This is a genomic window from Roseburia sp. AF02-12 (assembly GCF_003461765.1).
GTDB classification, from domain to species: domain Bacteria; phylum Bacillota; class Clostridia; order Lachnospirales; family Lachnospiraceae; genus Roseburia_C; species Roseburia_C amylophila.
Genome location: NZ_QTXS01000002.1, coordinates 698,323 through 787,294, shown reverse-complemented (window position 1 = coordinate 787,294; position 88,972 = coordinate 698,323). Strand labels below are relative to the sequence as shown.

Below are 88,972 nucleotides of genomic sequence, written 5' to 3'. Positions count from 1 at the left end.
GGTCTTCTCATCAATCGGAACATCTTTATAGCTGGATACAATCGCAAGCACAATACCTAAATCAATTGCGGGTTCATTCATACGGATACCCCCGGCAATATTTACATATGCATCGCAGGAACTTAAAGACAGTCCCAGTCTCTTTTCTAATACAGCCATCAGAAGATTGACCCTGTTATAATCCGTTCCTGCAGCTGTTCTTCTTGGCATTCCAAAATTGCTGTGGCACACCAGTGCCTGTATTTCCAAAAGAATCGGACGGGTTCCCTCCATAGAGCATGCCACTACAGAACCGGATGCTCCTTCCGGCTTTCCACTTAACATATATTCTGAAGGATTTTCCACTTCCCTTAACCCTTCATTACACATTTCAAATACACCTATCTCATTCGTGGAACCAAAACGGTTCTTCACGCCACGCAATATACGATATGCCGCATGACGGTCACCTTCAAAATACAATACCGTATCTACCATATGTTCTAACACACGGGGACCTGCCACAACACCCTCTTTGGTCACATGGCCGACAATAAAAATAGAAATACCAAGCCCCTTTGCAATCTGCATCAGAACTCCGGTTGCTTCCCGGACCTGGGAAACACTGCCGGGCGCCGATGTAATATTTTCATTATACATGGTCTGAATTGAGTCAATGACCACGATTTCCGATTTTGTTCTGCTAATCACTTCTTTGATAGTATCCAGATTGGTCTCACAAAGCAGTGATAAAGTATCGCCAAATTCTCCGATACGCTCTGCACGAATTTTTATCTGCTGCAGGGATTCCTCTCCGGAAATATATAATACATCGGTCTTCTGCAGGGAAAGATTCCGGCACACCTGTAAAAGCAGCGTGGATTTTCCAATTCCAGGATCTCCACCGACTAAAACAAGGGAACCTTTTACGATTCCACCTCCCAAAACCCGGTCTAACTCTTTTAGTCCTGTAGTCAGCCGCTCTTCCCGTCCTGTTTTAATATCTGCAATTTTTACAACTTCTGCTTTCGCTGCTTCCTTCCGCACTTTTGCAGGTGCTGATTTATCTATCACTTCTTCTACAAAAGTATTCCACCCGCCGCATCCCGGGCACTGTCCCATCCATTTGGATGATTCATAGCCACAGTCCTGGCAGAAAAATACGGTTGCTTTTCCCTTTGCCATCTGTTTTCCCCCTTATTCTTGCAATAACTGTCTTTCTTGCTACTCGCGTAAATTAGTAAAAAGAGAACCCAATCCGCTGGAATTGGATTCTCTTTCTTATCATCTTATTGATATATCCATTTATACTCTGGATACTTTTACTGCAACCGGAGTTTCCGGGTCTAATTCAACGCTAAGTGTTAATTTACCACCTAAATTGGTCTTCATCTGACCAATTGATTTTCCTGCTACAAATACATCATACTCTGTCTCTTCCATTAAGCCAAGTGTAATCTCTGCATCTTCCGGTCCTTCTACTTCAAATTCCACACCATTTTCGGATGCTGCCATATTTGTAACTGCAGTTCCTGGAACAGATTCATATACAAACATTCCATTTCTCTCTAATTTGGTAATCTCACGAAATGTCTTAACTTTGTACAAATCTCCCGCATGTTCAAAATTGTCCAGTTTGGATTTTGCTCCCAGTGTATAATCTCCAAAACTGATTGTTCCGTTTGCTTCTGAACGAATTAATTCTGCAACTACAGCCATTTTTTATCCTCCTATAAGCCACTATCCCACGATGGCTTTTTCGTAAATTTTATGAAAATATTATAGCTTATCTCGACACATTTTTCCAGTTATTTTGATGAATTCACAACGGTTTTTATTTCCTTTTTTACCATGCGGATTTCCACATCATCTCCCGGCTTGATTTTACCGGATAAAATCTCTTCTGCCAGCATATCTTCTATCTGTGTCTGTATCATACGCCGCAATGGTCTTGCTCCATATTTCGGATTGTATGCCTTCTCGGCAATGTATCCTTTTACGCTGCCGGTTATGGTCAGATGAATGTCCATCTGTTTTTCACACCGGTCAATTAAAGATTTGCTTAAAATGGTGACAATCTTCTTCATGTCCTCTTTATTGAGAGCCCGGAATACAATGGTCTCGTCAATTCGGTTTAAGAACTCCGGCTTAAAGATTCTCTGGACTTCTTCCATTACACCATTTTTCATGTATTCATAATTCTTCTTTTCATCTTCACCTGTAGCAAATCCAAGCTTCTTCGGTGCAATGATAGACTGCGCCCCTGCATTGGAAGTCATAATGATAATCGTATTCTTAAAATCTACCCGTCTGCCCTGGGCATCTGTAATCTGTCCATCATCCAGTACCTGAAGCAATACATTAAATACATCCGGGTGTGCCTTTTCAATTTCATCAAAAAGAATAACAGAATATGGTTTTCTTCTGACCTTTTCGCTGAGCTGGCCGCCTTCTTCATAACCTACATATCCTGGCGGTGAACCAATCATTTTGGAAACACTGTGTTTTTCCATGTACTCTGACATATCAACGCGAATCATTGCCTGCTCATCGCCAAAGACAGCCTCTGCCAATGCCTTTGTTATCTCTGTTTTACCAACTCCGGTCGGTCCTAAGAAAAGGAATGAGCCTATTGGACGATGTGGATCTTTTAATCCTACCCGTCCTCTTCTGACCGCTCTTGCCACTGCACTGACTGCTTCTTCCTGCCCTACCACACGCTTATGCAGTGTTTTTTCCAGACGATTGAGACGTGCAGCCTCACCCTCTGCCAGTCTCTTTACCGGTATCTTTGTCCAGTCAGATACGATTTCTGCGATTTCATTTTCCCCGACAACAAGTTTCTTCTTATCTGCATCACGATGATATTTTTCAACCTGCTTTTCATATTTCTTGCGGGCAGCTTCCTTCTCCCTGCGGATTGCCCCGGCATCTTCAAACCGCTGTTCCATCAACGCCGTCTCCATATCCTCCTCTAACCGGGCAATCTTACACTCCAGTTCACTGATTTTCTCCGGCATTTTAAATCCGCCAAGGCGAACCTTAGAGGAAGCTTCATCCATCAAATCAATTGCTTTATCCGGCAGATAACGGTCTGCAATATAACGGGCAGACAGCTTCACTGCCGCTTCTATTCCGGCATCTGTAATCTGTACATGATGATGCTTCTCGTAGCGTTCTCTTAATCCCTTTAATATTTCTATTGCCTGCTCTTCCGTCGGTTCTTCCACCGTTACCGGCTGGAAACGACGTTCCAGGGCTGCATCTTTTTCAATATATTTACGGTATTCTTCTAATGTGGTTGCTCCGATTAATTGTATTTCTCCACGGGCAAGGGATGGCTTTAAAATATTGGATGCATCAATAGCGCCTTCCGCTCCACCTGCTCCGATAATGGTATGAAGTTCATCTATGAAAAGAAGTACATTTCCTGCTTCTGTCACTTCACGAATGACTTTCTTAATCCGCTCTTCAAATTCTCCACGGTATTTAGAGCCTGCTACCATTCCGGATAAATCCAGTGTTACCACTCGTTTTCCCCGGACTGTATCCGGAACCAGTCCGGATGCAATACGCTGGGCAAGTCCTTCTGCAATAGCTGTCTTTCCAACTCCCGGCTCTCCAATCAGGCATGGATTATTTTTCGTCCTGCGGCTTAAAATCTGAATCACGCGGGCAATCTCTGCCTCTCTGCCAATCACCGGGTCTATCTCACCATAGGCTGCCATAGCAGTTAAATCCCTGGAATACTGATCTAAGGTTGGCGTTACTTCTACTGCTTTCTTTTTTCCGGATTTGCTTGCCGCAATCTCCTCTTTATAGTGGTTTACGTCTTCTCCCATGGCTACCAGAGTCTCGATATAAATCTTCTGGATATTCACACCCAGTGTATTCAACAGACGTACACCGGCACAGTCTGCCTCTTTCAATAATGCAATTAAAAGGTGTTCTGTTCCGATATTCTCATTGTCAAAACGCTCTGCCTCCTGGTCAGCGGTCTCAATGATATGCTGAATCCTTGGAGAATAACCTTTCCGGTCTAATACTGCCACATCCGAAGATGGAGCGATTAAATCTTCTATCAGTTCTACCAGACGGGCTTCTTCTACTCCCGCATCCATCAGAACGCAGGCAGCTACTCCACTGCCCTCTTTTAACAATCCCAGTAAAAGGTGCTCTGTTCCAATATAATTATGATGCATGCTTCTGGCTGCCTTTGTCGTCAGTTCTATTACTTTTTGCGCTTGTTTTGTATATGGTTTATGCATAAAATCCTCCTGTCACTACGCGCCAATTCTCTTATAAATCATTTAAATCCATTACTTCAATATCATCATCTGATGATTCTTTCTCAATAAAGTCATCATGGCTTGCAAAGATTCCATTATCTTCATCATCGTCATCAAAAATATCTTTACTCCGCCGTCTCTTCTCTTTTTTTTCTCTCTTTTCCTTTTCACGTTTCTTTCTGCCGGACATAAATTCCGGTTCTTCTTCAAATTCTTCCATAAAGTCAGTTTCACCTAACCGTTCTGTCACTTCTTCCGGTAACTGAGCAGCGGAATCCGCTTCTTCTTTTTCTTCTGACTCTGCTTTCTCCGGTAAATCCTTCACTGCACTGGTCTCTTTTTCTTTGACCGGCTCTTCTTCGACTTTACCGGTATCTTCTACGAATTTCTGTTTCTTCTTTGTCTTTCTGCGTTTTTCCTCTTCAAAGATATCTACTGCTTCTTCGATTTCATCATCTTCCTCTTCTTCATAACCTCTTCTTCCACGAAGCAAAAGATTGATAATGATAAAAATAAGAATTACATTTATTACAATTAATCCGGCAATTATTTTTAAATCCCGGTCTTTTCTAGCGGTATATTTGTCATTTAGGTCATTTAATGCATTCTGAAGATAGGTGGTATCGGTATCCTCCTCCGTGCTGTCACTGTACTGGTATTCGCTGAAGGTTCCATCACTGGTATTGTAATTATACCAGCCTTCCTGTCCATCATTTGTCATTCCATATACGGTATAAATATTTTCTGCATCTGTTGCGTATGCATCTTCAAATGTGCTGTCCCCAACCTGAATAGGCGTGGTTGCTTCGCCCGGTAAAAAGGAAGTCACTGCCGAAGGTGTCATTAAAATCAGATAATTATCCCCATTATCGATACGAATATATGGGCACACACTGCCATCGGTGCCATTTACCACATAAAAGCCTGCATTTCCTGCTGCATCTGTCATATATAAAAGAGATAAATTACCATTGTTAAAAGCAGCACCACGGTATTCAGCTCCCTGATAAGTTACCTGCGCTTCTGTAAAATCTGCCGGAATCTGTTCTGCTGCGAAATCTTCTGACACGGTATAGGCAGATACAGTATCGTCCGGTGTGGCTGTATCTGTGCCATTATCTGCTCCGGTATTATTGTCCGCCGGAGTATTGCCTGTGTCTGTGCTTGTTGTAGTATCTGTATTTGTTGTAGCACCTGTTGCAGACTTGGTTATGGTCAGATGATAAGTTGCAAGATTTCCATTCTCTGCCTGCACTACTACGTCAATCTTTGTATCTCCATCTGTTTTTAAGGTAGTGGTTCCCACCCCGGACTGAATCGTTGCTGCCGGATTTACCGTTTTTGCACTTACCGTCACGCTGCTTACATCCTGTCCTACCTGTACCGTATAGTACATACGGCTTCCTTCAAATGCAGGTGATAATGAACCCTCGGCTACTGTCAGTGTCTCCAGCGAATTATCCGCAGGACCTGCATATACCTGCATCAGCATTCCTGACATGGCAAAAATGCAAATCAATGTCATGAAAAGTATCTCTATCTTACGAATTGTTTTCTTCATTTTCCGTCTCCTTCAATTCCCTTTTTCTCCAAAACAACAGAAAATCTTCTTTTGATTTTCCTGTACAATATAATCAGTTTCATTATAGAAAACTATCGGGAATGCGTCAACCTCAATTCGAAAAACCATGTCGTACTTATCCCACGGATATGTCTAACGGTTTGCCCTGATTAACCATCCCCACACAACTCCGGCAAGAGAAAGACCTGCTGTAATTGCTGCTCTGTGGTTCCAGTCTGTAATATCCTGTCCCAGCAAAGCTGCCAGCAGTAATAATGTTCCGCCGCTTACCATAAGGGCTGCAAGAGCTGCAAGCACTATCATTTCCATTCTTGACGGATGTTTCTTTCCTCTTCTTACATGTACTGTATTATCACGCATAATTGTGACCTCCCTGTGTCTTTTTTCTTATCTTTTCCTTCGCTTTTCTGCCACTTTTCTGGTATTTTTCAGTGGCTTTGCTCTCTGATAAGATCATGTTACAACAGGATGTGTCCCATATTTCGTACCTATATTATGTAAACTTATTTCCCAATTTTTTCTAAATACTTTGTTCCGAATCCAACCTTTTACAATAAATATAACGCTTGATAAACACCATAACCTGTCCGTCAGCTTCTTTGGATGCATAACAATGCAAAAGAGTTCTGCCGGCACAACACCCACAAAACTCTTTTCTCATATCCGTTATATTACTTTATTATTCGCTCTTTGTCTAATTTGCCGTACTGCCTCATAGAGCAATACGCTTACAGCTACCAGCAGACATCCCCACTGGTTCGCACTGAAAATCTTTCTGTCTTCATAATACCTCAGATAATCCAGTACGAATTTTAATATCGCATACAGCAACAGACTCTTTGGAATTATACCATTCCTTCTTCGTTCTGCCATCCTGTGAAGCAACAAAAACGCCAGCAGAAATAAGATCGTCTCTGCCAGCTGGACCGGAAAAAGGTATTCCCCCGCTGCTCCATTATCAAGATAGCGGATACTGCCAGGTCCCTGATATCTCATGCCAACACAACAGCCTGCAAAAAAGCAGCCTAGCTTTGAAACCGCATACATCAGTCCCAATGCCAGCACATATGCAGTCCATAGCTCTATCTTATGTTCCTTACTGATTTTTGTAAAAATCCACACACCGAGCAGGATGCCCGCCATACCGCCAAGACTGGAAAAACCAAATGTTTCTACTTTACCCTGTTCTGCCAGCTGCACAATAAAGGTATAAAATGCTCCAAAATATAATGCCAGGACTGTATTCAAAAGCTCTGAATAAAAGATATGACTGCCCCTTACTCCTGCTTTTTTCAAATACCATGTGACATAAAGATATGCCAGTACAAAGCTTAAGAGAAAACAGATAAAATACGGCGAAATTCTCCAGTGCAAAATCGTAATATCTATCATTTATTTTCCTGCCTCATCAGCCCGGACAGTTTCGGACACAGCTTATGAATGCCAGCCCACAGGCAATAATTGTTACTGCTATAAATACTACTACAAGAATGGCAAGTGCAATATAAAGCCACATCAGCACTTTACCAAATACACTCTGCGGATATTTTACACGGACCAAAATCATAAGTACCAGTGCTGCAATTCCACAGCCAGCCATAAGAAAAGTCAGAATTGAACCTAATACATAGCTGCTTGCGATATTATAATAAATTTCTTCTTTTCCTGCATCAAACAACAGTCCCAGAATAATATTCTTAATAAAAATTACTGCCATCGGTGCAAACATCAAAATCATGGAAATAATACATAATTTGTCTGCCTGCTTCTTATCTTCCGGAGAGAGCTCCGGTCGTGGCATTTTTCCCTGTCGTGGCGGCATATTCGTTGGCATCGGCGGTCTCTGCTGCATCTGCATGTTTGGTGGCATCGGTCTGCCCTGTTGCATCTGCATATTCGGCGGCATTGGTCCACCTTGCTGCGGCGGCATATTCGGTGGCATCGGCGGTCTCTGCTGTGACGGCATGTTTGGTGGCATCTGGTTCCACTGATTATTCATAATTTATCCCTTTACCCTTTCTCAATACATATTACATTTCCTGCAACTTTTATTAGAGTGCTTTCTTCTCTTTAATCGGCTGTTTTTCATCACAACTATAGGTCAGTTTCTCTCCATAGGTCTGCTCGTAAACAGCTTTCCACGCTTCATAATTCTTATCCCGCATCTCACAGGAATTCTGTGCACGCTTTTTATTCGGATCCGGATAAATCGGTTCACAGAAATGCACCGTATATTCCTGCACATAGAATCCGTCATCATCTAAAACATCACTGTCTTCCATGGTAATAAATACCGGAAGTACCGGCTTATTATTTCTGGCAGCGAAGGTAAATGCGCCCTTCTGCAACGGTCTTGGTTTCCGGTAATTCCACCACATTCCCTGCTCCGGATAGACAAGTACAAACTGATTTTTCTCTAATACCCTGTCTACGGCAGCAATAAATTTCTCCATGGTCTTAAAATTAGAGCTTAACGGCAGTGTGTTGCAATGGCGCATTAACACTCCGTAAAATCCCGGAAATCCGGTATAATTGCCTTCCCGGATTACACGGTACATTTTTTTCTTTTTCAATTTACCCTGCTCGAAGGCAAGCTGGATGGCAAAGCTGTCAAATGCATTGAAATGGTTACAGGTAATGACTGCTCCGTCTGCTACTTTTTCAAGATTTTCAATGCCTTTGTATTCTTTGATTATCAACTGCTTTTTCTTTATCAGCATATTGACAAACCATCTTGCTACTTTAAATGCATATTTGGTCTGTGTCTTGCTCTTTAAACTTCTTGGAAGATAATTAATATCTTCCGGCATCAGAACCGGTGCCGGTGGATTTTCTTCTGCATCTTCTGAAAATCTTCCTTCCCGCTCCAGTTCCTCTATGTGAGCAAGCAGCGCAAGCTTACTTTCTGATTTTCCGGCTTTTTCCATCTTGCGAAGATAATTATCTTCTCTGTTAATCTCAGATACCGCAAGCTGGATTAATTTCTCACCAGACACGCTGTCATTGCGGCGCTGCTCATCGGTATAATTGGCAAGTCCTTCTTTTATGGCATCATAATCCGCTGTCATCTTCGCATATTTCCAGAAATACTCTGCCAGACGGCAGTCTTCATAATGCCATGGTTTGGCTGCCATATTAAAATGGAATAATCCCACCTCTTCTTCCGGGCAGGCAAGTTCTCCAAATACCTGTGCATTCCACTTCGGTTCCATATAAAGCACCTGATTCCTGCAAATCAGATTCAGGTAATCCTGATCCTGCGCTACCACAAAAAGATAGATGTGAAGCATCTCTAAGAATTCATCTAAAAGATGATTTTCACGGAACTGACTGCAGTTCATCAGCATTACTCCGGCGTTGAAATATCTGGCACGCTTTACGCCTAATACCTTTTCTACATAATCACCTAAGATATCTGTCTGCGCTACCACACGGTCCGGACAGACTCCGGCATATAATTTACCAAGCTTATGGTCATATAATTCTGCAATATTTCCCACTACGATGGTATCGCTGTCAATATAAAGTGCCTTGCGGTACTGTGGAAACATATCCGGAATAAAAAGCCGGAAATATGTTGTGTTGGAATAATAGTCACGAATCGGAAGCTTATCTGCAATGCTCCTCATCTTGTCTGTAACATCCACAAAATCAATTGCAAATTCTTCATCTGCCATGGCAAGCACTTTTGCCTGGATTGCTTTCGTAATTCCCATATGTAAAATGTAAATATGATATTTCCGGCTGCGGTCTGCATTTTCCATGATGGACTTCATGGAAACCATCGTATATTTTACAAATCCTTCATCGCAGGCAAAGAAAATCGGTATCTCCGCTTTCTTCCCATACTGTGATAAACTCTTCATTTCCATAAATTAACTCCTTACCTCTTAGTGTCCTGTTCAAATTTCTTTTTCAGATAAATATATTCGAACAGAATATCATCAAACGCTTCATACTTAAAAATTCTGTGAATTGCACTGACATTCCACTGCTTAATATTTGCCGTATGCGGATATGGCAGGTAAAAAAGCCGTTTGGAAAAATGTCTGATTATTGTACTCTTATGTAAGAACTTCTGGTCATTATATTTCTGCGGCAGCATTTTCTTTGCCGTGGTACTTCTGTATACTGCATCCTGATCCGCAAACAGTAATTTTTTTGTCTTAATGAGATGTCTTGCTTTTTCAAAAAGACCTGTTTTCTTAATCTCTGCCATATTAAAAAGCAATACTCCCGCATTGATATAGTTTGGATTGATTAAATATTTTCCATAGTGGTCTCTTGCTGCAGCATACTCATACCCTTTTACATCAATGTCATATAAAAGCTCCGGCTCCCGGTTAAATAAAATATCTGCATCCAGATAAAGAAGCTTATCCGGGATTTCCGGAATCTTATCTGCAAACAGACGAAGCAGGGTATATGGTGAACAATACGCACCTTCGTTCGGACAGCCTGCAAATTCTTCTTTATAAATATCTGTCACATCAATCTTGATTACAATATTTTCTTTGTTATAGGACTTTGCTACCTCATTTAAAAATGCAATCTGCTCATCACTCACCGGCAGAAAATCGTCTCTTAAATGTGATACATCCATTGTAAAAATGTAGATGCGGTATGGCTCTGTCGATTTCGTCCGCATAAAAATGGACAGCATCCCGGTCAGTATTCCATCAAATACTTTGACATTCCCCGAAAATAGAATATTTCTCATACATCACCTTTTTTGATATAAGTAGCAAGTACAAGGGTGTTCCTGCTGCTTCTTTCTTTCATCTGTTCATAAACCCTGTTTCTAAGGTCTGCTTTCTGCTCTTTTCCTCGCAATTTCGCATCCGGATAAAACGGACCATCCACATAGGTTACTATCTGCGGCTTTTTACTATGCTTCCGTTTCTGATATGTATTGGTAAAACAGATTACCGGGCATTGATACTGCACCGGATAACGGAAGGAAGAATCCTTAAAAGGACGTATCTTCGTATAATAAGGCCAGATATGTGCCTCCGGATATATCATCACGCATTTTTTCGCAGTGATTTTCTTTCCGATTTCTTCTAAGAAATGTTTCATGGCATCCTTATCATCCGGCAGCGGCAACGCCCCAAGATATGGCGTTACTTTTCCGAAAAAGGGCATAGAAACATTATTCGGATGCACAATCACATATACGTCCGTCGGATGTGCCAGCATTGTGGGAATCAATGCATCTGCTCCTGCATTGGTATGATTTCCGTAGAGGAAAAATCCCTGTCCCTTTAACGCTTTTATTTTTTCCCATCCCACTATCTTATGACGGTATTTTATCTTTAAAAAGCACCATGCCACCGGTTTTGCAATGAGATTATAACAGATAAAATGTAATAATTTCCTTCCCAAGCTGTCCTGGCTGTACTGATATGTTCCATCAATTTTCTTCGCAGTTATCTTTGCTTCCGAAAATTCATCCTCTAATTCATTTTCATAGTAGTATACTCGCATATCCCACAGTTTACTATTTCTTGCTATTTTTTGCAACTTTTCTGAACAAAGAATGTGCCTTGGCACATTCTCGCGCCTGCGGCGGTCGCTTACGACATCTACCTTATACGCCGCAGTGCGCATCCTCGCAGAGCGTTTTTACTTTACAGGAAAGCAATTTCCTGTAAAGTAAAAAGGCTCCTGACAAAATATGCCAGAAGCTGCTTTTTGCATTTTAATATTTTACATGGAAGCCCCGTTCCGTCTCATCCAGTGGAAGTTCTTTTCTGTCCATGCTGCGGATTTCGATGTAACGGTCCTGGCAGAGTCTTTGAATTATCATATCAATTTCTTCCGGCAGTCCCTGCAATTCTGCCTGTACCGAGCCGTCATATTCATTGCGCACCCAGCCAGTCACACCAAAATGCCCCGCCAGATGCGACATGCGATAGCGGAATCCCACACCCTGGACATATCCGTTAAACTGATAAAAAACACGAATTTTTCTATTTTCTGACATACGACCACCTCTCTTTATCTTTCCAATGGTATCAATCTCTTCCATCCAGACTAACGTGCCCGTTGCCTTTTTAAGTTTCTGATTAACTGCGGCGTATGTAATGCCAGTATCCGGTTGACCTGATTGACAACATGTGAATTATTTAACACATATACGATTCCGGCACTTAATCCCAGCAGGATAAAAAATGCTATCCAGCCCCAGTCTCCCAGATAATCATAGATTCCGGCAAACATCAGAATATCCCGTAAAATCCGGTGCAGCATATACACCGGCATGGTATTCTGTCCGATTACTGAAAGTCTTGTCTTTCCTCTTGGAATAAAAAACATGATTGCCCAGGAAATAAGAAATGCTGCAATCATCAGGGAGAGGCGGACCATCGGTCCTTTCCACACTTCTTCCAGTTCATAGTAGGATATATTTTCATATACCATTCCCAGGGAATCTTTCAACCTTGCTCCATATGCCAGAATAAAGATACAGATTGCCTCCGCGCATGGAACCACCAGTCTCTGAAACTTTGGCTGCAATGCTTTTTCCAGTGTCTTCTGCTCCAGAAAATAGCCCAGATAGAAAAACGGTCCAAATACCAGAATTCGTGACAGACATAAAAAGTCCCCCACATTTTTAAAATAACCAGCTGTTAATGCCAGCACTACCGTAAGCAAAAGAACCGGCACCGCTTTACATTTACGGACAAGTGGTATCGTCAGATACCATACAATCATTGCAAATAAATACCACGGTGCACCACTCTGGGAAAGGAAATCTATCTCCGTAAATTTTTCAAATCCCGCAATGGCATATACTATCTGAATTGCCACAACGAACACAACATATGCTTTCAGCAGATACAATATTTTCTTAAAATTATACTGTCCATTTTTATAAATTTTCTTGGCAAAATAGCCGGAGATAAATACAAAAAGCGGCATATGAAATACATAGATGAGCCGTTTCACCACCACCAATGGATTGTCTCCACGGATAGGGAGCAGGAAATGTCCCAGCACAACCAAGAATATCAATACCGCTTTTAAATTATCAAAAAAATAGTCTCTTTCTTTATTCATCCTTTTACATCCTCGCATTACCGAAAATGTATTATAGAACTTTTGCGGGAGATGTCAAGATTTTTTATCATTTAGGGCGAATCTGCCCGAGAATAAAGAATGTGCCTTGGCACATTCTCGCGCCTGCGGCGGTCGCTTGCGGCATCTACCTTATACGCCGCAGTGCGCATCCTCGCGGAGCGTTTTTTACTTTACAGGAAAGCAATTTCCTGTAAAGTAAAAAAGGGTACTTGAAAAGCCAAGTACCCTAGTGTATAATTTACTTAGAAAGGTAATCGGATATGCTCCGATTTGCCCTCAGTGAAAACTATTTTTGAAATAGCATCTACTTTTGGACGAGTGGGATGCTATTTCTTTTTATTATTATGATTATCTATGTAAGATAGCGCCGCGAATATTACTAGCAACAAAGTAAGAACTTCTATTGTGTTCATAGGGCATCACCCTCCTTTACCAACTAGAGGGCATCTAATAATCGGAAAACACATCCTGCTTTCTTTTTCAATTATACATTAATATTATACCATGTGAAGAACATATGTTCAATAAGTTTGTTTTTAATTATCTATCTTCATCTTTCCGTACAATCCCTTCTCCATCAAACTCCGGGATAAAACTCTCCTCTGCTACACCCCCTTCCTGGATGAAGCCATTTTCAATGCCAAGTTCAATCGCATAATCCACCACCGCATCATATTCCGCTTCCGTTACCCGGCGGCTTAATTCCGGATACTCCCTGCACTGTGGCAGCGGCGTATACTGATTCATAATGCTGATAAAAATCTGACCGCCATAGGTCTTAAGAAGATAAGATATCACACGCTTGGAATCTTCCACACAGTCCGGCATAACAAGATGGCGCACAATGACGCCTTTTCTCATCAGAAGAGACTCCCCGGCTTCGCTGCGCTCCTGATATTCTGCTGCGTCAAATATCATATTATTCTGCTGTTCCGAAATTTTCTTTTTCTCATCTGCCGGAAATTCTGCACTGCTGCCTTCTTTGCCTGCTGCCCGTTCGAAAACAAATTCCGGCTCGCCTACCTGCCGCACCATTTCTGCAATTGCTGCACTGGCATAGGCAAAATAGTCCGCTGCATGGGAATACCTGCTGCTGATTGTGCTGTCAACATATTTTAAATCAGGAAGATAAATATCCACATAGCCCTCTAACAGGCGAAGTGTTTCCACCTTTTCATAGGAGCTGGTATTATAAACAATCGGAAGATAAAGTCCCTGCTGCTTTGCCAGCTTCAGTGCTTCAACCACCTGTGGTACAAAATGTCCTGCCGTTACCAGATTGATATTATTTGCACCCTTTTCCTGCAATTCCAGGAAAATTTCTGCCAGCCGCTCTATACTTATTTCAATTCCAGCTTTTCCTGTGGCAATATTGTGATTCTGGCAGAAGATACAGCCTAAATTACAGCCGCTGAAAAAGACCGTTCCGGAGCCATTCTGCCCGGAAATACACGGTTCTTCCCACATATGAAGTGCCGCTCTTGCAGCCTTTATAGCTGCTGTCTGACCGCAGACTCCCATTTCACCTTTTTTACGATTTACGCCACATTCTCTTGGGCAGAGCATACAATTTTCCATCTCTTTTACCTTTCCTTTATTTTTTCTTGCGGTTCTTCCCACTCCCCCCGGATTAGTCTTGCCTTTTCCGATTCTATCATATATAGTTATTCTTGTAGGATATTTTCTTATCGTAACTATAACTTTCTTATATATCCTAACACAAATCTTTGAAATCACAAAGGAGTCTGACTATGAATACATCGATTCAAAACTGCATGGTTGCCCAGTCCGGCGGACCAACCGTTGCAATAAATGCAAGCCTTGCCGGTGTCATTAAAGGTGCTGCCGGCTGCTATGGCACTGTTTACGGTTCCGTAAATGGAATCTTAGGTATTTTAAATGAACATTATCTTAACCTTTCCGAAATTATGGAAGCGGACGAAAATGCATTAGAGCGTCTGATTCACACACCGGCAATGTACCTTGGTTCCTGCCGTTTTAAGCTGCCGGATTTTATGGATGATGATTCTTCTTATAACTATATTTTCAAGCAGTTTGAAAAGCTGAATATCGGTGCATTCTTCTATATCGGCGGAAATGATTCCATGGATACCGTATTAAAGCTTTCCGAATATGCCGAGCGAATCGGAAGCAATGTCCGCATTATTGGTATTCCAAAGACCATCGATAATGACCTGATGGTAACAGACCACACTCCGGGATTTGGTTCCGCCGCCAAATATATTGCATCTTCTTTACTTGAAATTGCACATGATACATTTATCTATGCCGTAAAGAGTGTAACAATCGTAGAAATTATGGGACGCGATGCCGGCTGGCTGACCGCCGCTTCCGCCCTTGCCAGAAATGAATACAGCGATGCACCGCATCTTATTTATCTTCCGGAATGCAATTTTGACAAGGAGGAGTTCTTAACAGATGTGCGTGCGCTCTTAGAGGAACACAACAATATTATCATTGCGGTATCTGAAGGAATTCATGATGCAGAAGGCAATTACATCTGTGCTGGAGAAAGCATGGAAGATACCTTCGGTCACAGCCAGTTAAGCGGTGCCGGTAAAGCATTGGAATATCTGATCAAAGACAATATCAACGTAAAAGTCCGTTCTGTAGAAGTAAATGTATTACAACGTTGCGCTGCCCACCTTTCTTCTGCCACCGATTTAAATGAAGCAGTTGCTTCCGGTGAACATGCTGTTGCGTTTGCAAAACAGGGCATTACCGCTTCCATGGTAACCATGAACCGTACTTCCAATGCACCATATACCATCGAATATGGTTATGCAGAAATCAAGAACATTGCGAATGAAGCAAAATCCGTTCCGAGAGCATGGATTAACGAGCGCGGAAATGATGTTACTGAAGAAATGGTTGAATATCTTCTCCCACTGATTCAGGGCGAGACTTCCATTTCCTACGAAAATGGACTGCCAAATTATATGAACGTGTCACACCTGACTAACAAACGTTAGTTACCCGCATATTCAAAATCCGCTGTCCCGGTTAAGACATTTTAATCAGTCTTTTCCGATACAGCGGATTTTTATTCCGAAATCATCTCAATGAATTTGCCGACTTCAGCCCATGCCCGCTTGGATTCCGGCATCATAAGCATTGCCATCTGGAACACATGAAACATTCCTTCGTAAATGCTTAAGCGGACTTTTACGCCCTGCTTCTTTGCCTTCTCTGCTACGGATGTGGAATCACTTAAAAGCATCTCATAAGAACCAACCTGAATCAGCATTGGTGGAAATCCTATGAAGTCACCAAACAACGGTGAAATATAAGGATTCGTTTCGTCTGCGTCTCCCACATAATCCTTATTATAAATGAGACTGTCCCTTGTATTTCCAAATAACGGGTCCCGCTCATAATTCGTATCATAGGATTCACCGCTGGCAGTCAGATCTGTCCAGGGAGACATGGCAATCAGTCCGCAGGGAAGTGCTTTCCCATGATCCTTTAAGTACATGCAAAGTGCCAATGCCAGTCCACCTCCGGCAGAATCACCTGCCACAATAATCTGTTCCGGCTTAAATCCACAGCTTAGCAGCCATTCATAGGCTTCCACCGTATCTTCCAATGCTGCCGGGAAAGGATGCTCTGGTGCCACGCGGTAATCGATGGTCAGCACACTGATTCCTTTTCCCACCTCACTGTAAAGTCCGGCAAAGGTACGGTAGGCATTTCGCATTTTTCCAATATACCCGCCACCATGCAGCTGCAGAACTACTTTATCTTCCCTTGGATTCTGCATGGAGGTTAAAAGCTCCATTTCAAACTGTGGCATCTTAATTTTCTGCATCAGAAAACAGTCCGGGCATTTCCACGCCGGTTCCACCATTTTCTTACGAAGCTCTCCGGTCTTTAATTTTCTTCCTATCAAGTTATCACTTGCAAAACGGGCAATTAGGTCACGGATGACTCTGCCCTGTACACTCGTCTTACTTTCTTCCATAATCACCTTACATGAAATCTTCTCTTTAACTCTAGTCTGGCTCTGCGGTCACCGATAATCAGCGTTCCGAGGAATAAAAATACCGATATTCCAAATGCCAGTTCACTTAAGCCCGGATGGGTCACGATGTGAAGTGCTATCAAAAGCAGCGGTATCAGGCTGCATACAATTCCAAATAACTGGAACATCAGATAACTCTGCCAGTTTCTGGAATTGATAATCATGAGCAGAACAATACCTGCATCTAACAGCATAATGCCTGCTGGAAGCACATAATTAACCGACCAGCCATGGAATCCCACTATCCAGTCAATCAGAATCACATATAAAATTCCGGATAATGTAGTTGCTATGATTTTCGTCCGGTATCCACTATTGCTTAAAATATCCAGCCGGAAAATCAGGAACAGATACCAAAGACCTGCGATTGCAATCAGGCTCCAGAGTTTTCCCTGATACCAGATATAATTAAGATAGCCTGCTGCCACACTGCCTAATAACACCAGAAAGAATATAATATTTGTCACACATTTTAATCTTCTGGTGGGAATCCATGCATCCGGATAGGAATTGCAGCCCTCTTTTCCCTCTTCTAATACACTGTGGCACAGCGGACAAATCTGGCTGTCGTCTAAGATTTCCACATTACAGTTCTTACATTTACTCATAATACACACCATTACTTTCTATTTCCACATTCAGACCATCCTCTGACAGTTTTCGGAAAAATCCACGCTGCAGGGATGTATCTTTTAAAACAGAACTAAAGGTAAATGCCAGCGTATCCTGATAGGAACAAATCGTTCCTTTGATATTCTGTCCCTTTGACATGGCAAGGAATGCATAAAACATCTTGATATATGGCTGGTAATCCTCTTCCACTTTCACATTTCCAATGTTGGTTACAGTGGATGTATTTGCCAGTGCTGCCGATGTATACACATAACGCATGGCAATATTTTTCAAAAACAGCGGTACTGCTCTTGCAATCAATAATTTCTCATTGGACACATTGTAAGAAAACAGTTCCTCTAAATGCTCTTTATTAATCTGTTGATGAAGACTCTCTGTAGTAAGCTTCAATACTTCTTCAAACGTATAGGAATTCTCCACCGGTTCAAACTCTGCAGATACTACTGTAAAAAAGTTCTTGGTGGTAATGGAATTAAAATACGGTCTTAAATTCACCGGAACCGCCACACGAATCGGGCGTGTGTCCGGCATGCCATGCAGATATTCCCGATATACGCTGTAAGCAAATGCCGCAACCAGATACTCATTGATGCTGACACCATATTTATGACATACCTCTTTCAATGCCGGAATCTTTACAAATCCATGAATTACTCCAAATTCATCGGTTCGTAATTTTTCCCCTTTGATAAGATATGCTTTCTTTGTCTTATATCCCTTGGCATGGCTGTGCTTGTAATTTTTAAGGAAGCTGTCCTCACGGTTCATGGATGTGTCGCTGCTTAACTTATCTCCCAGCTTCTCCTTCAGTTCCGGATGCACCAGTCTTAAATACTGATAGGTCAGCTCCTTTAAGAAATTGATTCCGCCCATGCCATCTGTCAGTACATGAAAGACCTCAAGGTTAATCCGGCATTTATAATAAGTTACCCGGAAAAGATAGCTGTGGTTCTTATTCTGTCTGATAAAACGGCATGGAAAATGTCTTTCTTCCTGTACTCTTGGAGCACTCTTGCCATTCTCTTCAAAATAATACCAGAAAATTCCCTGACGCAGTCTCAAGTTAAAGCCCGGAAATTTCGGAAGTACGATATCCAGTGCCTGCTGCAGATACTCCGGCTGTACCTCTTCCTTTAAGGTAACTGCAATCCGGTACACATTGCTCATTGCTTCTCCTGCAATTACCGGAAAAAGATGTGCCGTATTATCCAGCCGGTCCCATTTGATATCGGTATGACGGCGCTTATTATCTTCTGCTTTCCGCTGCTGCTTCTCCTGCTTTTCCAATTCCTTTGAAGCGGCTTTCTGCTGCCGGCTCTGCTCTTTGACAGCCTGCTTTTCCTGTTTACTTTCTGCTTTGGCGGCGGCTTTTTCCTGTTTGCTTTCTGCTTTAGCGAAAGCTTTCTCCTGCTTTATCTTCTCTTTATGTTGTTGTCTTAGCTTTTTTTCTTCTTTACTCATAACGAATATTATAAAATAATACGCATAAAAATACAACCGGCGTTTCTAAGCTGTCGGCATTTTTCGTCTCGGCAGGCAGACCTTAAATGTTGTCCGGCCATTTTCACTCATTACACGGATGGTTCCTCCATGCAGATCCACCAGTTCCTTTGCGATGGCAAGTCCCAGACCCGCTCCTCCGCTGTTGGTCTGTCTCGCTTCATCCCGCCGATAGAATTTATCAAAAATACGCTGCTGTTCTTCCGGTGATATGGTCTGCCCCTGATTACTGAACAGGATAACCGTTCCCGGTGGCTCCTCCCATGCGGAAATGACAATGGTACTGTCCGGGTTGCTGTAGGCAATGGCATTTTTCAATATGTTATTAAAAATACGTGCCAGCTTATCTGCATCCCCATATACTTTGCAGTTTTCATCAGCCTGTATTTCCACTTTCTTATGTTCCGGTGCAAGAAGCGGGTACACTTCATCCGACAGCTGCATCAGCATATAATAAAGATCTATCTCTGTCGTTGCCAGTTCAATATCCTGCCGGTTAAAACGGGTAATGTCAAAAAATTCATTCACCAGAACTTCCAGTCTCAGTGCTTTGTCCAGGGTGACATGGATAAATTTATCCTGCTGCTCTTTTGAAATATCCGGCATCTCCTCTAATAATTTCAGATACCCAATCACAGAGGTAAGCGGCGTCCGGATATCGTGGGCAAGATACAATACCAACTCATCCTTCTTCTTCTCTGCCATCTGAATATCATAAAGCTGCCGGTTTAAAGTTGCATTCACGCTGTTTAACTTTTCTTCCATGGCAGCCATTTCCTTCGACATGCGGATCTGTCTGCCATCATGATGCACCAATGCATTGATTCCATTATCAATTTCCTGAAAATATTTTGTAAATGAATTTAAAAAGAAATAAAACATCAGACAGAATACCAGTGCAATTGCCCCAAAGAAAATCAGTTCGAAGTGATTTCCGATATTATGCCAATAGAAATCTCTCGCATCTTCATAAGTCATGCTGGTAAAATCATAAAGAAACCTTACAATTCCATCCGCAAATCTGCCCTGCAGCACATACTGGTAGAGAAACCAGATGCCAAAGAAAGCTCCTGCCATCAGTAATACAATCCGGGAAAATATTTTTCGTCTTACCGGTGCAAAATCCAGTTTTTTCTTATTATTGTCATCTTTCAATCTTATATCCCACTCCCCATATTGTCTTAATGTATTTTGGACGTTCACCGGTATCCTTAAGTTTCTCCCGCAGATGCCGGATGTGAACGGTTATGGTATTGTTGCTTTTGCTATAATATTCGTCTTTCCAGATAATATGAAACAGCTCTTCCGCACTGAGTACCCTGCCTTTTGCTTCACACAACGCCTGCAAAATCGTAAATTCTGTCGGTGTAAGTGAAATCTCATCTCCATCCAGATAGCATTCATGTGCACATTTCTTTAACAAAATTCCACGGCATATAATAGTATCATCCGATTCCGTTCCTGCATGATTTGATGCATACGTTCCATCTGCCGCATCATATGAACCATTTGCAGATGTATTTTCTATTATATTACCGTCAAAAGACATATTCTCTGCCGGCTGGTCCGTCCTTGCTCCATAGCGCTCATAACGGCGTAACTGTGCCTTCACTCTTGCAACCAGTTCCAGCGGAAGAAACGGTTTTGTCACATAATCATCTGCTCCTATGGTAAGTCCGGTTACTTTATCCACTTCGGAATCTTTTGCAGTTAACATAATAACCGGATAATTCTCTTTTTTTCGAATCCGGCGGCACAGCTCCAGTCCACTAATCCCCGGCAGCATAATATCCAAAATTGCAAGGTCAATTTTCTCATGCTCTATTGCATCTATTGCTGTATCTCCATCGTAACACTTGATTACGTCAAACTTCTCACTTACCAGATATATCTCTACTAAGTCTGCAATCTCCTTCTCATCATCCACCACAAGAATACGGTTTTTCATAAAAATCCCTCCTGCCTGTCTGCTATTCCAAACACATTATAGCATACAGGCAAAGGAGGGATTCCTTATTATTTATTAAGATTTACTGAACTTTGCCAACATGGCGGTGAGGATGAATCCGCCATAAACCCGGTGCAAAAATCACTAACATCGGGTATAATTCCAATCGACCAACCAGCATGTCAAACATCAATACCAGCTTGGATAAAACACTGAACCCACCAAAGTTACCGGTCGGTCCTACCCTGTTAAGTCCCGGTCCGACATTATTAAAGGTTGCCATAACTGCTGTAAAGTTCGTTGTCATATCAAAATTATCAAGACTGATTAACAACACTGATACGATAAGAATAACAACATAGCCTGCCAGATAGCATAACACAGTCTTTACCACATTATCCGGTATTCGTCTTCCGTCCATATGTACCTTCTGCACACTTCTCGGATGGGTCACAGACATAATTTCATTACGGACAGATTTTACCATAATAATGAGACGGGAAACCTTAAATCCACCGCCGGTACTTTCTGCACAGGCTCCTACAAACATTAAAAGCACCAGAATCATTCTTGAAAATTCCGGCCAGAGATTAAAATCTGCCGTGGCAAATCCTGTAGTACTGATAACAGATGCCACCTGAAAGATTGCCTGCTGGAATGCTTTTCCAAAAGAAGCAAAGCTGGCTCTGATATTAAATGCAATAAGCAGTGCCGAACCGAATACTATCAAAAGATAGTAACGCATTTCCTCACACATCAGTGCTTCCTTCGGCCGCTTAATCAAAAACATATAATATACAGTAAAATTAATGGAACAGATAATCATAAATACCGTAATGATAATCTGCACCGCTGTACTATAAGATGCTATACTACTGTTCAATAGTCCAAATCCACCGGTTCCCACGGTACCAAAGGTCAATGTCATGGAATCAAAGAGTGGCATTCCTGCTATTAACAGCGCAATAATCTCAATCACCGTAAAGATTACATAGATTCCATAGAGAATCATTGCAGTAGTCTTTACCTTTGGAACCAGTTTTCCAACAGATGGTCCCGGGCTTTCTGCACGCATCAGATGCATGCTGGAGCTGTCGGAAAGGGGCATGACTGCCATAATAAATACCAGCACACCCATACCACCGATCCAGTGGGTAAAGCAACGCCAGAAAGCTGTTCCACGGGAAAGTGCCGCTACATCACTTAAGATACTTGAGCCTGTTGTCGTAAAGCCGGAAATTGTCTCAAATAACGCATCAATATAAGATGGAAATTCTCCGGTTAAATACATTGGCAATGCACCAATCAGACTGAGGATTATCCAGCTTAATGCAACTGCTGCAAATCCTTCTTTTGAATAAAATACACTGCTCTTCGGTTTTCTTCTTCTGCCCCAAAACCCAATCAGCATACAGGCAAGTCCGGTAATCAGATATAAAAAGCCTTCCTTTTCCTGATAAATACCTGCTGTTGCTGCCGGAAGCAGAAGAAAGATTCCCTCGAAGCATATAACACTGCTTAATATGTATCGAATCATGGAATAATTCATGACAAGCCTCCTACCTTAATGCATCCCGGATATCATGTAACCCTGTCGTCGTGGTAACAAGAATTACCGTATCTCCCACTTCAATTACACTCTGTCCTTTTGGAATGGTCACTTTTCCTTTATGGGTGATACATCCAATCAGCATCTTAGGTTTCAAGCGAAGATCCTGCAGTGGAATTCCAACCACCGGAGAACCCTCTTTAATTAAAAATTCCAGTGCTTCTACCCGGTTATCATTCAGCTTGTACAATGTCTCAATATTACTTCCCATGGAGTTTTTCATGGCACGTACATACTTGATAATACTCTCGGAAGTAATGAATTTCGGATAAATAATACTTCCTACATCTAACTGGTCAATAATATCATCATAAGAAATACGATGAACTTTAGTAATCAGTTTTGCAGAAGATAAACTCTTTGCAAACAATGCCAGCATGATATTCTCTTCATCAAAATTAGTGGTCGCTACAAAGGCTTCTGTCTCTAACAATCCCTCTTCGATTAAAAGGTCTTTATCTGTTGCATCGCCACAGATAATCATCGCCTTTGGAACCATTTCATTTAATTCTTCGCAGCGTTCTTCGTCACGTTCTACAATTTTGACACGGATACCCATTTCCAAAAGCTGCTTTGCAAGATAAACAGAAGTTCTTCCTCCACCGACAATCAGTGCATCTCTCGCAGAAGAAGTAGGTACTCCTAACTTTTTAAAGAATTCAATCGTCTTAGCCTGTGTTCCTACAATGGAAATCTCATCCCTGGCTTTCAACTCAAAATTACCATCCGGAATATATACTTCATCTCCACGCTCAACCACTGCTATCAGTACGTCACAATGCAGTCTGCTTCCCATATCCTTAAGCTGCATATTACAAAGAGGGTTGTCCTCCTCAATCCGGTAGTTGACTAATTCCACCCGGCTCTTGGCAAATGAATCCACTTTGAGCGCGGAAGGGAATTTCAGCAGTCTCGCCATTTCACGTGCTGCTGCAAGCTGTGGATTGATAATCATGGACAACCCTAATTCCTCTTTAATAAAACCTATTTCTCTACTGTATACAGGATTACTGACTCTTGCAATCGTATGGCAGCCTCCTGCTTTTTTTGCGATCAGACAGCATAAAAGATTCAGTTCATCTGAACCTGTCACTGCAATCATAAGGTCTGCATCTGCAATCCCTGCATCTGTCTGTGCATTAAAACTTGCACCATTTCCAATAATTCCCATTACATCACATACATTGGTCACTGCCTCTACAGCCTGCTGTCTGCAATCAATTACTGTAATATCATGTTTTTCTTTACTAAGCTGTTCTGCAAGTGTTGCACCTACATTACCACAGCCCACTATAATTATCTTCATAGCTTCTCCTATGCTTGTTCTCATACATATTTATTGGTCGTTGAAGCAAATACCTATGACGAATTATAGCAGACTTTATAAATAATGCAATCCCGGTTTTACCCAATCCTAATTCTGGGCAAATCTTGCCAGGAACTGCTTTGTTCTCTCTTCTTTCGGATGCTCGATTACTTCCTTCGGGTCACCCTGTTCAATAATATAACCGCCATCCATAAAAATGACACGGTCAGCCACATCTCTGGCAAATGCCATCTCATGGGTTACAATTACCATGGTCATATGCTCACTTGCCAGCTGACGGATTACTTTTAAGATTTCTCCGGTAAGCTCCGGATCTAATGCGGAGGTTGGCTCATCGAAGAATAAAATCTGTGGATGAAGTGCTAACGCTCTTGCAATGGCAACTCTCTGCTGCTGTCCACCAGAAAGCTGGCATGGATAGCAGTCTGCCTTATCGGATAACCCCATTTTTTCAAGAAGCTCCATTGCTTCTTTCTTTACTTCTTCTTTATTCCGCTTCTGCACATGTACCGGTGCATCCATCAGATTCTTTAACACGGAATAATGTGGAAACAGATTAAAGTTCTGAAATACCAGTCCGAAATATCCCTGAATCTTTTTTAATTCTGCGTTTCCCACATACTGGGATTTTCCATCCGCACCGGTTGACACCGCATGCTCACCGAGATAAACCAGTTCTCCTTCATCCATAGTCTCAAGAAGTGTGGCACAACGCAGCAGTGTTGATTTACCGGAACCGGACGGACCGATAATTGCTACAACCTCCCCCTGTTCCACGGAGAGTGAAATATCATGAAGTACATCTACAGCCCCAAAGCTTTTCTTTACATTCTTTATCTCTAACAGCTTCATTCTTTTCCTCTCCTTACTTATAATAACTCAGTTTCTTTTCAATTCGTTCCATGATAAATGCCACTACAAAGTTAAAGATGTAGTAGAAAAGTCCTGCTACAAACAATGGCATGATGCTGCTGACACGGGCTGCAATCTGTTTTGCAATGGTAAACATTTCTGCATAAGCCAGTACAAATGCCATGGAAGTATCTTTTACCAGTGTAATAACTTCATTGGTTACCGGCGGCACCACGCGTTTTACCATCTGCGGGAAAATGATTTTACAGAAGGTCTGTGCCTTAGAGTATCCTAATACTTTGGCTGCTTCATACTGTCCTACCGGGATTCCTTCGATTCCTGCACGATAAATCTCTGCGAAATATGCCGCATAATTAATGGAGAAACCAATGATTGTTGCATAAAAGCTATACTCTTTGGAGATTCGGATTCCAAATAGGTAATATGGTCCGAAATACACCACCAAAAGCTGAAGCATCAGCGGAGTTCCACGCATAATGGATATGTATAATTTTACAAGCCACTGCACCGGCTTAATCCGTGACTTTCTTCCAAATGCCACCAAAAGTCCTAACGGCAGTGAAAATACCAATGTTAATACAAATATAGAAAGTGATGCCAGCATACCGGAACCCAGCTGCTGTGCTACAGCAATAAATGACATATCTATTCTCCTAAGCAAACCATTTCTGGTAAATTATAATCTGTGTAGTTATTTACGATAGTAGTAAATGTTCCATCTTTTACCATCTCATCCAAGGTCTTCTGAACCTGGTCTTTTAACTCTGTATTACCTTTTTTAAATCCGATTGCATACTGCTCGCTGGATACCTGTTCATCCAACATACGGAAAGCATCTCCTCTGGATGACATCTGGTATTTTGCTACTCCGATATCCAATACTACTGCATCTACAGCACCGGACTCCAAGTTCATAAATGCAGTATTGTAATCAGCTACCTGCTGAAGTTCAGCAAAAGATGCAGTCAGCTCTTTATTTTCATCGGTTGCATCATCTCCCTGTAATGCTGCAAGTCCTGAAGAATCAGCCTGGACGTCTACTACTTTTCCTGCCAGATCTGATAATTTATTAATATCCGAATCTTTTGCAACAACTACAACGATACTGTTGTCTACATATGGATCAGAGAATGTATAATCATCTTCTCTTCCGTTCATGGTAAATCCGTTCCAGATACAGTCAATGGAACCTGACTCTAATTCCATATCTTTTGAATCCCAGTTAATTGGTTTCTTTACCAGTTCCCATCCGTTACGGTCGCATACTTCCTGTGCCAGTTCAAGGTCAAATCCGGTATAATCTCCATCCTCATCCATATAACCATATGGTGGAAATTCTGCATCAAATCCTACAACAAACTGGGTACGGTCTGAACCATTGTCGCTCTTTGCATTTTCAGTATTCTGGACAGATACATTGTCTTTCTTATCTGCATCCTTACTTCCACAGCCAGCCAGTGACACGGTCATTGCGGCTGCCAGTAAAACAGTCAACATTTTCTTCTTCATAATAGAGTTCCTCCTCTTTTTGTAACTTCTTTTTATTAAGTTCTTTTTCTATCACTTTAGTATACTACCATGATAAATCAGTAATGTAAATCATTTTCTATATTAATTTCAGGTTGTCAGCCGATAAATTTTAGACTAAAATTGGGCATATACCTGAATAATCCATAGGTGCTTGCGAATGGGGAGAGTTTTTGCGAAAAATATTATGCGATTCACAGGGAAATTTCTCTTTCGATACAAAATACCACAATTCTAAAATGCATCTTTTGCTTGTTATTATTAAAACCGTCTTTCCAATGTTTGTCAGAATAGCAGCGCGGTTCGTCGAAGTACAGATGCCTGATAAAGGCTGTTAGGGGCACTTGGAATTTCGTCTGGCAACAGGCAACGCTGGTACAGGGATGTACCAGCGAGGCACATTTGAACATGGATGTGAATTTGTGCCGGTTGCCAGATGAAAACAGCATTATACCGAAATTCCTAGTGCCCCTTGCAGGCATTATGTGGCATCTGCCCTCGACGGACAGTACTGCTATTCAGCCAAAGCAACCGGAAAGACAGTTTACAAACAAGCAAAAGACGCATTCTAAGAACTGTTGGCATTTTGTATCGGATAAAGAGAAATTTCCCTGTGAACCGGCGTAATATTATTGCAGGAAATCCTCTCCCCCTTTCGCAAGCACCTATGCAATCAATGATAAAAGGAGATATTACACCATGAATATACCAAATGACCCAGTCATGTTATTAAGTTACATCAATACACAGCTTCGGGATTTCTACCCTACCTTAAATGAACTCTGTTCTGCATTAAATCTTTCGAAAGATGAGCTCTGCAGCAAGCTTTCTGCCATCGACTACGAATATGATGAGGAAGCAAACCAGTTTGTATAAATGTGGTCTGTTGTGGTGGTAGGAAAGGCATTTGCAGAGTGGCTGCGTGCAGATACTTGGAAAATGTTCTTTCCCTCTCAGCATCAAAAATAACCACATTTATACCAACCGTTCTGATACACATAACGAAAGGAGTATCCCATGTCACTTTACGAAGACCTTTTGCAAAAACAATTTCTGCCCCACGCCTATGAAGACTGGGCAGAGTATCGCAATGCCATCAGCAACTATCTGATTGCCTCTACTGCTGCTGACAGCTCCCTCGCTATCTTTGGTGCCGGCTGTTGTAACGACTGGGATTTATCGCTACTTGCCGGACACTTTTCATCGATTACTTTAATTGATAATAATCTTCCTGCCATGAAACAGGCTCTTAAACGCTATCAGCTGGAATCTTATCCTACCATTCACCTTGACGAATGCAATCTTACCGGTTTATACAGCAGTGACTACGAGAATTTCTGTAATACACTCTTTGAGCAGAAAAAGCTCTTTGGTGCTTCCATCGATACGGAGCTTCCGGTCAGTACGGCACTGGCATTTCTGCATCAGACTTATGAGAAAGCCAAAAAGCATGTCATACGCTATGGCAGCCATGCTTTTGATTATTCTGTAGCTTTTGGTCTTCACAGCCAGCTTAATAATATGGCTGCGTGGATCTGGGATACCATTGCAGAAGCCTGTCACTGGCAGGACGAACGGGTAACGGAATATATTGCCTCCCAGACCGATGAGATTGTAAAACGGGTTAATGATACCATTTTGCTTTCTACCGGGAAAGACGCTTTCTTTGGAAATGAACGGACTTCTTCCCTTAATGATTCTCCCATAAGCGGCGCCATGGAATGCATTTTAGACATCAAAAAACGTTACCCCGGCTGCCAGGCAGCTCTCGTTCCATGGAATTTTAATCCGGAACTTGGGGTAACGTACGAAATGCTGTTACAACATGTAACACTATAAATCAATTCTATGACTGTACGAACTGGCTGTTATAAAGGGCTGCATAGAAGCCGTTCTTCCGAAGCAGTTCTTCATGATTGCCCTGTTCGATAATATGTCCGTCTTTCATAACCAGAATAATGTCTGCCTCTTCAATGGTAGACAGACGATGGGCAACGATAAAACTGGTTCTTCCCTTCATCATCCGGCCAAAAGCTTCCTGAATCTTCATCTCAGTTCGTGTGTCAATCGATGAAGTTGCTTCATCCAAAATCAGCATTGGCGGCAGGCAAAGCATAACTCTGGCAATGCAAAGAAGCTGTTTCTGTCCCTGGGAAAGATTGCCACCGTCCTCTGCAATTACCGTATCATAGCCCTTGGGCAGACGTTTGATAAAATTATGGGCATGGGAAGCTTTTGCTGCCTCCATGATTTCTTCATCGGTAGCATCCGGTTTTCCCATACAGATGTTCTCACGAATGGTTCCCTCCTTTAACCAGGTTTCCTGCAATACCATACCATAGCTGCTGCGCAGGCTGCTTCTTGTCATATCTTTAACCGGCACGCCGCTGACACGGATGATTCCGCTGTTGACATCATAGAACCGCATCAGAAGATTAATCAATGTTGTCTTACCGCATCCGGTCGGTCCGACAATTGCCACACGCTCACCCGGATTGACATGGAGATTAAAATCCTCAATCAGCTTCTGCCCCGGCTCATAAGAGAAGTAAACATGCTCTAAATCCACATCTCCCTTTACTTCCTCTAATACCACTGCATCTTCTGCATCCGGTACCTGTGCCTCTTCATCAATCAGCTCAAATACTCTTGCTGCACAAGCCAGTGCATTCTGTAACTCAGTTACGACACCGGAAATCTCATTAAAAGGCTTCGTATACTGATTTGCATAACTTAAGAAACAGGATAACTGCCCAACACTGATTCCACCATGGATAGCTGAAACTGCGCCAAACACGCCAACACCTGCATAAACTAACGCATTGATAAAACGGGTACTCGGATTGGTAATGCTGGAAAAGAATAAGGCACGAAGGGAATATTTTTCCAGTCTTCCATTAATTTCATCGAAACTTTCCAACGCCTCATCTTCATGGGAAAATGCCTGGACAATTTTCTGGTTTCCAATCATTTCATCGATTAAAGCAGTCTGCTCTCCTCTTGTTTCCGACTGCAGCTTAAACATGGAGAATGTTTTCTTTGCAATGAATCCTGCTACCACAAAAGACAACGGTGTTAAAAATACTACCACTGCCGTAATCTTTACATTGACGCTCAACATAAAGCCTAATGTTCCGACAATTGTTACCACACCGGTAAACAACTGGGTAAAACCCATTAGAAGTCCGTCTGCGAACTGGTCTACATCCGCAATTACGCGGCTGACTATTTCACCGTAGGAATGAGCGTCTAAATATTTCAGTGGAAGAATCTCTATTTTGCGGATAGCATCCTTACGGATATCCCGGACAATATTATAAGTCATCTTATTGTTGCAGACATTCATAATCCACTGGGCAGCTGCCGTAATCAGAATGACTACCACCATTTTCTTAAGGATCGGTGTAATATAAGTAAAATCCACTTTTCCTTTGTCTACGACATAATCAATGGCATCTCCGGTAAGAATCGGAATGTATAAGGTTAAAATTACACTGAGCACCGCTAATGCAATGGACAAACCTAAGAATAACCAGTACTTTTTCATATACTTAAGGATTCTTCCAAGGGTTTCCTTCTGTCTTGATTCCTTTTTCATATCAGTGTCCTCCTTCCGTCCTCTTAAACTGCGAATAATAGATTTCCTGATATACGCTGCAATCCTTTAACAATTCTTCATGGGTGCCGGTTCCTGCAACAGTTCCATCATCTAATACGATAATCTTATCGGCATACATAATGGATGCGGCACGCTGTGATACGATAAATACGGTCGGACGGTTTGGCATATTATGAATTGCCTGACGCAGTTTAGCATCGGTAGCATAATCCAGTGCAGATGAGCTGTCGTCCATGATAAGGATTTCCGGCTGTTTTACCAGTGCTCTGGCAATTGTAAGACGCTGCTTTTGTCCACCGGAGAAATTCTTTCCACCCTGTTCTACTTCCGCATCCAGCTTACCGTCTTTCTTATCTACAACTTCTGCTGCCTGTGCAACGGAAAGTGCCTGCTGCATCTCTTCTTCCGTCGCATCCTCTTTGCCCCAGGCAAGATTGCTTCGGACGGTTCCCGCAAACAGCACTGCTTTCTGCGGCACAATACCAATCTTATCTCTTAAATCCGTAATCTTATATTCCCGGACATCCATGCCATCTACCATAACCTGTCCCTCCGTGACATCATAGAAACGAGGAATCAGATTGACCACAGAGGACTTCCCGGAACCGGTTCCACCGATAATACCAATGGTATCTCCTGGCTTTGCTTTAAAATCAATGCCGGTTAAGGTATCTGCTCCGGCACCTTTATAACGCATGGAAACATTGCGGAATTCTACGGTATATCCGGTATCTTCCTTTTTGCTTCCATTTCCATCCACCATGGAAGTTTCCATCTCAAAAATACTCTGCACGCGGTTTCCACAGGCAATTGCCTTGGTTACCGTAATAATCAGGTTTGCAAGCTTTACTAATTCCACCAGAATCTGGGACATATAGTTTACCAGTGCTACTACTTCACCCTGTGAAATCTTTCCGATATTTACCTGAATTGCACCTGTCCAGATAAGAATAACCAGTGCCGCGTTGATGATAATATAGGTAAGCGGATTCATCAATGCTGAAATTTTTCCTACGAAGAGCTGTACATCCGTCAGCCTCTCATTACTCTCATCAAAATCTGCAATTTCTTCCTGCTCTTTATTAAAGGCACGGATAACACGGCTTCCGGTCAGATTCTCCCTTGTTACTCCAAGGACTTTATCTAAAGATGCCTGCACCCGGCGGAACAACGGAATTGTAATTATCATAATTCCAAATACCACAACGGATAAAACAGGAATCGTTACCACAAAGATAAGCGCTGCCTTTACATCAATGGTAAATGCCATAATCATGGCACCAAATACAATAAAAGGAGAACGCAAAAACAGACGGAGTACCATATTGACACCGGACTGTGCCTGATTGATATCACTGGTCATTCTGGTAATCATGGTATCCGTTCCTGCGGTATCCATCTCTGTATAGGACAATTTCTGAATATGGTCAAATAATGCATGACGTACCTTAGTTGCAAAACCTACTGCCGCTTTTGCTGCAAAATACTGTGCAGTAATGGAACAGGTCAGTCCCACTAATGCCAGCAAAATCAAGATTCCACACATTTTCAAGATAAATCCGCCATCTTTATTGCCAATACCGGTATCAATGATTGCTGCCATAACCAAAGGCACAAACAATTCAAAGGATGCCTCTAATAATTTAAATAATGGACTTAAAATGCTCTCTTTTTTGTAATCCTTTAAAAAACGCAATAACTTTCTCACTGTACCTGCTCCTAATTAGTGATCATCTAATATTCCCTTTTTCCTATCTTTCTATGGCTGAATCTTATCTTTTTTTAATCCATCCATATAAACTTTGGTTTCAGCCACAACCACACCGCTCAATGCAGTAACTGCAATCAGGTTCGGCAGAGCCATCAGTCCGTTGAAAATATCTGCAATGGTCCATACAGCAGATACTGTCATAAACGGTCCGATAAATACCGCTAAGATGTATAACCAGCGGTATGCTTTTACAACAGCCTTCTTATGTCCGGTCAGATACTCCAGACAGCGCTCACTGTAATAATCCCATCCTAAGATTGTGGTAAATGCAAAGAATACCAGACATACCATCAGGATAAAGGATGCTACCTGATTTGGGAACGGAAGTCCGAGCTGGAATGCCTTGGTTGTAACAGCAACACCTTCCAAGCCCATGTCCCATGCACCGGTAAGTACGATTGCAAGACCTGTCATGGTACAGATAATCAGTGTATCAATTACAGTTCCAAGCATGGAAACCAGTCCCTGTTTTACCGGATAATCGGTCTGGGCTGCTGCAGCCGCGATTGGTGCACTACCAAGTCCTGCTTCATTTGAGAAAATACCACGGGCAATACCTTTCTGCATTGCTACAATAATACTTCCCATTGCACCACCGGCTACCGCCCTAAATCCAAAGGCACTCTTTATAATGGTTGCAAATGCTGCTGGAACCTCTGTAATATGCATCACAATAATAATTAATACAACAACCACATAAGTCAGTGCCATAAATGGTACAATGACCTGTGATACTGTAGAAATTCTCTTAATTCCACCGATGATAACAAGTGCCACACAGATGGTAAGAATAATACCTGCAATAATTACAGTCCAGGAATAAGTTCTTCCAAAGAGGTCAACTGTCCATGTGGTATCCGGGTCAAAGAAACCCTTTACTGCACTGGTAATACCATTAATCTGTGTAAAGGTTCCGATTCCAAATAAGCCTACACCTACACCAAAGAAGGCAAATAATTTTCCAAGCCATTTCCACTTTGATCCCATTCCATTTTCAATATAATAGAATGGTCCGCCGATGATATGACCATCTTCTGCCACCACACGGTACTTGATTGCCAGTAGACACTCACTATATTTTGTAGCAGTTCCTACCAGTGCTGCTATCCACATCCAGAACAACGCACCCGGACCACCTTCTACCAATGCAGTTGCTACTCCGACAATATTTCCGGTTCCTATGGTTGCTGATAATGCAGTGCAAAGTGCTGCAAAACTGGATACTTCGCCGGATTCGCCACTCTTTTCATTTTCAAACAAATATTTTACTGCTAATGGTAATTTTCTAATCTGAAGTCCCTTCAGGCGGATGGTAAGAAAAATTCCCACCAGAAGGATCAATACAATAAGTGGTACACCCCAGACAAAATTATCAATTTTACCAAGAATGCTGTTAATCTGGTCTAACATTTTTGTTCGCTCCTATTCTCTTTTGATTCCAATTTAAATGGTTAAATACACTTTAGCATAGCATAGTTATCAAGTGCAATCAATAATTCTATCTTTTTTTTCGCATAATTTGTATAAAAATACTCCTTTCGGGTTATATTACGGATGAGGTGATGACAAAATGATTTTAACCGAACAAGAGACTATGCTGTTAAATGATTTAAAGCAGCAGGAAGAGCTTTGCCGCGACAAATATGCCTTTTACAGCAGTGAAGCAAAAGACCCTGAATTAAAACAGTTATTCGAGGTCATTCAGAAAGAAGAAGAGGAACACTATGACACCATCAGCAGTCTGCTTTCCGGTGATACGCCTGATGTTGGTATAGCTGCCCCAAAGAACTATCAGCCAAAAGCTGCTTACCATGCATCCAGTGAAAATGCCGACAAGAAGCATGATGCATTATTGTGCAGTGATTCCATTTCCAGTGAAAAGTATGTATCTTCCGCATACAACAACGATTTATTCAGCTTTGCTTCTCCAAAAGTCCGTCAGATTTTAAACCATATCCAGACGGAAGAACAGCAGCATGCAGAAATGATTTACCGTTATAAAACTGCAAATCAGATGGCTTAACCTGCAGATGCATTGCAACTGTCAAAAAGGCATCGGAACAGGAAATTTTTCTGCTCCAATGCCTTTCATGCTTTTTATACTTATTATTTATTTTCGCTGCTCACGGTTCTTACATTTCATCTCATACATTCGCTCATCTGCCCAGTTAATATACTGTTCCATGGAAGCCTCGGTATCCGGCTCCTTCTGGTAATAACCGATACTCATAGACAGACGGTACGGCAGCTTCTCATCCCTCTGCCACTGCTTTAACAAGGCTGTTATCTGAGCTTTCTTTTCTTCAGCCTGTTCCCAGCTTAAAGCATCAGAAACCACTAAGAATTCGTCCCCTCCATAACGGATAATCAGTTCCTTTTCACAGAACGCCTCCTGCAATGCCTCTGCTGCAAGGCAGATCGCCTGGTCACCCGCTTCATGACCAAACTCATCATTGATTTTCTTTAACCCATCCATATCAGCAAAGATAAATAACAATCGACGTCTGCTGGTATTTGCCTGTTTTACCATATCTACCACAAAACGGTTGATTCCCATCCGGTTATAAACTCCTGTCAGGCTGTCGCGGACTGCCATATTATCAATGTTACGGGCAGCATTCCGAAGTTCTGATACATTCTTTAACTTTTCCAATGCATTACTGATATTACGAATCCAGACATAATAATTTGGAATATGTTTTGTATCCAATGTACCGGTCAGTATCATATATCCCAGGCAATTATCCCTGAAATGAACCGGCATATAGAGATATTCCCCTGAACCTCTGCCATTCCACATTGCCGGGAACATCTGCTCACTGGTAAAAGAATAAAATTCCGGCATGCCGTCCTCATTATTTAATTTGGTTATGTATATCTTGTTTTCATAATCCCGGGTAATTGTGCGGTTGCGTAAAATGCTGTTACCACGGCCGGTCATCTCATAATAAATACTCTTATTCAGGCACAGATATACATCCTCTGTCGTAAACTTTCCAATATTCTGACGGATACAGAAGATTAATTCTTCCAATGATTCGCACTCCATCATCTCATCTTCCATATTGTGTATCTGATAAGTATATTTTTCATTTTCTTTTTTTTCAAGGTATAACATCTCTATCGCAGATGCCACACGCTTTTTATCCTCTAAAACACAGCCACAGCTTTCATCCGCTGCAACACGGGATGTCAAAATCAGTTCCTGTTTCTTCCCTGTCTCAATTTCCTGCAAAAGCAACTGCATAGCGGTATATCCCAGTGTCTCCTTTGGTCTGTCTACCGTAGTAATTCCCGGAATATAGCGCCGGGTATCATAAGAGCCATCAAATCCTGTTACTGCTATGTCCTGTGGCACCTGATATCCCAACTGTTTCAAACGGTTGCAGGCACCTAATGCCATCTCATCATTGGCACAGCAAAGTGCCCGTGGCATCCTTCCAGCCTCTTCCATGGCATCCACTACCTGTACGCCACTGTCAAAGGAAAAATCCCCATGCCATACCGTATAATCTTCTGTTGAATAGTTCTTTTCTTCCACAAAATCTTCAAATGCCTTCTGGCGGATATTACTCTCTTCATTTGTTGCATTTGCAGCTACAAAATGAATCGGATGATAGCCATGACTGTCAACATGCTCTATCATCTCCCGCATTGCCTTATAATTATCTATTCCAATCAGGCTTAAGCCTTCTACCTTTTCCTCAAAGCTTACTGCAGGAATGCCAGCGTGACGTATTCTTCGAATAATTTCCTCTTTTGTTGGTTCCTCCCAAATTGTATTTGTCGCAAAAATTATGCCATCAAAACGCGAAAGATTAGCCAGCGAATATATTTTATTTTCTCCAAGCACATGCTTGTCCGAAATCTCACTCCCTGCCTGACAGGTAAAAATAGAGATTGCATAGTTTGCTTCCTTTGCCTTACGAATAATACCATTGATTAATCTGGTCTGATATTCACTATTCCATCCAGCTAAAAAGACTGCAATATTACCCAGTTCTTCCATTATGTTCCCTCCAGCATATTTCTTTTATTTTACCACAAATATTCCGACTTTCCACCTGCTTTTTATGAAACTCTTTAAATTTATTTACCAGACATTTATCCCACATTCTCGTGCCTGCGACGGTCGCTTGCGGCATCTACCTTATACGCCGCAGTGTGCATCCTCGCGGAGCGTTTTTTACTTTACAGGAAAGCAATTTCCTGTAAAGTAAAAAAAGACCTGCAAAATAACAGGTCTCTTTTTCTACATCTTCTTTATATATTTTCTTCAGTTTTCTTATAACTGCGTTGTTACGAAAATATCGTAAATTGCCTTGATGGCATTTTCAAAATCAGAATTACTTACTCCAATGATAATATTTAACTCAGATGACCCCTGGTCAATCATCTTAACATTGACATTTGCATGTGCCAGTGCTGAGAAGATTCTTCCGGATGTTCCTCTGGTGGAACGCATACCGCGTCCTACAACTGCAATCAGGGCGATGTTAGACTCTAATTCTACGCTGTCCGGCTTTGCAAGGCGGTGAATTGCAGATACAACTGCCTGTTCCTTGCCTTCAAATTCCGGCTGATGTACAAATACGGTCATGGTATCAATACCAGATGGCATATGTTCAAAGTTAATACCGTTTTCTTCAAATGCAGAAAGCACTTTACGTCCAAAACCAACTTCTGAATTCATCATATCTTTATCAATATTTACAGATACGAAGCCTTTCTTTCCGGCAATACCGGTAATGGTATATTTGGACTGGTGACAGGTTGTTTCCACAATCCATGTTCCCTCATCTTCCGGTGCATTGGTATTACGGATGTTGATTGGAATACCGGCTTTACGGACCGGGAATACTGCATCTTCATGTAATACGCTTGCTCCCATGTAGGAAAGCTCTCTTAACTCACGGTATGTAATTACTTTAATTGGTTCCGGATTGTCAATAATTCTTGGGTCTGCAATCAGGAAACCGGAAACATCCGTCCAGTTCTCATATGCTGTTGCATGTACTGCTTTTGCAACAATAGAACCGGTAATATCAGAGCCTCCTCTGGAGAAGGTCTTAACACTTCCGTCCGGCATGGAACCGTAAAATCCAGGAACTACAGCACGTTCAACCTTGGAAAGACGTTTGCTCAACACTTTATCTGTCTTGTCTGCATCAAAGTTACCATCTTTATCAAAGAAGATTACTTCTGCCGCATCCACAAATTCATAGCCTAAATAGTTCGCCATTACAATACCATTTAAATATTCGCCTCTGGAAGCTGCATAATCAGGACCTGTCTTGGCTGCAAAGTTCTTCGCAATTACTTCAAACTCATCTTTCAGAGAAAGCTTTAAGTTCAGTCCGTTAATAATGGAATCATAACGTTCTGCAATCTTTTTTAATTCCTTATCGAAATCCTCATCATTTTCTGCCAGAGCATAACATGCATATAACATATCCGTTACCTTGGTATCTTTGGAATTTCGTTTTCCCGGTGCACTTGGTACAACATAGCGGCGTTCCGGGTCTGATGTGATAATCCTGCCTACTTTTGCAAACTGTGTTGCACTTGCAAGTGAACTTCCACCAAATTTAACTACCTTAATCATCGTCATTTGCTCCTTTACTATCTCATAACTCAAGATTGTATCTTATTTTTCCCCATTTGAAAAGAAGTAAATGTAATTTCCATTTAAAAATTTCAATTTAATTTCTATTCAATTTATGCTTCTTCCTGTTTTTTGGTCTTTAATAGTTTGGTAAAGCAGCTTGCTGCTACCATAACACCTAATACCATCAGAAGAACTGCAACAATGAGCTGCAAACCATCTACTAAGAATACTGCAGTTCCATTCATTACATTGCTTACCAGTGCAATGAATTTCTGAACCAGTGCAGTAAAGGTTACTGCCAGCATGCTTACCATTGGTACATACAGCGTCCAGCCGGTACGTCCGGTAGTCTTTAAGAATACAGCCAGTGCAATCAGAACAAGTGCTGCAAGCAACTGGTTTGCGGAACCAAACAGCGGCCATACATTGTTGTATCCGCCCAGTGTTAATAAGTATCCAAAGAATAAGGTTACGATTGTTGCAAAATATTTATTGGTTAATACTTTGCGGACACCACCCATTTTTGCAGGGTCTGTTGTATCCTCATAGAATAATTCCTGGAAGGACATTCTTCCGATACGTGCTACAGAATCCAGTGAAGTAAGTGCTAATGCAGATACACACATGGTCATAAATACAGTTGCCACATCATTTGGTACACCTAACATTTCAAGGAAACCGGCAACACCGGATGAGAAGATTGCAAATGGTGTTCCATCTGGTTTTGTACCATTTACAGCTACTGCACCAACAACGACCAATACGATAATTCCAAGTAATGACTCTACTACCATTGCACCATAACCAACCATAGGCATATCTTTTTCATTGCGGATGGTCTTAGATGATGTCTCAGAAGATACCAGACTGTGGAATCCGGAAACAGCACCGCAGGCAATGGTTACAAATAAGGTCGGGAACAGATAAGATTTGCTTCCGTCTGCTCCGGTTAAAACGAATCCGTTAAATGCATTTAACTGCATTGCAGGATGTGCAACTACTACACCAACAACTGCGCCGATAATCATACCAAGAAGCATAAAGGTTGTCATATAATCTCTTGGCTGCATCAAAAGCCACATTGGAAGTACCGATGCCAAGAATAAGTAAATCATGATAATGTAGATCCACATGGTCTTATTGGTATAGATTGGAAGTTTCATGCCTACTGCAAACATTACTACGATTAATGCAATTGCAACGATACCTTTTACGATTTCGTTCATCTTTGGTGCTTTCTTTAAGATAATACCAAGGATAACTGCAACACCAATAAATAACATGGAAACGGTTGCTGCTGCACCGTTAGCATATACAGCCTTACCATCACCTGCCGGATATGCATTGAAGGTTCCGGCAACCATATCTGTAAATGCTGCGATTACCAAAAGGGTAAATAACCAGCAGAATAACATGAAAAGTTTTCTTCCCATCTTACCAATGTACTTTTCAATAATCATACCCATGGATTTTCCCTCATTCTTAACTGATGCGTACAGAGCACCGAAGTCCTGTACTGCTCCGAAGAACAATCCACCAACTACTATCCATAAGAATACAGGTACCCATCCGAACACACTGGCAAGGATTGGTCCCGTTACAGGGCCTGCACCAGCGATAGATGAGAACTGATGTGAGAATACGGTAAATCTGGATGAAGGAACAAAGTCCTCTCCGTCTTCATATTTTACTGCAGGGGTTTCAGCTTTCGGGTCGATTCCCCATTTCTTAGCCAGCCAGCGTCCATAAAGTAAATAACCGGCAGCCAACAATACGATGGCTATTAATACAATAACTAAACCATTCATTTTCAAATTCCTCCTCATATGAATTATTTAATTATTGTTTTTACTCCCTTTTAAATTTAATGTCAAGGTCTAAATTTAATCAATTTTGTATTACTTTTTTAATCTATCCTTCCTTTAATCGTTGCTCTGTAATGCGTCATAGCCAGTCTCTCCGGTACGGATTTTCTGGGCGGAGCGAATCTCATAGCTGAAGATTTTGCCATCGCCGACTTCTCCGGTAAAGGCTGCCTTCTGAATGGCTTCGATGGTCTTTTGTTCCCATTCTTCGGAAGATACCACGATTTCAAATTTGATTTTCGGAAGCATCTGCACTGCCACTTCCATGCCCCGGACGATTTCCTTATATCCTCTCTGCACACCACAGCCCATAACCTGCGATACCGTAATACCGTTGACTCCGATGGCATTTAATGCTGCTTTTACATCTTCGAATTTTTCTTCCCGCACAATTGCATCTATTTTAATCATCATATCTGATTATCTCCTTTTCTATCCTACTGGTCTAATCCGTTGAAGCTTGGGTAAGCATTTTCTCCATGCTGTGTTACATCCAGTCCAAGCTGTTCTTCTTTTAAGCTCACACGAAGCGGAGTAAAGATTCTTACCACTGCTACACAAAGCAGGGTACCAACCACTGCAATTACAATGGTAATTAAAATTCCTTCCAGCTGTGCCAGGAAAAGGCGGTAATCTCCAAACACCAGACCATCCCATTTTGCAGTACTGTTAATGGATTTCTGTGCAAAAATTCCGGTGGCAATTCCACCCCAGATACCGCCGATTCCATGGCATCCAAATGCATCCAGCGCATCATCAATTTTCAGTTTTTTCTTAATAAGTGCAACTCCGAAGTAACAAATCGGGCTGACCAAAGCTCCGATAATAAATGCTGACCAGATTGGAACAAATCCTGCACCCGGTGTAATTGCCACAAGTCCTACTACAAGTCCGGTGGATGCGCCTACCAGGGTTGGCTTTCCTTCTTTTACAACATCAATAAACATCCAGGATAATAAGGCTGCTGCTGCAGAAATTGCAGATGTCATAAATGCATGGGCTGCCAGTCCATCGGCTGCCAGTGCACTTCCTGCATTAAATCCAAACCAGCCAAACCATAAAAGGGATGCTCCCAATACAACAAACGGGATATTATGAATACGATAAGTTACCTGCTCATAGCCACGTCTTCTTCCAAGTATGATTGCCAGAACCAGTGCGCTGATTCCGGAACTGATATGTACCACATCTCCTCCTGCGAAGTCAACAGAGCCAATCGCTGCTAAAAGTCCGCCTTCTCCCCAGACCATATGTGCCAGTGGATAATATACAACAAAGGACCATAGTGTTACAAAGAGAAACAGTGCCTTAAACTTCATTCTTCCTACTAAGGAACCGGTAATCAGTGCCGGTGTAATCATGGCAAACATCATCTGAAATGCACAGAATACAAGATGTGGAATGGTATCTGCATAAGGTCCTGCCTCCCAGCCTACACCATTCAAGGCTATCCAACGGAAATCTCCGATGATACCTCCGTGGTTGCCACCAAATGCAAGGGAATAACCAAACAGTGCCCAAAGCACTACCGACAATCCCATGATTGCCACACATGCCATCATCGTGTTACATACATTCTTTCTTCGTACAAGACCTCCATAGAAAAATGCAAGTCCCGGTGTCATAAAAAACACAAGTGCTGTTGCAATCAGCATAAAGGCTGTATCTCCAGTATTCATATCTAATCCTCCTTCTTTTCACTTGAGAAACTCTTTATGCGAGTAGCGCACGTAACAAAGAATGTGCCTTGGCACATTCTCGCGCCTGCGGCGGTCGCTTGCGATATCTACCTTATACGCCGCAGTGTGCATCCTCGCGGAGCGTTTTTTACTTTACAGGAAAGCAATTTCCTGTAAAGTAAAAAAAAGATGCCAAAAACACGTTTCCGTGTTTTTGACATCTTCGTCTACAGCTAGGACTATAGCACTTTTTTATCCATATTGCAAGGGCATTTTTAAATCAATTAATTATTTTTTGTTCTTTTGCTAGTTTTTTTGTGATGTTTCCGGCTGTTTTCTCACCCAAAAGGATGCTTTATTTCATCCATTTATCTGCTTCTTCTTTCAGCCAGGAGTACCATGCTTCCATTCCCTCTCCGGTCTTTGCGGAGATTGGGAATATCTTAAGATTCGGATTCCGTTTCCATGCATACTCCTTTACCTTATCCATATCAAAGTCAAAATATGGCAGCACATCAATTTTATTGATAATAAGTGCATCGCATACAGTAAAGATTAATGGATATTTCAATGGCTTGTCGTGTCCTTCCGGTACGGACAAAATCATTGCATTCTTCACTGCTCCGGTATCAAACTCTGCCGGGCAGACAAGGTTTCCTACATTTTCAAGGATAGCAATATCTACATCCTCCGTGCCAAGCTCCTTCAAGCCCTGTCTGGTCATGTCTGCATCCAGATGGCACATACCGCCGGTATGAAGCTGCACAACCTTTGCCTTTGTCTTATCAACAATCGTCCATGCATCTACATCGGAATCAATATCCGCTTCCATGACTCCTACCCGGTAGTCCTTTAACAGCTCATTGACCGTTGGCACCAGGGTAGAAGTCTTGCCACTTCCCGGTGAAGACATCAGATTTAAGAGAAATGTTTTCTCTCCCTTTAACTGTTCTCTTAGGCTGGCAGCATCCTTATCATTATTTTCAAATATACTTCTTTTTACTTCAATTACTTTCATTTCCAGTTCCTCAATTATATCTTATTTTACATCTGCTCTTGCCAGTGCATCTTTATAATACTTGAAGTCTGTAAATACTTCGTTGGTATACGGATTCTTCTTGTTCTTTACCGATTTGTAAATGATGTATCCTAATGCAATGGCATTTACAATCAGTGCCAGTGCGCTGACGATGGTCATTGCGGTCGGATCTGCGTTGTTCGAAGTTCCTGCTACAATGCCATTTACCGTTCCGTCTGCATACTGTCTGGAAACGGTTGCCCATGGATAATAGGTTGTTCCATCGGCAGTAGTCTCCTGAAACAGTGGAAAAATCTGGGCAAACATACACCAGATTGCCAGTGTATTTGCACGGTTCATAATCCAGCCACCCTTGTTCCAGATTAATGCTGCAATAGTAGGTGCTAAAAGCAGTGCTACACCACAGAACCAGGAGTGGGTTGGCAGACAATTGTAGGTATAAGCGAAGTTCCAGATATCATATACTACAATGTAAACCCAGATCATATCCGGCCAGATCATATCCTTCTTGTCTTTGGAGGAATATACTTTCCACCAGCCTGTCATGCAAAGGATATTTAAGATTCCTGCGATTCCGTTCATTACGTTGTGCCAGCCACCATAGAGCCATACATCTTCGGAAGATAACCACCAGGAATACCAGCCGTTGATTGCGGATTCGAAATCGCTGGCTACTGCAATCAAAATATTAATTGCTACGATTACAAATGGGAATGCGCGGAACCACTGTTTCTTTCCAATACCCCATTCATACTTAATCATCATAAAGCCGATACATCCGGCAAGTGCTGCATACAGTTTTGCATAATGGAACCATCCATTCATATAAAGATGTGTCTGGTTATTTACTGCCCATTCTACGCCCTGTCCTGCGCATACTGCAATTACAACAAAGTAAACGGTAAGTGCCAGCGGAATAATTCCAAACATCATAAGTCCACCAAACTTGGTTCTTCTTGCAAACTCATTTAATAAAATAAGTCCGGCTAAGACTGCCAGCATGGCAATCCACTGATAAATTCCATTTCCTCCATAAACATGAAACAACATTTTAACCCCTTCTTTCTTTGGTAAATTATTTATTGGAAAGCCTGCCTCAGCAGGCCTCCATTTCTTTGATACTGCATTCATTTCCCGTCAGCAGATAGGTGTCATCACTCTTACAGTACGGACATTGTCTGCCGAATTTTACAGTCGGATAAGTTTTTTTGCAATTCTCGCACATGGTTACCGCCGGAAGCGTCTCGATACGCAATTCCGATTCCGATAACAGGTCCGATTTCTTCCGGTAATAGTCCCAGCAGTCTAAAAGGTATTCCGGGACAATTCCGCTGACTTCTCCAATTTCCAAAGTAACAGAACCTATCTTCGTCACTTCATTTTCTTCTGCTACTTCCTTTAATGTTTTGGAAATATGAATGATAATTCCCAGTTCATGCATACACTCACATCCTGCTTTTTATTTCTTCCTGCCTTTGAATTTAATCTTAATCTCACGCTTTAACATATATGGGAAGATTGCCTTTAACTTGTCTTCTGATTTTACCATGCGGCTTGCATCCGGCAGGTCACGGCTTAAGTGGATGGCATCAAATTCGCACTTCGTTGTACAGATTCCGCAGCCGATACACTTATTCGGGTCTACTACGGTAGCACCACAGCCTAAGCAGCGGTTTGCTTCCTTCTGTACCTGCTCCTCGGTAAAGGTGCTTCGTAAATCACGGAAGGTATGCTTTGCATCTCCAGCCTTATGTCCCGGCACCTGACGTTTTGCATTGTCAAAGGTCTCAACTTTAATATTGTCTTTATCCAGCTCAATGAACTGTCTTCTGTTACGTCCCAAAGTAAGGCTCTGTCCTTCATGGACAAAACGGTGAATAGATACACAGCCTTCTTTTCCTGCTGCAATAGCATCAATAGCAAATCTTGGTCCGGTATAGTTATCTCCACCGGTAAAGATATCCGGCTCTGCAGTCTGGTATGTTACCGGGTCTGCCTTTAAGGTTCCGTTCGGATTAAATTCCACTCTGGTTCCTTCTAATAAAGCCCCCCACTTAATGGACTGTCCAATGGATAATAATACCTGGTCACAAGGAACGGTTAATAATTCTTCTTCGTCATATTTTGGTGAAAACCGTTTATTCTCATCCAGTACAGAGATACATTTTTTGAATACTACTGCGGTTACTTTGCCATTCTCGGTAAGGATTTCCTTTGGTCCCCAGGAATTATTTACCACAATGCCCTCTTCTTCTGCCTCTGCCACCTCATCATCGGCTGCCGGCATAATATCTCTTGATTCCAGACAGAACATGGATACATCGGAAGATCCGGTACGAAGTGCGGTTCTTGCAACGTCTACTGCTACATTTCCTCCACCGATTACTACGGTCTTGCCAGATAATTTCACGCCTTCTTCATTTAAATTGACACGACGCAAGAAGTCTACTCCTGTTTCTACGCCTACGGCATCTTCTCCCGGTACTCCGGTCATACGTCCGCCCTGTGCACCAATTGCTATGTAAAATGCTTTATACCCCTGTTCACGCAGCTGTGCTATGGTGATGTCCTCGCCAACTTCTACGCCGCACTTGAATTCTACCCCCATCTCGCGCAGCACATCGATTTCTGCATTGATCACATCTTTTTCCAGACGGAAAGATGGAATACCGTTCATCAGCATACCACCCGGTCTTTTTTCTTTTTCAAATACAGTAACCGGATAACCCATTTTCTTTAAATAGAATGCGGCTGACATCCCTGCCGGTCCTGCTCCGATTACTGCTACCTTCTCCTCAAAAGGCTTTCCGGAATAATTCAACATTGGTGGAATATAACGCTTCTCTGCATGGAGCTCCTGTTCCGCAATGAATTTCTTGATTTCATCAATGGCTACTGCCTGGTCAATGGTTCCCCTGGTACATGCATCTTCGCAGCGGCGGTTACAGATTGCTCCACATACTGCCGGGAACGGATTCTCCGTCTTAATCAGCTTCAATGCATCCAGATATCTTCCCTGAGATGCCATTTTAATATATCCCTGTACCGGAAGATGTGCCGGGCATGCTGTCTTACATGGTGCGGTACCGGTGTCATAACAGTTAATCTGGTTATCATCCCTGTAATTTGGATTCCATTTTTCCGGTCCCCACTTGGTGGTATCCGGAAGCTCCTGCTGCGGATAGGTAATATGTCCGCCATCTTTGGTGCATAATTTCTGTCCGAGCTTTGCTGCACCAGCCGGACAGTACTCTACACATCTTCCGCAGGCTACACATTTCTCCGGCTCTACGCTGGCACGGTATGCGGAGCGTGACATATTCGGTGTGTTGAAAAGCTGGGATGTACGCAATGCATTACATACACCGACTGCACAGTTACAGATTGCAAAGATTTTATCTTCTCCATCAATGTTGGTAATCTGATGGACATAGCCATTATCCTCTGCTCGCTGCAGAATCTCCATTACTTCATCATAATCAATGTAACGGCCCTTTCCGGTCTCTACACAGTAATCTGCCATATCACCGACACCAATACATAAATCATCCTCTAAGTCTCCGGTTCCCTCCCCACGGATTCGCTGTTGCCGTCTGCAGGAACATGCGCCCACGGAATATTTATCATATTTATTGAGCCAGTGGGAAATATGCTCCACGCTTGCCGACTGCTGGTTTGCCGGGATTGCTTTCTCTACCGGAATAACATGCATTCCGATTCCTGCTCCCCCCAGCGGAACCATCGGTGTTACTTTCTCCAGTGGTAGTCTTGCCATCTGCTCAAAGAAATCTGCGATTTCGGTATGCTCTTCCACCTGCTCTTTGTTCATTACCATGAATTCTGCGCATCCCGGTACGAACATTGGAAGTACATACTGTTTGTGATGGTCTTCGTTCTCCCAGTTGTACTCAATGACTCCGATGACACTCATTTCTTCTAAGAGTTCTTCGGTCCGCTCTACACTCTTCTTACATTTCTTTGCTACTTCTGCTACGGTAGCCGGTACTCTGACTTTCATTGCCAGTGCAACTTCTGCCATCTCATCCGTCACTACACTTGCCAAGCCCCAGTATTCCGGGTCATTTTCCGTAACTTTTACTCCGATTCGGTCTGTAATCTTCTGACCAAGTTTCAGAATCAATTCTCTTGGTTCTGCCATGTGCCCCTCCTTTGTATGATACCTGTATTGCTCCCCTCACAGGTTGTTTTTTGCCGTGATCCATTACAATATTTGTATATATTATACAATATCCGGTTATTTTTATCAATAATTATCACACTTTTCACAATAGTTCTTCATAAAAAAGAAACTGTGTCTTGTGAATTTTATACACAAAACACAGTTTCCTGTTTCTTTTGATTTTCTCACTATTTGAAACTTATTTTTTCAAAATCAGTTTCCAAAATTCTTATTTTCAATTAATCCAGTGGAATCAGTTTTTCTTTTCCACCCATATATGGCTGCAATGCCTTTGGAATATTTACGCTTCCGTCCGCATTGAGGTTGTTCTCTAAGAACGCAATCAGCATACGAGGTGGTGCAACTACAGTATTATTTAAGGTATGTGCGAAATATTTATTTCCATCCTTGCCTTTGACACGAATTTTCAGTCTTCTTGCCTGTGCATCGCCTAAGTTAGAGCAGCTTCCTACTTCGAAGTATTTCTTCTGACGTGGAGACCATGCTTCTACGTCACAGGATTTCACTTTCAAGTCTGCTAAGTCTCCGGAACAGCACTCAAGGGTACGTACCGGAATATCTAAGCTGCGGAACAAATCTACGGTATTCTTCCAGAGCTTGTCATACCACTCTTTGGACTCTTCCGGCTTACATACAACAATCATTTCCTGCTTCTCAAACTGGTGGATACGATATACACCACGTTCTTCAATACCATGTGCTCCTTTTTCTTTACGGAAACATGGAGAGTAGCTGGTCAGGGTATATGGAAGTTTTTCTTCATCATTGATGGTATCAATGAATTTACCAATCATGGAATGCTCAGAAGTACCAATCAGATACAAATCCTCACCTTCGATTTTATACATCATGGCATCCATTTCATCAAAACTCATAACACCGGTTACAACATTGCTCCGAATCATAAATGGTGGTACACAGTATGTGAATCCACGGTCAATCATAAAATCTCTTGCATAAGAAATAACTGCAGAATGTACTCTTGCAATGTCTCCCATCAGATAGTAGAAGCCATTTCCCGCAACTTTTCCTGCTGCGTCCAAATCAATACCATGGAAACGATCCATGATATCGGTATGATATGGGATTTCAAAATCCGGAACAACCGGCTCACCAAATTTTTCAATTTCTACGTTACAGGAATCATCTTTTCCAATCGGAACGGATGGGTCTATGATGTTTGGAATTGTCATCATAATCCTGGTAATCTTTTCCTGTAAATCTTTTTCCTGCTCTTCTAACTCTGCAAGGCGGGCTGCATCTTTGCTTACCTGCTCTTTTAATGCCATAGCTTCGTCTTTCTTGCCCTGTCCCATCAATGCACCAATCTGCTTGGAAATACTGTTACGGTTTGCACGTAATGCATCTGCCTCCTGCTGTGCACTTCTTGCCTGCTCATCTAACTCAATTACCTCGTCTACCAGTGGCAATTTGTGATCCTGGAATTTCTTCTTAATGTTTTCTTTTACGATGTCCGGATTTTCCCGTAAGAATTTTAAATCAATCATCTTTGTTCTCCTTCTTTGATATCATGTGCTTTTTTTGAAAATTTTATAGGATTGATTCGTAAGCATGCGGTTTTTCTCGCTACTCGCGTAAAAAATGCCTTCCATCCCATGCATTTTCATACATGGGACGAAAGGCTTATCTACCGTTCCGCGTTGCCACCCATTTTGCCGCATCTCTTTTTACGTCTTCTCCTCTTTGCCTGCGACCACTTCATTGCGTATCATAAGGGGTACGAACCCGTGGCTTTCACCACCAGCCTCCGAAAGTGGACAAATTGCTTCCTAATACCGACTCACACCAGCCGCCGGCTCTCTGAATTATTCCGTCAATCTTAGCTTTCGTCAAACGCTGTTTTTACTCTGTTCCCTATTATAGCGCGGGGAGTGGATTTACGCAAGGGGATTCTACAATCCTCTGATTATATTTAAGTAATCCTGGCGTTGGTCAACAACAGCATAGATTATAACTCTTTTATTTTCTTCATTTATCTTATAGAAAACCAGATTTTTTTCCAATATCAACACCCGATACCCTTGTCTTTTCAATACCAGATAATGCGTTTCTCCCCCCTTTAATGGATGAACTGCCAAATCAAGAATATTCTGTTCCAGTTCTTCTAATTTTTCCAGTGCAACCTTATTACCAAAATTTTCGGCTATATACAATACGATTTTTCTAATCTGCGCATCTGCCGTTTCTGTACGAACAACTTCATATTTCAATAATTCTATTCCTCCCCAAGCATTTGTCTTAAATCATCAAATGTTTCACGAACCGGTGCTACTCTACCATTCTTTACATCATCTTCCGCTTCTGTAAGAATTTCCAAAAGTTCTATTCTTGACTTCATTCTTTTATATTCCTCATACGAAAGAGAGACTGTATCACCACGACCGTTTACTGTGATTATAACCGCTTCATTTTCTTCTCTGCATTGTTTTGAAATTTCACTATAATGATTTCTTAAATCTGCAGATGGTCGTATTGTTTCCTGTAATGCATGCATAAAAAACACCTCCGCCTATATTATAGTCACATCATATCATAATTTGACTATATTATCAAGTTTTCCATTCGTAAAACCCATCGTAAACCATCGTAAAACCATAAAACCCATAACAAAATTCGGAAGGGATTTTTGTTACTTTTTACTATATCCATGTTCATTTCTGGAATAAGAATGTGCCTTGGCACATTCACGGTCTAAGCGATTTTTCTTTTAAGAAAATTTTTGCAGTTCTTTATATCCAAAATACTGTGTTACTGAAAATCATGATGAATTAAAATGCTAGTCAATAACTGTAACATCTCCATCCCATATATATTTATTTTCACCAGATTCATTCTTAACTCTATAATAAATGGAATCTTCTTCCGAATTTTCATAAACTTCGTAAACATTAAATTCTGTTCCATAATCATATAGCATAATTTCACCATACGCAAAATCTGTAGGTTTTTCCGAAATATATGCTCCATTTTCACTTGTAACCTTCACCCGAAACAGCACCGGCTCCTCTGTTTCTGTCTCCGTCATAGCCTCGGTCTCTGTCACGTCCTCATTTTCTGCCTTTGCCTCCGTTGCTGTCTCGCTCTCTGTCTCAGTTGTGACAACTGCTTCGGTCACTTCTATAGCAGCTGGATTTGCCTGCTTCTTCGTGCTGCCGCAGGCTGTAACTGATATTGCCATAAGTATCGTTAATACTCCTGTCATAACTTTTTCCGCTATTGCTGTTGAAATCTTTCTGTTTTTCATAAATGTCCGCCTTTCCTGTTTATCTTCCTTTTATCATTTGAACTGCTCTCTATTTTAGTACATATATTTACTAAAATCAATAGTAAACATCTTTATTATGATAAATTAAAAAAGTCCTCTGCAAGACATATTATTTTTAGAATATATTCTGGATTTTTTGAGAATTATATAAATTTATTTTTGAAAAATTCCGGATTTATTTTCAGATTTGGAGATTATATGGATTATATACAGCGAATGCGTAATTTACGCGAAGACCATGACAAAACCCAGCAGGAAATTGCCGACGTTCTCGGAACTTCCCAGACCATGTACGCCCGCTATGAGCGTGGTGCTAATGAGCTTCCTATCCGCCATCTTCTGAAGCTCTGCCATTACTATAGTGTTTCTTCCGATTATTTTCTTGGTCTTTCTGATATAAAAACAGCTCATTTACGCCATAAAAATGCAACATAAAAGAGAGGAAATTTCATCTTCTGAATTTTCCTCTCTTTTTTACATCTTGTCCCATAGGTCTACATTTTTCTATTTTTTACTCGTGACGCAATGCCTCGATTGGGTCTAAGTTTGCCGCCTTATAGGATGGCAGAAGACCGAAAATAATTCCGATAATCATGGAGAATACCACGCCGCCTACGGCTGCCGGTGCACTGATGGCAACCGGTGTGGTACTAAGTTTCGAGATAATCTCAGCTAATATGATTCCCACCAGAACTCCAATCAATCCGCCTAAACTGGTAAGTACTGCTGCCTCGGTTAAGAACTGTCCTAAGATAACAGACTTTCTTGCTCCGATTGCTTTCTTCAGACCAATCTCACTGGTACGCTCCGTTACGGATACCAGCATGATATTCATTACACCGATACCGCCAACCAGAAGGGAAATTCCGGCAATCCAGATTAACATGGTATTGGTGGACTGGCTCAACTGCTGAATTTGTTTTGCCTGCTCCAGTAAGTCTTCGGATTTGTACTTAATGGTATCATCCGATGTTGCAAGATAGCCATTTAAAATATCGGCACTCTTCTTTCCTGCATTGGTCATATCGCTGGTGCTCTTTGCTTTAATGAGAACCTGCTGTGGTTCGTCATAACGATAGATAATCGGCCAGGTTACAGATGGTACATAAATCTTACCACTGCTGTCCTGGGAATAAGTATAATAATCATCAATGGAATTGATAACCGGCTCGAACTGCTCGCTCTTGGTTGCAATTCCTACAGCAATATATGGCTGCTGCTTAATCTCAATGGTCTTTCCAATTGGATTCTCACCCTGAAATAATGCTTCTGCAGAATCTTCATCTAAGATTGCGACCTTTGCAAAATCACTGTAGTCCTCTTCGGTAAAGCAGCGTCCGCTCTTCATAATCATTCCCGCAGTATTAAAGTAGCCATTGTCTACTCCCATAATATAACCGCCGGAAAGAGAAGTATTTTTATAGTATGCTCCATCATAATCCTGTCTGGAAAGGAATAAAGATGCATCCTCTACTTCATCCAGATCTTTAATCTGCTCCAGTGCTTCATTTGTAATTACCGGAATTCCACCCGGTACACTTCCATAGGAAAAATCCATGGAATAATCTCCCTGATACAACTGCACTGTAACATTGTTATCACCTGCGCCAATCAGGTTCTGCTCAATCTGTTCATTCGTTCCTTTAATCGTAGATACAATTGCAATAATCGCTGCAATACCAATAATGATACCCAGCATAGTTAAGAAGGAACGCATCTTGTGTGACCAGATACCCTGAAAAGATAATCTTAAATTTTCTAACATGTTCGTCCCTCCTACTAATACATTACAGTTCCGGAATCTTCATCCTTATTGGTTTTGACTCCTTCTTTTGCTGTCTTACCATATGGAAAAGCAAGATAATCATCCATTGTAACTCCGGATTTAATTTCTACTGCATATCCGTATATGGTCTTTCCTGTCTTCACATACTGTTTTACAAGATGACCAGTTCCATCATCCTTCATGACATAGCTCTTACCATCTTCCTTACGCACATATGCTTTATCCAGATAAATCTTATCGGAAGAATCTTCATCTCCACCAAGATTAATGGAAAGACTTAAGTTGTCTCCATTGCTAAGTCCAGTGCTGTCTTCAATATATGCGGTATAGCCATAATAGGATGCATTCGGATTGCCATTGCCATAATAATAGCCATTGGAATCCTCCGGGTAATCATTAATCTCTGTTATTGTTGCATCAAATACCATTCCGGTGCTCCAGGAGGTTGCTGTAACACTCTGTCCGACTTTCACCTGTTCCAATGCAAGCTCATTTAGAGTTCCCTTTACATATAGACCATCTGAACCGGAAAGTGTCAAAAATGCACTTCCATCATTTGGAAGATTATCCGGATCTCCTGCTTTCTTTACGGTACCATTAAACTCAGCATAAACCATTCCATCTTCTGACTGGCTTTCCATCTGTTTCAACGCAAGCTCCGCTTTTCTTTTATCCAGATCAAGCTTAGTCAGTTCTTTTTCTTTATCCGCAATCTCTTTTGCCAGTTCATCTGCTGTATATCCGCTCTGCTGGTTATCATCCGGTACAGATGGTGTATCCGGTACAACCGGTTCGACCGGGGTATCCGGGACATCCGGCTCATTAATTACTTTACTTCCATCAATAACATACCATTTTGCATCCGGGTCTGCTTCCTCTAAAGCTGCACCGACTTTTGTCCATGCACTGATTAAGGTTCCGGCTACGGTATTTCCGTCATGAATTTCAAATACCGCAACCTTCCCCTCACTTTTCAATGTATTCAGATAGCTTCCATAGACATATGCTTCCTTTGTACATAAGAAGCGGTATGGATTCTCCTGGCTTCCATCTCCGGTATATGGCTGCGCCGTTGTTGAAATATAATTATAGGCATCTCCGTTCTTCTCTTCTACCGTATCCGGTGTGGTTACAGAAGTATCCGTAGATGGTGTTTCCGGTGCTGATGGCGTCACACTGTCTACAGACGGTGTACTTGTTGTGGCATTGCTGATTGGCTTGGTATTTTTAAGCTTTTCCAATTCCTTCTGTGCTACAGCACTATTATTTTCGATTGTCTGGATGTCTAATTTCTTCATCTCAATTGCCAGGTCAATATTGGTCATATCATATTGTAACAGCGGGTCACCTTCGGATACTTCCTGTCCTTCTGTTACAAACACTTTCTGAATGGTCTGCTCTGTGCTGACATAAACATCCTGCTGCTGTCCATTGGTCACGGTTCCGTCACTTTCCATGCTGTCATCCCAGGAACCAGTATTTAACATGGATACTGACTGTACCTCTGCTACCAGCTTACTATTCTGGTATGCCCGGTATCCTACTATTCCTCCGGTGATTCCACCTCCGGCTAAAACTACGATTAGAATTGCAATTACAACTTTCTTTTTCATGCCTTGCCCTCCTCATCGTCTGTAAATATTTCTCCGTCTACTATATGGAGGATTCTCTTCGCCTGTTTTGCAATGTTAATATCGTGGGTAATCATGACAATGGTAACGCCCTCATCATTCAGGCTCTGGAACAATTCCATAATCTGTTTACCGGATTTCTGGTCCAATGCTCCGGTCGGCTCGTCTGCCAGTAAAATCTTCGGATTATTTACCATGGCACGGGCAATTGCTACTCTCTGCTTCTGTCCACCGGAAAGCTGTGTCGGACGGAACCCGGAACGGTCTCCTAATCCTACACGCTCCAATGCCTTCTGTGCTCTTTCTTTCCGTTCTTTCTTCTTTACACCGGCATAGCTCAGTGGAAGTGATACGTTATCCAGTGCACTTTCCCTTGGCATCAGCTGAAAACTCTGAAATACAAATCCAATACTGTTCAGTCGGACAGCAGACATCTCGCGGTCTTTTAAGTTTAAGACATCCTTTCCCGCCAGTTCATAGGTTCCGGAAGTCGGTCTGTCCAGACACCCGATAATATTCATCAATGTTGTCTTCCCGGAACCGGACGGTCCCATGATAGCAACATATTCTCCTTCTTCTACCTGTAAAGATACATCCTTCAATACCGGAACTACCAGTTTATCCTGATTGTAATCTTTATAGATATGCTGCAGATTCAGAATCATTCAACCACCTCCGAATCTGTCGCACCTGACTCGCCGCTATCTGTAAATTCAGTTCCGGCTTCATCATACATTCCTTCGTCCATGTATTCGGTTCCGTCAGTATTATTATACATGCCTTCATCCATAGATTCAGTTCCGTATTCATCATACATTCCTTCGTCCATACCAGAATCATCTGTAGATTCCTGATTATATAACGGAGAAGAATAATCTACTTCTTCCATATTGGTAACTGCTGTTACACCCTCATACAGTCCCTGCATCGGGAATGCAATCAGGTCATCTTCAGAAAGTCCGGATTTAATCTCATATTCATCGAGATTCTCATCATACTCGCCTAATTCTACCTTGCGTTTTTCCAGTCTGTTCTTCTTGTCTGCTGCCCATACATATGGGTCTCCATCATCCTGCACAATATAATAGCCGTACAGCCAGACTCCTTCCTTTTCTTCAACCTCGCCCTGTCCGTAATCCGGCTCTATATATAAATGCTGTCCTAACATCAGTCCGTCTGTACTGTCCAAAGTAACATAGAATGAATACTTAGACGCAGAATCTCCAGAACTGCCTCCATCATACATATCAGAAGAATTACTGTCCGTCTGGCTGCTTTCAGTATCAATCTTGGAAATACTTCCTGTCCAGGTCTGCGTCTCATCTAATCTGGAACGTAAAATAACCGGTGTTCCCTCTGAAATTGTTCCTACAGAAGTCTCATCAATCGTTCCTTTTACACGGTACTCGCCTGTCGCTAATATTTTCATATATGCTGCAGTATTTCCATTGGGATCCACCCCGTTTTCATTGATTTCTTTTACAACACCAGCCATCTTACTGGTTACTTCTGAGTTGTCGATGGATTTCTGGTATTTGTCAATCTCTGCCTGTTTGCTTTTCTTGTTGTATTCTGACTGCTTAATGGAAGTCTGCAGTGTCTGAATCTGTGTGGTATATTCAAACTGCTGGTCTTCCGGTGCGCTTGCTTTTTCTTTCTGCAATTCTGCAATCTGTGCATTTGAATTGGAAATGTCATTTGCAATGCCTTCCATCTCAAGCTTTGCCTGGTCTATCTGCATCTGCAGTTCTTCTGTATCATAAGAAAATAATACGGTTCCCTCTTCTACTTCATCACCAACAGAAACGTATACTTCCTTTACTTTACGTTCGGAATCCTTATTTATCTCTAAGGTCTCCTGTGGTTCTACCACACCACTGTAACGATTATTGATTCCTGCTGACTGGTTCATAATTGCAGATACTTTTTCTACATATACCTTGTCTGCAGAATTTCCACCGCTGCTTCTTCCCTTTAGGAAATAGAATCCTACTCCGGCTGCAACTACTGCCGCTGCAATAACTCCAATAATAATGCCTACCTTCTTTTTGCTCATCTGTCTCCTCCTGAATAATTCCTTTTTCCTGCCTTTTACCTGTAGAAACTGCCGTTGGCAGCTTTTTATGGATGCCTGACTTCGAAAAAAATAGCCGTAAAGCTTTCATACTTTACGACTATTTTATCATTTTCTTATTCGAAATACAGCGTGGATAATTCCTAAGATTTCTTAAGAAATCATTAATTTCCCGACAAAAATTTTTACGATTTATTTCAGAGGATATTTTGCAGTTAATTCTGCTACAATTGCTCTTGCTTTCTCAGAAGCTGCCTCGCCCTCTTTAATCATCATGGCAATTGCCTCTGCAATCTTGTCCATATCTTCTGTATTCATGCCTCTTGATGTAACAGCTGCAGTACCAAGACGAACACCACTGGTTACGAATGGAGACTTCGGATCATTCGGAATGGTATTCTTATTACATGTGATGTTTACAGCATCTAATAATTTTTCTACTGCCTTACCTGTCAAATCATAATTAGTAAGGTCTACTAACATCAGATGGTTGTCAGTTCCGCCGGATACAATCTTGATATCACGGCTTAATAATCCCTTGCAAAGTGCCTGGGCATTATCAATAATACCCTGCTGATATACCTTGAATTCCGGCTGTAACGCTTCTTTTAAGCAGACTGCCTTTGCTGCAATGACATGCATTAAAGGTCCACCCTGGATTCCCGGAAATACTGCCTTATTAAAGTTATATTTATCTGCTGCTTCCTGATTGCAGAGAATCATTCCGCCTCTTGGTCCTCTTAAGGTCTTATGGGTTGTTGTTGTTACAACATCTGCATATGGGATTGGGCTTGGATGAAGTCCTGCTGCAACAAGTCCTGCGATATGTGCCATATCAACCATAAGAACTGCACCACAGGCATCTGCAATTTCACGGAATTTCTTGAAATCAATGGTTCTTGCGTATGCGGATGCACCTGCAATAATCATCTTTGGCTTACATTCCATTGCAATCTGCATAACATTGTCATAGTCAATGAAGCCTTCATCATTTACACCATAAGGCACAATATGGAAATATGTTCCGGAGAAGTTTACCGGACTTCCGTGTGTTAAATGTCCACCATGGTCTAAGTTCATTCCCATTACGGTATCACCCGGTTTTAAAATAGCAAACTGTACAGCCATGTTTGCCTGTGCACCGGAATGTGGCTGTACATTTACATAGTCACAGCCAAACAGCTCTTTTGCTCTCTCAATTGCCAGGTTCTCTACAATATCAACGCAGTCACATCCGCCGTAATATCTCTTTCCCGGATAGCCTTCTGCATATTTATTAGTCATTACACTGCCCATTGCTGACATTACTGCCGGACTTACCCAGTTCTCAGATGCGATCAGCTCAATGTGGCTGTTCTGACGGTCAAATTCTTTGGTAATGGCATCTGCAACTTCCATGTCCACTGCCTGAATATCTTCTAATGTATACATGTTTCTTCTCCTTCTCTATGTGATTTTCTTTAGGCGATTGCGAAAGGGGACAGCTTTTCTTTCAAAATTTTGCTATGAAAGGGGATTTGGAGTTATTTGTACTGGAATGCCAGCAGTTCTTAAGTGTATGTTTTGCTTGATTGTAAACTGTCTTTCCGTTGCTTTGACGGGGTCGCTGTACTGTCCGCCAACTGCAGATGCGGCATAAAGCCTGCAAGGAGCACTAAGAATTTCGGCATGGACATCGTACATTCCGGCAACCGGCGCAAATTCACATCCATGTTCAATTGCGCCTCGCTGGCACGTCCCTGTGCCAGCGTTGCCAAAGAACAGACGAAATTCTAAGTGCCCCTAACAGCCCTTATCATGCATCTGAAGTTGACGAACAATGCAGCGACGATGTCAAACATTGGAAAGACTGTTTTTATCGCATCAAGCAAAATATACCTTTTAGAACTACGGGATTTCAGTGCAGACTCCAATGCCCTTTCTATAGAAAAATTTGAAAGACTGGTTATCCAATTTCGCAATCGCCCAATAAATTTACTTTGAGTATCATTATAAGTGATAGCCTGATTCAACGCAACAGTATTTTTACGCATTACCGTAAAAAAGCGTATTTTCAGATATCTTTTCCAGTTCCCTTTTCTAGGTGTCGTATTTCATATTATACTGCCACTTAAATATGGCAGTTCCAATGATTACAATATAGCCTGCAATACTGAGGACATCCGGTATCTGATTCAGGAACAGAATGCCAAGAAGTGCCGCAAAGACAATCTGGGTGTAATCAAAAACAGATATCGCTTTTGCCGGTGCTTTCGTATATGCTGTGGTAATGCAGATTTGTCCGCCTGCTGCACATACGCCAGCCAGCATAAGGCAGACAAACTGTGTCATGCTCATAGGCTTATATCCGATGATAAAAAACGGCAATGTGACAACACAGGAAAAGAGTGAAAAACAAAGGACGATAACCGGTCCCTTCACTCCCATTTTCCCCAATTTACGCACATAGGTATAAGCAATTCCTGCACCCAGTCCGCCCAGTGCTCCAATCAGTCCGTAAACAAACTGTATATCAAAGGATGGCTTAATGACAAGCAGTGCTCCGGTAAATGCCAGCACGACTGCTCCCCATTCTACTTTATTTGCCTTTTCCTTTAAGATAAAGGTTGACATAATAATTGCAAAGAAAGGCGATAACTTATTTAACATATTGGCATCTGCAATATTCAGCCGGTCAATGGCATAGAAATTACAGATTAATCCTACCGTTCCGCAGAAGCTTCGCATGAAGAGTCCGCCCCAGCTTTTTTTTGGTGCATAGAATGGCTCTTTTGCCCGGATGAGCAGAAAAGCTGCCACAACGGCAGCTACTGCATTTCGGAAAAAAGCCTTTTCCATCGTAGGCAGGTCTCCTGAAAGCCGGACAAAAAATGTCATCAGCGCAAAGAAGAAGCCTGCTCCTATAATAAATAAAATTCCCTGTCTTTTTTCCTGTTTCATATGATTCTTTCTATTCTGCAAGCAGTTTTTCTACGCTTGCAAGTTTGACGCAAAGTACAAAAATTTTAGTTGCTGTCTCAAGTTCTTCCATAGTCGGGAAGCTTGGTGCAATACGGATAACAGAATCCTCCGGGTCTTTTCCATAAGGGAAAGGTGCTCCTGCCGGTGTCAAAACAACGCCTGCTTCTTTTGCTTTGGCAACAACACTCTTTGCACATCCCGGTAAAGTATTAAAGCAGATGAAGTATCCACCCTTCGGGCTAATCCAGGAACCGATTCCAAGCTCGCCTAATTCATCCTGCAATGTTCTTTCTACCATTTCAAACTTCGGACGCATAATTGCTGCCTGTTTCATCATATGTGCATTGATTCCGTCAATATTTTTGAAATAACGTACATGACGAAGCTGATTAATCTTATCATGTCCGATGGTCTGCATCGTAAACTGTTTTTCAATGAAGTCAAGGTTTGCCTTGGAAGTTACGATTGCTGCAATACCGCTTCCCGGGAAGCTTACCTTTGATGTAGAGCAGAATTCATATACCATATCCGGGTTGCCGGCTTTCTCACACTCGCTGATGATATCTAAAAGGTCATCCTGCTCATCTTCATAGAGATGATGTACTACATAGGCATTGTCCCAGTAAATACGGAAGTCTTCTGCTGCCGGCTTTAATGCTGCCATACGGCGGACAGTTTCATCGGAATAAGTAATTCCCTGAGGATTGGAATATTTTGGTACACACCAGATTCCTTTAATGGAATCATCGCTGCTTACCAGACGCTCTACCATATCCATATCCGGTCCTTCGGAAGTCATCGGTACATTTACCATTTCTACACCGAAAAATTCTGTTACTCCGAAATGACGGTCATAACCCGGTACCGGACATAAGAACTTTACTTTATCCAGTTTGCACCATGGTGTACTTCCCATGACACCATGGGTAAAGGAACGGGATACGGTATCGTACATAACATTTAAACTGGAATTACCGTATACAAAAACATGGTCCGGTGTGCTTCCTACCATATCTGCAATTAATTTTCTTGCTTCCGGAATTCCTTTTAATTCTCCATAATTTCTACAATCTGTACCATCTTCTGCAATTAATTCACTGCTGCTGTTTAATACATCCAGCATCGGCATGACAAGGTCGAGCTGGGTTGCTGCCGGCTTTCCTCTTGCCATATTTAAAGAAAGACCCATTCCCTTGTATTTTGCATACTCTTTTTCAAGACCTTCCTTTACCTTATACAATTCTTCTTTTGACATTTCCTGATAAGACTGCATCTTATTCCTTCCTCCTGTATCATTCATCATTTTCTTTTAACCAGTGAAGCCACTGGGCGATTTCTTTTTCTTTTCCATTGTCGGTCGGCTCATAAAATACCGAATCCGTCAGCCCGTCCGGAAGATACTGCTGTCTGACATAGTGATGCGGGTAATCATGGGAATAAAGATAACCCAGACCATGTCCTAATTTTCCGGCGGATTTGTAATGTGCATCCTTTAAGTGATTTGGTATCGGTGCCGTTTTGGTATGTTCTACCACATCCATCGCGCGATTCAGTCCCATATAGGATGCATTACTCTTTGGGGCACTTGCCACATAGGCAACTGCTTCTGCAAGAATAATCTGTGCCTCCGGCATACCGATGCGTTCTACTGCCTGTGCTGCAGAAACCGCTACATTCAATGCCATCGGGTCTGCTGTACCAACATCCTCTGCCGCGCTGATCATGATTCTTCTTGCGATGAAACGGATATCTTCTCCTGCATATAACATTCTTGCGAGGTAATAAAGGGCTGCATCCGGGTCTGTTCCACGGATACTTTTGATAAATGCAGAAATCGTATCGTAATGATTATCTCCTGCCTTATCATATTTCACTACACGCTTCTGGATACATTCCTGTGCCACATCGATTGTAATATGGATAAGTCCGTCTTCGCTTCGTGGTGTGGTTAAGATTCCAAGTTCAATGGCGGTAAGGGCTGCCCTTGCATCTCCATTGGCTACATCTGCCATGAATTCCAGTGCATCCTCATCGATGACTGCCTGATATGCACCCATTCCTTTTTCCTTATCAGTAACTGCCCGCACCAAAAGCTTCTTAATATCTTCTTTTTCCAGTGCATGCAGTTCGAAAATAATGGAACGGGATAGTAAAGCCCCATTGACTTCAAAATATGGATTTTCCGTTGTGGCACCAATCAGGATAATCGTTCCGTCTTCTACAAAAGGCAGAAGGTAGTCCTGCTGTCCTTTATTAAAACGATGAATCTCGTCGATGAAAAGAATCGTTTTCTTTCCATACATTCCCTGATTGTTCTTTGCCTGCTGCACCACTTCCTCCATGTCCTTCTTTCCTGCAGATGTAGCATTCATCTGAAGGAATTCAGCACTGGTGGTATTGGCAATCACTTTTGCCAGCGTGGTCTTTCCGGTTCCCGGCGGTCCATAGAAAAGAATAGAACTTAACTTATCTGCTTTAATGGCACGATATAACAGCTTGTCCTTTCCGATAATATGTTCCTGCCCGACTACTTCGTCTAAGGTCGTGGGACGAAGTCTTGCCGCAAGGGGAGACTCTTTTTCCATATTCTGTTCCCGCATGTAATCAAATAAATCCATTTTTGCTCCTTGCATAATTTCAAAACGAATCTTGCATTTTTACTCTTATTTTTCTTCATTTTTATACTTTTTGGGTTTCAAAATGACATTTGAGCTTTAAAATAATTCATTTCATCCTAAGATACCATACCTTAATTTTTGCCTTTTGACAAGTCTATTCTGGTATTTTTTCTTGATTTTCCAGTGAAAACACACAAAAAATCCATTGAAACATTCTTTTTTCTCAAGGTAACTCAAATATCAGCTTATCTACCGTTACAAATTCATAACCCTGTGCCTGCAGCCGGTCAATAATCTCAAAGGCTGCCAGCATACTGCTGTCATAACCGTCATGTAATAAAATAATATCACCATCTTTGACATCCGTCATTACTTTATTGACGACTTTTTCCTTATTCTGTACCTCCCAGTCCCTTGGGTCTACATCCCAGAGCACCTCTATCATATTCATCTGACAGTCCAGATTCTTCTGGGTGCTTCCGAAAGGAGAACGCAAAAACTGCGGATATTCCCCGGTAATCTGATAAATGGCATCATTGGTCTTTCGAATCTGCTCACAGGCATCTTTCTTCGATAAGATGCCAAGGTTCACATGGGTATAGGAATGATTTCCTATGATATGCCCATCATCCTGAATTTTCTTTATCAAATCCGGATATGCCTCTGCTTTCTCTCCGATCACAAAAAAGGTTGCTTTGACATTGCGCTCCTTCAGCCCTTCCAGTAAATCTTTCGTACAATCCGGGCTTGGTCCATCGTCAAATGTCAATGCAACCTCTTTTATTCCACTTGTTTTCTTTATATTCATGCTCTCTGCATTTACCAGATGATTGACACGGATCCGACAGGCTCCGGCGGCAATTACCAATACCGCCAGTGCCAGATTCATCCATATCAATGCTTTTCGGATTCGACTCATTTTACACCGTTACTTTTCTGCTCTCCTGACAATATATGCAGCAACTGCATTTCTTATTATGTCAAGCTTGAACCATTTCAGGCGGTCGCCGGTTTTGCGCTGGCAGTCAATTCTCCATCGGTAAGGTCGATAAGAATGGTATCTCCCTCTCTGACTTTATCTGCAAGAATCAATTTTGCTGCCAATGTCTCCACATATTTCTGCAGGAAACGTTTCAGTGGTCTTGCACCATATACCGGGTCATAACCTTTCTCGGTAATATAATCCTCGGCAGCCTTGGTCAGTTCCACTTTCAGTTCACGGTCTGCAAGACGTTTATTCAGATCTTCCATCAGTAACTTGATAATGTTGCCGATGTTGTCTTTGGTCAGCGGCTTGAACATAATGATTTCATCCAGACGGTTTAAAAATTCCGGCCGGAAGTTACCCTTCAGTTCTTCCATGACAGCTTCTTCTGCTTCCGGACGAATCTCACCATTTTCGTCAATGCCCTCCAACAGATGCATGGAGCCTAAGTTAGAAGTCATGATAATAATGGTATTCTTAAAGTCTACGGTACGTCCCTGAGAATCGGTAATTCGTCCGTCATCCAGTACCTGAAGCAGTACATTAAAGACATCCGGATGTGCTTTTTCCACCTCATCAAAGAGGACTACGGAATACGGTTTCCGGCGGACTGCCTCCGTCAGCTGACCACCTTCATCATAGCCTACATATCCAGGAGGTGCTCCAATCAGACGGGAAACGGAATATTTCTCCATATACTCGCTCATATCGAGACGGACCATATTGGATTCATCATCGAAAAGGCAGCTTGCTAATGCTTTGGCAAGCTCTGTCTTACCTACACCGGTTGGTCCTAAGAACAGGAAAGAACCGATTGGCTTGCTCGGGTCTTTGATTCCGGCTTTGGAACGGATGATTGCTTCGGTTACCTTGGTAACGCCCTCGTCCTGTCCAATGACACGTTTATGCAGTTCTTCATCAAGGTGCAGTGTCTTATTTCGTTCGCTCTCAGTCAGTTTTGCTACCGGGATTCCGGTCCAGCGGGAGATAATCTTTGCGATTTCTTCTTCGCTGACACTTTCATGTACCAGTGATAAATCTTCACCTTTGACTTTTTCTTCTTCAATTTCCAACTGCTGCTGTAACTGCGGCAGCTTACCATATTTTAATTCTGCCGCTTTATTTAAATCATAGCTCTGCTCTGCCTGCTGGATTTCATTTTTCAGGCTTTCCAAATCCTCACGCAGCTTCTGGACTTTCTCTACGGATTTCTTTTCATTGTCCCACTGTGCCTTCTTATTCTGGAACTCACTCCGAAGCTCTGCTAACTCTTTCTGTAAGTCTGCCAGACGCTCCTGGCTCAGACGGTCATCCTCTTTTTTCAATGCAGTCTCTTCAATCTCTAACTGCATGACACGACGGTTCAGTTCGTCTAACTCGGTCGGCATGGAATCAAGCTCTGTCTTAATCAGTGCACAGGCTTCATCCACCAGGTCAATTGCCTTATCCGGTAAGAACCGGTCTGAGATATATCGGTTCGAAAGCACAGCTGCGGAAACCAGTGCGCTGTCGGTAATCTTTACTCCATGGAATACTTCATACCTCTCCTTTAATCCACGCAGGATAGAAATAGTATCTTCTACCGTCGGTTCGTCTACCATAACCGGCTGGAATCTTCGTTCCAATGCGGCATCCTTTTCAATGTATTCACGGTACTCATCCAATGTGGTAGCACCGATACAATGCAGTTCTCCACGGGCAAGCATTGGTTTTAAAAGCTGTCCGGCATCCATGGCTCCATCGGTTTTTCCTGCACCGACAATGGTATGCAGCTCATCGATAAAGAGGATAATCTGTCCTTCGGATTTCTTTACTTCATCCAATACTGCTTTCAGACGTTCCTCAAATTCACCACGGTATTTTGCTCCGGCTACCAATGCACCCATATCCAGTGCAAAGAGCTTCTTATCCTTTAATCCTTCCGGAACATCACCACGTACAATCCGTTGTGCCAGTCCCTCTACAACTGCGGTTTTACCTACACCGGGTTCGCCAATCAGTACCGGATTGTTTTTCGTCTTACGGGACAAAATACGCACTACATTCCGGATTTCTGCATCTCGTCCGATGACCGGATCCAGCTTCTGGTCTCTCGCCCTCTCTACCATATCATAACCATATTTATTTAAGGTATCATAAGTAGCTTCCGGATTATCGGAGGTCACACGCTGGTTGCCACGCACCGTAGACAGTGCCTGCAGGAAACGGTCTCTTGTAATACCATATTCCTTAAAAATTTCCTTTAATGCAGGGTTCGGATATTTTAACAAGGATAAAAACAGATGCTCTACGGAGACATAATCATCTCCCATCTGCTTTGCCTCATCCTCTGCACTAATCAATACCTTATTCAATGCCTGGCCGACATAAACCTGGCCGCCGGACACCTTGGTTCTTGCTTCCAGATGGCGGATTGCATTGTCTACAAAATGCTCCTTCTGGATTTCCATTTTCTCAATCAGTTTTAAAATCAGTCCATCTTCCTGCTGCAGTAATGCCACTAAAAGATGTTCCTGCTCGATTTCCTGATTGCCATATTCATATGCTAATTTTTCGCAATCCTGGATTGCTTCCATTGACTTCTGTGTAAATTTCTGAATGTTCATATCTTTCACCTCATTTCCCACTGTGCTATGAACGAATTCCTGTTATTTCTGTTTCCAAGCATAAATATAGCACGCATTATTAGCACTGTCAAGAGGTGAGTGCTAAAATTTTCAGACAATTTTTGTTAATTACTATTTTTCTTATATTTAAAAGGAATTCAGCAGTCCTTTCAGCCCTTCCTCTTTATAAACTCCCTTATAATATGCAACTTCATCTTTTATCATCTCATCAATCACCTGCATTCCAAGAAGTTCCACCGGTGCCTTATCATCTGTAAGAATATAATCGCCCTTTTCATAGAAAACGGTATCTGCCAATACCTCTGTCATCATTCCCTTTAACTCCTGATTTTCAAGCTTGGAAATGTTGTTAGAAAGATTCTTTAAAATTTCTCCATTGTCGGATGCAAACAGTTCCCGGTTTGTAGAGCCTGCCACATCCACAGTATATTCTGTTCCAAATACACTTCCTATGGTGTCGGAAAGATACTGGTTAATATTTCCTTCTTTCTGCCCACGCATGTTCATATTCACCACCATTACGCCATTTTCATTTAAATGCTCTTTTACCAGCGTAAAAAATTCAACGGAAGACATCTGAAACGGAATCGTAATATCCTGATAAGCATCTACCATAATGACATCGTATTTCTTATCGGATGCATTTAAAAATGCTCTTCCATCATAAGTCGTTACCGGCACATCCTCCGAAAGTGAAAAATACTGTCTGGAAAGCTTTGTAATCTTCTCATCAATTTCAACACCTTCCACATTCATATCTCCAAAATATTTCCGGCACTGGGTTGCATAAGTACCGGTTCCCATTCCAAGAATCAGCACATCCATGTCTGATATTTCTTTGTCTTTTAACATAAGCGGTGCCGCCATGGCATAATCATAATACATGCCGGTCAGTTCATCCTGCTTCATATACACAGACTGCACACCGAATAACACATTGGTGGATAAGGACACCTTGTCCTGATTTTCGTATACCTGAAGATAGTTATATACGGATTCCCCCTCATAGGTCAGATTATTTTCCCAGAATGCAAATGAGTCGGAATATCCAAACCCGCAGCACAGTGCAAATATCAGAATAGATGCAACTATTTTCTTCTTTCCGGTATGCGCATTGATAAAATATACGATGGATAATGCCAGTAAAATTCCCGCAAAGATAAGAAATGTAACGGATGTTCCTACTGCCGGAATTGTCACAAAGGTTGGGATAAAGGTTCCAATGATGCTTCCGATGGTGTTAAATGCCCCTAAGGTACCTACTGTCTTTCCGTTGTCATCTAAATTATCAACAGAATATTTTACCAGGGATGGTGTTACCGTTCCCAACAGAAACAGCGGAAATACGAAAATTACCATGCAGGCTGCAAAAGCTGCAATAATCAGGAAATTATTATTTACCGCAAAGATTAAAAGGGCTGATATTCCTATGATAATATATTTTCCCACTACCGGAATTAATGCAATCCAGATTGCGGCAATGATAATTCTTCCATACAGTTTATCCGGGTTCGGTGATTTGTCTGCCGTCCTTCCGCCATAAATATTTCCCAATGCCATGGCAATCATAATGGTTCCGATAATGATTGTCCAGACTATCTGGGAAGAACTAAAATATGGTGCAAGTAATCTGCTTGCGCCTAACTCTACTGCCATCACTGACATTCCTGCAAAAAATTCCGTCAAATACAAAAATAACTTTTTCATATACACCTCTTTTATTTTCCTTCAATATCAATCATAAGATACTCCGACTTACATCCCGTTTTAAACTTAATCGCCCAGTCGGAAATTCCTGATGTTACAATAAAATTCGTATTTTCTCTCTGCTCATATCCATAGACACGGTCATCCGGTGTCATTTTCGTAAGATTCTCAATGGTCATCAGCGGGAATAGCTGTCCACCGTAGGTATGTCCGGAAAGAACCAGATCCACATTGACATTCTGCTGCGCTGCATAATCCTGTGGCTGATGGTCTAATACAATGGAGAATTTATCCGGATCAAGGTTTGCCGTCAGTTCTTCCATTGTGGCTCTTTTTTTCTGCATATTCTTCGGATTTATCCTGTCTTCCTATTATATAGAATTTATCCGCAATCAGTTCTACCTCATCCTGCAGAACATGTACCTGATTTTTTTCTAATTCCACTATCAAATCATTTCCATCATAGCCCCGGTATTCCGGCGGATAATATCCTTTATCATGATTTCCAAAGACATAATATACACCATAAGTCGTATCAAGCTCTCCTAATGCTTTACAGCAGGCTATCATATCTTCTTTTGTCGTATCATCATCCACAAAGTCTCCCACAATCAGAACCACATCCGGGTGCTGCTCCTCTATGGTTTTCATATGCTCGGCAAAGCCTTCCCCATGAAAAGTTGTCCCTACATGGGAATCTGCAAATACTGCCACCCGAAGGCTTCCTACTTCCTTATCCGTCTGAATCTGATAGTCCGTCTCCCATACATGATGTGCCAGATACCAGCCGCTTCCAAGATATCCTATGGTAAATACAAGTGCCACAGCTCCGGCATAATATCTTTTCAAAGATTTCTTCCGGCGTTTTTTTATCAGTGCAAAAATTCCGTCACTAATAAGCCAGAATATAATCAGATGCAGAATGCATACTATAGCATTCATCGAACCCCACGCTACCCAGAGTATTACGGTGATTCCACATACCAAAACCGCACTAATTAGGATGCGCAGCCACTTTTTTCCTTTTGTTATTTTATTCAGGAAACCAAATTTTCCAATCCGGTTTATCAGATAGATGATTCCTGCAAACGCACTGAAAAACAGTACTATCATTAGTATTGCCCACATCTTTTAAATCCTCATTCCATCCTTTTTATTCATTATCTGTTTATCCGTCTATCATTCATCTACTCATTTATCTGTTTAATCAATTTTATCAGCTCATCCACGTCTTCCATTGTCGTTGCCCAACTGGTTGCAAAACGAATTACCGTATGCGTCTCATCCTTTTTCTCCCAGAAGCTGAATTCAACTTTTTGCGCAAGCTTTTCCATAAATGCATTGTCTACCACACAAAATACCTGATTAGTGGGAGCATCCAGATAAAGCTCAATTCCATTTTCCTTTAAGCCTTCCCGAATCTTATCTGCCGCTGCAATTGCCGGCTCTCCGATATGCTCATACAAATCATTTTCAAATAAGACATCAAACTGGATGCCAAGTATCCGTCCCTTAGCAAGCAGTGCTCCATGCTGTTTTATAATGGTAAAGAAATGCGGAATAAGTCCTGGCTTCGGAAATACCACTGCCTCTCCAAACAATGCACCGCATTTTGTTCCTCCGATATAGAAGGCATCGCAGCATGCTGCAATATCTTCTAATGTCACATCATTCACCGAACATGCCAGTGCATAAGCCAGTCTTGCTCCATCCAAATAAAGTGGAATACCATTGCTGCGGCATACTTTACTTAATGCTTCTAATTCCTGCCGGTTATATAAGGTTCCATATTCTGTCGGCTGGGAAATGTATACCATTCCCGGCATCACCATATGATCACGGTTGCCATCCTCTTTAAATTTATTTAAGACTTCTTCTACCTTTTCTGCACTGATTTTTCCGTCTGTCTGCGGAATCGTCAACACTTTATGTCCACCCGCTTCAATAGCTCCTGCCTCATGGGAACTGACATGTCCGGTCTCTGCCGCAATCACTCCCTGATAAGATGCTAACAGGGCATCAATTACCGTGGCATTGGTCTGTGTTCCTCCCACCAGAAAATGCACCTCTGCCTCCGGTGCATTGCAGGCCTTCCGAATCTTTTCCCTTGCAGTTTCCGAATATTCATCCAGTCCGTATCCGGCACTTTTTACCAGATTTGTCTCCGCTAACTTTTTTAGAATCGCCGGATAGGCTCCTTCCATATAATCACTTGCAAACGCTAATTGTGCTGCCATTTTTCTACTTCCTCTTTCTATTCTATACTGACATAGATTCTTCTTCTATGATTTTTCCTACTTCCTCCGGTTTAATTTCCACAATCTCTGCTATCTGTTCTAAGGTATAGCCCTTCCTGTGCATATTGGTAATTACTTTTTTATTTGTTTCTCTTAATGTCTTTTCTGCAGCCTTTTCTGCTGCTCTTTCTTCTATTCCTTCACTCAGATTACACATCAGGTTCACTTCCTCTCTCAATTCTTCACTTACCGGAATCTGATATTCCAGTTCTATCATATTTAATTTTTCTTCTGCTTCTATTTCATTTGACAAAAGTGTGCTTATCAGCCGATGCAGCTCATAGCGTTCCTCTCTTTTGGGATGAAATAAGCCTGCTTACATAGAATATCGCCCGGTTCAATATTTTATATGTAACAGGTTTGTTCTTCTGAGCTTCAATATTTACTATAATTTGAGAAATTCCATCTCTCATGCGCACATAAAAAACAATATCAAACCTGACCGTTCCTTCATTTATTTCTGCATTTTCTGAATTAAATCCGCCAATATGTCCTGCCATATCGCCTGCATTTGTAAGTCCCGGTTCTATGGGCACAACACCAACCTGTGGTTCTCCTTCAATATACGGTATCACATCCTTGGGATTCATACCTTTAAATTCATCCACAGTATTCACCAAAATATGCGCCAGAATACTTTTTTGTCCTAAGAGTCTTTTGGCACATTCATCATATTGAGCCCGATTTCTTGCAGCTTTTACTGCATTTGTAATTTCGCTGTTCAGGTTAATAGCCTCCTTTGTTTCCGATTCCTCTCTCAAACCCTTCACAAAGTATGCTCTATTGAATATCAATCCAATTTCATTATACGGTTCCATCCTATCAGACGCAAATAAATTTTTCATAAAGAACTCCCGGAACATCGTTTTTCCGATGCTCCGGGAGTCTGCTATCTTTTCTTCTATCATATATTGTCTAAGTTTCTGATTACATCAGTTTACGGAATAAAGCTTTCAAATCCTCTACATTTGTATCCTTTGGATTGCCCGGTGCACAGGCATCAGCAAAAGCGGATTCTGCAAGGAATTCTAAGTCTTCTTCCTTTAACGCCTCTAATTTTGTTGGAATTCCAACATCTACAGATAACTGCTGTACCGCATCAATGGCTGCCTTTCTGTATTCTTCTACAGACATATCATCAACGCCTTTTACACCCATTGCTCTTGCAATCTCACGATATTTCTCACCAGTGCATTCTGCGTTGTATTCCATTACGATTGGAAGCATCATTGCACAGGCAACTCCATGTGGAGTATCATATACAGCACCTAATGTATGTGCCATGGAATGTGCAATTCCAAGTCCTACATTAGAAAATCCCATTCCTGCAATATACTGTCCTAATGCCATTCCTTCACGGCCTTCTTTTTCATTTGCAACTGCACTTCTTAAAGATCTGCTGATAATTTCAATCGCTTTCAAATGAAACATATCTGTCATTTCCCATGCAGCCTTTGTAGTATATCCTTCAATGGCATGTGTCAGTGCATCCATTCCGGTGGAAGCAGTCAGTCCCTTTGGCATAGATGACATCATCTCCGGGTCAATTACTGCGATAACCGGCATATCATGCGGGTCTACACATACAAATTTTCTCTTACGCTCTACATCTGTAATTACATAGTTAATGGTAACTTCTGCTGCAGTTCCGGCTGTTGTCGGTACAGCAATAATCGGAACACAAGGCTTCTTTGTTGGAGCTACACCCTCTAAGCTTCTGACATCCTCAAATTCCGGATTTGCAATGATGATACCAATTGCTTTTGATGTATCCATAGATGAACCACCACCAATTGCAATGATATAATCTGCTTTTGATGCTTTAAATGCTTCCACACCATGCTGTACGTTCTGAATGGTAGGATTTGCCTTAATATCTGAATAGATTTCATAAGCAAGTCCTGCTTCATCCAATACATCGGTTACTTTGGATGTTACACCAAACTTAATCAAATCCGGGTCAGAACAGACAAATGCTTTCTTAAATGCTCTTGCCTTTGCCTCGTTTGCGATTTCTTTAATTGCTCCTGCGCCATGGTAGGAAGTCTCGTTTAACATAATTCTGTTTGCCATTTTATCTTCTCCTTTGTCCTTTATTGATACCTCTATTTTACCAATGAAAAAGACAAATAAAAAGTTACAAAAAGGCAACTCTGTCACTTGATTTTTCAATATCTGTCATGGGCAAATTCCACTCTCAATCATCATCCGTCACCACTATATCATCTGCAATTTTTCAAATACTGCTTTCAGTTCCGCCGGCACCGCTTCCGTCAGTGCCTTTGCCAGTTCCCGCGGTGTAGTCTTCTTTCTTCCAAGCACCCACTGAATTGTCATATAAACTGAACCCTGGCAATACATTTCCAGAAGGAAATGAAGATGCTCCGATAATTTCTGTCCTGATTTCTTTTCTATCTTATCCGTATAAAACCGGGTAATCAGTTCAAAATCATGGTCTCTTAAGCAGTTCTGGCTGTCTGATTTAAATGCAGCCCGAAAAAATAATTTTTCCTGCTCAATATATTCAAATTTCTTTACCAGCCCCTCATATACCGTCTTTCCCTCTCCCATATGTTCAAAGGATTCTGCTAAAATTTTGTCAAAATACCAGTTTATCAGATCATATTTATCCTGAAAATGACGGTAAAATGTCTGTCTTGTCGTTCCGCTCAGTTCCACAAGCTGCCGCACTGTAATCCGTTCTATCGGCATCTTCGCCATACACTGCTTCATGGCATCTGCCAGCCGGTATTTCATCTGTTCTGCTTTCTGAACATTCTGCTCCATGCCTTCTCCTCCACTTACTCTGCCAATCTACTATCGTCAGCATAGCACCAACCTGTGAAAAAGGCAACCTGACCGTTTTCTCCTATAAAGTTTTCCTGCGTTTCCACCGCCAGATTACAATAGAAAGGAGAACTGCCACATAATCCGTCAGTGCCTGTCCGTAGATAACACCGTGCAGACCGAGCAATGCATTCAAGCCATAAAGCACCGGAATCAAAAGTACGCCCTGTCTCAATATAGAAAGAATCGTTGCCGGAAGTGCATTTCCGGTAGACTGCATACAGTTCATATTCATAAATAAAATGCCAATGACCGGACCGGAAATCATATAAGCAATCAGCATTTCCACACCATAATTTATGACCTCTGTATCAGAAATAAACAGGCGGATAATCGGCTCCCGGAAAAAGAAAAACAGTGCTGTCGCCAATACACCTACAATCAGACAGCATTTCTTCGTATAACGTTCCACTGCAATAAAACGCTCCCTGTTCCCTGCACCGTAACTATAGCCTAATAACGGTTGTACTCCATTTGCCAGTCCCATCTGTAAAAATGTGATAAACATATTTGCCTTAAATACAATTCCAATAGCCGCTACCGGTGCATTTCCATATGCCACCAGAATCTGGTTTAAAATAATCGTAGAAATGCTCATCAATGCAGAAAAAATAGCTGTTGGAAGTCCTGCCGAGCATACCTGGGACAGAATTCTGTCCCCACATTTAAAATACCGGAATGCCATAGACATGTTCCTGCTCTTTCTACAGAAATACCAAAGATAATATACACTCGCCATTATATTTCCAATAGTCGTTGCAATGGCTGCGCCTGCTGCACCCATACCAAATCCACTGATAAATATCGGGTCTAAAATAATATTGGCCACTGTTCCTATCATACTTCCTGTCATAGCTTCCCGGCTGGCTCCGTCCGCACGCACAACAAAGCTTGCTGCCGCAGACCAGATAATAAACGGTGCACCATAAGAAATGTATGTTGTGTATCCTTTCGCCAGTTCATAAGTATCTGCATCTGCTCCAAACAATTGTAAAACCGGCTGCATTCCAACCAGTAAAATTGCAGCAAAAACAATTCCCACGATAAGTGATGCATAGGTAATAAAAGAAGAAACCTGCTTTACTCTTTTTTCCTTCTTTTCACCCAATGCCATAGATGCCGCTGCGCTTCCGCCCATACCAAACATATTGGCAAATGCCATGAATAATATAAAAATCGGATTCGTCAGACTGACTGCTGCCACCTGCAACGGATCCCCTGTCTGCCCTACGAAAAACGTATCCGCCATATTATAAACGACAGTAACCAGACTGCTGATGACACTTGGAATTGCCATCTTTGCTACTGCCTTCGACACCTTCATGCTGCCCATTAATTCATTTTCGTCCATTGTAACCCTTCCTTTCTGCCGGTAAAATCTGCTTCCCAAAGACACTCATCGGCCTCTTGTAACTTTAAATTTCTCATTCCAGATTCCGAAGCATCTTCTCGGCAATTCTTAAAAATTCTTTTCTTTCTTCTTCCGTAATTCCCTGTAATAAAAGTTCTTCCGATTCCGTAATTTCCTTTCGCAGAATATGTTCAATCTTCCGCGCCTGTTCTGTAAAAACAATCTTCTTATATCTTCCATCCTCTGATTCCGGCACCCGGCAGATTAGTTCTGCCTGCTCAAGATGCTTTAAAGTCTCTGTTGCAGTAGATGGACGCAAGCCAAATTCTTCCTCAATCTCTTTCTGGTATACCGGATGGTTTTCTGATTCCACCAGAATATAATTTAAAATGTTACCCTTTGCTCCGCTGATTCCGATAGATTCCTGTATTTTCTTAGAACGTCTGCGGAGCCGGTTGGATATTTTATTAATTACCTTTCCTGTTTCCATGGCAAATCTGTTCCTTTCTTTAAACTTATTACTATTTCTAATTAGTTCGGTTCCTAAGTATTTTAGTCAGATTTTATTCCATTGTCAACTTTCTATTTTATCTACTCTATTTCTTCATGCATAATATTCCTTTTCCCGGCTCATGCTAATGCCGATATCTAAACTTTTCTTAGACGATTGTGAAAAAGAACGTAAGAATTTATTTCCAAATTTTAAATATAGAAGGGCATTGGAAGTAATTTGTGCTGAAATGCCCTTCTATAGTAAAAATTTTGAAAGAAAAATATATCTTTTCGCAATCGTCCAAAAAATTTTCTATAAAAGGAGATTATCGTATGGGAAATAACATGGATTTAAATTATGAAATGTTCTGCTATCAGTGTGAACAGACAGCCGGTGGCAAAGGCTGTACAAAGCTTGGCGTATGCGGAAAGACACCGGAAATTGCCAACCTGCAGGATTTACTTATTTTTCAGATAAAGGGAATCAGCTGCTACGGAAAAGTGCTGGTGGAGCAGGGACAACATATGGACAAATCGATTGTAAGCTTTATTGAAAATGTACTTTTTACGACACTTACCAATGTAAATTTTGATGCAGATGTACATGTGGCACTGCTCCGGCAATCACAGCAAATCAAAGAAGAGCTTCACAATTTGGTAGGTGAAATTTCGAATTCCACACTCCATGCCACCTATCATCTGCCGGATTCAAAAACGGATATGTTAAAGGATGCTCCTATGGCGGGCATTATGTATGACAAATCCTTAGACCCAGACATCCGCTCCCTCCGTCAGACTATTCTCTACGGTTTAAAAGGTATCAGTGCCTATGGTCATCAGGCAAGAGAATTAGGTTACTTCAGTGATGAAGTGGATGACTTTTATATACTGGCATTAGAAGCCATTACCGATGACCGGCTGACTGTCGAAGACCTGATCCGTCTGACCATGCGTACCGGTGAAATGGCTATTGAAGTCATGAAAAAACTGGACGATGCCAATACCACTATTTATGGCAATCCTTCCCCGCATAAGGTAAATGTTACTATTAAAAAAGGGCCATTTATCATTGTCTCCGGCCACGACTTAAATGATTTGGAAATGCTGTTGAAGCAGACGGAAGGCACCGGCATCAACATCTATACCCATGGTGAAATGCTGCCCTGCCACGGTTATGATGGACTGAAAAAATATTCTCATCTTGTAGGTAACTTCGGTGGAGCCTGGCAGGATCAGCAGAAACAGTTTGACAACATTCCCGGCTGTATCCTGATGACCACAAACTGCCTGATGCGCCCGAGAGATTCCTACAAAGACAGGATTTACAGCACGAATGTAGTAGGCTGGGATGGTGTGAAACATGTCGGTCGGAAAGAAAATGGAGACAAAGATTTCAGTGAAATCATAAAACAGGCAATTGAACTTGGCGGTTTCCAGGAAGACCAGCCGGCAAAAGAGATTCTGGTAGGTTTCGGACACCACGCTGCCTTAAGCTATGCCCCACAGCTTGTGGAAGCTGTTAAAAGCGGACAAATCCGCCATTTCTTCCTTATCGGCGGCTGTGACGGTGCCCGTCCGGGTCGAAATTACTACACTGACTTTGCCCAGATGGTTCCAACTGACTGTATGATTCTGACGCTTGCCTGCGGCAAATACCGTTTCAACAAACTAGATTTTGGTGAAGTAGCAGGGCTTCCACGCCTTTTAGATGTGGGACAGTGTAATGATGTCTACTCTGCCATCCGCATTGCTACTGCACTTGCAGATGCTTTTGAAACGGACGTAAACGGACTTCCACTGTCACTGATTATATCCTGGTATGAACAGAAAGCGGTTGCTGACCTGCTTGCCCTTTTAAGCCTTGGCATTCATGATATTTATTTAGGTCCAACGCTTCCTGCCTTCATCAGTCCAAATGTGCTGCAGTATCTTACCGATACCTTCCACCTGAAACCAATCAGCAATGCTTCCGATGATATCAAAACCTGTCTGAAACAGAGCCTGTAAACAAAAACCTCCTTACCAGTTTTCTGGTAAAGAGGTTTTTATTTATGCAAAATCTATTTTCCTGTCTGATTTGCAATGCAGACGCAATACCATTTATCATCTGTCTGACTGACATCATGATTACAGTTGATAATCGGATGATTCAGGTCATTTGGTGGAATGTAACGCACCACACCGATTCTTCCATCGGACATCTGTACCTTTACATCCCGGTAATTTTCCACCATATTTTTCACAAATAAGTCTACCAGGCGTTCATCCAGTCCCGGAAATTCACCCTTTTTAAATTTCTCCAACACATCAAAAGGAATCATGGATTCCTTATAACTTCTCTGGGAAATCATGGCATCATACACATCGGAAATGGCGGTAATCCTTGCCAGCAGAGAAATCTCATCTCCTGCAATCTGATCCGGATAACCCTTTCCATCCAGCCGCTCATGATGATGTCTTGCCGCTAACCGGATATCTTCATCTACATTATCCCAAAGCAGCTCATATGAATAAACGGGATGAGCTTTTATGATTTCAAATTCTTCTTCCGTAAGTCTTCTTGGTGCATTTAAGATTTCTTCCGGTATCTTCGTCTTTCCGATATCGTGCACTAATCCGGCGCATACCAGCTTTTTAATCACCGGTTCCGGAAGCTTCAGCCACTGCCCGATAACACCATTGGTAAATGCTACGTTCAGGGAATGGCGCTGCAAATTCTCATCCATCTCTCTCGGTGCATCAATACACTGAAATATTTTAGGAAAATCCAATACCTTAATCTTAGTAAAAATATCCTTTGTAACAGTCTCCGTTGCTTCCATATTAATTTCGGAAGCATTTCTGGTTACAGAAAAAATACTGTCTACATCGTTTTTTAATGCTGTATAGCCGATTGCTTCTTCGTATACTCTCTGCAATGCAGCTCTTGGTGCTTTTCCACTGTTGAGAATTTCCTGATAAGTTTCCTCACTGGTTGTAATATATCCACCACGTTCAAACTTGGAAAGTTTATCTAACCGGTCCTGTGTCAGGACTTCGCCCCGTTTCAAAAGCAGCACCGAACCTCTGTCATTATAAATATCTCCGGAAAGTTCCAGGCCTTCCCATAAAAAATCAATTGGAATTTTTCTAAGTCTCATTCTGTCACTCCGCCCTTATATATTCCTGTCACGAATCATCATGCAGCCATACTCTTCTGTCTTAAGATTTGCATTCTGTATCCGGACAATCCGATATGTCTTCTGTAACATTGTATCTCCAAGTTTCACGCAAATCCGCAGTTCCGTTCCAACTGTCCCGCTTCCTGCCATTGTCTGAATCAGAATTCCATTTCCACTGATATTACAGGTTTCCATTTCAATTGGCTTCTGCAATTCAATTAATGTTCCATCCACAATAACAGATTCTATATATCCCTTTTCTTTTAAGGGATAACGGGCATGCTTCCGCTTCTCACCATTCTTACTCCTGCCCAGCTCGATTTCTACTTCATTGGCAATTATAACCTTCCGAAGATTACCGGTAGCTTCTACCAGGCTCCCATTCGGTCCAAATATGATAACCGTCACTGCATGCTCCATCCGGTTGTCCAGGCTTCCTGCACTAACCTTTACTACTTTACGGATCGGATCATAAGATTTAATTCTTGTATCTAATACCCTCTTCCCGCCGGCAATTTCCTTTACAATAATCCGGCAGCCATTTAACTCCATCATTCCTGCCATAATTTGCATTTCTCCCTGATACTGTTGTTCACCTATTATCCATATCTCATTTCTGTTTGATATATTTTATCACGCCTATCCCGGTTTGAAAATATTTTTACCAAAAATAATAGTATAAAACCAGTTGCACAATCAGTATAAATGGCATTCCTATTACAAAGTACCAATGTTTTGTCTTATGACGGAACAGATACATACCTGCCCATGTCCCAATGCTTCCTCCCAGTATGCTTACCAGAAATAATGTTTTTTCCGGAATACGCCATTTATGACAGATGGCTCTGCGTTTATCTATTCCCATGACGGATAGCCCGACAATATTTGCAATTATTGCATATGTAATTGCTATTTTCTGAATTGTAGTCATTCTTTTCTCCTTTTTCAAATATTAATTTTTGGCAATTGCAAACGGAAATAATCTTTGCTGGAAAATATTACGGAGATTTACAGCGGATTATCTTTATCCGTTATGAAATGCCAGCAGTTCTTAGAATGCGTGTTTTTCTTGCATATAAACTGTCTTTCCGGTTGCTTTGACTGAATAGCTGCACTGTCCGTCGAGAACAGATGCCGCATAACGCCTGCAAGGGGCACAGGGAATTTCGGCATAATTATACTTTCATCTGGCAACCGGCACAAATTCACGTCCATGTTCAAATGTGCCTCGCTGGTACATCCCTGTACCAGCGTTGCCTGTTGCCAGATGAAATTCCCAGTGCCCCTAACAGCCCTTATCAGGCATCTGTACTTCGACGAACCGTGTAGCTATTCTGGCAAACATTGGAAAGACTGTTTTCATAACCAAAAGAAAAACACGCATTTTAGAACTGTGGTATTTCATAACGAAAGATAATCTGCTGCGAATCAACGTAATATTATTGTAACAAATCTCTTCTATCCTTTTGCAATCCCCGGATATTAATTTTTAAACAACGCCCAAATGTAAAAATCCCCTCTTCCAAATCAGAAGAGGGGAAATCATTTCTGTTACTTATGCATTCTTCTTTGCAAAGCGTGTTTTGAATACAAACCACAACTCCGTTGCAATACAGATAGAAGAATAAGTTCCGCTCACGATACCAACCATAAGAGGAAGTGAGAAGTCCTTAATGGATGCTACTCCAAGGATATAAAGCAGGAATACCATTACAAAAGTTGTAATTGAAGTATTTAAGCTTCGGGAAATTGTCTGGGAAATGGAGCGGTCAGCTATTTCGGTTAAGCTTTCCTTATCCACATTTCTTACCAGATGCATATTCTCACGGATTCGGTCAAAGATAACGATGGTATCATTGATGGAATATCCGATGATTGTCAGCATTACTGCAATAAATGTGCTTCCTACAGACAGCCGCAGCAGAGAGTAACAGGTTAAAATAACCAGTACATCATGAATCAGTGCTAAAATAGCAGAGGTTGCAAAACGAATGTCTTTAAACCGGAACCAGATATAAACCAGCATACAGATTGTTGCAATTACTACTGCCCAGACTGCATCTTTTGTCATTTCACCACTGATAGTGGAACTGATATTGGTAGAGGAAACAGTTGAAGTATCTACACCAAGATTTTCTTCTAATGTAGTATTTAACTGCTCTCTTTCGTCCAAATCAAGGCTTCTGGTCTTAAATACAACCTGTGTACTTCCTTCTACCTTCTGAGCCTGTACACTGGAATCTCCAGTCACATCCTCAATCAGAGGAATTACTTCAGAATCTAATTCTGCAAGAGTATAATCTTTACCCATATCTACGGTTGTAGATGTACCACCGACAAATTCAAGGCTTAAGTTCAATGCGCCCTTGCCATTGGCTTTGTTTACGCCCATTCCCACAAATCCGGCAATGATAATTACTGCTGAAACAATAAAGAATACATGGCGTTTTGCAATAAAATGCATTGGACGGCGGTCTTTCTGTCTTCCATAGAATTTTGCATCACGGAAACCAATTACATACAGTCCATGTAATACCAGTCTTGTTACAACTAATGCGGTAAACATAGATAAAACGATACCGATTGCCAGTGTATAAGCAAATCCTTTTACGAAACCGCTTCCCTTAAATGCCAGCACTGCTGCAGCAATCAGGGTGGTGATATTTCCGTCTAAAATTGCAGATAACGCTTTCTGGAATCCGGTCTTAATCGCTGTCGAAACAGTCTTGCCGGATGCAATTTCTTCCCTGATACGGGCGAAGATAATAACATTTGCATCTACCGCCATACCAATGGAAAGGATGATACCTGCGATACCCGGAAGGGTAAGTGTAATTTCAAAAAGATAAATAACTGCAACTACCATTGTAGTATAAATTCCAAGTGCTATGGTTGCTGCCACACCGGAAATCCAGTAGTAAGCAATCATGAATACCGCAATCAGGGCAAGACCGATTGCTGCTGCCTTTAATGCCGTTGAAATTGCTTCTGTACCAAGCTGTGCTGCTACTATCTGGGACTGTAACTCAGATAACTCTAAGGAAAGAGAACCGATACGGATGTTAGAAGCTAAAGTCTCTGCTTCTTCATAGGAACTCATTCCATCGATTACTGCGCTTCCGCCGGTAATTGCTTCTTTTACACGAGGAGTACTGATTGCCTCATCATCATATACAATTGGGCAGACCTTTCCAACATTGGCAGTGGTTGCATCGGCAAATTTCTGTGCGCCTTCATCGGTAAGTGTAAGCTGGACCACATACTGCTTGTTGCCAAGGTTGTCCTGCTGTGTTGCAGCCTGTGCATCCTTTACATCATTACCGGTCATGTAAACATTTCCGTCCGGATCCCGGAACTCTAAGGAACCCGGTTTTCCAAGTTCGTCCAGAATCTTGTTGGCATCCTTTACTCCTGGAATTTCAACGGTGATACGGTCATCACCTTCCTGATATACAGATGCTTCTGTACTGTAGCCTTCCACACGCTTCTGAAGCTTGTAAATAGTATCCTTCATCTGCTCGGAAGTCGGATTCTCAGATTCTACCTGATATGTGATGCTGACACCACCTGCCAGGTCCAATCCAAGCTTAATGTTCTTATCTTCACCTTTTCCGGTTGAAGATAAGATGATAGACGCATAATACGACAGTCCTGCTAAAACCAAGAGAACTGCAAGTAATATGGCTACGCCCTTACTTTTCTTCATTTTCTTCTTCCTTTCTCCTGACTTAAATTTCCGCCTCTGCGGCTTTTATCATAATTGCGCATTCCACACGTTTCTTCTGTAATGCACAACCAATGTCATAGGTATTATGAATATCACCATGGAAATTATAAGAGTTCGCTGCACATCCACCGCTACAGTAGAATCTTGCAAAACACTCTCTGCATTTTTCCTTGGAATAAACATTACAACTCTTAAAGGAATCCCGGATATCGGTACGTTTTAAGCCTTCAAAAACATTTCCCATCAGGAAATCTTCATTTCCAACAAACTGATGACATGGATACAAGTCTCCCCAAGGTGTTACTGCCAGATACTCGGTTCCGGAACCACATCCGGAAAGTCTCTTGGCAACACAAGGGCCGCCCTCCAAATCAATCATAAAATGGAAGAAGTTGAATGCTTTTCCTTCTTTTTTCCGTTTTACCATCTCTTTTGCCAGTGCATCATATTCTGCAAAAAGCTGTGGCAGGTCTTCCTCACGAATGGCATAATCATCTGTCTCCTGTGCCACAACCGGCTCTACGGAAATCTGCTTAAACCCAAGGTCTGCCAGATGCAGTACATCCTTGGAAAAATCTAAATTATGATGGGTATAGGTTCCACGCACGTAGTAGCGTTCCTGATTTCTGCTGTCTGCAAATTTCTGGAATTTCGGAACAATCACATCATAGCTTCCCTGACCACCACGGAACGGACGCATATAATCATTGACTTCTTTTCTTCCGTCAATACTTAATACAACATTGTCCATCTCTTTATTGGCAAACTCCATAATATCGTCATTTAAAAGAACGCCATTTGTGGTCAGTGTAAACCGGAAATTCTTATTATGTATTTTTTCCTGCTCTCTTCCATATGCTACTAAATCTTTTACCACCTGGAAGTTTAAGGTAGGTTCTCCACCGAAGAAGTCCACCTCTAAGTTCCGGCGGTTGCCGGAATTGGCAATCAGGAAATCCAATGCAGCTTTTCCTACTTCATAGGACATTAACGCACGTCTGCCGTGATATTCTCCCTCTTCTGCAAAACAATATCTGCAGGCAAGGTTACAATCATGGGCAATATGCAGACACAGTGCTTTTACTACAGTAGGACGCTTTGTTACATCACCGATGTATTCTTCATAATCATCCGGTGTGAACAAATCTCCGTTCTTCTGCAATTCCTCTATCTCTTCAATTGCTTCTTTTATCTCCGCCTCATCATAGGTCTTATTCAGTCTCTGTATGATTTCTTCACGGCTTGTCTCTTCCCACAATGCAATGACATCATAGGTTAAGTCATCCACAATATGGATGGCGCCGCTGTTTACATCCAGGACAATATTATAGCCGTTGTTTTTATACTGGTGAACCACTACAATATTTCCTCACTTTCTTACAACATTATAACGACCGTCCGCGCAGGCGTACGGTCGTTTCGTTCGTTCTCAATCTGAACTTCTGGTAATTATTTGCAATGCTCGCAAGTCTGGTTTCCTACAGTACAGGAAGTCTTGCATGCTGACTGACAAGATGTCTGGCACTCGCCGCATCCGCCCTTCTTTACTGTATTCTGTAACTTTCTTGTATTCAGGGTCTTAATATGTTTCATCTCGTTATCTCCTTTCGAAAAAATACCTCTAGTTAGTATAACACATAGTCTTTCATAAGAAAAGCACTTTTTTTAACTGAGCATTCCTCCCACAGTTCCCGAAGCAGTGCATAAAATCAGTGTTGTAAGAATGTGCTGCATTCCGGAATCCAGTCCCTTTTTCAATATCAGGGACACAATGAGCAACACTGCAAAATATAATAGCCCCATCACGGCTCCCCACAGATATTTCCGGCTCTTCTTAATCTTTCCAATGATGAAGCCGCCGACAAATCCCACTACAATATAGCTTATGATAATGCTGATATTTACCGCAGCTTCGCTTAATTCCATTTTATATAAGACTGCCGCCAGAATAAAAAGCAGCATTCCCGTCAGAATATACATGACCAGCAACACTTTGCCCATTGTCGTAAAAAGATTTCCTTTTCCTGCCACCTTCTCTTTTCTCATATATCCTCCATCCATCTTCGTACCTTGCGCCTGCATCCGTAACTTATTTTTTATATCATGTTCCGGATACAGTTTCGCTTTGTACTATATATGAAAAAAAGATTTATATTATGTATAAAAATGTCTCCTGCCGCTTAACTTTCCAATCACGGATAAAAATACCAGAAATGCCGGAATATTTTTCCATCCTGTTTTATCTTCTCTGTTTCCTGAAAGCCAAGTTTGTGAAGCAGTCCCAACGATGCTTCATTCCCCGGCTCCACCAGACAGTCAATTCTTCGAAAATCAAGATTATTTTTTACCCATGCCATGATTGCCTGACAGACCTCATATGCATAACCCTGCCTCTGGTATTCCGGTGCAATGACATAACCCATCTCGATAATTTCTTCTCCTAGCATGCGATAGTCGATTCCGGCTCTTCCAATCAGCCGGTGGGTATCTTTTTCCTTTACCAGCCACATGCCATATCCATAGTAGCCATACATATTTTCAATATATGCTCTCTGGTACTCCTCCTCTTCCTGCCTTTCGTAAAGGGGCTCGACATAATCGGTGATTCCCTTCTTATTATATAAATCAAATAAATCGTCCATGTCATCTAACGTAATCTCTCTCAGATAGCACCGCTTTGTCTCTAATATCCGCCACGGCAGGTGATGCTTCCGCTGAAATGTCCGAAGTAAAAATTCTGTATCCACTTCTTCCAGTCCAAGAAGCAGCATATCCACATTGCTTAAAGGCATCTGTTTTGAAAAATCCGGTACTTCATAGCCAATGATGGTAAGCTGGTCTGAGTCTGAATCTGCATCCTTTTTCGCCCATGCCACTTCTTCCGGTTCTGTTGCAAGCAGCATACATTCCTCCGGCTTTACATGATGTCCGCTCAGGAAAAATGTGATATCTTTTTCCATATCAGCATCTGTAAAAAGAAGTTCCACTTTTTTCTGCTCTGACAGTTCTTTTTGCAGGCGGCTTAATGCATGTTTCTCTTCTTCAGAAAGTTTTTCTTCTAATGTTTCTTTTCGTATGATACAGTTCCAGTTTACAGTATTCCAGTAACACATATTTCCTTCTCTCTTTCTTTACAAAAAAGCCTTTTTCCGCTATAGTAGAACTACATTCTGTTATGCAGGATGAATTCAATGAACAGAAATGAGGTATCTTACAATGGCTCAGAATCCTATTATTACATTTGAAATGGAAAACGGAGATATTATGAAAGCGGAATTATATCCGCAGGTTGCTCCTAACACAGTAAATAACTTTATCAGCCTTGTCAACAAGGGATTTTATGATGGACTTATTTTCCATCGTGTCATCAACGGTTTTATGATTCAGGGTGGTGACCCGGAAGGAACCGGAATGGGTGGTCCTGGATATGGTATCAAGGGTGAATTTGCACAGAATGGCTTTGCCAATGACTTAAAGCATACTGCAGGCGTTCTTTCCATGGCTCGTTCCATGATGCCAAACTCTGCCGGCTCCCAGTTCTTTATCATGCATAAGGATGCTCCACACTTAGATGGTGCTTACGCTGCTTTCGGTAAAATCATCGAAGGCATGGATGTGGTAAATAAAATTGCAGAAGTTGCAACCGACTACAGCGACCGTCCAATGGAAGACCAACGAATGAAAACCGTTACCGTAGAAACCTTTGGTGCTGATTACGACGAACCAGAAACCGTATAATTCCAAGCTCAACAGCCGTATCCGTGTATACACTGGTGCGGCTGTTGTTTTTATTCTTTTAACTTCCGGTAAAGCTTCTGTACAAACTGCATATCCTCTCTGGTAAGTTTCTTATGGCTATACGCTGCCACTTCAAGAATCTGAAGATAACGCTCCTTTTCTTCCATGCTCCAGCCCCCATAATTTAAAAGCTGTTCCCTGAATGTCCGGTCGGATTGTACTTTTGCATTTACAATGCCCTTCCGCCGTAAAATGCGATAAATCTGGTTCGAATTCCAACGGATGATACGCTTGTAACTATGTGTTCCCTTCTTCCGTTTTCCTTCTATCGCTCTTAAGTAATACCAGATACCTGCTACAAGAAGCAGAATGATGATTACCACAGCAATCAAAATGACCTTTAAACGGCTTCCCTTTTTATTCTGTTTTCCTGCCTTATTGCCATCCTGCATGGAATTTTCTGTATTCCGGTTTTCCGTGCCCTGATTTTCCGTATCCGGGTTTTCTGTATCCTGACTTTCTGTGTTTTGATTTTTTGTATTCTGATTTTCCGTATTTGGCATTCCGCTGCCGGATAAATCCGACTGACTGTCATCTTTGGAACTGTCCTGATAATCACTTCGCTCCAGCGTAATTAGGTCAGCTGTTCTGCCATCATTCATCCGGATGGTAATGCTGTCACTTTCCTGCTGAATCTCCAGACGGTCAATGCCGGTTTTATTTCCCGGTGTCATTTCCACCGGCACCCAGCCAACACTGTCTATATAGATTTCCGTCCAGGCATGTGCCTGATTATCAAGAACCTCTGCCGTGTAATTACCATCACTGTCCTTCTTAAACTTCGATGTACTTACAGCATAGCCGCTGACATACCGTGCCTTAATTCCCATCTGCCGCAGAAGCAGTGTTCCAGCACTGGCAAAATGCTGACAAAAGCCTTCCTTCGTATCAAACAGAAAATGTTCTGTTACATCCTGTCCCCATGGCACATTGTCCAAATCCAGATTATAGTTACACTTCGCCAGTTCCCGTTTCACCAGATAGACTGCATAGATTTCCTTAAAGTTATAAATATTATCATAATAAGTACCATTCTCAGTAAATCGGTTATCTACAAAATCCGAATAATCTCTTTCATACTCCGCTTCCAACTGATTTCCCAGTTCCCGGATTCTTGTGAGATTTTCCGGCACATACGCATATTTTTCCGTATACTCATTATATTTCTTTATAAATGCCCATTCGTCTTCCGGTAATTTGCTGTTAAACCCAGCCAAATCATACCGCCAGCTATTCATATTCTCTATAATTTCATTTACTTCCGATTCGCTCAGTGTCTCATTCCGGTCCACATAAGCACCATCTGCCAAATCTGCTGTAAACAAAGCATTCATATAAAGATGTGACATGCTGTTTCTTATGGTTCCGTCTACTTCCAGAACGTCATTGCCATTTCGGAGCACAGTACGGTCTCCATCCATAAGAACCCCGGCGGGCTGCCGTTCATCCTGATAATAGCTTGCCAACGTATAGTATGGCAGGTATGCATAGGGGTCTTTCTTATCAAAATACTGCACCCGGTAAATGGTATCCCAGTAATAGGTATAATAGCTCTGGGTATATGCCAGAATATTCTGTACCTGTTGTCCCGCGGTCTGTTCCTTAAGACTGCTGTCCGCTTCCTGCATGGCAGATACAAAATCACTGGAATCATAAGTCTTCCAGCTTCCATTTTTGTAATAATCGCCTACATAACCTCTTAAATATACCGTATCATCCGGTATCTGATAAGCAGTCACTTCCATAACCGGCTTGTCCTCAAATTCCGGTGCCATATTGCTGACCCGTCCCGGCTGATGGAAGGAGAAAATATCTTTACCAAAGGGAATTTCTGCCAAAAGATTGGCAGCTGTCATTGCCATTTCTATTACCATATCCTGCGCAGTTTTTTCAATTTCACTTCTTCTTGCCACCATTTCTTTGGCTTTCGGTTCTGCCACTCTAAATACCAGCGAAGAAACAACTACCGCCACCACCAGAAAAAGGCATACTGCTTTCTGCCTTAGATATTCCAACTGCTTTAATTCCACCCGGCCGGCAGCCCGGTAACCAAAGCTTCCTGCCGCAGCCAGTGAAAAACAAATCAATGCCCGCTTTGATGGTGCATAGCCCACCGCAAAATCCAGCATTATAAGAAGTATCGGTGGAATCAACACTCCAGCCAGCCGTTTTCTTACCACCAGAAAATAAATCTGCAGAATAGACAAGATAACTAACAGCCATGCTGTTACTGCTACCACCGGATTTAAATCAAGATACCGTTCAAATCCGGATACAATCTGCACATTATAGTACATATTGATTTTCTGCACTACCAGCCGGATCAGTCCTGCCATCCCGGGATAAAGCTCTTTCCGGCCAAGCACCAGTCCCACCAGCAGTTCTCCCACAGGCAGCAGCCACTTGTCCGCCTTCTTAAAATAGGAAAAAGAAAACGTCAATGCTGCCGCAGAAACAGAAACCCATATCAATACAGGCTTTCCAAACCGGTTAGTCAGAAAGATGTCTCCAAATATAAAGAACATGGAAAGCTCCCAAAGTACAGCCAGCAGGCTCTGCATTCCCACACGCATGACCTGCGGCGGCAATGCAATTTTTCCTGCCCGCCGTCCTTTCTGCGAATACCGTATGTTTCCAGTCTTTTTCATAACCGATGCATATGTTTTCTTCTTTTTTCTCATACTCTAATCTCCGCTTTTGCGAAATCTTCTATTTCCGTTCCTGCCACAATAAGTTTTCCTGCAAGGTTCATTTCTATCTTTGTAACTGCTGTCTCACCCCGGTATTTCTCCTGATATAAAAGTGCAATATCCATCTTTTCCCGGCTCTGAACCGCTCCATACAAAAGCAGAATAAAATAATATACCTTCTCTTCCTTATCTACCCTTACCCGGATGAGGTCATGTTCCTTTTCATCATACCATGCGATATAATGAGGGCACTGTTTTTCCACCAGTCCAAAAGAAATCGAAATTACCATTTCAAAAAAGTGGTTTCTCTGCTTCTCCGTCTCTTTCTGCCCTCCGCTGATGTCAAGAAGAATCACCACCGGACAGCCCATCGGCTGGCTGTTTTCCCGCACCATTAATTCCTCTTCTTTTGCAGATAACTTCCAGTGGATATTCTGGATTTTATCTCCCGGCTGAAAGGAACGGACCTGAAATACCTCAGATACGTCATCTCCCCCGGTTTTATCATCATATACTTCCGATTCCCCCTGAAAATACCGGGATGCTAATCCCACCTCTATCATTACCGGCATTATCTTTGGCATAATGGAAAGTCGTTCCTCATAGCGCACATACCTGGTCAGATAGCCGATTCCAAGCAGACCATAAAATCTTACCCGAACCAGCCGGAATGTATAATTTCCACTGCTTTTTGCTGCTACCTCCACGCTCATCCGGCTGCTGCTCTTTGCATCCGCTGCCGCCTGTATGGATAATATTCTTTTTTTCCTGCCAAAAGAATTCCGGTAATCCATCCGGTATACTACCTTCGGCAATGGCAGCCTGCTCCGGTTTTCCGTCACCGCACAGATCATAACGCCTTCTTCCTGCTCTGCCATAACAATCGGAATCTGAATCCGGCATTTTACCCGAAGCATCATATATAAAATATAGCCATAGCCTAAAAACAGCATTACTCCGCAGCAAATCGACAAAAGTATCAATGCCGGGCTGGTATAAATGGTTCCAAGATATCCTAATGCACCAATAATAAGTACAAGTATCAATCCTGTTACCATAGGCTACTCTTTTCCCTTAAATGAAGTTGGTTTTGTGGTATCTTCCATAATTTTTTCAAGAACTGCTTCCCCGGACACCCCGGTGACCCGTGCTTTGGTATTTAATACGATTCTATGCTTTGTGACATCATAAAAAACATCCTCCACATCAGCCGGAATCACATAATCTCTCTCATTTAAAAATGCATTGGCACGCACCATTTTCGTCAGTGCCACCATTCCACGCGGACTGACGCCCAGCTCAATATAAGGATTTTTTCTGGTGGCATGAATCAGTGCCATCATATATTCATAAATTCTGTCATGTATAAAAATATTTTCTACAGTTTCTTTCATTGCCTGCAGCTGCGCCCCTGTCATCACACCTTCTATGCTCTCATAGCTCTGTCCGATGCTCTTTCCTTTGGCAATCTCAATCTCACTTTTCAAATCCGGGTATCCCATGCTCATACAAATCATGAAACGGTCTAACTGGGATTCCGGCAGCATCTGTGTCCCGGCACTTCCCTTCGGATTCTGGGTTGCCATTACAAGAAATGGTTTCGGAACCGGATGACTGATGCCATCTACCGTCACTTTTCCCTCTTCCATAACCTCTAACAGGGCTGACTGGGTCTTTGGAGAAGTACGGTTGATTTCATCTGCCAAAAACAGATTGCACATGACTGCACCCGGATGATAATAAAAGCCGCCCTGCTCCTTATCATACATAGAAAAGCCTAAAATATCTGCCGGCAGTACATCCGGTGTAAACTGTACTCTGTGATTTTCAAGGCACAATGCCCTCGAAAAAGCCAGCGCCAGCGTTGTCTTTCCCACTCCCGGTACATCTTCAATTAAAATATGTCCTCCTGCTAAAATTGCACAGAATGCCTTCCGGATACAATCATCTTTTCCTTTTACGCTTTTTTTGATTTCATTTTGAACCCGCTTTGATAATTCCACCGCCTGCTGTAATTCCATCCTTCTCCTCCTGCCTTGAGTCTGTTTTCTGACTCTACTTTTTTCTTATCCGGTTTAGAAACATTTTTTATTTCACAAGTTTCTTCTGTCCCTGAATCTTTTTTACCAGCCATACCGAAACTAACGCCAGTACGGTTCCAATCACCACTCCTGCCAACACATCTGACGGATAATGTACTCCTACATATAACCGTGAATATGCAATCAGAACAGCTACAATTAATGCCATTACTCCATATTTTTTAGGAAGCTCTTTCCATAATACAATTGCTGATGCGAAAGAACTTCCGGTATGTCCCGATGGGAAAGAATAATCTGACTGCTTTTCAATTAAAAGTTTCAATCCATCAACCACTTCATAGGGTCTGGTTCTTGCCACCAGATTTTTAAGTATAATATTGTCTACAATTAACGAACCAATTAATGCCAGTGCCGACATATAGCCTACGTTTCTCGTCTTCTTGTCCAACAAAAGCACAATGGTTATCAGAATCCATAAGATTCCAGCATTTCCAAGATTCGTAATATCCTTCATCACGGAAGTCAATGCCGGGAATCGCAGATACTCCTGTATCCATAATAAAATCTGCCCATCTATATGTAATAACTGTTCTAACATGATATGTTCCTCTTCTTTCCGTACGTTTTCATCACTTTTACTGCTGCTTATAGTATACCGTGTTTCCTTTGATTTCGAAACAACTTAATGAAATATTAAAAAACTAAACTCCAGCCATTC

The 88,972-nt window shown here is 41.9% G+C and carries 78 protein-coding genes (1 of these 78 cut by a window edge); 7 read left to right on the top strand and 71 right to left on the bottom strand.

From position 1 onward, the window contains the following. From radA to DV740_RS13060, 13 genes are all read right to left on the bottom strand, one after another. Positions 1-1,164, bottom strand: partial view of a DNA repair protein RadA gene (radA, locus tag DV740_RS13120; protein WP_118088290.1) — the 5' portion only. Its footprint begins 210 nt before the window's first position; only the first 1,164 of its 1,374 coding nucleotides appear in the window; its start codon is at positions 1,162-1,164; its stop codon lies beyond the left edge, outside the window. 120 nt (positions 1,165-1,284) lie between these two features. Then, complete coding sequence (locus DV740_RS13115) at positions 1,285-1,698, bottom strand: hypothetical protein (protein ID WP_022243974.1); 414 nt, start codon at positions 1,696-1,698, stop codon at positions 1,285-1,287. An 89-nt stretch (positions 1,699-1,787) separates the two neighbouring features. Continuing rightward, positions 1,788-4,247 (bottom strand): ATP-dependent Clp protease ATP-binding subunit, encoded by a 2,460-nt coding sequence (locus DV740_RS13110; protein WP_118088289.1) that lies wholly within the window; start codon positions 4,245-4,247, stop codon positions 1,788-1,790. A 31-nt stretch (positions 4,248-4,278) separates the two neighbouring features. Then, a complete protein-coding gene (locus DV740_RS13105) occupies positions 4,279-5,829 on the bottom strand; it encodes a cadherin-like beta sandwich domain-containing protein (protein ID WP_118088288.1) in 1,551 nt (516 codons plus the stop codon). Positions 5,830-5,982: 153 nt separating this feature from the next. Beyond that, entirely contained in the window at positions 5,983-6,210 is a 228-nt protein-coding gene (locus tag DV740_RS13100; RefSeq protein ID WP_022243971.1) for a hypothetical protein, read from the bottom strand. Positions 6,211-6,516: 306 nt separating this feature from the next. Next, complete coding sequence (locus DV740_RS13095) at positions 6,517-7,242, bottom strand: prolipoprotein diacylglyceryl transferase family protein (protein WP_118088287.1); 726 nt, start codon at positions 7,240-7,242, stop codon at positions 6,517-6,519. Positions 7,243-7,258: 16 nt separating this feature from the next. Then, positions 7,259-7,849: a hypothetical protein gene (locus tag DV740_RS13090; protein ID WP_117697625.1), complete on the bottom strand. Its 591-nt coding sequence runs from the start codon at positions 7,847-7,849 to the stop codon at positions 7,259-7,261. A 52-nt stretch (positions 7,850-7,901) separates the two neighbouring features. Beyond that, positions 7,902-9,722: a glycosyltransferase gene (locus DV740_RS13085; protein ID WP_118088286.1), complete on the bottom strand. Its 1,821-nt coding sequence runs from the start codon at positions 9,720-9,722 to the stop codon at positions 7,902-7,904. Between the two features lie 11 nt (positions 9,723-9,733). Beyond that, positions 9,734-10,570, bottom strand: coding sequence for a glycosyltransferase (locus tag DV740_RS13080; protein ID WP_117697621.1), 837 nt, complete (start codon positions 10,568-10,570; stop codon positions 9,734-9,736). Next, positions 10,567-11,337 (bottom strand): lysophospholipid acyltransferase family protein, encoded by a 771-nt coding sequence (locus DV740_RS13075; protein WP_117697619.1) that lies wholly within the window; start codon positions 11,335-11,337, stop codon positions 10,567-10,569. Before DV740_RS13075 ends, DV740_RS13080 begins: the two co-directional genes overlap by 4 nt. Before the next feature lie 214 nt (positions 11,338-11,551). After that, positions 11,552-11,836: an acylphosphatase gene (locus DV740_RS13070; protein WP_022243967.1), complete on the bottom strand. Its 285-nt coding sequence runs from the start codon at positions 11,834-11,836 to the stop codon at positions 11,552-11,554. Between the two features lie 50 nt (positions 11,837-11,886). Continuing rightward, on the bottom strand, positions 11,887-12,912 hold the full coding sequence (locus DV740_RS13065) for an acyltransferase family protein (protein WP_158561575.1): 1,026 nt from the start codon (positions 12,910-12,912) through the stop codon (positions 11,887-11,889). Positions 12,913-13,473: 561 nt separating this feature from the next. Continuing rightward, positions 13,474-14,511: a radical SAM protein gene (locus DV740_RS13060; protein ID WP_118088317.1), complete on the bottom strand. Its 1,038-nt coding sequence runs from the start codon at positions 14,509-14,511 to the stop codon at positions 13,474-13,476. Positions 14,512-14,684: 173 nt separating this feature from the next. Between DV740_RS13060 and DV740_RS13055 the strand changes: the two genes are divergently transcribed. After that, a complete protein-coding gene (locus DV740_RS13055; RefSeq protein ID WP_118088284.1) occupies positions 14,685-15,926 on the top strand; it encodes a 6-phosphofructokinase in 1,242 nt (413 codons plus the stop codon). A gap of 71 nt (positions 15,927-15,997) precedes the next feature. Here DV740_RS13055 and DV740_RS13050 read toward each other — a convergent pair whose 3' ends face one another. The 10 genes from DV740_RS13050 to DV740_RS13005 form a co-directional block, all read right to left on the bottom strand. After that, positions 15,998-16,915, bottom strand: a complete 918-nt coding sequence (locus DV740_RS13050) for an alpha/beta hydrolase (protein ID WP_117840628.1) — start codon at positions 16,913-16,915, stop codon at positions 15,998-16,000. 2 nt (positions 16,916-16,917) lie between these two features. After that, positions 16,918-17,583, bottom strand: a complete 666-nt coding sequence (locus DV740_RS13045) for a DUF6320 domain-containing protein (protein WP_118088316.1) — start codon at positions 17,581-17,583, stop codon at positions 16,918-16,920. Next, complete coding sequence (locus DV740_RS13040; protein ID WP_242994319.1) at positions 17,576-19,069, bottom strand: cell envelope integrity protein TolA; 1,494 nt, start codon at positions 19,067-19,069, stop codon at positions 17,576-17,578. Before DV740_RS13040 ends, DV740_RS13045 begins: the two co-directional genes overlap by 8 nt. Before the next feature lie 45 nt (positions 19,070-19,114). Next, positions 19,115-20,263 (bottom strand): sensor histidine kinase, encoded by a 1,149-nt coding sequence (locus DV740_RS13035; RefSeq protein ID WP_242994317.1) that lies wholly within the window; start codon positions 20,261-20,263, stop codon positions 19,115-19,117. Continuing rightward, a complete protein-coding gene (locus DV740_RS15125) occupies positions 20,253-21,056 on the bottom strand; it encodes a response regulator transcription factor (protein WP_117840626.1) in 804 nt (267 codons plus the stop codon). The genes DV740_RS13035 and DV740_RS15125 overlap by 11 nt, the downstream gene beginning before the upstream one ends. A gap of 82 nt (positions 21,057-21,138) precedes the next feature. Continuing rightward, on the bottom strand, positions 21,139-22,605 hold the full coding sequence (locus tag DV740_RS13025) for a TrkH family potassium uptake protein (protein WP_118088283.1): 1,467 nt from the start codon (positions 22,603-22,605) through the stop codon (positions 21,139-21,141). Between the two features lie 10 nt (positions 22,606-22,615). Beyond that, the gene (trkA, locus tag DV740_RS13020; RefSeq protein WP_117697604.1) at positions 22,616-23,971 is read right to left on the bottom strand and encodes a Trk system potassium transporter TrkA; all 1,356 of its coding nucleotides are present in this window, start codon (positions 23,969-23,971) and stop codon (positions 22,616-22,618) included. A gap of 108 nt (positions 23,972-24,079) precedes the next feature. Beyond that, positions 24,080-24,844 carry an amino acid ABC transporter ATP-binding protein gene (locus tag DV740_RS13015; protein ID WP_022243953.1) on the bottom strand — a complete coding sequence of 255 codons (765 nt, stop codon included), beginning with the start codon at positions 24,842-24,844 and terminating at the stop codon, positions 24,080-24,082. 13 nt (positions 24,845-24,857) lie between these two features. Next, entirely contained in the window at positions 24,858-25,508 is a 651-nt protein-coding gene (locus DV740_RS13010) for an amino acid ABC transporter permease (protein ID WP_022243952.1), read from the bottom strand. Positions 25,509-25,510: 2 nt separating this feature from the next. Further along, positions 25,511-26,374: an amino acid ABC transporter substrate-binding protein gene (locus DV740_RS13005; RefSeq protein WP_117840621.1), complete on the bottom strand. Its 864-nt coding sequence runs from the start codon at positions 26,372-26,374 to the stop codon at positions 25,511-25,513. A gap of 717 nt (positions 26,375-27,091) precedes the next feature. On the opposite strand from DV740_RS13005, the gene DV740_RS13000 reads away from it, so the two are divergent. Together DV740_RS13000 and DV740_RS12995 are read left to right on the top strand one after the other, a co-directional pair. Beyond that, the gene (locus tag DV740_RS13000; RefSeq protein ID WP_022243949.1) at positions 27,092-27,268 is read left to right on the top strand and encodes a DUF4250 domain-containing protein; all 177 of its coding nucleotides are present in this window, start codon (positions 27,092-27,094) and stop codon (positions 27,266-27,268) included. A gap of 141 nt (positions 27,269-27,409) precedes the next feature. Then, positions 27,410-28,231, top strand: a complete 822-nt coding sequence (locus tag DV740_RS12995; protein ID WP_118088282.1) for a hypothetical protein — start codon at positions 27,410-27,412, stop codon at positions 28,229-28,231. Positions 28,232-28,238: 7 nt separating this feature from the next. Here the strand turns inward: DV740_RS12995 and DV740_RS12990 are convergent, their stop codons facing one another. The 3 genes from DV740_RS12990 to DV740_RS12980 are packed head-to-tail and all read right to left on the bottom strand — an operon-like array spanning position 28,239 to position 33,192. Next, complete coding sequence (locus DV740_RS12990) at positions 28,239-29,990, bottom strand: ABC transporter ATP-binding protein (RefSeq protein WP_118088281.1); 1,752 nt, start codon at positions 29,988-29,990, stop codon at positions 28,239-28,241. A gap of 1 nt (position 29,991) precedes the next feature. Next, on the bottom strand, positions 29,992-31,719 hold the full coding sequence (locus DV740_RS12985; protein ID WP_118088280.1) for an ABC transporter ATP-binding protein: 1,728 nt from the start codon (positions 31,717-31,719) through the stop codon (positions 29,992-29,994). Positions 31,720-31,770: 51 nt separating this feature from the next. After that, positions 31,771-33,192: an alanine/glycine:cation symporter family protein gene (locus DV740_RS12980; RefSeq protein WP_118088279.1), complete on the bottom strand. Its 1,422-nt coding sequence runs from the start codon at positions 33,190-33,192 to the stop codon at positions 31,771-31,773. Positions 33,193-33,352: 160 nt separating this feature from the next. Between DV740_RS12980 and DV740_RS12975 the strand changes: the two genes are divergently transcribed. Continuing rightward, entirely contained in the window at positions 33,353-33,805 is a 453-nt protein-coding gene (locus DV740_RS12975) for a ferritin-like domain-containing protein (RefSeq protein ID WP_118088278.1), read from the top strand. Between the two features lie 87 nt (positions 33,806-33,892). On the opposite strand, the gene DV740_RS12970 is transcribed toward DV740_RS12975, so the two are convergent. The 13 genes from DV740_RS12970 to DV740_RS12910 all read right to left on the bottom strand — a co-directional run bounded on the left by DV740_RS12970 (position 33,893) and on the right by DV740_RS12910 (position 49,439). Beyond that, a complete protein-coding gene (locus DV740_RS12970; RefSeq protein ID WP_118088277.1) occupies positions 33,893-35,791 on the bottom strand; it encodes a diguanylate cyclase in 1,899 nt (632 codons plus the stop codon). A 276-nt stretch (positions 35,792-36,067) separates the two neighbouring features. Further along, complete coding sequence (locus tag DV740_RS12965) at positions 36,068-37,387, bottom strand: aspartate kinase (RefSeq protein ID WP_117840607.1); 1,320 nt, start codon at positions 37,385-37,387, stop codon at positions 36,068-36,070. Between the two features lie 113 nt (positions 37,388-37,500). Beyond that, positions 37,501-39,198: a carbon starvation CstA family protein gene (locus tag DV740_RS12960; RefSeq protein ID WP_118088276.1), complete on the bottom strand. Its 1,698-nt coding sequence runs from the start codon at positions 39,196-39,198 to the stop codon at positions 37,501-37,503. Between the two features lie 114 nt (positions 39,199-39,312). Further along, positions 39,313-39,669, bottom strand: coding sequence for a P-II family nitrogen regulator (locus DV740_RS12955; protein WP_022243940.1), 357 nt, complete (start codon positions 39,667-39,669; stop codon positions 39,313-39,315). A 23-nt stretch (positions 39,670-39,692) separates the two neighbouring features. Beyond that, positions 39,693-40,934 (bottom strand): ammonium transporter, encoded by a 1,242-nt coding sequence (locus DV740_RS12950; RefSeq protein WP_118088275.1) that lies wholly within the window; start codon positions 40,932-40,934, stop codon positions 39,693-39,695. 355 nt (positions 40,935-41,289) lie between these two features. Then, a complete protein-coding gene (gene hypB, locus DV740_RS12945) occupies positions 41,290-41,952 on the bottom strand; it encodes a hydrogenase nickel incorporation protein HypB (protein WP_118088274.1) in 663 nt (220 codons plus the stop codon). Between the two features lie 21 nt (positions 41,953-41,973). Continuing rightward, positions 41,974-43,023 carry a DUF5692 family protein gene (locus DV740_RS12940; protein WP_022243937.1) on the bottom strand — a complete coding sequence of 350 codons (1,050 nt, stop codon included), beginning with the start codon at positions 43,021-43,023 and terminating at the stop codon, positions 41,974-41,976. A gap of 46 nt (positions 43,024-43,069) precedes the next feature. Next, on the bottom strand, positions 43,070-43,414 hold the full coding sequence (locus DV740_RS12935) for a hydrogenase maturation nickel metallochaperone HypA (protein WP_117697576.1): 345 nt from the start codon (positions 43,412-43,414) through the stop codon (positions 43,070-43,072). 18 nt (positions 43,415-43,432) lie between these two features. Next, the gene (locus DV740_RS12930; protein WP_118088273.1) at positions 43,433-46,132 is read right to left on the bottom strand and encodes an FAD-dependent oxidoreductase; all 2,700 of its coding nucleotides are present in this window, start codon (positions 46,130-46,132) and stop codon (positions 43,433-43,435) included. A gap of 260 nt (positions 46,133-46,392) precedes the next feature. Next, positions 46,393-47,682, bottom strand: coding sequence for a serine--tRNA ligase (gene serS, locus DV740_RS12925; RefSeq protein WP_022243934.1), 1,290 nt, complete (start codon positions 47,680-47,682; stop codon positions 46,393-46,395). Positions 47,683-48,087: 405 nt separating this feature from the next. After that, positions 48,088-48,405, bottom strand: a complete 318-nt coding sequence (locus tag DV740_RS12920) for a type II toxin-antitoxin system RelE/ParE family toxin (RefSeq protein WP_117947828.1) — start codon at positions 48,403-48,405, stop codon at positions 48,088-48,090. Positions 48,406-48,410: 5 nt separating this feature from the next. Further along, a complete protein-coding gene (locus tag DV740_RS12915) occupies positions 48,411-48,689 on the bottom strand; it encodes a type II toxin-antitoxin system Phd/YefM family antitoxin (protein ID WP_022243932.1) in 279 nt (92 codons plus the stop codon). 282 nt (positions 48,690-48,971) lie between these two features. Beyond that, positions 48,972-49,439 (bottom strand): hypothetical protein, encoded by a 468-nt coding sequence (locus DV740_RS12910; protein WP_118088272.1) that lies wholly within the window; start codon positions 49,437-49,439, stop codon positions 48,972-48,974. Between the two features lie 219 nt (positions 49,440-49,658). Here DV740_RS12910 and DV740_RS12905 point away from each other — a divergent pair, with 219 nt between their 5' ends. After that, positions 49,659-49,895: a helix-turn-helix domain-containing protein gene (locus DV740_RS12905; RefSeq protein ID WP_117697564.1), complete on the top strand. Its 237-nt coding sequence runs from the start codon at positions 49,659-49,661 to the stop codon at positions 49,893-49,895. A 76-nt stretch (positions 49,896-49,971) separates the two neighbouring features. Here DV740_RS12905 and DV740_RS12900 read toward each other — a convergent pair whose 3' ends face one another. The 20 genes from DV740_RS12900 to DV740_RS12810 all read right to left on the bottom strand — a co-directional run bounded on the left by DV740_RS12900 (position 49,972) and on the right by DV740_RS12810 (position 72,834). Continuing rightward, positions 49,972-51,225 carry an ABC transporter permease gene (locus tag DV740_RS12900; RefSeq protein ID WP_118088271.1) on the bottom strand — a complete coding sequence of 418 codons (1,254 nt, stop codon included), beginning with the start codon at positions 51,223-51,225 and terminating at the stop codon, positions 49,972-49,974. Positions 51,226-51,239: 14 nt separating this feature from the next. Further along, complete coding sequence (locus DV740_RS12895) at positions 51,240-52,859, bottom strand: biotin/lipoyl-binding protein (protein WP_118088270.1); 1,620 nt, start codon at positions 52,857-52,859, stop codon at positions 51,240-51,242. Beyond that, the gene (locus DV740_RS12890) at positions 52,856-53,542 is read right to left on the bottom strand and encodes an ABC transporter ATP-binding protein (protein WP_022243927.1); all 687 of its coding nucleotides are present in this window, start codon (positions 53,540-53,542) and stop codon (positions 52,856-52,858) included. Before DV740_RS12890 ends, DV740_RS12895 begins: the two co-directional genes overlap by 4 nt. After that, positions 53,539-54,933, bottom strand: coding sequence for an efflux RND transporter periplasmic adaptor subunit (locus DV740_RS12885; RefSeq protein ID WP_118088269.1), 1,395 nt, complete (start codon positions 54,931-54,933; stop codon positions 53,539-53,541). The genes DV740_RS12890 and DV740_RS12885 overlap by 4 nt, the downstream gene beginning before the upstream one ends. A 210-nt stretch (positions 54,934-55,143) precedes the next feature. Further along, a complete protein-coding gene (gene glyA, locus DV740_RS12880; RefSeq protein WP_022243925.1) occupies positions 55,144-56,382 on the bottom strand; it encodes a serine hydroxymethyltransferase in 1,239 nt (412 codons plus the stop codon). Between the two features lie 648 nt (positions 56,383-57,030). Continuing rightward, complete coding sequence (locus tag DV740_RS12875) at positions 57,031-57,891, bottom strand: DMT family transporter (RefSeq protein ID WP_022243924.1); 861 nt, start codon at positions 57,889-57,891, stop codon at positions 57,031-57,033. A 10-nt stretch (positions 57,892-57,901) separates the two neighbouring features. Next, entirely contained in the window at positions 57,902-59,185 is a 1,284-nt protein-coding gene (locus tag DV740_RS12870) for an aminotransferase class I/II-fold pyridoxal phosphate-dependent enzyme (RefSeq protein ID WP_022243923.1), read from the bottom strand. Positions 59,186-59,204: 19 nt separating this feature from the next. Next, positions 59,205-60,530: a replication-associated recombination protein A gene (locus DV740_RS12865; protein WP_022243922.1), complete on the bottom strand. Its 1,326-nt coding sequence runs from the start codon at positions 60,528-60,530 to the stop codon at positions 59,205-59,207. Positions 60,531-60,753: 223 nt separating this feature from the next. Then, entirely contained in the window at positions 60,754-61,449 is a 696-nt protein-coding gene (locus tag DV740_RS12860; RefSeq protein WP_118088268.1) for a polysaccharide deacetylase family protein, read from the bottom strand. Between the two features lie 77 nt (positions 61,450-61,526). Beyond that, complete coding sequence (gene clpB / locus DV740_RS12855; protein ID WP_022243920.1) at positions 61,527-64,121, bottom strand: ATP-dependent chaperone ClpB; 2,595 nt, start codon at positions 64,119-64,121, stop codon at positions 61,527-61,529. Positions 64,122-64,268: 147 nt separating this feature from the next. Next, a complete protein-coding gene (locus DV740_RS12850; RefSeq protein ID WP_242994315.1) occupies positions 64,269-65,849 on the bottom strand; it encodes a spermidine synthase in 1,581 nt (526 codons plus the stop codon). An 11-nt stretch (positions 65,850-65,860) separates the two neighbouring features. Beyond that, positions 65,861-66,172: a hypothetical protein gene (locus DV740_RS12845; protein WP_118088267.1), complete on the bottom strand. Its 312-nt coding sequence runs from the start codon at positions 66,170-66,172 to the stop codon at positions 65,861-65,863. Continuing rightward, entirely contained in the window at positions 66,147-66,977 is an 831-nt protein-coding gene (locus DV740_RS12840) for a metallophosphoesterase (RefSeq protein ID WP_118088266.1), read from the bottom strand. The genes DV740_RS12845 and DV740_RS12840 overlap by 26 nt, the downstream gene beginning before the upstream one ends. A gap of 59 nt (positions 66,978-67,036) precedes the next feature. Then, the gene (locus tag DV740_RS12835; protein WP_118088265.1) at positions 67,037-68,086 is read right to left on the bottom strand and encodes a threonine aldolase family protein; all 1,050 of its coding nucleotides are present in this window, start codon (positions 68,084-68,086) and stop codon (positions 67,037-67,039) included. 22 nt (positions 68,087-68,108) lie between these two features. Next, positions 68,109-68,399: a hypothetical protein gene (locus tag DV740_RS15285; RefSeq protein ID WP_330415647.1), complete on the bottom strand. Its 291-nt coding sequence runs from the start codon at positions 68,397-68,399 to the stop codon at positions 68,109-68,111. 25 nt (positions 68,400-68,424) lie between these two features. After that, positions 68,425-68,991 (bottom strand): hypothetical protein, encoded by a 567-nt coding sequence (locus DV740_RS15280; protein WP_330415646.1) that lies wholly within the window; start codon positions 68,989-68,991, stop codon positions 68,425-68,427. An 82-nt stretch (positions 68,992-69,073) separates the two neighbouring features. After that, positions 69,074-70,219 carry a lactaldehyde reductase gene (fucO, locus tag DV740_RS12825; protein WP_022243917.1) on the bottom strand — a complete coding sequence of 382 codons (1,146 nt, stop codon included), beginning with the start codon at positions 70,217-70,219 and terminating at the stop codon, positions 69,074-69,076. Between the two features lie 144 nt (positions 70,220-70,363). Continuing rightward, positions 70,364-70,933: a TetR/AcrR family transcriptional regulator C-terminal domain-containing protein gene (locus DV740_RS12820; protein WP_118088264.1), complete on the bottom strand. Its 570-nt coding sequence runs from the start codon at positions 70,931-70,933 to the stop codon at positions 70,364-70,366. 82 nt (positions 70,934-71,015) lie between these two features. Next, positions 71,016-72,344: an MATE family efflux transporter gene (locus DV740_RS12815; protein ID WP_117841227.1), complete on the bottom strand. Its 1,329-nt coding sequence runs from the start codon at positions 72,342-72,344 to the stop codon at positions 71,016-71,018. A gap of 73 nt (positions 72,345-72,417) precedes the next feature. Continuing rightward, complete coding sequence (locus DV740_RS12810; protein WP_118088263.1) at positions 72,418-72,834, bottom strand: MarR family winged helix-turn-helix transcriptional regulator; 417 nt, start codon at positions 72,832-72,834, stop codon at positions 72,418-72,420. A 335-nt stretch (positions 72,835-73,169) separates the two neighbouring features. Between DV740_RS12810 and hcp the strand changes: the two genes are divergently transcribed. Continuing rightward, positions 73,170-74,843, top strand: coding sequence for a hydroxylamine reductase (gene hcp / locus DV740_RS12805; RefSeq protein WP_118088262.1), 1,674 nt, complete (start codon positions 73,170-73,172; stop codon positions 74,841-74,843). Between the two features lie 53 nt (positions 74,844-74,896). Here the strand turns inward: hcp and DV740_RS12800 are convergent, their stop codons facing one another. The 8 genes from DV740_RS12800 to DV740_RS12765 all read right to left on the bottom strand — a co-directional run bounded on the left by DV740_RS12800 (position 74,897) and on the right by DV740_RS12765 (position 82,837). Continuing rightward, entirely contained in the window at positions 74,897-75,976 is a 1,080-nt protein-coding gene (locus DV740_RS12800) for an HD-GYP domain-containing protein (protein ID WP_117946503.1), read from the bottom strand. Positions 75,977-75,991: 15 nt separating this feature from the next. Next, a complete protein-coding gene (locus DV740_RS12795; RefSeq protein ID WP_158551983.1) occupies positions 75,992-76,561 on the bottom strand; it encodes a PilZ domain-containing protein in 570 nt (189 codons plus the stop codon). A 97-nt stretch (positions 76,562-76,658) separates the two neighbouring features. Further along, on the bottom strand, positions 76,659-76,928 hold the full coding sequence (locus tag DV740_RS12790) for a DUF1294 domain-containing protein (protein ID WP_118056430.1): 270 nt from the start codon (positions 76,926-76,928) through the stop codon (positions 76,659-76,661). A gap of 624 nt (positions 76,929-77,552) precedes the next feature. Then, positions 77,553-79,703, bottom strand: coding sequence for a protein translocase subunit SecD (gene secD / locus DV740_RS12785; RefSeq protein ID WP_117697530.1), 2,151 nt, complete (start codon positions 79,701-79,703; stop codon positions 77,553-77,555). Between the two features lie 22 nt (positions 79,704-79,725). After that, on the bottom strand, positions 79,726-81,081 hold the full coding sequence (gene scfB / locus DV740_RS12780; RefSeq protein WP_022244182.1) for a thioether cross-link-forming SCIFF peptide maturase: 1,356 nt from the start codon (positions 81,079-81,081) through the stop codon (positions 79,726-79,728). Between the two features lie 92 nt (positions 81,082-81,173). After that, positions 81,174-81,317: a six-cysteine ranthipeptide SCIFF gene (scfA, locus tag DV740_RS12775; RefSeq protein WP_022244181.1), complete on the bottom strand. Its 144-nt coding sequence runs from the start codon at positions 81,315-81,317 to the stop codon at positions 81,174-81,176. A gap of 72 nt (positions 81,318-81,389) precedes the next feature. After that, positions 81,390-81,770 carry a TIGR04086 family membrane protein gene (locus DV740_RS12770; protein WP_118088261.1) on the bottom strand — a complete coding sequence of 127 codons (381 nt, stop codon included), beginning with the start codon at positions 81,768-81,770 and terminating at the stop codon, positions 81,390-81,392. Between the two features lie 146 nt (positions 81,771-81,916). Continuing rightward, positions 81,917-82,837: a GNAT family N-acetyltransferase gene (locus DV740_RS12765; RefSeq protein ID WP_118088260.1), complete on the bottom strand. Its 921-nt coding sequence runs from the start codon at positions 82,835-82,837 to the stop codon at positions 81,917-81,919. A 103-nt stretch (positions 82,838-82,940) separates the two neighbouring features. Between DV740_RS12765 and DV740_RS12760 the strand changes: the two genes are divergently transcribed. After that, on the top strand, positions 82,941-83,462 hold the full coding sequence (locus DV740_RS12760) for a peptidylprolyl isomerase (RefSeq protein WP_118088259.1): 522 nt from the start codon (positions 82,941-82,943) through the stop codon (positions 83,460-83,462). Positions 83,463-83,512: 50 nt separating this feature from the next. Here the strand turns inward: DV740_RS12760 and DV740_RS12755 are convergent, their stop codons facing one another. The 4 genes from DV740_RS12755 to DV740_RS12740 form a co-directional block, all read right to left on the bottom strand. After that, positions 83,513-86,203: a transglutaminase-like domain-containing protein gene (locus DV740_RS12755; protein ID WP_118088258.1), complete on the bottom strand. Its 2,691-nt coding sequence runs from the start codon at positions 86,201-86,203 to the stop codon at positions 83,513-83,515. Next, positions 86,200-87,270, bottom strand: coding sequence for a DUF58 domain-containing protein (locus tag DV740_RS12750; protein ID WP_118088257.1), 1,071 nt, complete (start codon positions 87,268-87,270; stop codon positions 86,200-86,202). The genes DV740_RS12755 and DV740_RS12750 overlap by 4 nt, the downstream gene beginning before the upstream one ends. A gap of 3 nt (positions 87,271-87,273) precedes the next feature. Continuing rightward, on the bottom strand, positions 87,274-88,233 hold the full coding sequence (locus tag DV740_RS12745) for an AAA family ATPase (RefSeq protein WP_022244175.1): 960 nt from the start codon (positions 88,231-88,233) through the stop codon (positions 87,274-87,276). A 67-nt stretch (positions 88,234-88,300) separates the two neighbouring features. Further along, entirely contained in the window at positions 88,301-88,852 is a 552-nt protein-coding gene (locus DV740_RS12740; RefSeq protein ID WP_117697513.1) for a phosphatase PAP2 family protein, read from the bottom strand. Positions 88,853-88,972: the final 120 nt, after the last annotated feature.

What these genes read in the sequence shown, in the direction of transcription:
- DV740_RS13110 (WP_118088289.1), bottom strand. Translation starts at nt 4,247, where the DNA reads ATGCATAAACCATATACAAAACAAGCGCAAAAAGTAATAGAACTGACG.
- DV740_RS13105 (WP_118088288.1), bottom strand. Translation starts at nt 5,829, where the DNA reads ATGAAGAAAACAATTCGTAAGATAGAGATACTTTTCATGACATTGATT.
- DV740_RS13025 (WP_118088283.1), bottom strand. Translation starts at nt 22,605, where the DNA reads ATGAATTATTCCATGATTCGATACATATTAAGCAGTGTTATATGCTTC.
- trkA (WP_117697604.1), bottom strand. Translation starts at nt 23,971, where the DNA reads ATGAAGATAATTATAGTGGGCTGTGGTAATGTAGGTGCAACACTTGCA.
- serS (WP_022243934.1), bottom strand. Translation starts at nt 47,682, where the DNA reads ATGATTGATTTAAAATTCTTACGGGAAAATCCGGACATCGTAAAAGAA.
- glyA (WP_022243925.1), bottom strand. Translation starts at nt 56,382, where the DNA reads ATGTATACATTAGAAGATATTCAGGCAGTGGACATGGAAGTTGCAGAT.
- DV740_RS12835 (WP_118088265.1), bottom strand. Translation starts at nt 68,086, where the DNA reads ATGGCAGCACAATTAGCGTTTGCAAGTGATTATATGGAAGGAGCCTAT.
- DV740_RS12795 (WP_158551983.1), bottom strand. Translation starts at nt 76,561, where the DNA reads ATGGCAGGAATGATGGAGTTAAATGGCTGCCGGATTATTGTAAAGGAA.
- DV740_RS12890 (WP_022243927.1), bottom strand. Translation starts at nt 53,542, where the DNA reads ATGATTCTGAATCTGCAGCATATCTATAAAGATTACAATCAGGATAAA.
- DV740_RS12870 (WP_022243923.1), bottom strand. Translation starts at nt 59,185, where the DNA reads ATGCAGTCTTATCAGGAAATGTCAAAAGAAGAATTGTATAAGGTAAAG.
- DV740_RS12930 (WP_118088273.1), bottom strand. Translation starts at nt 46,132, where the DNA reads ATGGCAGAACCAAGAGAATTGATTCTGAAACTTGGTCAGAAGATTACA.
- DV740_RS12905 (WP_117697564.1), top strand. Translation starts at nt 49,659, where the DNA reads ATGGATTATATACAGCGAATGCGTAATTTACGCGAAGACCATGACAAA.
- DV740_RS12755 (WP_118088258.1), bottom strand. Translation starts at nt 86,203, where the DNA reads ATGAGAAAAAAGAAGAAAACATATGCATCGGTTATGAAAAAGACTGGA.
- DV740_RS12935 (WP_117697576.1), bottom strand. Translation starts at nt 43,414, where the DNA reads ATGCATGAACTGGGAATTATCATTCATATTTCCAAAACATTAAAGGAA.
- DV740_RS13040 (WP_242994319.1), bottom strand. Translation starts at nt 19,069, where the DNA reads ATGAGTAAAGAAGAAAAAAAGCTAAGACAACAACATAAAGAGAAGATA.
- DV740_RS12800 (WP_117946503.1), bottom strand. Translation starts at nt 75,976, where the DNA reads ATGAGACTTAGAAAAATTCCAATTGATTTTTTATGGGAAGGCCTGGAA.
- DV740_RS13050 (WP_117840628.1), bottom strand. Translation starts at nt 16,915, where the DNA reads ATGGAAGAAAGTAAGACGAGTGTACAGGGCAGAGTCATCCGTGACCTA.
- DV740_RS12900 (WP_118088271.1), bottom strand. Translation starts at nt 51,225, where the DNA reads ATGTTAGAAAATTTAAGATTATCTTTTCAGGGTATCTGGTCACACAAG.
- DV740_RS12940 (WP_022243937.1), bottom strand. Translation starts at nt 43,023, where the DNA reads ATGTTGTTTCATGTTTATGGAGGAAATGGAATTTATCAGTGGATTGCC.
- DV740_RS12995 (WP_118088282.1), top strand. Translation starts at nt 27,410, where the DNA reads ATGTCACTTTACGAAGACCTTTTGCAAAAACAATTTCTGCCCCACGCC.
- DV740_RS12950 (WP_118088275.1), bottom strand. Translation starts at nt 40,934, where the DNA reads ATGAATACTGGAGATACAGCCTTTATGCTGATTGCAACAGCACTTGTG.
- scfA (WP_022244181.1), bottom strand. Translation starts at nt 81,317, where the DNA reads ATGAAACATATTAAGACCCTGAATACAAGAAAGTTACAGAATACAGTA.
- DV740_RS13095 (WP_118088287.1), bottom strand. Translation starts at nt 7,242, where the DNA reads ATGATAGATATTACGATTTTGCACTGGAGAATTTCGCCGTATTTTATC.
- DV740_RS12850 (WP_242994315.1), bottom strand. Translation starts at nt 65,849, where the DNA reads ATGAAAAAGTTATTTTTGTATTTGACGGAATTTTTTGCAGGAATGTCA.
- DV740_RS12990 (WP_118088281.1), bottom strand. Translation starts at nt 29,990, where the DNA reads ATGAAAAAGGAATCAAGACAGAAGGAAACCCTTGGAAGAATCCTTAAG.
- DV740_RS13005 (WP_117840621.1), bottom strand. Translation starts at nt 26,374, where the DNA reads ATGAAGAAGAAAATGTTGACTGTTTTACTGGCAGCCGCAATGACCGTG.
- DV740_RS12770 (WP_118088261.1), bottom strand. Translation starts at nt 81,770, where the DNA reads ATGAGAAAAGAGAAGGTGGCAGGAAAAGGAAATCTTTTTACGACAATG.
- DV740_RS13045 (WP_118088316.1), bottom strand. Translation starts at nt 17,583, where the DNA reads ATGAGTAAATGTAAGAACTGTAATGTGGAAATCTTAGACGACAGCCAG.
- DV740_RS12875 (WP_022243924.1), bottom strand. Translation starts at nt 57,891, where the DNA reads ATGAAACAGGAAAAAAGACAGGGAATTTTATTTATTATAGGAGCAGGC.
- DV740_RS12815 (WP_117841227.1), bottom strand. Translation starts at nt 72,344, where the DNA reads ATGGACGAAAATGAATTAATGGGCAGCATGAAGGTGTCGAAGGCAGTA.
- DV740_RS12955 (WP_022243940.1), bottom strand. Translation starts at nt 39,669, where the DNA reads ATGATGATTAAAATAGATGCAATTGTGCGGGAAGAAAAATTCGAAGAT.
- DV740_RS13085 (WP_118088286.1), bottom strand. Translation starts at nt 9,722, where the DNA reads ATGGAAATGAAGAGTTTATCACAGTATGGGAAGAAAGCGGAGATACCG.
- DV740_RS12965 (WP_117840607.1), bottom strand. Translation starts at nt 37,387, where the DNA reads ATGATTAAGGTAGTTAAATTTGGTGGAAGTTCACTTGCAAGTGCAACA.
- DV740_RS13060 (WP_118088317.1), bottom strand. Translation starts at nt 14,511, where the DNA reads ATGGAAAATTGTATGCTCTGCCCAAGAGAATGTGGCGTAAATCGTAAA.
- DV740_RS13010 (WP_022243952.1), bottom strand. Translation starts at nt 25,508, where the DNA reads ATGTCATTTATTGCTGTAGCACAGCAGCTGGGTTCCGGTATGCTGGCA.
- secD (WP_117697530.1), bottom strand. Translation starts at nt 79,703, where the DNA reads ATGAAGAAAAGTAAGGGCGTAGCCATATTACTTGCAGTTCTCTTGGTT.
- DV740_RS12885 (WP_118088269.1), bottom strand. Translation starts at nt 54,933, where the DNA reads ATGAGCAAAAAGAAGGTAGGCATTATTATTGGAGTTATTGCAGCGGCA.
- DV740_RS13115 (WP_022243974.1), bottom strand. Translation starts at nt 1,698, where the DNA reads ATGGCTGTAGTTGCAGAATTAATTCGTTCAGAAGCAAACGGAACAATC.
- DV740_RS12790 (WP_118056430.1), bottom strand. Translation starts at nt 76,928, where the DNA reads ATGACTACAATTCAGAAAATAGCAATTACATATGCAATAATTGCAAAT.
- DV740_RS13080 (WP_117697621.1), bottom strand. Translation starts at nt 10,570, where the DNA reads ATGAGAAATATTCTATTTTCGGGGAATGTCAAAGTATTTGATGGAATA.
- DV740_RS12750 (WP_118088257.1), bottom strand. Translation starts at nt 87,270, where the DNA reads ATGGTAACAGGATTGATACTTGTACTTATTATTGGTGCATTAGGATAT.
- DV740_RS12765 (WP_118088260.1), bottom strand. Translation starts at nt 82,837, where the DNA reads ATGTGTTACTGGAATACTGTAAACTGGAACTGTATCATACGAAAAGAA.
- DV740_RS13055 (WP_118088284.1), top strand. Translation starts at nt 14,685, where the DNA reads ATGAATACATCGATTCAAAACTGCATGGTTGCCCAGTCCGGCGGACCA.
- DV740_RS12975 (WP_118088278.1), top strand. Translation starts at nt 33,353, where the DNA reads ATGATTTTAACCGAACAAGAGACTATGCTGTTAAATGATTTAAAGCAG.
- DV740_RS12980 (WP_118088279.1), bottom strand. Translation starts at nt 33,192, where the DNA reads ATGTTAGACCAGATTAACAGCATTCTTGGTAAAATTGATAATTTTGTC.
- hcp (WP_118088262.1), top strand. Translation starts at nt 73,170, where the DNA reads ATGGGAAATAACATGGATTTAAATTATGAAATGTTCTGCTATCAGTGT.
- clpB (WP_022243920.1), bottom strand. Translation starts at nt 64,121, where the DNA reads ATGAACATTCAGAAATTTACACAGAAGTCAATGGAAGCAATCCAGGAT.
- hypB (WP_118088274.1), bottom strand. Translation starts at nt 41,952, where the DNA reads ATGAAAGTAATTGAAGTAAAAAGAAGTATATTTGAAAATAATGATAAG.
- DV740_RS12820 (WP_118088264.1), bottom strand. Translation starts at nt 70,933, where the DNA reads ATGGAGCAGAATGTTCAGAAAGCAGAACAGATGAAATACCGGCTGGCA.
- fucO (WP_022243917.1), bottom strand. Translation starts at nt 70,219, where the DNA reads ATGGCAAACAGAATTATGTTAAACGAGACTTCCTACCATGGCGCAGGA.
- DV740_RS13065 (WP_158561575.1), bottom strand. Translation starts at nt 12,912, where the DNA reads ATGAATAAAGAAAGAGACTATTTTTTTGATAATTTAAAAGCGGTATTG.
- DV740_RS12810 (WP_118088263.1), bottom strand. Translation starts at nt 72,834, where the DNA reads ATGGAAACAGGAAAGGTAATTAATAAAATATCCAACCGGCTCCGCAGA.
- DV740_RS12760 (WP_118088259.1), top strand. Translation starts at nt 82,941, where the DNA reads ATGGCTCAGAATCCTATTATTACATTTGAAATGGAAAACGGAGATATT.
- DV740_RS12915 (WP_022243932.1), bottom strand. Translation starts at nt 48,689, where the DNA reads ATGCATGCATTACAGGAAACAATACGACCATCTGCAGATTTAAGAAAT.
- DV740_RS12845 (WP_118088267.1), bottom strand. Translation starts at nt 66,172, where the DNA reads ATGGAAGAACTGACGGCAAACCTTGATCCGGATAAATTCTCCATTGTA.
- DV740_RS12840 (WP_118088266.1), bottom strand. Translation starts at nt 66,977, where the DNA reads ATGTGGGCAATACTAATGATAGTACTGTTTTTCAGTGCGTTTGCAGGA.
- DV740_RS12960 (WP_118088276.1), bottom strand. Translation starts at nt 39,198, where the DNA reads ATGAATGGTTTAGTTATTGTATTAATAGCCATCGTATTGTTGGCTGCC.
- DV740_RS13100 (WP_022243971.1), bottom strand. Translation starts at nt 6,210, where the DNA reads ATGCGTGATAATACAGTACATGTAAGAAGAGGAAAGAAACATCCGTCA.
- DV740_RS13070 (WP_022243967.1), bottom strand. Translation starts at nt 11,836, where the DNA reads ATGTCAGAAAATAGAAAAATTCGTGTTTTTTATCAGTTTAACGGATAT.
- DV740_RS12860 (WP_118088268.1), bottom strand. Translation starts at nt 61,449, where the DNA reads ATGAGTCGAATCCGAAAAGCATTGATATGGATGAATCTGGCACTGGCG.
- DV740_RS13075 (WP_117697619.1), bottom strand. Translation starts at nt 11,337, where the DNA reads ATGCGAGTATACTACTATGAAAATGAATTAGAGGATGAATTTTCGGAA.
- DV740_RS12910 (WP_118088272.1), bottom strand. Translation starts at nt 49,439, where the DNA reads ATGAAAAACAGAAAGATTTCAACAGCAATAGCGGAAAAAGTTATGACA.
- DV740_RS12745 (WP_022244175.1), bottom strand. Translation starts at nt 88,233, where the DNA reads ATGGAATTACAGCAGGCGGTGGAATTATCAAAGCGGGTTCAAAATGAA.
- DV740_RS15280 (WP_330415646.1), bottom strand. Translation starts at nt 68,991, where the DNA reads ATGAAAAATTTATTTGCGTCTGATAGGATGGAACCGTATAATGAAATT.
- DV740_RS15125 (WP_117840626.1), bottom strand. Translation starts at nt 21,056, where the DNA reads ATGAAAAACCGTATTCTTGTGGTGGATGATGAGAAGGAGATTGCAGAC.
- DV740_RS12895 (WP_118088270.1), bottom strand. Translation starts at nt 52,859, where the DNA reads ATGAAAAAGAAAGTTGTAATTGCAATTCTAATCGTAGTTTTAGCCGGA.
- DV740_RS12740 (WP_117697513.1), bottom strand. Translation starts at nt 88,852, where the DNA reads ATGTTAGAACAGTTATTACATATAGATGGGCAGATTTTATTATGGATA.
- DV740_RS13090 (WP_117697625.1), bottom strand. Translation starts at nt 7,849, where the DNA reads ATGAATAATCAGTGGAACCAGATGCCACCAAACATGCCGTCACAGCAG.
- DV740_RS13000 (WP_022243949.1), top strand. Translation starts at nt 27,092, where the DNA reads ATGAATATACCAAATGACCCAGTCATGTTATTAAGTTACATCAATACA.
- DV740_RS13015 (WP_022243953.1), bottom strand. Translation starts at nt 24,844, where the DNA reads ATGAAGCTGTTAGAGATAAAGAATGTAAAGAAAAGCTTTGGGGCTGTA.
- DV740_RS12865 (WP_022243922.1), bottom strand. Translation starts at nt 60,530, where the DNA reads ATGGATTTATTTGATTACATGCGGGAACAGAATATGGAAAAAGAGTCT.
- DV740_RS12970 (WP_118088277.1), bottom strand. Translation starts at nt 35,791, where the DNA reads ATGGAAGAACTGGGTAATATTGCAGTCTTTTTAGCTGGATGGAATAGT.